The following is a 115343-nucleotide window of genomic DNA, read 5'->3' on the forward strand; positions in this document are numbered from 1 at the left end:
ATATCCAAAATAATTATACTTGCCCCGGCCAGGCTGAAATTTGCCCTGCCAGAAACTTTCTCAGACGTGATATTGTATATTAAGCGTCAATTATGCAAGAATAAGGACTTTCATTCATGATTAAAATTATCGTTGGGACCAACAGAAAAAATGCAGTTTCAAAAAAAATTGCTACACAATACAAGGAAATCCTAGAGGAAATGGGTACTAAGGCTGAACTAATAGACTTAAGGGATCTGCCAAATGACTTTGTTTTTTCGGCCTTGTATGAACACAATGGAAAAAATGAAGTTTATAACCAACTCCATGACCAAATTGAGGAGGGTGACAAATTTGTTTTTGTGGTCCCAGAATATAATGGCTCTTTTCCCGGGATCCTTAAATCTTTCATTGATGGGATGACATATCCCAATACTTTTAGGAATAAAAAATGTGCCCTGGTGGGCCTTTCCTCTGGAATTGGCGGAGGTGGCATCGCCTTGAGCCACCTTACCGACATATTCCACTACCTGGGTATGCATGTCCTGGCAAATAAGCCAAAACTTGCTAAAATTGAGGAAAACATGTCCAATAACCTGCTCACCAACAGGTTTTATTTGGACTTGCTGAAAAACCAGGCAGAAATGTTGATTAACTTTTAGTTAATCAACATTGTCATGCAAAAACCGGTTATTGCCCAAAATCTCATTTTCATCATTTAGGTTGAACTTAGAGATGTTTTGTTCAGAGCTATGCTGTACATCCTGAAGCTTCACCTTTTTTCTTAAATAAGCTGGGGTGTCCAGTTTTTCCTTAAATTCCTCAGGAGTCTGGTTGACAGCTCTCATATTTTTGAGTCTTTCAAATCGCTCATGAGCCCGTTGCATTGCCTTTTGCTTGATCTGCTCATAATAGTCATTATTATAAGCCCTTCCTTCTGTTTGGTTTTCTTCCTGTGGCCTTTGTGCTTGTGGGGCCTCCGGTTGATCTTCATAAAGCGGAGTTACCTTTTTCTGTGGAGCAGGCTCTGCAGGGATAAATTCATAATCACCTTCGTTCTGGGATTGGTTTTCTACCTCCACTTGGGTATTTGACCTTGATTCTTCCTGGGTGGATGGAGACTCTTGTGCAGGCTTTGATTCCCCTGAAGAGGAAGTAGGTTTAGGTTGTTGGATGGTAAAGGTAAAAGTCTCCCCTGCTGAAGCCAGATTATCCTCTTCTACTTTGGAAGTTTTACCTGATTCCAAATCAATTACCTTTTTAGCATTCTCCTCTTTCTTCTTTTCCTCTTCTTTCCTTTTCAGCTTTTCAGCCTCTGTCAATGACTCAGCCTGGAAACCCGTTGCAATTACAGTTACTCTGATGGACTTTTTCAGGTCTGGGTCTATACCCTGGCCAAAAATCACTTCAGCATCATCACCAGCACGTTCCTGAATATATTCAGTGATTTCACTCAATTCATCCATAGAAAGTTCTTCTTCCTCACCAGACATGATGGAAAGTAAGATCTTCTCGGCCCCTTTGATATCTACATTGTTGAGCAATGGAGAGGCAATGGCTTTTTCTGCCGCTTTGATAGCTCTTCCTTCCATTTCCTCTGTGGCAGAGCCCATCACTGCTGCACCAGCATCTTTCATCACGGTTTTCACATCTTCAAAGTCCACATTGACATCCTGGTGTACAGTGATGATTTCTGCAATGGATTTAGCTGCAGTACTCAAAATATTATCCGCCTTACCAAAAGCAGACCTAATGGGAAGATTACCGTAAATCTCTCTTAATTTATCATTAAGGATTACCAAGACGGTATCACAGTTGGCCCTTAACTCTTCAATTCCTTTTTGGGCAGAGGCCATTTTCTTCCTTCCCTCAAAAATAAAGGGTGCCGTTACAATGCCTACCGTCAGGATATCCATATCCTTGGCGATTTTGGCAATTACAGGAGCTGCACCGGTACCAGTACCACCGCCCATTCCTGCAGTGATGAATACCATTTTGGTATTATCAGAAAGCAATTCCCGGATTTCTTCTTTGCTTTCTACCGCTGCATTACGTCCCTTTTCGGGATTTGCACCGGCTCCCAGCCCTTCAGTAAGATTGGTGCCTACCTGAAGTTTTAATGGCACAGGACTGCTTTTCAAGGCTTGGGAATCGGTGTTTACCACCACAAATTCAACATCCTTGATGCCTTGGTTATACATATGGTTCACAGCATTGGAACCACCTCCTCCCACACCTATCACTTTTATGATAGATTTATGATTTTTAGGAAGGTCAAATTTGTAATCTTTCATGATATCTGACATATTTTCCTCAATTTTTTGGTGAACTATTACTCTTTATTTCTAAATCTTATCTTTAAATTTTTTCAACTTATTTACGATGCTCAATAATTGCCATCGTCACCAATATCATCGGTTATAAAATCTTTCAATCTTTTTCTGATGCTTCCAAAAATATCCTTTCCTGGCATTTCCATTTTACCTCGTTCAGAGCGTGCATTCCCGGGTGCTGCCTGACGTTGACGGTAGTAATCCTCCCGCTCATCCAATGCTTTGAACCCGGCCAATACCAATCCAACAGTGGTGGCATACATAGGGCTTTTGACTTCTTCTATTTTGGATTTTCCAAGGTGCTCATTCGGATACCCAATTCGGGTATCCAATCCGGTCATGTATTCAAACAATTGGCCTACCCCTTGAAGCTGTGATCCTCCCCCTGTCAAGACGATACCTCCTGCCAATTTCTTGTATAGCCCACTGGCTACTATTTCAGATTGAACCATTTCAATGATTTCTTCCATTCTGGCTTCAACAATACTTGCCAGATTTTTTACAGAAATCTCCTTTGGAGGACGGTTCCTCAAACCTGGAATAGATACGATTTCATTTGGGTTGGCTTCTTCAGCTATGGCACGACCAAATTTAGTTTTCAGCAGCTCCGCTTGATTCTGCATGACCATGCATCCCTCTTTGATATCAGAGGTAATGATATTTCCACCAAACGGAATGACGGCCGTATGACGGATAATATTATCGTAGAATATAGCTATATCAGTTGTCCCCCCACCTATATCAACCAGACAAACACCGGCCTCCTTATCCAAATCGCTTAGGACCGATAGCGAGCTGGCCAGGGGTTCCAAAATCAAATCCTGGGAATGCAGGTCTGCCCTTTTAACACAGCGGTTAATATTATTAATAGCTGTGGTTTGGGCGGTAATGATATGAAAATCTGCCTCTAACCTGGCACCGGACATCCCTACGGGATCTTTGATCCCATCCTCATAATCTACGGTATAGTCCTGGGGCATTACATGAATAATGGTATTGCCTGGAGGAACAACAATATTTTCCATATCATTGGAAAGCCTTCTCACATCTTCAATGGTGATTTCATCATCTTTGGTGTTTCTGATGATGACACCGTGGTGAACAGAACTGCGTATATGTTGCCCGGCAATTCCAACAATCACCTCCCTGATATTGACTTCAGCCATATCAGCTGCTTCATTCACCGTTTTTTGAATAGCATTCACGGTTTTGTCAATATTGGTAACAATACCACGGATAACTCCGTCAGAAACAGCCTTGCCCATTCCCAAGACCTCCAACTTGCCGAACTCATTTTTGCGGCCAATGATGGCGCAAATTTTGGTGGTTCCAATGTCCAGTCCTACAATCAGTTTGTCATTTTCCATAGCTATATCAATTATTCACAAATAATTTGGTCCTTAAATTCTACATTTACCCGCTCATAGGTATTCCAACCTTTTTGGGGTATAATCTTTTCGTAATAGAGGTTTATCTTATTAAACTTCTCTTTAATATTGGTGGGCTTTCCAAACTCAATCACTTGTTTGCCCACCTGTTGGTACAATTTTAATTCTCCATCCCTGTCCATTTCAATGGTAGCTATCTGAGCTTTCCAAAAGGGCTGTTGGTCGATGAATTGGATAAACTCCAATAAGTTTCCATATTCTTCCGAAAGATCCCTGGCAGCCAAAAGTTGATCTGCCTTTGGGCCATTAATGATCAAAACCCTTGAGGTATAATGGGGTGAAGTAGGCAAGATCAACCCCTCGGAAGAAACATAACCATCCGCTGCAATGGGCCTGGAAATCCTGGCCACAGGCCTGAATTGGTCAATATCCACACGAACCTTCCCTTTTAGGTCTTTATAAACCTCTGCATTTTTTACAAATGGATGGCTTTCAACCTTCATCTCCAATTTTCTAAGCTGGACATCATCCAATTTTTTTCCTGTTGTCAATTCGGGAAATGCCTTTTCCAACATGTTCTTGATTTCATGGTCTTCCACGAAATACACATCACTGATCCCGTTGACATTTACTTCAAGAGAATGAAACCTCCTTTCAGCATCCTTTTTTTCCACAAAGCCAATAAAGGCTACTAATACCAGCAATAAGAGTGTAAACACCAAGGATTGCTTTATTTTCCATCTTTTGATCACCATATCTCCATCATTTTATTGATTGGATCTACCAAACGATCAATATCCCCGGCACCCATGGTCACCAGGACTTCTGGTTTCTTTTGGGCCAGGTAAACCAATAAACCATGCTTGCTTTGCAGGGATTTTTCTTTTGCAGTAATATGGGGCATCAACATTTCGGATGTAACCCCCTCAATGGGAAGCTCCCTGGCTGGGTAAATGTCCAGCAAAACCACTTCATCCGCCAATGAAAGCGCATTTGAAAAGCCCTCTGCAAAATCCCTGGTCCTACTGAAAAGGTGGGGCTGGAAAACTGCTGTCAGTTTCTTCTCAGGGTACATGGCTTTTACTGACGCCAGAAAAGCCCTTATTTCTTCAGGATGATGGGCATAATCATCGATATACACTCCTTTTTCATCCTGCCTTTTTATTTCAAATCTCCTTTTAACCCCTTTGAAGGTTTTCAATCCTTCCCGGATATCTTCCTCACTGATCCCAAAATGCAAGGCCACCGCCACTGCGGAAAGTGCATTTTCCACATTATGAAAGCCTGGCATGTTCAGCTTTAGATTTTTGATGGTTTGGCCGGGGCTTACATAATCAAAGGAAAAAGAAGCCACTCCTGCTTTAACTTTACGGGCTTTAATATCTCCCTTTTTCAGACCATATTGACGCAAAGTCAATCCGCCAAAATTGTTCCTTTTTAGCTTTTCAAGGGCATTATTTTGAATAAACAAATATCCACCTGCCGGGATCAAATTGATGAATTTTCCAAAATTATCAGTAAGCTCCTGAGCATCACCATAAATATCAAGATGGTCAGCATCTACGCTCGTGATTATTCCCACATTAGGAAATAACTGAAGAAATGACCTGTCAAATTCATCGGCCTCCACCACCACTACAGGTTGTTCCTCATTTTCCTCATCATGGAGAATAAGATTGCTTTCATAATTCTGGGTCAGGCCTCCCAAAAATGCAGCTATATTCCTCCCCGAATTTTTCAAAATATGGGCAATCATGGAGGATGTAGTGGTTTTTCCGTGAGTCCCTGCTACTGCAACCGTGTACATGGACTTGGTAATCATCCCTAAAACTTCAGATCTTTTTTTCAGTTTAAATCCCTTTTCCTGAAAATATTTCAATTGAATATTGGTCCTGGGAATGGCTGGTGTCCAAATTATCAAGGTTTCTTGCCAGTGATTTATCACCTCCTCAGGAATAGTTTCCAAACTATCCTCATAAGTAATCCTCATCCCCTCCTCTTCTAACCGGTGGGTTAGCGGGGACGGGGTTTTATCATAACCGAAAACAGGGACACCTACATGGTTAAACCAGCGGGCTATGGCGCTCATGCCGATTCCTCCGATTCCTAAGAAATAAACGCTATGTAGTTTTCCCCACTTCATTTAATTATGCTTTCCAAAACACTGATAATTTCCTGAGCAGCCTTGGGCTTGCCCAGTTTTTGAATATTTGCACCTAATTTTTTTCTCAACTCAAGGTTATCCATCAGCTCATCCACTTGGGTGGCCAGCCTTTCTTCAGCCTCATCATCCTTTAGAATAAATGCGGCTTTTTGCTTGACGCAAGCCATAGCATTTTTAGTCTGATGATCTTCAGCCACATTGGGTGAAGGGATGAAAATCACTGGTTTCCCCACCAGGCTCAACTCCGAAACGGCCAAAGCACCTGCTCTGGACACAATGACATCAGCCGTTGCATAAGCCAAGTCCATTTCCTTAATAAATTCCAGACCGCGAATATGGGATAATTCTGCCTTTTCTAAATGGTCTTGCATTTCCATATAATAAATTCTTCCCGTCTGCCATAATACCTGATATCCCTTTTCTTCAAAATGCCTTATGGAAGCCACCATGGCATTATTTATGGTCCGGGCTCCTAAACTACCTCCCAAAACCAACATTACTGGTTTATCACTTACCAGGCCAAAATGTTCTAGTGCCTTTTCCTTTTTTCCTTCCAGGGAAAGGATATCTTTCCTTACCGGATTACCGGTAAAATGGATTTTAGAAAGCGGAAAGAACTTTTCCATTTCCGGGTATGCCACACAAATCGCATTGGCATTTTTTGCAAGAATCTTATTTGTTAATCCTGCATAGGAATTTTGTTCCTGGAGCAAAGAAGGTATCCCTTTTCTCTGGGCCACATATAATAGCGGACCACTGGCATATCCTCCAACACCCACCACTGCATCTGGTTTAAAGCTTTGCACCAACCTTTTGGATTTATTCAGGCTTGCCAACAGCTTAAAAGGGAAACTAAGGTTCTTTAAGGTCAAACTCCTTTGCAATCCTGCAACAGGCAATCCCTCAATGGCAAATCCAGCCTCAGGCACTTTCTCCATCTCCATTTTCCCTTCAGCACCCACAAACAAAATTTCACTTTCGGGAAATTTCTCCTTCCAGGCATGAGCAATAGCGATGGCCGGATAAATATGTCCTCCGGTACCTCCCCCGCTGATCATGATGCGATATGTAGATTGCTTTTCGATACTTTATTATTTAAGCGATTTCCATAACATTTTTTCTAGGCTGATTGCCATCCATCTGAAATGAATCTTCCTGGTCACCACGGCTCACACTCAGGATAATACCCAGTGAAATCCCGGTAAACAATAGGGAGGTTCCCCCCATACTTAAAAGCGGTAATGGCAATCCGGTAATTGGCCCCAACCCGACGGCAACCGCCATATTAACCAGGGCTTGGATCACTAATGCAAAACTCAAACCTGCTGACAACAATCCTCCAAATGGCCTATTCGATATTGCCACCACATGCATTCCCCGGTAAAGCAAAGCCAAATAGAGAAACAGCACTACCCCTCCACCTATCATCCCATATTCTTCGATGATAATTGCAAAGATAAAATCTGAATATGGGTGGGGAAGAAAATTCCGCTGCTCGCTATTACCAGGTCCTTTTCCAGCCACTCCTCCCGTAGCAATGGCGATATAAGACTGTTGGGCCTGATAGGGGATATCCTCATCGGACATAAAATTTTCAATTCTACTGAAAAAGGTTCCACCTCTTTGACCAACAAAGATGGCCGTGGTCAGTGCCAAAGCCCCGATCAGGCAAACCATCAGAAGAAATTTCATAGGCACCCTGCCAATAAACATCAACAACAAGCAGGTTGCTAATAATAATACCGCTGTGGACATATTAGCAAGGGCAATAAGCAAGCAAATCATCCCTATCCAGATCATAATCGGGATAAACGTATTCTGAAAATCCCCGATATTTTTTTGGCGCTTGGCCAACATCCCAGCTACTGCGGCAATCAAAGCCAGCTTGGCCAGGTCCGAGGGCTGAAATGCCTGATTGATAATTGGAATGGTCAACCATCGGCTCGCCGCATTCAGGTTAGCCCCAAAGAAATAAGTGATGCCCAACAGAGGTACTGACACCCAAAGGGCCATCAAACTTAACTTTCCATAATATTTATAAGGCACTTTATGGGCCATCCACATCACCACCAAACTCAGCAAAATAAGCAAGGTATGTTTGATGAGGTAAACCTCTGTATTACCTCCCATCTTCCTGTAGGCCAAAGTCCCGGTAGCAGAATATACCACCAGGATACTGATGATCGACAATACAATCACAATCCCCCAGATGACGGAGTCCCCTTTAAGATTTTTATCGATCCAAGCTTTTGCCGCTACCATTTTTCTTTGCTTTTCAGATTTTTTACCGCTGCCTTAAATTGATCTCCCCTGTCCACATAGTTCTTAAACAAGTCAAAACTCGCACAAGCTGGAGACAACAAGACCACTTCACCATCTTGGGTCAGCTCCTGACCCCATTTGACAGCTTCGGTCATATCCTTAGTTTCCCGGATTTCCGGAACCACCTTTTCAAAGGCTTTTATTAGTTTATCATTTTCCTTGCCCAGACAAATCAATGCAATCACATGGTCGATAACTTCAGGCTTCAACGCTTCGTAATCATTGCCTTTATCAACCCCTCCTGCTATCCATACCATCGGTTGCTGAAAAGCCGCCAAGGCATAGGAAGATGCATCCACATTGGTGCCTTTACTGTCATTGATATAAAGAACACCATCTATTTCATCGACAATTTCCATCCGGTGTGGGGCATTCTTAAAATCTTTTAACCCTGCTTTAATGCCTGCCTCATCAGCACCGGCAATCAATGCCGCATTAACTGCGCACATTACATTGATCATATTATGTGTTCCCCTTAGGACTATTTCTTCCTCGGGAATGGTTACTATCTTATCTCCAAAATTGACCTTTACTTCTGATCCATTGTAAAAGCTGCCATTTTTCACAATTTTCTCCAGGGAGACCTCATGGATTTGGGGTTTTACCAGCAACTCACTTAAACCTTTCCAAATGTTATGGTCCTCCTGGTAATAGATAAAAGCATCCCCCTCAAGCATATTGTTTAACAAATTCAACTTGGAATGGATGTATTTATCCAAAACATACCCATAGCGGTCCAGATGGTCCGCGGTAATATTGGTCACCACGGCCACCCTTGGCCTAAAGGTTTTGAGTCCATCTATCTGAAAACTACTAACTTCCAACACCCACCATTCATGATCTTTCTCCGCCAATTGTCTTGCCCAGCTTTTGCCCACATTGCCACCCAAGCCTACATCCATCCCTGCAGTTTTCATCAAATGGTAGGTCAAAAGGGTTGTTGTGGTCTTTCCATTGGTTCCAGTAATTGCGATAACCTTTCCCTTTGAATAGCGATAAGCAAATTCCAATTCATCAATTACTGAAATACCTTTTTCCAGGGCTGCCTCCACCACCTCATTGGAATAAGGAATGCCTGGGCTTTTAATGATCTCGTCAAAGGCCAATATCTTTTCCTTGCTGTGGCCACCATCCTCATAATCAGCTCCAATTTCCTTCAGTTTTTGTTTCTTTTCGGAAGAAATGACTCCTGAGTCAGAAACAAATACTGGATATTCATGGACCCTGGCTAGGATAGCTGCCCCCATTCCACTTTCTCCTGCTCCAAGTATGGCTAACTTTTTCATGACTATCTTAATTTTAGGGTAGCTAAGGTGATAATGGCCAACAAAATGCCCACAATCCAAAAACGGGTGACAATTTTTGCCTCCGCAATTCCCCCTTTTTGGTAATGGTGGTGCAAGGGTGACATTCGGAATATCCTTCTCCCTTCTCCAAACTTTTTCCGGGTATATTTAAAGTAGCTGACCTGTAATATCACTGACAGGTTTTCCACTACAAAAATCCCACAAAGTACCGGTATCAATAATTCTTTTCTTAAAGTCAAACAAAGCACTGCAATCACCCCTCCTAACATCAAACTCCCTGTATCCCCCATAAAAACCTGGGCAGGAAATGAATTGTACCATAAAAACCCTACACAGGCACCCAAAAAAGCAGAACAAAATATCACCAGCTCTCCTGAATTGGGAATAAACATCACATTGAGGTATTGGGAGAAAATGGCATTACCGCTGATATAGGCAAAAATGGCAATGGTAAGGCCTATGATCGCCGAAGTCCCCGCTGCCAAGCCATCTATTCCATCGGTGATATTGGCTCCGTTTGAAACCGCGGTGATAATAAAGATCACCAATAATATGTACAATACTGGAGTGGCTTTTTCCCCTAGAAATCCCAGAAAGTTCTCATAATTCAATTCATTGTTTTTCATAAAGGGAATGGTAGTTTTTGCTGCCTTCACATCTTTGAATGCGGGCGTTTCCACAACCCCTTCTTCAATGCTGACCGGTGTCTGAAACTCTCTGACCACTACCTCCTCATGAAAATAAAGCGTACCTCCTACAATAATTCCAATAGTTATCTGTCCAATAATTTTAAATTTCCCTGCAAGCCCTTCCTTGTTCTTTCGGAAGACTTTGATAAAATCATCTAAAAAGCCAATTCCACCTAACCAAATAGTTGTAATCAGGAGCAATATGATATAGATATTGTATACATCAGCAAACAATAAGGAGGGGACCAGAATAGCGGCAATCATGATCAAGCCTCCCATGGTTGGAGTCCCGCCTTTTTCACTTTGACCTTCCAGGCCAAGATCCCTGACAGTTTCACCAATTTGCTTTCTCCTGATCCAATTGATCATAGTTTTTCCAAAGGTGATGGTAATGATCAAAGACACCAAAGCGGCCATCCCTGCCCTGAAGGAAATATATCGAAAAACCCCGGCTCCGGGAAAATCAAAAGCTCTGTCGATATAATCAAAAAGGTGATATAACATGATTTACTTTGCGTGAATAAGATGCATTAATTCCTTTACTGTTTTAAAATCATCAAATGGAAGACGTTCCCCTTTAATTTCTTGATATGTTTCATGGCCTTTGCCAGCCACCAGAATTATATCACCTTTAGATGCCAATACACAAGCTGTTTTTATGGCTTCCTTTCTGTCGGCAATCGCTACTGTTTTTTTAAAGTCTACTGGATTAACTCCGGCCTCCATATCCCTGATAATCTCCATTGGATCTTCATCGCGGGGATTATCAGAAGTAAAAACCAATTTATCGGAGTATTGGGCAGCAATCTTGGCCATTTTTGGCCTCTTGGTTTTGTCTCTATTGCCTCCACAACCTACTACGGTGATCACTTTTTCACCTCCAGTCCTGACGCCTTGAATGGTTTTGAGAACATTTTCCAATGCATCCGGCGTATGGGCATAATCCACTATAGCTGTCACCCCTTCCAATTCCATTTGATCAAAGCGACCATGAGCCCCTTTAATCTTGGAAAGCTGGGTCAAAACTTCATCTTCTTCTTCTCCCAAGAGAACGGCAGTTCCTAGGACAGCAATAATATTGTAAGCATTAAATTCCCCTATCAAACGGAACCAAACCTGTTTACCATTTACATCCAGCTCCAAGCCTTGAAGAGTATTGCTAAGCACCTTTGCCTTAAAATCGGTTGGATATTTCAACCCAAAAGTTTTTCGGTCTGCCTTGGTATTTTGGGTCATGACCATTCCCCTTTTATCATCCGCATTGATCAAGGCAAAGGCCTCCCTTGGCAATTCATCAAAAAGTTTTTTCTTGGCCTTGATGTATTCATCAAATGTTCCATGGTAGTCCAGGTGGTCATGGGTAATATTGGTAAACACGGCCCCTGCCAAATCCAAGCCGGCCATTCTTTCCTGAACAATGGCATGAGAACTGGCCTCCATAAAACAATGGGTACAACCTGCTTTCACCATTTCATCCATCAGCCGGTTGATGGAAACTGCATCAGGGGTAGTCAGGGTTGAGGGCAGGGTTTGTTCATTAATTTTATTTTCAACAGTGCTCAGCATTCCCGACACATAACCCAGTTCCATAAACAGTCGGTGTAAAAGGGTCACACAAGTTGTTTTGCCATTGGTTCCTGTGATGGCAACCACTTTTAACTTTTGGGAAGGGTTGTTGTAATAATTGGAGGCAATAACCCCAAGTGCATGGGATGAATTTTTTACCCGAACATAGGAAATTCCTGATTTGATTTCTTCGGGCAAGTCTTCACAGATAATTGAATTGGCTCCTTTTCCCAAAGCCTGTTCAATAAAATCATGCCCATCCACCTTGGTACCGCGAACGGCAACAAAAGCAGCCCCCTTTTTTACTTTTCTGCTGTCAAAGACGACATCACTCACCTCCAACTCCATATCTCCCAGAGTGGAGGTTAAGGACACCTTATACAATATATCTTTTAATAGCTTCATTAACTCAATTCGATTTTGATTGTCCTTCCCTTATTCACACTTGCACCTGCGGGAATAGATTGCCGCTTTACTCTTCCACTACCAGTATAAACTACCCTTAGACCTTTATTTTCCAATACATACAAAGCATCTTTCAAAGTCATTCCTGAAACATCTGGCACAAGGGGAGCATCTACTTTATTAGCTTTCCAACTGATGGCCTTATTGACCACAGAAGATTTTACCCAACGCTCTGCACCATTGTAATGGTTGGAGACCCCAAACCGGTTGCATATCATTTGCAGTTCATTTGCCATGCCTGCCTGGATATAAGGAAATTCATTCCCCATATAGCGCAGGTCCTTTTGATTCTTTTTCTTTTCCCTGGTATTTAACTCCAAATCCTGGGCATATATTTTATCGGCTATTTCTTTAAATACAGGAGCTGAGACATCCCCTCCATAAGCATTAAATCCTTTAGGGCTATCTATCGCGATTATCATGCTGTACTTGGGATTATCTGCAGGAAAATATCCGGCAAATGAAGCATAATATCTCCTGGTATAACGACCATTTTCCAACTTTTGAGCCGTACCGGTTTTACCGGCAATTTTATAATCCTGGTCCTTGATGTTTCTGGCTGTTCCCCTTATGACAACCCCTTCCAATAAGGACTGCAATTGTTTGATAGTGGCTTGGGAGGCAATCTCATCCTCCAATACTTTAGTTTCGAATTCCTCTTCCACCCTATTGCCTTTTCGGATTTTATGAACCAACATTGGCCTGACCATTTTGCCTTCATTGGCCACTGCATTATATAGGGCCAATGTTTGTAATGGAGTCAATTTCAGTTCATACCCTATGGACATCCATGGCAAAGTGGTGCCGTACCAATTTTTATCCTTGGGATCTTTAAAATAAGGCACCCCTTCTCCTTTTAACTGGAATCCAAGAGGTTTATCCAAGCCTGCCCTTTCCACATATTTCAGGAATTTTGATGGTGCCACTCCAAAATTTTCTTCCACCAATTTGGAAACAGCCACATTTGAAGATTTTTCAAAGGCCTGCCTGATGGTCAATTTCCCATAGCCCCCATACTTTGCATCCCGCATGGTCTGGTTATAAAACTTATAGGTACCGTCCCCGGTGTCAATGGTATCATTCAAATTAATCTTCCCTTCTTCCAAAAGAGCCAACATGGACATTAATTTAAAGGTGGATCCAGGCTCGGTCAATCCCTGCTCACCAACGGCATAGTTATAATACTCACCGTATCCCCCTCTATTGTTTTTTTCCAAATTGGCCATAGCTTTAATATGTCCAGTTTCCACTTCCATGACCACCACACAGCCATAATTGGCATCCTTGTTCATTAACTGCCGCAAAAGGGCGGATTCCGCAACATCTTGGATATTTACGTCCAAGGTGGTCACTATATCATAACCATCTTCAGGCCGGATATCCTCAGCATCGTGGACCGGCTTCCAGGTGCCTCCGGCAATTTTTTGAAACAGGGCTTCTCCATTGGTCCCTTCAAGGAAATTATTGAAACTGTATTCCAGGCCTGCCCCATATTTATCTTCATTCAAAAAGCCGATGGTCCTTCCAGCCAAATTTTTAAAAGGATTATACCTTTTTTCCACCTTTTCAAACAATACTCCCCCCCCCATTCTTCCATGGCGGAAAATAGGCCATTCTGCCATAACCTGTTTTGCCTGATAGCCTATTTGCCTCCTGTTAAGGATAATATATTTCCTTCCATCCAACCTGGCATCTGTAATTATCCTTTTGTAAGAATTGGCGGACTTGTCTTTGTAAAAGGCAGAAAGTTTCCTGGCAAGGGAATCAATGCCCTCTTTGAACAATTGGTCATCTGCAATGGAAGGATCCATGGCTACCCGGTAAAAAGGCAAACTGGTGGCCAACAAACTCCCATTGCCACTATAAATATTTCCCCTTGTAGCCTTTACCCTTCGGTATTGGAGGTTAATATTTTCAGCCATTTCCCGCCATTTATCCCCATCCACAAACTGAACATGAGCTATCCTATAAAAAATAGCTCCTGCAAAAAGCACTACTGCCAAAAAGGCCAGCCTTACTCTCAGTAATATGGATTTTTTTATGTTCACTTCTCTTGTATGATTTTTATTGGCGGTTCTTCAATTTCATAAATTCCCAATACCTTAATTTTTTTGGCCACTTCGGATTGTTTGCTACTAAACATGTACTCAGCCTCCAGGGTGGTCACATCTGCCCTGAGATCTTCCACTTCCTGTTGTAATTTTTCAATCTCCCGAATGGTGTTTTCAGCCCTGTGATTGCTCCATATATAAACCAGGGCTAAAAAGGCTGCATAAAGAAAGGGGGGAACCAACTTTACCGGAATCCCCTCTCCCAACCATTCGCTGAAATTCAATTTTTTATCAATAAAGGAGAACAGATTGCTACCACTCCCCTTTCTCCTGTTATTTGAGCCTTTTTTTATCCTTTTTTTGAATGTATTCCCTTCCATCCTTTACAATTTTTTAGCAATCCGCAATCTTGCACTCCTTGCCCGGTTATTTTGAGCAACCTCTTCTGCATCTGCTTTGATCGCCTTCCGGGTAACGGGTTCCAAGGGCCTGATTAGGTTTCCATAAAAATCTTTCTCCACCTCACCCTGAAACTTTCCCTTATTCATAAAGTTCTTTACCATTCTGTCTTCCAAGGAATGGTAACTCATCACTACCAATCTGCCTCCAGGTTTTAACACCTCGACCGATTGTTCCAACATTTCCTCTAATGCCTTCATCTCATCATTGACTTCTATTCTCAATGCCTGAAATACCTGGGCAAAATATTTAAACTCCCTGCCCCTGGGGGCAAATTTTTGCAAGAGCTTTTTAAAATCCTCAATGGTACTAATGGGGCTATTTGCCCTTTCCGCCACCACCGCCTGGGCAAGGGTCTTTGCATTCTTAACCTCCCCATACATCCCAAAAACTTTATGCAACTCCCCCTCTCCGTATGTATTCAGCACTTCCTTGGCGGTTAATTGGGTATTTTTGCTCATCCGCATATCCAGCTCTCCCTCAAATCTCGTAGAAAAACCCCTGCTAGGTTCGTCAATCTGATGAGATGAAATTCCCAAATCAGCCAAAATACCATCCACTTCCTTTACCCCATACAGCCTTAAATAACGCTTAAGGTCTCTAAAATTGGCCTGAACAAAGGTAAACTGTGGGTGATCCAGTTCATTTTCTCCCGCATCAGCATCCTGATCAAAGCCGTATAAATGCCCCTTCTCCCCCAAAAGCTTTACTATTTCCTTGGAATGCCCTCCACCTCCGAAGGTCAAATCAAGGTAAATCCCCTCAGGATGGATAGCCAATCCTTCTATGCACTGGGAAAGCATTACGGGTATATGGTAGCTAGGTGTCGTCATCTATTGGTTGGGGGTAAGAAATTTTTTGGCTTGCAATGAAAATTCTTCTTCGTCTTGGATCAAGAATTCATCATATCGCTCAGGGCTCCAAATCTCGATATTTTTCCCCACTCCAACCACAACCACCTCCCTGTCAATCCCTGCAAACTTCAACAAGCCTTTAGGGATCAAAAACCTTCCAGCTGAATCCAATTCCACTTCCGTAATGTTTCTATAAAAATTCCGCTTGAAGTTTCTCTCCTTTGGATCAAAACCACTCAAGCTGGAAACCTGATTATCCAATTTTTTGAACTCTACCATGGGATATAATTCCAGGCAAGGATCAAACCCCTTTCTCATAACCAACTCACCACCACCCACTTCTGGTAATGCAGCCTTTAATTTGGCTGGCAAAACCAGACGCCCTTTGGTGTCGAGTTTGCATTCATATTCGCTAGAGAAAGTTGCCATTCTTTATTTGATAGAGTCTTTTTCAAATACAAAAGTAATAAAAGCATTCACACTATCCACCACCTTCCCCCACTTTTTACCACTTCTTTATAAATGTATTTAAATCTCCGAATTTTCCCAATTATTTAAAGAAAAATATGACATTTATTACCTGAAGGTCACAGGATTAACTCAACCCTTCAAAAAACTATCCTCAGAGGATAAACCGACAAAAATGCGCAAAATAAGTAGCTACAAACACAATAAAAGTATTTTAACCACTATGATTTTCCTATATAAAAAAATGGGATTTCTCCCCACTTTTACCCTATATCAGTAGTGGGGCAATTTCCCATAAAATTCCACAAACTAGTCAAAAACGGGAAAAAACACTGTAAATAAAGCTTTTATGCGGGGTATGGATTTACTGAAATTTGCGGAATAATTTCATTAATTAGCCTTGTGGGGTAAAGTGGTAAAAAAGGAATTCCCCAAAACAAAAAAACGGGATAATAATTGAAAAATATTATTTCTTTCTTTCTATGGTATACCGCACCAGGCTCTCCAAAGAATGCTTGTAAGGCGAGTCAGGAAATTCTTTTAAAATACCCAATGCCTCTTGATAATAACCATTCATTTTTTCCTGGGCGTAATCCAGCCCCCCTGAGCCTTTTACAAAATCGATGACTTGTTTAACGGCTTTTTTATTTTCATTCTTATTTCTGATCAGGTAAATAATCTTTTTCCTGTCAGCCCAACCAGCATTATTGAGTGCATAAATGAGAGGAAGGGTCATTTTTTTCTCCTTGATATCAATACCTAGTGGTTTCCCCACTTCTTCCTCTCCATAATCAAAAAGATCATCTTTAATCTGAAAAGCCATTCCCACTTTCTCCCCAAAACACCTCATTTTACCTATCAGCTCTTCATCCCCACCAGCAGTAGCTGCCCCAACTGCACAACAAGACGCAATAAGACTGGCCGTTTTCTGCCGAATGATAGTGTAATAAACATCTTCCGTGATATCAAGATTCCGGGCTTTTGCAATCTGTAACAATTCCCCTTCACTCATTTCCCTCACAGCATTGGAAACGATTTGTAACAATTCGAAATCCCCATTGTCCACACTGAGCAATAAGCCCCTTGACAACAAGTAATCCCCTACTAATACAGCAATTTTATTTTTCCAAAGGGCATTAACTGAAAAAAATCCCCGGCGGTAATTGGCATCATCCACCACATCATCATGAACCAAGGTAGCTGTATGCAATAATTCGATCAAGGCAGCGCCCCGGTAGGAAGATTCTGAAATCCCTCCGGAAACCCCAGCAGTCAAAAAAACAAACATAGGCCTCATCTGCTTGCCTTTTCTCTTGACAATATAGTTGGTAATATGGTCCAGGAGTTTGACCTTACTCTTCATAAAAGAACGAAACTTCTTTTCGAAGTCTGTCATCTCCGTTGCAATGGGCGCTTGTATTTGTTTTAAATCTGCCTTCATCGGTTTTTGGTGATGCAATAATACGATGATAAATGCCATTGACAAAATGCTATCATAGATTAATGCAACTTCATTAACCATTGCCTGCTTTTTTTGTTTGCGCGGTTTGGGTTTGATTAAAAAAGATAGGAAAAATGGATGCTGCCAACAAATTGGCCTTTACTAATAAGGGTTTCTTTGGTTCGGTAATAAACCTTATATGACACCCCAAAATGGGGATAAGAAAGGACCAACCTTAGATAATACTCTTGGCTTCCGGGAGAAGGAGTCATCATATCCAGGTTAATTTCCTTTGTAGTATCCGCCCCTTGGACCGAAGCATTCCAAAAGACCTTTTGGAAGATTGCTCCGAGTTGAACATAAGTTTCATGACTTCCTGTGCTACCAGTTCTTGCACCGGAAATTTCACTTGCCCGAATGGTGGGCGCCAATTTCCCCAACCGTAAGGAAGGTGAAAAGGTTAGGCTTTTTTCAAAATTCCCCCAAGAAAATTGTGAGGCCAACCAAAAATCAAAATTCCCTCCCCTTGCAATACCGTAAGCCCCCGAAAAATCAAGATTAGAAAGTCCTCCACTCTCAACCTGGGAATTCCACCCTCGTGGCTGGGGAAATCCCAAAAGGCTATGGTACCAAGTCTGAACCTCCTCTGCTTTGGCGCCAGGGCCCACTCTTCCCAATAACAAATTACCCTCCAACCAACCTGAAGCAAACAACCATTGATAACCGATTTTCCCATAAAACACTCCTGCAAAAGGCCGGTCATAATATTTCTTGGATTTTGCCGTGTAAAATTCAGGAGTATATATTTGTTGGGTCAGCCTGGTTTTTAACCGGCCGTTTGAGGATACTTGAAAAATATATCCTAAATGCATCCCATGGGTGTAATAACGATCAAAATGCATAAAGGCAAACGCATCATTGTCCACCTGTAGAAACACCTGGTGATGATTTTCCACAGGCATATTTCCTTGCCCTTTAGCCCAATAAAAAGAACAAAACAAGAAAAAACTTAAAAAGATGGTCCTTTTGGGTTGATTCAATTTTCCGGAAAATTGGATTCTACAAACTCCCTAAAATATTAAATATCAACTGATTTATAAACTTTTAACCCCATTTTAAAATAATTCCCTCTTGATCATACCATAATCCAAAGCTTACTATCAAAGCTTTAATTTTTGATTATCTTTGAAAAATCACTAAATAAATTCTCCTTGACTGACGACTACATCAAACATAAATACGCCCCAATACTTCCCAAAAAGGAAGAGTGGCAGGTTGTAAAGCTGTCAAAGAACAGGAAAGAATTTGCTCAAAAAATTGCTGACGAAAGTGTTGACAGGATCATCAAAATCACCAATAACAATGTAGAGCTCCTTCGGGAAGAACTTGAAACCACCCTTTACAGGGAAAAATTACGGACCCAACAAAATGCCTGGGCAGTGGATCCTGATGATGAAGAGGATTTTTGGGCAGGTATTAAATCTGCTTTGGTCCAGGTATCTTCTGAATCAAGTCTTACTGAAGAGAAAAAAAAAGAGGCTTATCACAAAATACTCCATTCTATCACATTAAGATATGTTGAGGAGATAGCTGGTAACTTCAGCCATGGGCATTATCAGGCCACCCGGAGTATGATCACATATGGGTTTTCTCGACTCCTTAATGCAGCGAGGGTAAAAGGCCTTGCGTCAATTTTCAGCCAACAATACACCCTTCAGGACAAAATCCAAATTATTGGAGAAACAGATCAATTGAGGAACCTGGCCTCCAAAGGCACCATCGTAATGGTCCCTACCCATTTCAGTAATTTGGACAGTGTTTTGATTGGCTGGGCCATCAGCACATTAGGTCTTCCCCCATTTATGTACGGAGCCGGCCTTAACCTTTTTAACATCCAGATTTTCGCCTATTTTATGAATGCATTGGGTGCTTATAAGGTGGACCGGAGAAAGAAGAATCTTCTTTATCTGGAAACCTTAAAGACTTATAGCAGTGAGGCCATCCAATATGGGTGCCACAGTCTATTTTTTCCGGGGGGAACCAGATCCCGAAGTGGGAAAATAGAATCCAAACTGAAACTTGGCCTCCTTAGCACAGCCATAGAAGCCCAAAGGGCCAATTATCAAAAAGGCCTGAACAATATCAAAGGGAAAGTTTTTATTGTTCCCGTCACCATTAACTACCACTTCGTCCTGGAAGCGCCCAGCCTTATACGGGAACACCTGAGCCAAACTGGACAGGAACGCTATTACAAGGAATCTGATGAATTTTCTACCTCCTATAAGATTTCAAAGTTCCTGATTAAATTCTTTACGCAAGGGTCAGATATTTCTGTATCCATTGGAAAAGCCATGGATATTATGGGAAACTATGTAGATGAAAGAGGGAATAGTAGAGACAAACAACATAGAATCATTGACTGCAGGGATTATTTTGTCAGTAATGGAGCTGTAACGGTTGACCCCCAACGTGAAGAAGTTTATACCAGAAAATTGGGGGAAAAGATTGTAGAGGAGTTTCACAATATCAATAGGATCTTCAGTAGTCATCTGGTGGCTTTTACAGCTTTTGAAATGATCAAAAAGAAAAACAATAAAATGGATCTTTTTAATCTTCTCCGGCTTCCGGATGAAGACCTCACCCTAAATTATGAACATTTTAAAAGGGAGTGCAAAAGGGTGTTGGACAGGATTTTTGAAATTCGTAAAGAAGGTAGGGTCCATGTGGCGCCCCACCTCAAAACTGACTTGGAAGAAATCATCCGCCATGGTCTGGCCAATGTTGGAATGTACCATGCCAAAAGGCCCTTAATAAAAAACAAAAAAGGTGAAATCACCACCGAAGACATGAATCTTTTGTATTACTACCACAACAGATTAGACGGATATGAGCTCGAAAAACTTTTCTAGAAGCAGTGGGAAACCTGTAGGAGTAATTGGTATAGGGAGCTTTGGGACGGCTATTGCCAATATATTGGCAAGGAAAAACAAAGTGATAGTCTATGCCCGTAAGCCGGAGGTAGTGGAAGAAATTAATTTACACCACCAAGCCCATGGCAAACCTTTAAATCCATGCATCCGGGCCACCACCGACCCAAAGATCCTTTGTGAATCCTGCGAAGTAATGTTTCCAGTGGTATCATCTACGGGTTTCAGGGAGGTGATGCAAAAATTTGCTCCCTACCTTTTGCCATACCACATTTTAATTCATGGTACCAAAGGCTTATCCCTCAATCTTCCTGAAGGCCAATCCCTCAAGGATGTCAAAAAAATCAAAAGAGAAAATATTTGGACCATGAGTGAGGTGATCCTCAATGAAACTGTTGTAGTAAGAGTGGGTTGCCTTGCAGGCCCCAACCTGGCGAAGGAACTTTCCAAAGGCCAACCAGCAGCAACGGTTGTAGCCAGCCCTTATAATGAAGTAATTTTGGAAGGCCAACGTTTACTTCGCTCAGACAATTTCCAGGTTTACGGCAATCAAGATATTATTGGCGTTGAGCTGAGTGGTGTGCTCAAAAACATCATTGCCATTGCCTCAGGTGCTTTGGCCGGCTTGGGATTGGGGGAAAATGCAAAAGGGTTATTGATCTCCAGAGGCATGGTTGAACTGATCCATCTTGGAAATGCACTGGGCGGGCAAGCCCAATCTTTTATTGGCCTGGCAGGGATTGGAGACCTTGTGGCCACCTGTAGTTCCACCTTTTCCAGAAACTATACCGTGGGTTACCGTTTGGCAAAGGGTGAAAACCTGGATGAAATCAATGATAGTATGGAAGAAGTGGCCGAAGGAATCAATACCGTCAAATTGATGAAAACTTTTTTAGAGGGATCAGGCATGCGTGCACCAATAACTGAAAATTTATATAAGGTGCTCTATGAAGGGTTTAAGGTGGAAGATGCACTCCATTATTTGATGAAATACCCCTTTAACGTGGATATTGATTTTCTATTGAATAAACCTAATTAACTCATTTGGAATTTAAAAAACGCCACTCCGCAGGCGTGAGGGGAGAAGCCGGGGGAATCCTCAAAAAAGGAGATTGCCTGCCCTCCCGGAGCTGGGCCATGCCCATTTTCACCCTAGCCCCAGCACACAAGGTCACGTACTGGATGAGTCCCTTTAGGCCATAAACATTAGCAGAGTTATATCTCTAATTTTAAATTCGAGCTCTGGCTTTTAGTATCATGCCCTCAAAAAGAGGATTGCTATGTTTTAAGATTTAGGGCATTTGGGGCAATTAGTATGAGAGGTAGGTGGTATTTGTATTCAACTGGAACCACATCCAAGTTCAAAATCTTAGGGATTCTAGAAACAAAATACAAAAGAAAGGGTAAAATACTGCTTTCCCGCATACCAAGGTATTAGCCTTTAGAACGACAATTTGATTAGCAATATAGAATCAAATTTAAACTAAAGGCTTTACTTCTGCTTCCATTATCCATAACATATACCCCAAATATGCCACCAATAGGATTGCTGCTTCCCAGCGATCCAACTTTTTCATTTTCCCTGTAAACATGGCCAAAAACAAAAACAGTGTTCCTGCTGTGAGAAAAATCAAATCTTTATTGAAATCGGCCTGATATGAAAGAGGATTGATCAGGGCACTGACACTTAGGATCAGCAAAAAATTAAAAATATTGGACCCAATGATATTCCCAACCGCAATGTCATTGTTTTTCCTAATGACAGCCACTACCGAAGTGGCCAACTCTGGCAAAGAAGTTCCCGCTGCTACAATGGTCAATCCGATTATTTTTTCACTAACACCTAACCCTTCAGCCATATGGATGGCCTGTGAAACAACCAGCCTTCCCCCAATTACCAGCCCAGCAAGGCCTACAAGAATTAAGAAAATGGCTTTCCTGAAAGATAAGAATTGAATTTCCCCGTTTTCTGGAGGCAACTCTAATTTCATTTGCCGGAATATGTAAACCAAGAATCCCATAAATAAAGCCAACAAAATCAGCCCGTCCCATTGATTAAGTATTTTGGTCCCCATTGAAAAATATTCATTAGCCATTAGGAATACGAGAATTATGGCCAAAAAGGAAATTGGAATTTCTTTCCAAACGGTATTCGAATGAACAACCAACGGGCTGAGCAATCCTGTTATACCCAATATCACAAAAAGGTTAAAATTGTTACTTCCAATAACATTTCCAAATACAATATCTGGGTGGCCTTGGGATGCTGCATAAACATTTACCACCATTTCAGGTGCAGAAGTTCCAAAAGCAACAATGGTCAATCCAATGGCCAGGTCAGAAATTTGGTACCGTTTGGCGAGATTGGATGCTCCACTCACCAGCCAATCAGCACCCTTTATCAAAAGAGCCAAGCCCAAAATTAATAGCACAATTTGCCAAAACATCATTTAAATTTCCTTGATTTAAGACTGATTTTTTAAACGGAAAATGGGTGAAAAATGGTGATAATAATGAGAAATTTATTTTTACTCCACCATATTTGCATAGGTTAAGGAATTGGTGAATTTTAAATATGTGTACCTGGAACCTTACACTTTAGTTATAATTCGGTTTATCCTTAAAATTATTAGTTTTAGGTAATTCCCCTAGTTCCGGCAGGAAAGGATTTGATAAAATGCCTCACCCCGATTTGGATCAATTGATTTTCCACCGAATAACGAAAAGTGAACCCCTAATCCTATTTTATCTAACTAATATTTAGGTCTTTAACGCCCGGCAACCATGGTCAATTTTCCAGCTTTCCTAACCTTTCCATCAAAGGAGGGTGGGAATAGTTGACAAAAACGTGCAAGGGATGTGGATTGATTTGGGTTAGTGTTTTGACCGAAAGCGTTTTTAATGCACTGGCCAATGGCTTGCCATCATATGTTTCCTTGGCAAATCGCTCCGCTTCAAATTCGTTTTTCCGGCTAAGCAAATTCATAAATATTCCCAACACGGTACTTATTGGGGAAAACAGTAAGGCAAAACCTATCAAGTTTAAATGGACTGCCCACCTATCACCTCCCATAGCTTGGCTGATTTCTGGGTTATTGACGAATAAAGAAAGCAACAAAAGCATCACCCCTAATTGCAGGATACTTATCACCAAGCTTTGGATGATGTGCTTTTTCTTGAAGTGCCCTATTTCATGGGCCAGGACTGCTACCAATTCCTCTGGTTTGTGTTGCTCCACCAGGGTATCAAAAAGAACCACCTTTTTCTTTTTGCCAAAACCGGAAAAAAAGGCATTTGCCTTAGTGGACCGTTTGCTTCCATCCATTACAAAAACATTTTCCAACGAAAACCCCACGGAGGAAGCATATTCCATGATTTTACTTTTCAGCTCCCCTTCTTCCAGAGGAGTTAATTTATTGAACAAAGGCAAGATCCATGAAGTGTAAAACATATTGATCAAAACCATGAAAACAGCAGCTACCCCCCAAAAGTAAAGCCAGAAACCTTCCCCCAATTCCTGTATCAACCAAAGTAAAAGGGCAAGCAAGCCCCCACCTATTAATATCCCAACCAAATAACCTTTTACTTTATCTCCAAAAAAAGTTTTCCGGGTGGTTTTATTAAACCCAAACTCTTCTTCAATTTTAAAAGTATGGTAATAATCAAATGGGATGGAAAGCAAATCAGAACCAATAAAAAGCAAGCCAAAAAACAACAGGGATTGTAAGATCATTGGATCTACCCATTGGCTAACCCATTGATCCAGCAAACCAAAACCACCCCAGATTAACATCCCCAAGGTGATGACCAAGGAAAACGAGCCACTTATTAGGCCAAAATAATAATTGGTTTTTTGATAAGATTTGGCCTCCTGAAGTTTTTCTTGATCCAAAAAATTTTGAAGGGTAGCAGGTACTTGGGGTACCTTTTGACGAACATTTAACCAGGAAGTGAATTTATCAAACAAAAATCCAAGGGTAATCAACCCGATCATCAAGTATTTTAAACTTTCTGCGCTCATTCGGCAAATCTACTAAAATTTGGGACAGGGAAGAATAGTGTCCCTCAACCTTGGTGCCCCAGGGTTCTTCCTATCTGGAAGACTGAAAGAAATGCTAATTTCATGAGCCCCACCGGACTGAATACCTAATTGGGAAACCGTATAATCAAAACTATAACCAATATCCATTCCGGTTGGCAAACTCAAGCCCAGCAAAACCACCAACGCATCCCGATTAGATTCCTGGTTAATTGGTTTATAAGGAAGCCCTCTATACCAAAAACCCACAATCAAGGGTTCCGCATAAAGGTAAGCCCCTACATCCAGTTGCTCAAATGGGCCTTGCCGTTTATAGTTAAGGGTTGGGGTGATATACCTTTGTTTGTAAGTATGGGTAAAATCCCTTTTCATAGCACCATGGCCCAGGGGAATCCGGTAACCTGCATGACCGGAAAACTTGACCGGCAATTTGCTTTCCCCATCAAAAAAAGACTGGTTGGGTTGATTAACATGGTGGGCTGAAGCCCCCAGCCAAAAATTTTCAGTAAAAAAAAGCCCTCCAAATGATAAGGAGAGCATATCAATCGGATCCCCCAACCCATTCAGGTTCCCATCTCCTGGCATAGGCGGTGCGAATGGATCATTGGGATCTATTTGATTGGCAAAAACCAAATTTTCATAAAAGCCAATATCTCTGCGGATATAGCTGGCTTGAAATCCAGGCCTGAAATACATGGACTCGGCCAATTTAAGTTCATAAGCATAAATCCCCGAAATGGTTAAGGACTTTAAATTTGCTGCCCCTTCAGTATCATTCATCACCATCACCCCTACACCACTATTATACCTTTCCAAAAAGGTATCATAATAAACAGAGAATGTTTTAAATTGGGCATCCAGTCCAGGCCATTGGGTTCGGTAATTGGCACCGATTCTACCTTGCAAATCTGAACCGGCAAAAGCGGGATTTAAATATAAAGGAGCTGCATAATATTGAGTATATTGTGGATCTTGGGCATAAGCATCACCTGTATAAATAATATACATCAAAATACAAAAAACAATATATATAAAAGACCTAAACAATTTTTTGTTCGTTTATTTGAGTAACATGTGTTTATTAAACGACATGATAAGACAGGTGTTTTATCCTGGTAAAAGTAAATTATGAAAAGGAATCGTCCCAACATAACAAAAAACATTTTTACTGTCCTAATATTGGTATTTTCATACCTTTTACACCCAATATACAGCTATTCACAGGGATATAATGAAAACGAATGGGTTTTTGGGTACTGTGGCACCAGCCAGGATAATAATTATATTTCATTTGGAAAAGGTGAAAATCCTACCGTCCTCAGTTTACCAGGTTCTCAACCTTTGGGTACCGGCAATGTAGCCTTAGCTATTGACCCCATCACTGGTGAAACACTATTTTACACCGATGGGGCTTTGGTTTATAATTATTTAAATGAACCTATGCAAGGTGTGGTAGGCGAATTGGGAGGAATGGAAGATGAAAGGCAAACAGTTGCCATCGCTGAATTGGATTTTGAACCTCAAGGGGGGAATAGATTATTTTACACCTTTTACATTACCCCTGGAGGACAATTGGAATATGCCATCATGGACATGAACGACCAAGGAGGAGCCCCCTCCAACCAACCTCCAGCAGGATCAGTTTCTCCTGGGGGCACCATAGGCCCATCCGAAGGCCCTATTATTGTAATAAAAGCACCAGGCCAGCCAAGTTTCCTCATCAGTTTTGAAAATGGGCAAGTGATATCCAGGGAAATCCTTGATCAAGAAGGGCAATTCGGAGCCCCCCGGTCCACTCCCTTGGATTTCACTCCTAAGGCAATTTATTACGAGGAAGTCACCAATACTTTATTATTCATACCTGAGGAACCTGGAATAAACATCACTCTTGTCAACATCAACCCAACACGGGGTTCATTTGGATCCCACTTCGAAATCCAGCAATCAGCAGGTCCTGAAACAATTGAAGGAGTGGTTGTTTCCCCAAATACAGATTATTTTTATTATAGCCAGGGAGACCAGATACTAAGAGTTCCTGCCAGTGGAGATTTTGATGGAACGCCAGAAGCTATCCCGTTAAATAATCCCGTAGAAAATGTTTATGACCTCAAATTTGGACCGGATGGTAAACTATATTATATCTATCAAGAGGAAAACAGTGATGCTTTTTTAGTTGGAACAGTCAATAACCCAGAAGAGGAGGACCTGCTTAATGTAGAGGTGGATGAAGACCCTTTCCAGGGAACTGATTTTTGTGGATCTATATTTCCCCATTTTGCTCCAGATATGGATGGCATTAGTGGAACGGTGGATTTTTCCTGGTCCCCAAATCCCCCTTGCATGAATAATCCCCTGCAGTTGACTTCAAATATAATTCCACCAAATATTCCAGTAGAAACCTATGAGTGGACGATTAATCCGGCCCCAACAGATCAAGATGGTGAGGAACTTGAGTTAGATTTAAATGAGGAACATCTTCTTTTACCCGCAGCGGCCACCAATGAACAAAACATTAACGTTTCACTGGTGGTAGAATTTGGAGATGGTAGTAAGGATTCAGTAGCCTACCCCATTACCTTGCAGGAAAACAACCTTCAGGCCAACTTTATGCCCTCAGATACAACTACCTGTAACCAATGTGTTGACCTGAATGAAATGCTGGATGTCTCCAGTGGTGAGGAAGGCCAGGGTGGGGGAACTGGAGGTGGAGGGACCGGTGGAGGCCAAGGAGGCGGCCAAACCAACTATGAGTATTTCTGGTCCAATAAAAAGGATGAAGGATGGATACCTGAAGGAGCCAATGAAGTTTGTGAGCCGGGCTTATATTGGGCATTGGTTAGGGAACCAGGATCCTCTTGTTATGTTTATGCACAAACCAGGGTCAAAATGTGGGACCCGGAGACCGATCAAAAGATAGATGACCAGACCAATTCGGTTTGGTACTTTGGCCAAAACGGTGGGCTAAATTTCAACCCCGACCCTGACGACCCGGATGGAATTGTCCCCCGCCCAGTGGAAGACCCTGGTTTTGGATGGAATCTACCTGCAGGGACTACCACCATCTCTGACCAAACCGGACAGGTTTTGTTTTATACTGATGGCCAAACCGTTTGGGATCTTAATGGAAATGTCATGGAAGGGGGACAGGATATAGGAGGTGACAATTCCTCTTCCCAAAGTGTGGTGGCCGTACCCATCCCACAGGAAGAATCTCTATATTACCTGTTCACCACTGAATCGGCAAGTGGAGGAAGCAACCAGGTAAAATTTAGTCTGGTAGATATCAAGGGGGAAAACCCCAGTGGGGTAGGAAGTGTGGTAAGTGGGGACAACTTCTTATTCAGCCCCGGCACGGAACAAGCGGCTGCCCTGACAGCAGGAGACACCACCTGGATGATGTTTCATGAAATGGGCAACAACTCTTTTAGAGCTTATCCTATTACCAATGAGGGAATTGGGCAACCCGTAATCAGTTCAGCAGGAAGCGACCATAATTTTGGCACTGGAGTTGGAACCATGAAATTCAATTCCGATGGAAGCAAATTGGCTGTTACCATCAATGATGGAGGAGAAAATAAAGTTGAAATTTTTGATTTTGATCAGGACACTGGTCTTTTGACCCCTTATGCTTCTATTGATTTGATGTCCAATGATGAGGTGTATGGTCTGGAGTTTTCCAATGACGGGCAAAGAATTTTTGTCTCTTACCGCAATGGAGGAGGCATTCAGGAATTCCCTGTAGAAGGGGGAACTACCACCGATAACACTGACCCTGACAACCCCATTACACAATCCTGTCCAAGCTGCTTTGAAAATGCCTCCACTCAGGCTGCAATAGAACAATGTATTTCTGACAATATCACGACCTTAGCCCAAAGCAGTGGCCAAAATTTGGGAGCCCTCCAAATTGGCCCGGATGGGCAGATATATGCCTCAATTGTTGGAGCAAGTCAGGTTGGACAGATCCAGGCCGGCACTGACTGCAACAGCAGCACCTACCGTCCTGACGGACCACAAACAGGTGGCACCAATGGACTGGGCTTACCCTCCTTTGTTCAAAACTCTGGAAGCAGTATCCCTGAGCCGGGACTGGAAGGGCCAGATAGATTATGTTTGGCAGATGGAGAAGCACTGGGCACATTTGAAGGAGGTGGAGAACCCGATATTGACAGTTATTTTTGGACCATTACGGATACTGATGGGAATGAGATCCACACTTTTGGAGGTGTCGGTGAAGATTTCCAAACCATGGAATACCCCTTTGATTCGGCTGGGGTTTATACTGTTACTTTGGATGTGGAAAGGTGCCGGGTAGGATTTAATTATCACCATGAAACAAAAGAAGTAGAAATTCCTCCCCCTCCTGTCCTTACCTTGATTGATGATGTTACTACTTGTAGTGGCAACCCTGTAACCTTAACAGCTATAGATGGCTATGATGAAAGTGAGGATCTGTATAATTTTGATTGGAGAAATGCTGCTGGTGAAGTATTGGGAGACAGCTCATCCAATACTATTGTAGTGGATGAGGCAAGCATTTATACAGTAACCGTTTCTTATAAAACCCCTGTCGGAGAAGACCCGGCGACTTACGAAACATGTGCTGTTTCAAGTTCTGTATTTGTGGGACCCGCTTTTGATTTTGACCTGAACCAAACTGCCGAATCATCATGTTACAATGAAAATGTTGTCAATTTTGCACCAAACACCCCAGTGGAAGGGGATTGGGCCTACCAGGTTCAAGGGGACAGCACCTCATTTGTTTCACTTGGAAGAGGCTTTGAGTTAAACTTGAATGTTTCCAATTTACCCGGTCCGGGAATTTATGATATTATATTCACCACTGAAGATCCCATTCTTGAAGGTTGTATAGTTGAAAAAAGGGCAGAATTGGAGGTAAGCCCTCTGCCTGAATTTTCCATTGATGCAATTACCCCGGCAACAAGTTGTAACAGTTTGGATGGAAGTTTTGAAATCAATATGGAATCCGATGCGGATTCTGTTATCGTAGTGGAAACCGGAATGAATTTTATTAACGTCACCCAAGGAGAAACATTGACTCCCGGCAACCTTGATCCTGGAATTTACACCGTCAAGGCAAGGCTAGGAGGCTGCGTCAATTTTAAAACTGTAAGCATTCAAAACAACAATCCTCCTAGTAGCTTTGACCCAACGGTAACCCCTAACTCAGAAGTTTGCGGCCCGGATGGAACCCTTAATGGTTCCCTTGATATAGAATTGGCAGATCCTTCTCAGGGAGGAGAATATGTGATTACCCGTGAATTGGATGGTGTTCAATTTATGGGATCTTTTACCGGAAATACATCCGTGTCCCTAAGCAGTGGAGAATATGCAGTAGAGTTATCTGATGCCAGTGGTTGCGCTTTTCCATATGACAGTCTTTTTACAATTGAAGGAAAAAACAGGGTGGATTTTTCCATCCCAACCCAAACTATCGCCTGCGAGGCTTTTATTTTCAGGCCTCAATCCGAGGAGGACTTAACATTTACTATCACGGATCCAAATGGGACTACCTTAAGTCCAGATTCAGAAGGAAATTTCACCTTAGGGTTGGAAGGGACCTACCAGGTAAAGGGAGCACCAGCAGATCCTAACAATGAAGATTGTCCAAGAATAAGAGATTTGAACCTGGTTTTAAATGATCAGGTAATATATGAAGTATCAGGCCCGCAATATCAATGTAACTCTCCAAGAGGGGTTTACCGAGCCGTACTTGATCCTGGGTTTGATCCTGATGATTATATTTTTATGTGGAGGAACAGTGAGGGCACAATAGTCAATAGGGGTCAGACAATATCCTCCGCTCAACAAGAAGAATTATCACTGGAGGTTCAACCAAAAATTGGGGCTGCCTGCCCGGGACCTCCAATTACTTTTGAAACCGTCCCATTTGTTCACCAAGCCCAGGTATCCCTGAATGCAGAGTCCGGCATTTGTTTTGACAACACCCCTGCTGTCATTACTGCTGATATTGATGTTGAACTATCTGATGAAATCAGGATAGAATGGCACCGGGTAACTAATGGAAATTCAGAAAGGATCCCCCAATTTGACGATTTGACTGAAATTTCAGTAGATGAATCTGGGACATACCGGGCTTTTGTAATCAATGAAACCGCAGACCTGCAATGTATCATAGGAACAGATGAAATTGAAGTTTTCAGATCGGATTCAGAACCACCTGTTTTAGAGGAGAGTTATACCATTTGTGCCATTGAAGGGGTGTCTACAACCTTGGATTCATTGGGAAATTGGTCTGAATATGAGTGGTGGCTTGATGGAGAATTGGTCAGCACTGACTCCACCTTCACTCCTATCGAACCGGGCAATTATGAACTTATTCTTTCAGATCAGGCCAGCTGTGAATATGCACTTTCATTTGAAGTAATTGAGGATTGTAGGCTCCTGATCACCATTCCTACAGGTCTTGTCCCTGGAGACGAGGAAAGAAACTTTGTTGTTTACGTCAATGATTTTGTGGATGAGATCAGTGTTTTGATTTATAACCGATGGGGCGAGTTAATTTATCATTGTATAGAGGAAAATGTTCCAGAAAATTCCCCATTTTGCGAATGGAATGGATTTGTCAATGGCAAAAAGGTCCCCATAGGCACCTACCCTGTCATTGTCAAATATAAAAGCCAGGACCAAAACCTAGAACAAACCATCAAAAAAGCTATTGTAGTAGTAGAATAAACGCATGATCACATTAATTTCCCCAGCCAAATCACTGGATTTAAGCAGCACTGACATTTCATTATCGACTCAACCTGATTTTCCCAAGGAAATCCAATCCTTGGTTTCCATCATGAAGAAAAAGTCCACTTCTGACATCCAAAATTTGATGAAAGTCAGTGAAAACATTGGAGAACTTAACCATGAGAGGTATAGAAATTTTGAAAAAGAGTTTACCCGGGAAAATTCAAAGCAGGCGCTTTTGACTTTTAATGGGGATGTTTACAGAAATATGGATATTGAACATTATTCCTTAAAGGATTTTGAATTTGCCCAAGAACATCTTAGGATCCTTTCCGGTTTATACGGACTCCTTAAACCCATGGACTTGATCCAACCCTATCGTTTGGAGATGGGAATTTCCCTGGAAAATAAAAAAGGGAAAAACCTTTATGAATTCTGGGGCGATAAAATTGCAAAAGCAATTGATAAAGCCAGCAATGGTGATCCTGTGATTGACCTGGCATCCAAAGAATATGGAAAAGCAGTCAATCTTAAAGCATTAAAAAGCCCCATCGTTCATGTTAACTTTAAGGAATTCCGGAATGGGAAATATAAAATTGTAGGTACTTTGGCCAAACAAGCCAGGGGAATGATGGCCAATTATATTATCAAAAATAAAATCAATGACCCTGATAAAATCAAACTCTTTAATGAAGACGGTTATGAATTTTCGGAGCCCGAAAGCAAAGGAAATAAGTGGATTTTCGTACGTTAATAAAACATAGCCTTAATAATATTTTTCAATTAATGTCGTATTAATAGCATCAAAAGAAACACATGCATAAACTGCCCTCATTGATCATTTCATGGATGGGGGTTTTTTATTATGAAAAAACACATTCCTTTTATTATTAGCCTACTGGCTATGGTGCTGATCAGTTCTTGTTCTCCCAAGCTGACAAAATCTTTTATAGAAGAAAAAGGAATGGCCAGCTATTATGCATCCCATTTCCATGGAAAAAAAACAGCTAGCGGAGAAATATACAAAAAAGAAAAATTAACAGCAGCCCACCGACATTTACCATTTGGAACCAAAGTAAAAGTCACTAACCTCAATAATGGAAAAAGCGTGAATGTCATTATCAATGACCGTGGACCGTTTGTAAAGGGAAGAATAATTGATGTTTCGGGAAGAGCTGCCCAAAACTTAGGCATGATCCAAGAAGGGATAGTTCCTGTTATAATTTATTACAGCAAAAAATAATTTTTATTCTATTGCCCCCTGACCTATCAATTCGCACATCTTTTGAGGCAAATCCGCTAATGAGATAGGTTTGGAAAGTAGTCTGCTAAAAGGCGAATCTGGAATTTCGGATGACTTAAAGCCTCCTGCGGTTATCGCAATAATGGGAATTTCTGGATGTTTTTTTCCATTTCGGATTTCTCTGGCCATTGATATTCCATCAATCTCGGGCATCATGATATCTGTAATAATAATATCAAAGTCCTGTTTTCCATTGAAAACCTCCAATCCTTCTTTTCCATTTTCTGCCACAATCACATTTTGGGATTTTTCTTCCAAAAAAAACGTCAGCACCAAACGGTTAACCGGATCATCCTCTACTATTAATATATTCATATTTCGACCAAAATATTTACATACCAAAGTATGAAACAAAGATTAATTTTTCTAAAAAACTGGATAAAAAGTAAACTCAAAACCAAAAAAAATAATTTTTTTGTAATTATTATCAGAAACCAATGGTTAACACTAACTACATTTTTAGAATTACAAAATACAATTTTTATATATTATCATCAACAACAACACTCTCAAATAAAAAACAGCAAAGTCAACAGCATTAGAAATGTCCAATTTCTTAGTATTACTAAAAACTATAAAAAAATAAGGTTACCCTAGGGCAACCTTATTCTATTATAAGATATTTTAGCCTTTTATCAAGGTTCGAGTGCTTTTACACCAGGCAAAACTTTACCCTCCATGTGTTCAAGCAAGGCCCCACCACCGGTGGATACAAAAGATACTTGGTCGCCCAATCCAAATTTATTAACTGCTGCAGCAGAATCCCCACCACCTATTAAGGAGAAGGAGCCATTTTTGGTAGCTTCCACCACCGCTTCAGCAATTGCTTTGGTTCCCTTGTCAAAACTTTCCATTTCAAATACTCCCATTGGACCATTCCATAGGATGGTTTTTGAATTTTTGACCACCTCAGCAAAATTCTTACGCGTCTCCAATCCAATATCCAATCCCATCCAACCATCAGGGATTTCTCCACTTCTTGCAGTTCCTTGTTCGGCATCATTGGCAAATGCCTTGGAAGTAATAGTATCCACAGGCAATAGCAAGTTAACTCCTTTATCTTTAGCTTTCTGCAAAAGTTCCAGAGCCAGATCCATCTTATCCGCTTCCAAAAGAGAGTCACCGATTTGGCCTCCAAGGGCTTTGGCAAAGGTATAGGACATACCACCACCAATGATCAGATTATCCACTTTTTCCATCAGCTTTTCAATGATCAGGATCTTATCAGAAATTTTGGCCCCACCCATGATGGCCGTAAAAGGCCTTTCCGGTTTTTCAATGACCTTTTTGGCATTTTCCAATTCAGAAGCCATTAAGTAGCCACTAACTTTATCATTAAAATATTCCGCTACAATGGCGGTAGAAGCATGGGCTCTATGGGCAGTTCCAAATGCATCATTAACATAAATATCACCTAAGGAAGACAGTTTTTTTGCAAATTCGGGGTCCCCTTTTGTTTCCTCACTATAAAATCTGAGATTTTCCAGCAACAACACTTCACCACTTTTCAAGCCAGCAGCCAACTGCTGAGCTTCCTGGCCTATACAGTCAGGAGCAAATTTCACAGGAGTTCCTAATGCTTTTTCCAAATCCAAAAGGATGTGTTTTAGCGAAAATTTATCTTCAGGTCCTCCTTTTGGCCTGCCAAGGTGGGACATTAGAATAACGGCTCCTCCATCATTCAATATTTTTTTAATGGTAGGAAGAGCAGCTTGAATTCTGGTATCATCAGTAACTTTGAACTGATCGTCCAATGGAACATTAAAATCTACTCTAACCAGGGCTCTTTTGCCCTCAAAGCTTAAATTGTCAACAGATTTGATTCGACTGTTCATGGTTAATAGGTTTTATAAAATAAGATAGTTTTAACTCAATTAAAATTCCGGCAGAAGCATCATTTTGCAGAGGCCCTTCTCAGCCGGTCATTAATGGCCTTCCCTAAGCCTTTTTCGGGTAGTTCCTCCGAAAGTATTACAGAAACATCCCTACGGTCCAAATACCTCATAGCCGCAAAAAGATTTTTGGCTGCTTCACGAAAATCCCCTTTTTCACTCAAAACATATTGATCTTCAGGGCTTATCTGGTCAAATGACTTATTAAAAGAAAGGATCCCAAACTTTTCTCCTTTGGCCAAATAATGGGGCACCAATTGGTCCAAATCACCAAGTTCAAATGGGATTCTAGGGGCATAATGACTTTTCAGCATCCCAGGTGACTTAGGATTACTACTGGACTGTGGAAGAATCAGGACATTGCCCACCACTTTTTTGATGGCACCAACTTCCACTCCTCCCAGACGGTAAATTATCAGCTGGCCTTGCTCCACGCCAACTATGGTGCTTTCAAGGCCTATTTCACAGCTTCCGCCGTCCAAAATATAGGGGATTTTACTTTCCAACTGATCCTGGACATGCGAAGCTTGTGTCGGGCTAATATAACCAAAAGGATTGGCACTTGGAGCAGCCACGGGAAAATCCAGTGACAATAACAATTCCTTTGTCAGGGGATGGCTGGGAATACGGACAGCCACTTGCTCCAAACCACTGGTCACCAAATCAGGAATAACTTTTTTCTTGGGTAATAGGAGCGTCAATGGTCCTGGCCAAAATTGCTGGGCTAGCTCTTCTAACTCAGGGATCATTTCCTCGGTATATTGGCTGATTTGCTCAATGCTTCCGGAATGCACAATCAATGGATCAAAGCTAGGTCGGTTTTTGGTACTAAAAATTTTAGCCACTGCTTCCGGGTCAAAGGCATTACCTGCCAGCCCATATACCGTTTCGGTAGGAATTCCCACGAGTTCACCCGCTTCCAACAGTTGTTTTGCTCTGGTTATATCTTTTCCGATTTCAGTCATGATGGTTATTTAGCGCAAAATTCATCGATCCATTCCCTGGCTTCTTCATAGCCCAAATCCAAGGCTTTTTGTAAATGAATGCAGCCCTCTTCTTTTTTTCCTTCTGCACTCATGATAGTCACTCCCAGCAAATAGTAAGCAGCTCCATTATCATGTTCTTGTTGGACTGCCTTTTCCAAAGACAATATTGCACCCATGGGATCATTATTACCGATTTGGGCTTTTGCCTTGTTAAAATACAATAATCCTTCGGTTGAACCAGCCTGCAATGCGGTGTTAAAATCAAAAATGGCATCTTCATACCTTTCCATACCCAACAAAGCTAGACCCCTATTATAATAAATATCAGTCTGGCTATCATCCAAAGCTGCCGCTTGATTAAATTGAACCACTGCTTCATTAAATTCTTGTTTCTCCAAAAGGGCATTCCCCTTATTCAAATAAGGCTTATATGAGGTAGAATCTAATTCCATGGAAGCTTCAAAAGCATTTATAGCTTCATCCCATTTTTTCATTTCAAATAGGGCAACACCTTTTGCATTGTAAGCTTGGGTATGTTCGGGATCCGCCTCTATGACCTTATCAAAATAACTTATTGCATTAGAATAATCCCCTGACTCTAACTGCTCAATACCAGTCTTATAGAGTTCCTCTGGAGAAGGGGAACATGCACCTATCCAAACTAGTATTATGGGGATGATCAGTAGTTTTTTCACTTTGATTAATTTTTCTGACAAAGATAAGAATTCTAATCAATTCGGCATTCTAATGCCCAAATCTTTGCCAATTATTCAAAAAAATTAAACCAATATTAGATAAAACGAGTTACTTTTTATATTTATTTGGATCCATTCAGGACTAATGGGGGGGGGAATCATATAAAAAGTACGTAGCCTCCTTTACAAATACAGAACCATTGTATTTGTTTGAGGAGATCCCTTATCTCTTTTATTTGAAACCATTAAATTTTTGTACCCAATCTTAGCACCTTAAAAAATCATTAAAAGGCGATGGAGTAAGTTTGAATCAAAAATTGCCCATAAACACCAAAAGAAAGTTATTTCCTCAACTCCTTCTTATTCATTGAAACACCCTATCAGCCTTTACTCCTTTTTTTTCTACTGTTTAAGAAAAGGGGAACCTACCAGGAAAACCCCATCCTCACCTCTTTTTTCACAAGGCATATTCTGATTTACTGGTTTTTTCCAGCATGCGCAGAATAGATTTATTATTCCCCACCACATCCGGAACAGCATCAAAAGCCACCCAGGCTAAATCTTTGCTTTCTTCACTTACGGTCAGGGATTCATCCATAGCAGCTTCTACCAGAAAACGAACATCATAATGAAAATGCTGTTTTTCCTTTTTATTGGCAGGGATGAGATGTTTGTCAATATCAAAAATCAAACTATCCACCAATTTAAGAGAAATCAAACCACTTTCCTCTTTGGCTTCTGTCATGGCCACTTCCATCAAGTTTTCATTCCCATCAGCATGACCTCCCAACTGCAACCACCGGTTAAGTTTTTTATGATGCGTCAAGAGGGCATGGGTCCTGGTTTTGTTGACAATCCAGGCGGAAGCAGTAAAATGGCCTTCCTTTCTTTCCCTTAGGAATGCCTTAGGATCCCCTGTAAGCACAATAAACTCAGGGACGAAATCTTTTTCTTCCTCAAATGGAGTCCTGTATTTTTCTAATAAATCTTTCAAGGTACTTCTGTTCATAGGTAACGCTTATTGATCAAATAATACTTCTATAAAATTTTCAAACGGCATTGCATCCTCATACATTCTATCTGCATATACGGTGGCAAGAATTTTTAGGATTTTGGGTTCCTGATTGACAGTGACTTTCTCAATGGTCACATTGCCATACAGCTGTTTGATTGTTTGCCCAATTCTGGACCTGGTCATTTTGGGCTTGAAGTATTGTTTTTCTATTATGCTTACCCCACCTTGCTGGTCCCGGATAATTCTATCCAGACTGACCCTTTCATACCCTAAATCTACTATACGTTGGCCAAATGCAAAGAAAAGACAGGAAAAAGTTTCCGGACTAAATGTAAAATCATATTCTATTGCCAGTCCATTGGCATAGGGAGACCTGTATATGTATAGCTCGGGAGTGGTATTTTCCCCTGTTTTTTTGAGGTGGTAATTTTGATAAATCTTAGAAAATAACTTTTGACCTTCCTCGCTGTAATACCATTTTAACATTTCCTTCCGCTCCTGTTCGGTAAGACGGAAATTTTCCCGGTGCTCCAGGCCTTTTTGTTTTTTAGGAAAAAGCCTGCCTAAGATATCATCAGCAAAGGTCATTTGGTCTCCAATTTAATTCTTCCATCGGCTTGAGTAGTAATCTGCCCCTCCTCTTCCAACTCCCGAAGCAATTCCAGGGAAATAACATCATCCTGTGGTGCTTTTACCTTTTCCAATAATTCCTCCCTTGTCATCACTTCCCCTTCCTCTAAAGATTGAAGCATCCTTTTTCGAATTTTTTCTTGAATGGCCGGAAGGTTTTTCTTTTTTTGAAGGCAAACATCACAAATTCCACAGCCCTTATCATGCTCTTCCCCAAAGTATTGCTGAATTTGGACGGTCCTGCACAGGATATTATTTTTTACATATTGCGCCATGGACTTAGCCTTTTCCACACTGTTTTCTCTTCTTTCCTTTATCCTTGAAAGGTTTAATGGAAGCTTTCCTGCATCATATCGAGGGGTAAGGAAGGTCACCTGGGGCTTGTCTTTTCTTTTATTATAAGCCACTATCCCCAATTGATCCATCCTTTCAAAAAGAGGAATAATTTCAGCAACTGAAACCTGCATTACCTTGGCCAGCTTTTCTTCATAGATTTTAAGGAAATCCGAAAACAGCTCCCCACCGTAAGTCCTTAATAATATTTTGATCAGTGGATCCAATTTTGCATGGGCAATCTGGTACTCATAAAGCTGGGTTTGATCAACCAAAAACTTTAGAGTACTTGCAGCATAAAAACCTTCACTCAACTCCACCAGCCCTTCCTCCTGCATTACCTTGATGGCATGATAGGTCATAAGCAGATCCAAATTATAGGTCTGGGTAAATGACCCGATATCAAAATCATAACTGACCATCAGGCTGCTGCCCACTGCAATCCGGTAATAATTGGCAAGGCTTTGGTACACCCTTTTAATGTAATCCACAGGAGGGTAAGCTTGCTCAGCCCTTTCCTGTAGGATTTTGAGATCATTTTCAGTGTATAGCAAAACTGCATAAGCTTTCCATTCGTCCCTACCGGCCCGGCCCGCCTCCTGATAATAATTTTCCAGGTTTTCAGGAATGTTTACATGGATCACGGATCGTACATCCGGCTTATCGATCCCCATCCCAAAAGCATTTGTAGCCACCATCACCCGGGTCCGGTTTAGTTTCCAGTCCTGCTGCCTGGATTCTCGCATTTCTTTATCCAAGCCCGCATGATAAAAAGTGGCCGGAATTCCCATTTGTCCCAGCGCTATGGCAATCTCCTTGCAGGCCTTCCTACTTCTCACATAAACAATGGAGGATCCTTCGATTTTTTGAAGGATCTCTACCACTTTTTCCAATTTGTTCTCGGCTTCTCTTACAGCATAAGAAAGGTTTTTCCGGGCAAAAGACTTGATAAAAACTTTGGGGGCATCCAGTTTTAGCTTTTCAATAATATCCTGTTTCACCGAAGGCGTCGCCGATGCGGTAAGGGCTATAACAGGCACCTCCGGATGAAATTTTCTGATTTCAGCAATTTCCAGGTAGGGGGGCCTGAAGTCATAACCCCATTGGGAAATACAATGGGCTTCATCCACTGCAACCATATTGACTTTCATCCGCTTAAAACGCTCCAAAAACAGGTCAGTTTTAAGTCTTTCCGGGGAAACATATAAAAATTTATAATTGCCATAAATGCAATTGTCCAGGATAGTGTCAATTTCCCTTTTGCGCATTCCTGAATAAATAGCAGCTGACAACACTCCCTTTTTCCGGAGGTTTTCTACCTGGTCTTTCATTAGGGCAATCAGGGGGCTTACTACCACACATATCCCATCCATGACCAATGCGGGTACCTGGAAACAAATAGACTTCCCTCCTCCTGTTGGCAATAAGGCCACGGTATCTTTTCCTGATAAAACCGAAAGGACAATATCCTCCTGCATTGGCCTGAAATCATCATAACCATAGACTTTTTGAAGAACAGATAAGGCCTTTGTTTTCACTTTACCAATTGATTGATTTCTTGTTCAAGAACGCCTCAATTCCCCTTTTGCAATCTTCGGTTTCCCTTGCCTTGGCATTTTGGACAGCTGCATATTTAAGGGCATCTTCCAGTTCCATTTCCTGGACCTGGCTCAGCATTGCTTTTATCATTTTCATGGAGGTTCCGGAATTTTGCAAAATTAACTGTTCCCCCAAATTTTTCACTTCATTTTCCAATTCTTCTTTCGGAACAACTTTATTGACCAAGCCATACAAGTAGGCTTGATCTGCGGAAATCAGTTTTCCACCTAAAAGGAGTTCACGGGCTCTTCCCTCCCCAATTTTCCGCTGCAAAAAAACCATCACCAAAGCGGGAATAAAACCTATTTTCACTTCGGTATAACCCATTTTCACCTCAGTTGCCGCATAGGCAAAATCACAAACAGTGGCCAAACCACATCCTCCGGCTAAAGCATGCCCCTGTATTTGGGCAATTACCACCTTGGGAAATTGATAAATACGTTGAAAAAGAGATTTTAGTTGAAGACTGTCCCCCAGATTTTCCTCATAAGTAAAATCCTGCAGCTGTTTAATATAGTCCAGGTCAGCTCCTGCGCAAAAAGCTTTCCCTTCCGCTTTTATTACCACTACTTTTACTTCCCCGGATTTTTCTGCCTCATCCAGTGCATGGCCTAATTCCCTGACCATTTCTGCATTTAGGGCATTCCGCTTTTCTGGACGATTGAGGGTGATATATCCCATCCGGTTACTGATTTCGAAAGTCACCTGTTTTTCCATTTTGGTAGGATTTGGGTAATATCTGAAGATACGGGCATTGATTGATTTTCAAAAATTCTTTTCCTCCTAGTTAAAAACAATCTTAATAGCGGATTGGTTAAATGGAACCGTGTCCACTTGCGCCAAAGGTTTCCACTTTCCTCCAATAAACCTGGCCATTTGAAGTTTCTCTTCTGAAGGAAAAGAAAACCCTTTTCCACCCAAATACAACTCCCCCATTTCTGGTAAAATAATTTTCTCCCCGTTTCTTATGGATATCCCCTGGAGTATTAGTTTTTCACCTCCCTCATAACTTTCCAAATGGGGAGCAATGCGGTAATCGTAATCATCTTTATCCACCCCGGACAAATAGGTATATAATCTCCCTTGGTCCATATAAGCCACTGCTTTCCCTTCTGAAAGGGAAAAAACAATCAGTTCTTTTTGACCATGGGTAGTCCACCAGGAAAACCAACGAATGCCCACTATAAAAAGCCCTATAATAACCAGAAAGCTTGCCCACACTTTTTTCCTTGTATTTGCCAGCATATACACAGAGGTAATCATTCCCCAAACCAACACCATCATCAAACCCGAAATGAAGAGCCCATCTACCTGGGATAGAGGCCAATCCTGAAAACTAAAAATCAAATAGTTAAATACCTGGATCAATTTTTCCAAAGCAACCCCAAACCATTGAGCCATAAAATCCCACCAGGAAACAACCATAAATACCAACCCGAGGGACATGATCAAAAATGCCCCTGGAATCGCCACCCAATTGGAAAAAATAAAATAGGTCGGAAAAACATGAAAATAGTGGATGGAAATAGGAAAGGTGGCCAATTGGGCCGCTATGCTGACCGACGTAATTTCCCAGAGGTAATAGACCAATTTGTTTTTGGGCAGCCAAATGGAAACAATAAGGGGCTGCAATAACAAAATGCCCAGCAAAGCCGCATAAGACAATTGAAAACCCACTTCATAAATGATAAATGGATTAAAAACCATTAAAATAAAAGCTGATAAAGCCAAAGCATTAAAAATGGAAGGAGACCTGGATTTCATTTGGGCCAGCCCCATCAGGGTAAACATGGTGGCTGAGCGCATTACTGAGGGAGACATTCCGGTCAATAAGGCATAACACCAAATGAAGATGATCACCAGGGAAAGGTAAATCACTCTTTTTTTGACTTCCAGGCGGTGAGGTTTGAGAAGGAGAAAAAAGAAGCCATAAATCATTCCAACATGTAAACCCGAAACTGCCAGAATATGCATGGCTCCTGCCGTGATGTAGGCCTCACTTACAGCATTGTCCAAATAGCTTTTTTGCCCCAACAACAATGCCTTGGCTACTTGGTTAGCATAAGGGCTGGTGACATAAGTATCCAGTTTTTGGATCAACAGTTCTCTTATTTTAAGCGTCCATTGGGTAATAGGCTGATGGTGGACCCTACCTAAGTGAATCACCCTTTTGCCCACAAAATGGGAATGATAAATTTGTTTGCGGGCCATAAATTGGCGGTAATCAAATTCACCTGGATTTTTGGGCGGAGGAATCTTCTGAGGGTTTCCATGGATCCAAATAACTTCCCCTGGCTGTAATCCCTCAGGTAACTGGTGGTAAATGAGCACCTCACCATTTACCCTCCTAAATTCCCCATCAATATTTGCTTTCAAAAGCTTAACCTTATTCCCTATACTGCGAGGTTTCTCTTCATCCAATTCCTGGACTACAGCCATGTAACCTTTTATATTTCCCTGGTGAACCAGGTTTTGGGGATCATTACGAGCATCTTTTGCCCAGGAAAACAAAATTCCTAAAAGAATTAAAAGCAAATAAGCAAAAAGGGGTAGAACCAATTTAAAGTCATATCCTCCCTTTACCTGATTGATCATCAAAAAAGCTCCATAGCCAAGAAAAACCACTATTACCAAAACTAGCCAGAAATGAAAAAGAATACCATTGGCTAAGGGGTATACTAAAATTCCAAGGGCAAAAAATAGCACATATCTCAAAAAAGGGAATTCGCTGAATTTCATGGCTTAAAAAGTTTACTTTAAGTTAAAGGATTTTGAAAAAAAGGCAAAAAATAAGGGCAGCCCCATTTGGTTGCCCTTTTATATAATTAACAAAGAAGATTTAGCCTTAAAACCTGTATCCAATACTTGCTCCTGCATTTATCTCAACAGCAGTAAAGCGGTTTTCGACTTCCTCACTAAAGCCTCTGGCAATATTAACATAGGGGGCAATGGTAAATTTATTGTTTCTGACCCATTTATACCCAACTCCTATACCGATCATCGTAGAATTCATATCGATATCAGGCTCATTATCTTCCTTAAATTCCCCGTAACGGTATTTAAAAAATGGGTAAACATAAATGCTGGAATAAGAATTGGAAATATCAGCCTCATTCAAAAAATAAAAATTATAGGCCACCTGGAAACTGTTGGTCCGATAATCTTTCCCTCCACTCCCTTGGGCATTATAACCAAATCGGTCATTGATCATATATTCCACTCCAATGGATTGGTCAATTCCCAAAAAATATTCATACCCCAGCTCAACCGATCCTTGGACGATGGTATTCAGGATATTTAACTTTACTTCATTTTTTTTATAATCTTCCTCAGATGATTGGGCAAAAGAATTAAAAACAAAGCCGATGGATAACAATAGAATAGCAGTAAATTTTTTCATATGTATTGCAATAAAAGATGTAATTAAACAAAACTGATTTTTACTTATTTTCCAAAAAAAAAAACACTATTAATTTTTCACAAATGCTTTTCCATTTTCACATGACTGATACGGCATTCTGTAAATGTCTCACCTACTTTTTTAAAACCAAATTTCTCATAAAATGTTTTCGCATGTAATTGAGCATGCATATAAACCTTTGGGTCTTCCTGTACTTCCTTGGCAAAGGATTTTAGATCTTCCAGAACAGCTTCAACCAAAGCAATGCCAATTCCCTTACCTCTCATAGAAATAAGGACGGCAAACCTTTCTAATTTGAACCCTTCACTTGTTCTCCTCCATCTTGCAGTCCCAACCGGATGATTTCCCAATTTTGCTAAAAAATGGTGGGATTCCGATTCAAATTCATCATATTCTTCTTCAGGGTCAACATTTTGCTCAAAGACAAAAACCTCCTTCCGGATTTTAAAGGCAGCCTCTAGCTCATCCTCTGTTTTGATCTTTGTTATGGTGAGCTTCATGCCTGCTCTTTTCATTTTCTTTATCATCAGCATCATAAGCTTCGATAATGGATTTCACCAACTTATGACGGATAACATCCTTTCCGCCTAAATGAACCACACCTATACCTTTGACATTCTTGAGCACCTTCAGCGCTTCCCGAAGTCCGGATTTCTGTTTCGTAGGAAGGTCTACCTGTGTTTGGTCACCGGTCACGATCACCTTGGAATTGGGGCCCATCCTGGTCAAAAACATTTTTATTTGCTCTCTGGTCGTATTTTGAGCTTCATCTAAAAGTACAAATGCATCATGCAAAGTCCGGCCCCGCATATAGGCCAATGGTGCAATTTCAATCACCCTTGTTTCCTGATAAAATTTCAGTTTTTCTGCAGGGACCATATCTCCAAGGGCATCATAAATGGGTCTTAAGTAAGGGTCCAATTTTTCCTGGAGGTCACCTGGTAGGAAGCCCAGGTTTTCCCCGGCCTCCACAGCTGGACGGGTAATAATGATCCTTTTGACTTCCCTGTTTTTAAGCGCCCTGACAGCCAGTGCAACAGCAATATAAGTCTTACCGGTTCCTGCTGGTCCCAAAGCAAAAACCAGGTCATTATCGTATGAAGAATTAACCAATTTTCTTTGATTGGTGGATTTGGGCTTGATGACCAGTCCTTTGTTGCCGAAAACAATGATATCATTCTTGATATCCTCTTCCACCGGCACCCCTTCCAGGTCAATATATTCCTTCACATTTTCGGGAGTTACCTGTCCAAAGCGGTTAAAATGTTGCAAAAGCATATTCAGGACATCATTGATCCGGATGATTTCTGGGGCTCGGCCCTGAATTCGGATTTCATTTCCTCGGGACACAATCTTACTCTTGGGGAAAGCAGCGGCGATTTGTCGAATGTTCTCGTTTTCAGCCCCTAGAAACTCCAATAATGGAATATTCTCTAAAGTAATTACTTTTTCTACCAATCCTTTTCTTTGTATTTAGCTTTGTCAGATTATTCTTACAAGAATAAAATTTCTATTTTTGTTTATACTTACAAAAGTACAAAATTTTAATTGACTTCGTTCTATGGCCTTAGTAACATTCATATCTGATTTTGGAGATAGGGATTATTATGTACCAGCAGTAAAAGCGAGGATGCTATCCATTAACCCGCAACTGAATATCATTGACATCACTCATAATGTGGAGCCCTATGATATTGCCCATGCTGCTTTTGTACTAAGGTCGGTATATAAAGAATTTCCCAAAGGAACAGTCCATCTGGTAGCCATCAACAGTACCAGCAACCTGACCGATGGATTTATCGGGATCAAATTAGAGGAACATATTTTTGTCGGCCCCAATAATGGCGTTTTAAGTATGCTGGCAGACTATGATCCAGGTATTGTGGTGCAGTTTGCTGACATCCACCTGAAAAACAGCACTTTTCCGGCTAAAGAAATCTTAGGCCCCATAGCTGCCAAGGTGGCCAGTGGAGCTGCCATCCATGATTTTGGAGGGCCATTGCAAAAAATCAAAAAGATGTTGCCCCGGCAAATTAAAGCCACCAAAAAACAAATTGTCGGCCATGTATTGCGGGTGGACAACTATGGCAACCTGATCACCAATATCCCCAAGGAAGTTTTTGACAAACTCAATCCCGGGAAATTCAAAATTGAATTTAGCAGGGAAAGCCTTAACAAACTTCAAAAATCCTATGACAAGGTTGAGCCAGGAGACTGTTTTGCCTTTTTCAATAGCCTGGACTACCTGGAAATCGGCATCAACCATGGCCATGGCGCAGAACTCTTAGGCCTTCGCTATGACAGCCCGGTGACCATTAATTTTGAGACAGAGTAATTTATTTCAATCAATTACTATTCCTTACGAAGCGTAGTTGAGCCCTACAATGCCAAAAAGCTTTTGCCCCCTAAGTTTTATTACTCCCTAACCAGATAAAAAACTCAATTAAAGTAGCTTACCCTTTTTCTAACTATAGCGCAAACCAAAGGACTCGCCGGGCGAGTCCAATAAAAAATAACCCCGGTTAGAGGCTTTAGCCAACAGCCGGGGAATGAAACTAAAAAAACCTTCCAGCATTAGCCGCCAACAACCTCAATAGCGACATCTATTTTCCGCTAATGCACAATGATGCTTAGCAATGGCTTTCAATTGAAGAAAAAGTCAAGCATCCTTTTCTGGCGTGGAGTTGTTGGTTTTTGGAACCCTTTGAAACGATTTGGTTGACCATATCCAAGGCAAGAGTAAAGGCCGCTTGTTGCACGCTAACCGGCACCTCCAGTTCGACAGTTCTTCAGTTCGACGATTCAACGCTTAAACAGAAAACCGATTATTTCCAGTTAAAAAACTTTTCAAAAAGAAGGATATCTACAACAAACAATAACTCATTGTTAAAGAGAATCTTAAATATCAAAAGGGTAAAACCATACAATAAAGCTTGAAAAAAATTTAAAATTAGTCACCTCCAGGTATTGCATAGCAAAAAATCTTTATCCATATTTGCATCCCGTTCAGGAAGGAACGGAGGTCAAAACAAGGCAAAATCGCTTTTATTTTGGCAAATTATGACAAACTACCATGTCATCAAGCCCAGGTGGCGGAATTGGTAGACGCGTTGGTCTCAAACACCAATGAGGTAACACTCGTGCCGGTTCGACTCCGGCCCTGGGTACAAAGGCTCTCCATAAGGAGAGCCTTTTTTTGTTTTTAGCATTTTTTCTGGAGAACCGTTTCCAATTGAAAGTCAATAAGGGAATTGGAAGAAAAAAGGTGAAAGCTTAAACCCACGAGATTACAGTTTTGGGATTGAACATCAGACCCTATCCCCCCTTTTACTAAATCCAATAAAATGACCATACTGGAAAATCAAATTATTTTGAAGTTTTTTATATCCAAACCAACCCGGTTTTTCCATATAAAAAGCTAAGCCTCCATCCTAACCCTTAGGTTTCCGGCCAACTTAAATTCAATAAACCTCAAAACCTTATTTCCAAATCTGCAGACAGGTCACTTTTTTATTAGGGTTAAAAAAACTGTCCAAAACAATTTAATCCCATTCCCATTTTTCAAATGGAAATAGAATTTAGTTTCGGAAAGGCTGAAACGGACTATTGATTGTGAAGTCTTGACGAATTTTGAAATAGAATTGAAAAAAAAATAACTCCCTGAACCAAATTAAAAGATTTATGGAGAAATTTCTGTAAAAGCTACTTTGATTTTACCATATTGGTTGCTGTTTATTTTCAACTAAAATTCTATTAATTCCAACAAATGAATCCAATTGGCCAATCCACCCATCTTACATTAAAGCTATTTTTAGGATTAATGGCCCTTATTTCCCTGATTAGCTTTTGGATATATGGTCCTTACTTTTCTCCGGACACTACCAATTACTTCCTATATGCCCAGGATATGCAAGGCCAAAAAAACTTGTATGGTTCAGCCTATTCCCCGGTTTACCCTTTCCTGATCTGTCTTTCCTCTTATTTTGGCATTGGGCAAATCAACTGGGCAGCCGGATTGGCTTTGATCATCTATGGGGTCAATATTCTGTTTACAATTAAAACCGCTCATTTATTGCAGAACAAGCCTTCCAGCCCGAGTCAGCAATATTTGGTATTTATAGCCCTAATATTTTTGCATGCCTGGTGGTCATTTAGGATGTGCACCTGGGCCCATGCTGACAGCCTTTTTTATGCCTGTCTGATGGCCTGGTTTTATCATGGGATAAAATGGATAAAAAGTCACCTAAAAGCTCCATTGGTTGTTTTTTCCCTACTCAGTGCTGCCCTAATCTGGACCAAATTAAATGGCATTATCCTCATCCCATTTTTGGGGATTTTATGGGTCAGGAATTATAAAAACGGATGGGCCTGGCCATTTATCAGTTCCCTAATTGCCTATTTAGCCTATCAGTATTCCTATCCCGGTAATGTCTTTTCAAGTCCTTTTGTCCAGGAAAATTTGTTTTCCATTTGGAGTGCTAAATTGGCATTCACACAAATAAGTGAGGTTTTCAAGATAAGTCTGGGCTTCCTCTTTTCAGATTTTTTGACCACTAAAATCCCTGACTTTATTGCCTTTCCTGGGGGGATACTCTTATTTGGAGGTTTGATTTGGGCTATATTCAATGCCTTCCCAAGGAAGGGTATCCCATTTTTCCTATTGTTTTTCAGCAGTCTTTACCTGTTAGGTCTGTTGGCATTCCAGCATTTGATAGGTTTTGAAGAAATCAACTATAGAACGCTTTTCCCCTTTATCTGGCCGGTATTTTGGGCATTTATGATTTGGCTTGGAAAGCGGGAAAAACACCTAATTAATGGGGCAATAATAATTGGCTTTTTCCTTTTTTCCCATACAATGGCAGGTCATGTTCTGTATTTTAACAAAACCCATCATAATTCCCTTTTTGAAGCCAAATCCATCCAGGAAAGTGAGCTTATTGCCGAAATCAAAAAAGTCCAAGCTCAGTTTTCTGCACCACCCCATTTGTATTCCGACCATCCCGAAATGCTTTCTTTTCTTTTGGAAAATGCTCCCGTTTCACATCCCTTTCCAAAGACTTATTTCGAAGCTGGAAAAACCCGCCCACTTTCTTCATCCAAGCAGAAAAAAGCCGGACAGCTTTTTAAAGAACAGATGAATAATGGAAAAGCCCTCTTAGTCCTTTTTAAACCCAATCAAAAAATCAGTGAGGAAATACATATGGATAACTTCACCGTAAGGATTTATCCAAAGGGTAATTTAATTTTTAAAAAGAAGTAAAGATCTGGTTTCAATGAAAGAAGGGAGGGATAAGACTTCAGCCCTCTTTGCAAATGAGGGCCATTTCGAAGTAAAGCCCTTCAAGGGTTTTGAACCCCTGAAGAGCTCTGCTTTCCAGGTGCCGGGGCAGAGAGAATCCCGTCTGCCGATGTTGGGATTGCTTCAGGCTCGTTCCTCGCCATCGCAACGGTGGATGTAATCAAAGCCAGGAACCTACTGTGGACAGTCGGCCGTTAACCGTGGTCCAATCTTTCAATCCCCAATCACCGCAAAAGATACATCTTTCCATACCCTTTTTTGAAGGCCTTATCCCCAGCAGTCGGGCGATGCTCCACAAATTGACCGTCTTTCCGGATCAAAACCCTATAGATATAAACTCCATTTGCCAGTTGGTCTCCAAATTCATCTCTGCCATTCCAGGCAAATTCTGTGATATTATGACCTATATGGATGGCCCCCAATTCATCCTGTAAAATTTCCCGGACCACTTTACCGGTAACTGTCATTATTTGAATTTTAATTTGATCGGGGGGGGCCGCTCCCGTCACTGTGAAAACAAACCTTACACTCGTACTAAAGGGGTTGGGATAGGGGTAAAAATGGGTGATTTGGGATTCATTGATTACCTCAAAATTGACTTCATAGGGCTTTTCTCCTGCTTTATTGCCTGCTGCATCCTCACCATTGACCCGCAATGTGTAAATTCCATCCTGCAGTGGACCTGGCAAATACTCCAATTTATAGTCCCTGGTTTCAGTACCTTCAAACCATTTTAATGCAGGGTTACTGAAATAAATCCTTTCAAATTCACATTCCTCACAATCCCTTTTCAGGTAAACTTCCATACCTGTGGTATCCTTTTTGGCCAAAGCTTCGTTTTCATCCTTTAGCTCAGCGGAGATCAACACATTTGGAGAAACAATATCTCCATCCATGATATATACCCCATCAAAACTTACGTCCAAAATAGGATTGGCATTATCCTTATCCACCAGGTAATAATTGGGCAAATCCATCAAATTATTTTTGTAGGATTGTTCCAAATATTCCCTGGGGTTGACATAGACTTGCAAGGCATTGTCTCCACCTTCCCCTAAAGAATTAAAATCAATTTTAAAGGAATGGGATTCTCCCGCCTTTACCGGAGGAATTTTAAATTCAAATGTTTTTTCGGTCCGTTGACCTATATTTTGAAAACTGTACTCCACTTTTAGGGAATCTTGAAAATCATACTGGGAAATATTGACAAACTCAAATTCGGATGTTGCCATTTCCCCTTCCTGAAGGTGGAACTGGGATTTTTTGGTTTTTAACACAAGTACCCCTTCAGGAACCCCTGTATAATTTACTTGCCAATTCCTGAGTTGCGCTGGAATTTCTGCTTCCTGGTCATCTAAAGAAAACTTCAACCTTAAATAGGGATATAGGTCAGCATTGATATCCCCCAACTGCACCTCATCATTTTGCACCCCTTCAAATAACACTTGTTCATTCCCATCCTTGGTAACCCCTATTACATCAAAGGTGGATAAGCCGGGGTCAAAACCTTCTGTTTCCTGCACTTGGTTGAAGAAGGTGCTCCATTGAGAAGCTGGACCAACTCTTTGAGAAAGTACATTCCCCTGGGCAAAAAAGCCTTTCAATTTGGTATCTAAACTCAAGATTTGTTCATCTGAACTTTCTGGGGCATTTTCATCTGCTACGAGCTCCAAAGCCTCCCCTGGCTTCATTCCTTTTCGGCCCAATAGAATATAGGGATCTCCTGTTTTGAGGTTTCTTAAGGTAGCCTCATTGGCCCCAATTTCCCTCATTTTGAAAAATGCCTCATCCGGCCAATCCTCAAAAGTCACATTACCCACAGAAAAAATGACAACATAATCTCCCTCCTTAAGTCCCTCTACATAATCCAATAGCATGGTTTGCCCTTCTCTGGTAATTCTCACATTCCTAATATTTTGAATGATCTGGGGAGTCCGGCCACAGCTTTTCTCATCCAATACATCAAAATTGGTAAGTGGAATCACCAAATAGGGAGATAAACTTCTTTGGTCAAAGGCCATCAAGCCCAAAGAACCATTTGGGCAAAAACGGTTAAAGGAATTTAAGATATAAGACACCCCATCCAATTGGATTTGGGTGTTTTCAACCGATAAACCAGGGGTATTGGCCCCAAAAGTAAACACATCAAGCTTTAGCTCAGTGTCCTGATATTTCCATTTATTTTCCGGATTAACGGCTTCCAAATTATCCAACTGGTTTTTATCCAATTGCGAAAGTTGCCTTTGGATCCAGCCTTCAGGGCCATTGTTAATATAAGTAAAGCTGCTTTCGGTCCATTCGGCGCTTTCTCCATTTTGGGTTCCAAAAATTTACTTCTCCAATAAAAAGTAACCGTATCCTTACTCCCAATCAGGGAAGACAGATCGGCATCCCATCGAGCCAAATTGTTAGTAGTTACCCTGTTTTCTTTCCGGGTAGCACTACTGAAATCAGCCCTCGTATCCAACTGGAAAATCAAAGTCCGGTCTTCGACGGCTTTTCCGGGAACCTGGCTGATGATTTCCACTTCAGTTTGATGATGGATCGCAAAATCCAGTGGCCTTAGGTTCAATGTCCCACTGGATTGGATAAACTTGCTTACTGTAACGGTGTTGTTCATGTAAGACATTTCCTCCAAGCTTTTATCCCCATTGATTTCCAGGGTAAAAAAGTTTTCTCCTGCATTGGCCACCCCCGTATTGGGAACGGTAAAATGAAGGGTGTCACGGTAATAAATGGGCGGGACTTTTATGGGGTCATAGGGAATCATAGTCCCGTCAGGGAGTTGCCGGGTTACCTTTAAATCCACGGTATCCAATTCAACCCTCCCCAAGTTTCGGACCACTATGGATAAATCCAATGAATCTGATTGCGCATTGACTTGTTCTCCATTAAATCCTTTCAGGAAAATTTCCTCTTGTTTGAGGCTGTAGTCTGCATGATTTGCCGGGAATAACCTTATTGCCGGATCACCCAAAAGGATAAATTGGTTGGCATGGGACTGATTAATTACTGAAGTCCCGTAGCGCTCATAAAACCGTTTTTCGGTTTCTAATTTAATCCTACCAAGCGGTTGGTAAATCAGTGAAGAATCTGCAAAAGCTTTGGTGTAAAAGGACTCTGAATATCTCCTTAGATAAACATCCACCCCCACATTGGCATGGGCCATAAAGTTGGACGCCCCCCGGTCCGGGGTGAGTATCCAGTCTTCACCAAAAGTATAGGCATTACCAAATGAATTCCCTGCATCGCAGCCATTGAGTAAAAGCATTGGGTATTTGCCCTTGTTATCATACCCCAGCTCATTTACACTGACAAATCCAATATCGATATCCGTAGTTGAAGGAGCAGCATGACCAAAAAAAGTCACCAAACTGGCACCACGATTAATATCTTCAGAAATATTGATTACTTCCACTGAGGAATTAGACCTTTTGCGGTGGGTGGTAACATGACCTCCTAAATACAAGTCCTCTGCAATGCCTTCAAATCCCTTAACATAACTAAAGTACCTCTCCAGCTCAAAGGCAGACAGCCCCCCACTGAGATGCACAATCTCCTTTTGCCAGGGCTGAGAAACTCCAATAGCCTCCTTTTCCTTAACCTTTGCCAAATAATCATTGACTTGCTCAGGGGTTTGGGCCGGCACCCTGCCTATGGCTATGTCCTGTCCCAGTGGGGCAGTCGGTTTTAATCCCACAGAAAAACGGTTATCATTATAAGGGTAGCCATAAGTTGGCACCAAATCCTGTTTTGGGAAAATATCCGGGTTATTCCTGTAAAAATAAGTCACCCCACCTAGCCTTCTGGTATTGTACATTCCATATGCACGGCCCATTAACAAAAGAAAATCGGGTTGAAACTTGGCATGATAGATCTTCAAAAAAGTTTTAATGGCCAAGGGAGACTTTTCCCCATAATTAAATTGGTTATACAATTCGTCCGCCGTCACTATCAATGTATCGTATCCCCCACCAGGTTGTGAATGCCGGTAACCGGCATAAGCGGCAACCGGGTCCGTATTCAGGCTGGTAGCTTGCCTTAAGCTTTCGTGAGTCAATATGATAAAATCTGCAGGTTGATTGAGGATATCCCTGAATTTTACTTTTTCCAGGATATGTGGTTCAATAATGCTTTCTGCCTTTTGAATCCTTAACTTGGAGCCGGACTGTAAAATTCCGGCGGGAAAAGTCATTTCGTTCCCCGATTGGCTTGGACTTAACTTGACAACATTCTGAAAGTCAGCAATATCGTATCCCACATAATTCTCCGTTGTATTTTCAAAAGTCAAATTGCTTTCACCAGGAGCAGGGAGTAAATATTCCTGTTCAAAATCCCCTGAGACTTTGGTTTTCGTATATTCCAAAACCACATAACTGCAGGAGATATTGTCACTGCTTCCTTCCTGCCCAATTGGGGCTATTCTTATCGTCAAACGCCCATCCCCACTAAAATCTGAAGCCAGAAGAATTAAATTAACCTGGTTAAATTCGAAATCATTAAAACTAAAATCACCTAAATTCCGGAGGTTTTCAGAATTGGGGCCAACACTAATGCGGGCCACATGCGGGGCATTTGACCTGCCCACCAAGCCTATATTTAAGGAAATATTCTCGGAGGCCACCACATTACCCAAATCACTAAAATTGACATCACTGATGTTTCCCCTGGTTATGACTCTGCCAGTCCAACCCTGGCCCCTGTCATAGGCCCCTGACCAGATTCCCGGGGGATAAACTTTTCCCAAAGAATATTGGTCTGAAAATACTTTTAGCTCTGAGGTTTTATATTGTTGAAGGGATGGAACCGAACCGGAATAAGGGTTTCGGACAAACATCCTCTTTCCCCGGATCCCGGGGGTAATAGTCAGAAAAAATGCAGTTGCATCACTATGGGTATTAAAATAGGGATTAGCCATATGTTCCGGCTCCTGGTACAAAGGCTCATCGGGTTGTCCGTCATTTCTTTTCCCGACAAACTCCACATAATCCTGGCTGTCAAAACTTCCATCTTCCTGGCCCTCCACATGAACGGCTACCTCATGGCCGCGGTGGTAAACCCGTATATCCCTGGGATCCACCGCATCCATATCAACTCCGGATGCAGACAAGGTGGTATAACTTAGCCGGTAAACACCATCGGTTTCGGTTGAAATTTTATAATAGGCCTGGCCAGGGTTTATCCATTCATGTTGGGAAAAACCAATCATGGTAAACCACAAAAAACAGCAAAATAAAAGACAGCTTTTTCTCATAGAAAATAAGACTATTAATCTTCCCACCCATCAAACAACCTAAAACCTTCACCTAATGGGTTAAAGCTTACCTTTAAACTAAAAACATGGGTATAGGGTGTTTCAGATACACTTCCAATATCAGTCAAGGCATAATCAATATAAGCTTTTTCGCTAAGCAATACACCCAATCCGAAAGTGGGTTGGTAACCTAAAGGGGTACTACCATCAAAATCTTTGATATACTGGAAATTCTTGATCCCTCCCCTTAAAAAAGCCATATCCTTATAACTGGCCTCCACCCCAATTCGAGGATCCAAACTGGCCAATTCTGTTTTTAGTAAAGCATTCCTTTTACCATCAAAAGTCATATCCAGGTCCATGACCGCTTGGAACACAAAATATTCACCGGCATCAAAATGTCTTGAAACACTAAAAATTGCCCTGGGCAAAGTAAGTTCTAAGGAATTGACTGGCACTTCATTATTGGTTTTTGCATAAACCTCCCTAACCATTTCAGCATTATGAAACCAGGCATTAAATGTCGTGGTGATATCTCTAAGCATTAATCCAAATTGCCAATCCTCCTGAAGATAAATTCCTCCCAAGTCAAAGCCGAGGCCCCAGGATTTGGCAAATTTCCCAACATTCCTGTGGATCACTTTGGTATTGAATCCTAATTTAAATTCATCGCTGAAATCCCGGGCAAAAGAGAGCAGAAAAGCGTAATCAGCAGCATTAAAAAACTGGATATTATCATAATTTAGGGCCCCATTGGCATCATACAAAAAGCGGGTGTCCGGGATATCATCTACTCCAAAACGGATAAGGGAAAGGGCGATTTGATTATCTTCCTGGATATTGGTGGTGAACCCGGCATAATCAAACTTGGCAATGCCGGCAAAATATTCTGCATGCATCAGGGAAAATTCGTATTCATGTTGCACTCCCAAAATCCCTGCTGGATTCCAATAGGCGGCTGTGACATCATGAACTGCAGCAACTTGGGCTCCACCCATGCCAAGTGCCCGGGCTCCTACGCCAATATTCATAAATTCATTGGAGTATTTTGGTGTAATTGTTTGTGCAGGAATCTGCCAGGCAACCATCCAAAAAATTAAGCCCAAAAAACATTTATTGACCGCTGCATTTTTGTTTATTTCCACCTATGCAAAGTAAAAAATAAATCAATAGAAAGTTACCTGAATTCCTAAATTTAATTCAAATTGTGTTCCGATAATGTTCAATTTTGAACAACAGCTGTCCATTCGAATACATTATTTCCAATAACTTGGATTCACATTACAAAGGGGGTGAAAGTTTATTTTCTTTCTTATTTGACCTTTTAACTCTTAAAACCAGCCCTGAATAGCTTTAAAAGGGTGTTTTTCAAAATAAAAAATCCAATTAAAATTGGATAACAAGCTTGAAACCTCCATGAGTTAATTTTTGGTATTATTTTTCGATATTGATTAAATGTGAAACAAATATCATTAAAGAAGGTATGTGCTGTTCAGATGATGAAAAAAAGCGTCTCAGCCCTTGTATCATCTTAATTAATATTAAATAGATGAAAACGACCAACACATCCAGACAAATGCGAAAAGGAATCTTAGAATTCTGCACGCTTCACATCATTTCCAGAGGGGAAGTTTTTGCATCGGATATGAGTAAAGAATTAATGGAGGCAAATTTAATTTCAGTAGAAGGTATCTTATACCCTTTACTAAACAAGCTATGTTTTGCTTCCCTCATTTCTTACAAGTGGGCCGATTCTGCATCCGGCCCTCCCAAAAAATATTATTCCCTGACCAAGTCAGGAAGAAATTTACTTTACCAATTGGAAACCACATGGAAGGAGCTGGTAACATCCACCAATAAGATTACCTCCAAAAGTTAAAACCATGAAAAAGAACATTAGTATAAATATTAGCGGCATTCTGTTTCATATAGAAGAAGATGGCTATTACCAGTTAAAAAATTACCTGGAATCAATTAATAAGCATTTCTCTCATTATGAAGACAATCAGGAAATCATCAGGGATATTGAAAACAGGATTGCAGAAATCTTTTTGAGTAATTTAAAAAATAACAAACAGGTAATCACTGCAGAGAATGTAAAAAACCTGATTGAAAAAATGGGTACCATTGCAGATTTTAAAGCTGCTGAGGAAAGAGAAGAACAAAGCACCCACCAGGAACATGAGGAAAACGAGTTTTATAAATATATTACCCCTCCACACCAGGAAGCAGGAAAGGGGTACAAAAAGTTATGCCGCCTGGAAAACAGTAAAATCCTTGGAGGGGTTTGCGCCGGAATTGCTCATTATTTGGCGATAGACCCACTTTGGACAAGGTTGATTGCCCTCCTTTTGCTTTTTAGTGGTTGGTTTTCTTTTTCTGATTTTGACTTGTTCACCTGGGGTTGGAATATTTCATTTTCCTTTGGCTGGTGGGCTGTAATCGCCTATATCTTGTTATGGATCATTTTGCCGGTGTCCTACGAGGTTCCCGAAGAAAAAAACATTAAAAAGTTGTATCGAAACCCAGATGACCGGGTAATTGGGGGCGTCAGCAGTGGACTGGCAGCTTATTTTAATATTGATGTAATTTGGACCCGTTTGGGATTTGTGGGCATGACTTTTTTGGGAGGATCCGGCTTTGTCCTTTATATCATTTTATGGATCATCACCCCTATGGCCAAGTCCATTACAGAAAGGATCCAAATGAAAGGCGGAGAAATCACCTTAAGCAATATTGAAAGCACCATTATCAAACACCGCCAACCGACTACAGAAAAAAAAGAATCTAAAACACGAAAAATCCTGATAGCCCCTTTTCGTTTTCTAGGGAAAGTCATCAATGCAATAGGAAAAGCATTAGGCCCATTTGGAAGATTTGTGCTTGAGGTTTTCAGGGTATTATTTGGAGTAATTGTTTTCCTGGCAGGTTTATTCATCACTTTGTTGCCCTTTGCATTTTTAGGTGCCTATTTTGAGTTTTTCACCAATGACAACTTTAGATATATGGTGGATGCTGTTCCCGGGGAAATGCTTTCTGAAATCCTGCCTGTTTGGCTGGCCTTGGCCCTTAGCGTAGCAGTACTAATTCCAGGCATCGTCCTCACCCTTTTGGGAATCAGTGTACTGGTAAAAAGAAGCCTGATCGAAACCCGGTTTGGAATGGCTGCCTTTGCCTTATGGTTGATAAGCCTTATGGTCTGTGCATTTCAAATTCCTAAAACTGTCTCCCAATTCAGTCAAAGAGGAACCTATGTCAAAGAAACCCGCCTTAAAATCCCGGAAAATATCCTGATCCTTGAAACCAGGGAGCAGGACCAATTTAACAGCGAACTAGGACAAGTCAATTTAACCTTACAAGGAACACCTTCAGACCAATTTACCCTTAAGCAAAATTTCACTTCGCTTGGGGAAAGTGAGGAAGCAGCCATCAATCATGCCAGAAATATTCAATATGAGTATGTCTTAAGGGATTCCGTTTTGACATTTGACAAGTATTTTGAATTTCCAGCCATGGCCAAATTCAGGGGGCAAAGGATTTCCCAAACCCTTCAAATCCCTTATAACCGGCCATTTGTAATGGATAAGTCATTAATATCCATTATTCATCAAACCCTTTATTCCAATGGCTATAAACTTAAGGATGTGCATTACCAAAATTACTGGGTATTCAATGAGAATGGATTGCTATGCCTTACATGCTCCAGTGACCACAAAAAAAGCAAAGCAGATAGTCTTTCCAGGGAAATGGCTGCTGACCGTTATTTTATGATGGCGCCATAAAAATGGCTTGGAGGAAATTATTTTATTAATCGGTAAAATTTACTATATTTTTAGTAGGGAATTTGGTTTTTAAAGCATTTCCAAATGAGCTTTCGGTCCCCATTTTGGGAGATAACGCTTTCTTTTCAACTTTAACAATAAACCCTATTTATGTGAATGTCAGGATCAAATTTTTAGGTGGCGCCCAAACCGTGACGGGTTCCAGGTATTTACTTGAAATCGATGACAAAAAAATCCTGGTTGACTGTGGACTTTTTCAGGGTTTGAGGGAGTTACGTAGAAGAAACTGGGACAATTTCCCCATCCCTGCATCTCAAATCGACTGGATTATACTGACCCATGCCCATATAGACCATTCCGGATATCTTCCTAAGTTGGTGAAAGAGGGTTTTAGTGGGAAAATTATTGCAACGGCACCTACCATCGAACTGGTAAAAATTCTTTTAGTGGATGCCGGAAAACTTCAGGAAGAGGAAGCTGATTTTGCCCAAAAGAAAGGTTATTCAAAACATGAAAAGCCTTTACCTCTCTACACGGTTGACGATGCTGAAAAAGTTTTTCCACTTCTTGAGGCAATTTCTTTTGATCAGGAATACCCAATAACACCAAATGTAATAGTAACGGCTTATAATGCAGGCCATATCTTGGGAGCTGCCCTCTTAAAATTTAAAATCAAGGGAGATCGGCAGGAAAAGAAATTGGTTTTTTCGGGGGATTTGGGCCGTTATCATGATCCAATTCTAAACCCACCCCTTGAACTTCCCTCAGCAGATATACTCTTTATTGAATCCACCTATGGAAACCGGCTCCACGAAACGCATTCCCCGGAAGAAATATTGGAATCCATCATCAAGGAATGTTATCAAAAAGGAGGCGTTGCCCTTATTCCAGCTTTTGCTGTCGGAAGGACACAATTACTTTTATATTATTTATTCCAGTTGCAAGAAAGGGAAAGAATACCCAATATCCCTATTTATGTGGACAGTCCCATGGCCATTGATGTTACCCGGCTCTACCAAGCTTTCCCATCTTATCACAGGTTAGGGCCCGCCCTGCAAGAAGATGGAGATAACCCTTTTTCCCACAAAACACTACACTATTACCAAAGTCAGGATGCATCCATTTCCTTGAATGAAGTAAATGGGGATGCCATTATTATTTCCGCTAGTGGGATGGCCACAGGAGGCAGGGTTTTGCATCATTTGTATAATCGACTGCCCAACGAACGGGATTCCATAATTTTTGTGGGATTCCAGGCCATGGGAACAAGAGGTAGAAAATTACTGGATGGAGACAAAACATGCCGCATGTATGGCCTGGATATTCCCGTCAAGGCTAGCATTCATTACATTAATGGACTAAGTGCCCATGCGGACCAAAATGAATTGATGAAATGGACCATGGGTTTCACTCACAAACCCAAATTGACTTTTCTTATCCATGGGGAAAAAAACGCCTCACTGGAACTGGCTAAATTACTAAAAGAAAAACGGGGCTGGAACACCGTTGTCCCCGATTATCTGGAGTCTTTTGAATTGTTTCAAAATATTTGATCCAGGGTTTTACCGATGCTTATTTGAACTTTCTGGTTACCATCCATAATACTGACACCTGTTTTAGGGGAAAGTGAATTTTTGTTTTAAAAAACGCTGTTAAAAGGTTCATAAAAGCCACTATATCAACCCACTACACATTCCCTAGAGTAGATTTTTTTTAATCGTATGCAACCCTTTTTGTGTAAATTGTATCTACCTATTTGAAAGCCAAATTCCATGTTGCTCAAAAGCATTTTTACTTCAGAACAAGACCTAATTAAAGCATGCCTTAAGGATAACCCTCAAGCCCAAAGGGCACTTTATGAGCAATATGCTCCAGGATTTCTGGCGATTTGCAAGCGCTATATGAAGGATGGAGATCAGGCAGAAGACGTGATGATTGAAGGGTTTATGAAAATATTTGAAAAACTAAATCAGTTTGAAGGAAAAGGGAGTTTTGAAGGCTGGATGAAAAAAATCATGGTCAGACAAGCTCTATTGGACCTGAGGAAGAAAAGGAAAATTGATATTGAAATCAATCCCGAACTTTTCCTTAATGGAAAATTGCCTATTTATGAAACTTCAGAATTGGAAGCCGAAGAGCTGCTAAAAATGATCCAAGAGCTACCTGAAGGTTTCCGAACGGTCTTCAACCTTTATGCCATAGAAGGATATTCTCATAAAGAAATCGGTGATTTATTGGAAATATCCGAAAACACCTCAAAATCCCAGCTCTGCAGGGCAAGAGCTTGTTTGCAAAAAAAACTGGCTCAAATACATGTTATAGAAAGGAGGATCCATGAATAATTCCCGACACCCAATCGATAAAGTGTTTCATCAAAAGCTCAGTCAACACCAAATTAAACCAGACCCTATGGCCTGGGAAAGGTTGGCTATTCAATTAAACCGCCCTAATAAGTCCAACAGGTTTTTATGGTTAAAAGTAGCAGCTATTTTGGTCATCATTATGGTCTTGGGAATTTTGGCTTTGAACCTTCAAAATTCAGAAGTACAGAGGCAATTAGCACATCACCCTGAAAAAAAAGTCAACCCCATTACTCCAAAGAATATCCCCTTTATTTCCCCCAAATCCATCCAACCCGGAGAGGTGGAAAAGGATTTTGGGGACAATAAGACAAGCATTAATTCAATCGACAGGGCTAATTACCCCAACAAACCCTCAAGCACCGAGGAAAACCTTTCAAAAATCAATAACGGGATTCCAAATTTGAAGAAACCTTCAATGCTCGAAAAACCTACCATAGATCCAATTGCACCACTCACCAAAAAGCCATTCCCCTGGAAACTTGCCCACCCTAAGGTGGAAAATATCAGTGCCATTTCTGAAGATCAATTAAGAAAAATAAATCAAAATGAAGTAACCTATTCCGTAACCATCATTTCAAATGGAATCAGCGATAACTCTCCTTCAGATAATATTCTGGTCCAAATCGAGGGAAAATTCAATTCCCTCAATAATCTATTAAACAAGGTAGACCAAGGATATGCTCAATTGCAGGATGCAAAAAACAATTTATTCACCTCTTTGATTAACCAAGATCAAAAACAGAAATCCCAATAACCCCATCAAAATGAAAAAGACCCTAATGATCATATTATTCATGGCCCTGGCACAAAGCTTATGGGCTTTTGATCAAACCCCTTCTCACAGTACTCAAGACAGCATTATCATTGAATATGGGCAAAGGGGAAAAATAGTGATCCTTGTGGACAATAAAGAGGATTTTGAAAAACTTAAAAAACTGGATATCAACCAGATCATTAATGAATTGGATTTAGAAATCGACCCAAGTACCGGGGAACTAAAAATGGTGAAATCCAAAGAGTTATTTGATTCCGAAAATAAAGAAATCCTACGTGTGGAGGAAAGCGGTGGGGAAATAATTGTCTCTATGGGTAAGTTGAAAATTATTGTGGATGAATCAGGACCGGACACTAAAGTAAAAGTTGAAAAAAAGAAAGATAAGGATCCCTCCTTCCGTCAATATTTCCACGTCGATCTGGGCATCAATAATTACCTGGAGGAGGGAGATATTCCCACCTCCGACCAACCCTATTCAGTCAAAGGCTGGGGAAGTTGGCAGGTAGGCCTGAACTGGATGGCCAGCCAAAGGCTTTCCAAGGGTTTTTATTGGGATTTTGGCCTGGGAGTGCATTGGTATAATTTCAAATTTGAAAACAAAGATTACCAGGCAATAATAGGGGCAGACAATATTGAATTTATCCAGAGAAATGATGTGGAGGGGATTAAAAGCAAAATATCTGCAAGTTATATCACTGCAATGACTTTGCTTAAATTAAATTTTGCCAAGATAAATGATGAGGAAAACAGAGGGCTAAGTATTGCTATAGGGCCCTATTTAGGTTATCGAGTGGGTGGAAGAAGTAAATATGTTTTTCATAAGGTGGATGGCAATGGTAGGGAAAAAGTTAAAATCACCTCAGGCCTATACCTGGAAAATTTGAGGTATGGCCTGAGAAGTGAAATTGGCTTGGGCCAGTTGACCTTTTTTTCCAGTTATGACTTTAACTCCTTGTTCCAGGATGGGAAAGGGCCATCAAATGGTAGTATCCAACCCATCATCTTTGGGGTCGTATTTTGAGAAAATTAAAAATTAAAGACAAGTAAAATGAAAACCATACTTCAATTGGCCTTTGGGACCTTCTTGTTCCTAATTGCAACTCCCTCATCCGGTCAATCCACATTTGGGAAGTCTTTTTCCAATATTGAAAAATTGGAAATTTCGGTCCATCAGATAGAAATTAATTATCATGGAAACCCTGAACAACAAGAAATTCAGGTGAAATCCGATTTAGATGAGAATCAAGAAAATAATTTAATATTTGTCACCATTGGCAATACTCTTAAAATCTCCTACCAGGGGAAAAGGGCCATTGACAGTAAAAAAAGTGTAAAAATCACCGGCCCTGAAAACATCCAACTCCAAATCCACAATGCTAGTTCATGTCAACCAGGTAAATTCCCCAATTATTCAATTGAGCACTAATTCCGGAAACATCCTTGCCCAACATATTATTGGAAACCTGGAATTGGAAGGGCATTCTGGAAAAATTGAAGCGAACAATGTTGAGGGACAGGTGGCAATTGAGCTTACCAGCGGAATCATTGACCTTGAAAAAATCCAAGGAAGAACGGAACTGTCAGCGACCAGCGGAAAAATAACTGCCCAATATATCCAGGGAGAAATTGATGTAATGATCACTTCAGGCAGTGTTCACCTTAGGGAAATCAGTCAATTGGGACATCTTAAACTTAACTCTGGAATGGTCAAAGCTGAGAATGTAGGTTTGGGGCCTAATACTGAATTTATGGGAAATTCAGGGGCATTTAAGATTCAAACATTTTCGGATTTCGGAGGGTATAATTTTGATTTAAAAGCCGGAAGTGGAATGGTCAAAGTAGGAAATCGGTCTTCCTCGGATCAATTATGGATAGACCATGGTGCTGAACACATCATTTATGGAAAAATCGGTTCCGGCATTATTTCAATTAAAAATTGACAAACCACTTAGGGAATAAGCCACAAAGTTGTTTATGATATTTGGACACCTTTATGATCATCAAACTGGGGAACTATGGAATCTAATTTAGGGTATACAGATCGTTTAAAAGAAAGGGTTTCAAAATGCGAAACGCAATCGGAATTTGCCCCTTATTCTTGCCTTCTGCATCAAATTTCCCTAAAAATATGAAGCTGCATTCATAGCAGGGAACCTTAATCCCCAGGCCTATTCCATCCCCAACTCTTTCATCAATTCAATCCCTCACATTAAATTCCATCACCTTATCCTTATCATCACCTTTGAGCTGCAATAACTTAACAAGCCTGTCAGGGCTTGGTTTCCCAAGGGAAATAAAGACCAAAATAATAGCGTAAGAAATCGTAAACCCAGGATTTTGAAAAATCAAAAGTCCACCTGCACAAAATAACCCTGCCCAAAACAGGAACCAATAGCGCTGTACTGTCAATTTGTTGTACCCTTTCAACTTATTTTCCAGGGCAACCTCAGTTTTTTTAAGCTTTTTGATCCCTTTTTGAAAACGCACCCATTGGATCAGGATTACGGCCGAAATTAATCCCAACAAAAAAGAATTTATGGATTCAGGTACTGCAGGAATATCTAAATCCATATTATCACTGTTGGTGTACAAATAGGCAAAAGCAAATGCAGGAAGCGGAATGGCAATTAGAATTAATACATTCCGTTCCATTATTCTAAATTTTTTCTTCAGGCTAGGCATAGGACTTTGGGGTCGAGGATAAAGATATTAAAGGATGAATATTATCCGATATTAATTTTGATATCACCACTTTTTGGGTGGGAAACACAGCAAAGGATATAGCCATCTTTTTTCTCATTTTCACTTAGGCCAGCATCTTCATCCATCTGCACTTCTCCACTGGTCAGTTTTCCACGGCAAGCAGTACATAACCCACTTTGACAACTGTAAGGCATATCCAGGCCTTCATCCAAACCAGCTTCCAAAATGGTCTTCCCAGGAGAAACTTCAAATTGGAAAGTATCTCCATCCAGTTCCACTTCAACTTCCCGGGTCAGCTCAGGTTGATCTCCCTCTGCTTCATGGGGTTCAGTTTTTTCGGCTTCTTCAGAGGAAGAAGTATAGAAGCTTTCCCTGTGGATGGCTTCATGGGGCACGTCAAATTTTTGCAAAGCCTCTATTGTAGCATGCATCAAGCCTTCCGGCCCGCAAAGAAAATATTTAACCTCTTCAGCCTCCGGATGGACTTTTTCTTTCAATACCATTTCGATCATCTCCTCATCCAGCCTGCCACGATACCCCGACCATTGATCAGAAGGCCTGGAAAGAGTGTGGACCACTTCAAAAGTATCTTCATATTTCGCTTCCAGCTCCTCCAATTGATCATTAAAGATGATCTGGTCTTCAGAGCGGTTGCAATAAACCAGCGTTACTTTGGATTTGGGTTCATTGACCAAAATGGATTTGGTAATTCCTAAAACCGGGGTAATTCCACTTCCTCCGGCCACCATGACAAAATGGTTTTTATTTTTGCTATGAAAATCAATGGTGAAGTGCCCCATGGGTTTCATAACCTCGATGGTTTTACCGGGACGGATTTTATCATTCAAAAAATTAGAGACTACTCCACCTTCAATCCGTTTGATGGTAATCCCCGGATGGGGATCAACATATGGGGAAGTGCAAAGGCTATAGGACCGCCTTTCTTCTTTTCCCTCCACCTCCAGGATTAAAGTCAAAAATTGGCCGGGTTTATATTCCAAATATGGTTCAGGTTGCTCAAAATAAATGGTAACTGCTTCTGAAGTTTCCTTTACCACTTCCCGAACTTTTAATGACAAATATTGGCTTCCCTTCTTTTTCTCTTCTTTATTTTTCTTAAACAGGCTAAACACCATCCCTAATTTTTATTTTCACAATTGCTTTTTGCTACTCCAAAATTAAGGTAGAATCTTGAAAATCCCCTCAATTCCAAAGTTTAAATCACTTAAAGAACGATAACACTCAGAAGTAGTTCCCAAATTCTTCAATGATTTTCGAAGGTTAAAACTTTTCAAACACCCCAAACTCTCATGGAAAAGCATATCCAAATTAATCCCCCTTACCCTGAGAGAGATTATTAAAGTAGAAAAATAAGACCATCATCAACTATGCTCCTGGGAAGCCTTCCGCATTTTACGAACCCTTATTCACTTGGGTAAGCAAAAGAAGAGGCCATGGGCAAACTTTCTATTGAAGGGAAGTTGACAGAGCCTTGGATTTCTCCTTAAAGGGGGAGGATGCCCTTAAAGTTTTTGAGGCCAAAAGTTTCCCAAATCCCTAAAAGTAAGGAAAATTATCAAAAGCAATTTATTAGAGTTTATTGTAAATAATAACGCAAATCAAGGAGCCCTGGAAGGTTTCAATAATAATTGTCCCGGGGAATGGAACAATGAACTATTCCAACATTAGCTACCAACCATTCCAATAGTGAAAACATTTTTCCCCTAATGCGCATGGATTTCCAGTTGAGCCTTTCAGAAATTACTTTAAAAGCCTCTCTTATAAATCACCCCCAAAACACCATTAATTCTTTCCAAAATTTTTCAGGTTACGTTGTAGCGTTTTGCCTTGCCGTATCGTTTTGGGGGTAAACACACAATTAAAAATCAAAATTAAACCAACATTATTATGTTAACTCAACTAATAAATATTGCCGATTACCGAAAATGGAAAATAAACTGGGCTTTACTTCTTTTAGCCATGTCACCCATCATTATGAGTAGTTGTCTGGATGATGACGACGTAGAGGAGTTACCTCCTGCAGCTTATGTTTCTTATTACCACGGGGCTCCCAATTTCGAAGCGATCACCATTTATGCCGATGGGAACCAGTACAATACCAATTTATTTGAATTCTCAGATTACTTCATTTATTCCAGGTTTTACACTGGAGACAGAGACCTTTCATTTAGGTTAAGAAATACAGCCAATTCCTTATTGGATACCACTGTAAACTTTATAGAAAACCAAGCATATTCTTTCTTTTTAACCGAAGAAAATGACCAATTACAAACTGTCATTGCTGAGGACAATTGGGATTCTCCTGAAAATACCAATGCCCTTGTACGCTTGGTCCACCTTTCTCCGGACGCACCTGCGGTAAGTTTAAAGATCAATGATGAGGAAACTGATCTTTTTGAAAATCAATCATTCCAGGATGTTACTGATTTCGAAGAAATCACTGCCGCTCCAACAAACCTCACCCTAAAAAATGCAGACAATGGAGAGGTTTTGTTGACCGCAGAAAATATTAACCTTCGCAATGAAAGGGTTTACACCATTGTGGTAAGAGGTTATGCATCCCCTGAAGAGGGAGCACCAGCCAGCCATGAACTTAGTTTACAACTAATCAGAAATTATCCTGACTTTTAATGGATGATTTTTTAATATTCAATAGTGGTAAAAAGCCTGGGATTTTTTCCAGGCTTTTTTTATTTCCATCCAGAATAAACAGGAGGTCCAAATATGAAATTTTGGACCAATTACATTCTTTCTTATCCAGTAACCTAAATTAAACCTATGAATAGGGGAATTTTACGGTTTTTAAAATTAATTTTGTGCCTTCAAACAAAAACACAACATCATGAATCTAAATACGCTGACTGCTGTATCTTCTGTTGATGGAAGATATGGGAGTAAAACGGCTCCTTTACGAAAGTATTTTTCTGAATATGCCCTGATCAAATACCGGGTAAGGGTGGAAGTGGAATATTTCATTGCGCTTTGTGAAATTCCTTTACCTCAGCTTAAAGAAGTTTCTGAAGAATATTTCCCCAAAATCAGAGCCATCGTAGATAATTTTTCTGAGCAGGATGCGGAAGCCATCAAAGAAATTGAAAAGACCACCAATCATGATGTAAAGGCGGTGGAGTATTTCTTGAAAGAAAAATTTGACCAGCTTGGTCTGGATGCTTCCAAAGAGTTTATCCACTTTGGATTGACTTCCCAAGATGTCAACAATACTGCTAATCCTTTGATGCTGAAGGAAGGGTTGATTGAAGTGGTTTTACCTACATTAGAAGATGTAATTGCAAAACTTAAGGGACAGGTCAAGGAATGGAAAGATATTTCCATGTTAGCAAAAACCCATGGCCAACCTGCTTCCCCTACCCGGTTGGGCAAGGAGTTCCAGGTATTTGTCACCCGTTTGGAACAACAACTGGAATTATTGGAACAAGTGCCCCATTCCGCCAAATTTGGAGGAGCTATTGGTAATATGAATGCTCACAAAGTTGCGTATCCTGAGCAGGATTGGACTGCATTTGCCAACAAATTTGTCTCCCAATATTTGGGATTGGAAAGAAGTTTTCCAACTACGCAAATTGAACATTACGACAACATGGCGGCCATTTTTGATGGTTTAAAGCGGATTAACACCATATTGCTCGACTTGTCCAAAGATGTTTGGCAGTATGTAAGCATGAATTACTTCAAGCAAAAAATCAAAGCTGGAGAAGTGGGATCCTCAGCTATGCCCCATAAGGTCAATCCAATTGATTTTGAAAATGCAGAAGGCAACCTTGGCATTGCTAATGCCCTTTTTGAGCACCTAGCTGCCAAATTGCCCATAAGTAGGCTTCAAAGAGACCTTACCGATAGCACCGTCCTAAGGGTAATTGGAGTTCCCCTAGCTCATATGTTAATTTCTTTTGAGTCACTGAAAAAAGGTTTGGGCAAACTTGAATTGAACAAAGCCGCCATTGATGCGGATCTTGAAGAAAACTGGGCTGTAGTAGCAGAAGCCATTCAGACCATTTTGAGAAGAGAAGGTTATCCAAAACCTTATGAGGCTTTGAAAGACCTTACTCGGACCAATAGCAAGATCACAGAGAATTCCATCAAAGATTTTATTGAAACTTTAAAGGTGGAAAATGGGGTAAAAGAAGAATTAAAAGCCATTACTCCATTTAACTATACCGGTATTTAATTTCCTTCAAATCTTTATTAATCCACGAAAATTCCCCAGCATTAGGCCGGGGGGTATATTCGTGGATTTTTTATATCCCCCTTTTGGGCAAAAAAATCTCTGCCAACATACACCTGGCACTCCCCCCACCCAGTTTTTCTATGGTTGGCAATTCTGTTGCTATTATTTCTGTGTATTTTTCAATCACCTGACGCTGACCTGCTTTTAGGCTATCCAATGCAGATTGGGACATTACCGTAAAATGTTGCCCATTTTCATTTTTTAATTCCAACATATTCCCGGCAAAAGCAAAATGCTGATGGACAGAAATAGGAATTATTTTTCTTCCACTTTCTTCCAACTTTTTTTGCACCTCTCTCCTTTCAACTTTTTTTCCCAGGCAATCCAGACAAATAACCGCCAATTTGGTCCCTAAGTGCATCATGACATTGGTGTGGTAAATGGGGATAGCGTTTCCATCCTTTTGATAAGTTGCGGTAAAACAGGTTTCTTCAAAGCCCATAAGCCTGCAAAAATAAGCCAAAGGGACCGGATGGGTCCTTTGGGAAAGACAGGCATATACATGTTTTCGGCCCCGGTCCATCACTAAACTTCCAGTACTTTCCAAAAACTGTTTGTCCTCTTCAAAAAAGGTAAGATCAACAATCTCTTCCACCTTAAACCCCTGATCGTACAAAGTTGAAACCAAATATTTTCTCCTTTCTTTTCTTCTTATTGGAGAACAAATGGGATATAAGATCAATCTCCCATCTGCATGGGTACTGAACCAATTATTAGGAAAAACGGCATCAGGTTTAACCGGCTTGGGAGTATCTTCGACCACTATTACCTGGATTCCTTTGGCCCTTAGGAGCTGAACAAATTGGTTAAATTCATTCAAAGCCAATTTCTGTATGAGAGAGGAAGGGCGGTCATCCCTAATTTGATACAAATTATCCCTTGCCGTCTCTACATTGTAACCAAATGCAGCTGGCCTGACCATAAACACTGATGAGGTGGTCTGAAGGGATTCCATAACCCTGGAAATTAGTTTGCCCCAATTTAGGAAAATACAAGGGTGAAGTGAAAAAATGGGAAGTATTTTGTAATAGGGTATTTGGTATTTGAGTATTATGGATTGAGAAAACTAAATCAGTCAACCTTCAATAATTTATGGGTTGAACTGAGGAATTCCTTATTAAATATTCCACCTCTAGGTTGATGCCCATCAACCATTTTTTTACCAAAACGGTCAACCCTTTAGAGGAAAGCCAATTTTTCTTGTCTCATTACTCTTTTTTATAATATCGATAAAGCACTGGTTCGACTCCATACCGTTTTTCACTTAAGGTAAAATAGCTTAGGCCATCTCCGGAAAATGAAATGGCCTCTCCCTGGGGCTCCGGGGAATAGGGCAATTGAACAGGAATTCTTGAAAGTGCTTCAGGAATACTTTCTCCCGGCTTTCTTTCCCAATAGTACACCGCCCAGTAATTCTTGATTAAAATTTTGCTTCCATCAACAGAAATATCTCCTCCTACAGACATGGTAACAGGGAGTTTCATTACTTTTTCAAGAACTATTTCGGAGTCACTCAGTTTAGAAGCTGGTGCTTTATAAAGTGTATTGCTTGAATCCCTTTTTGACAAAATAAAAACATCCCCTCCCAATGGGTCTACCAACAAGGTCTCTGCATCCCGGGGACCATCGGGATATTTTAAATTGATGACTTGGGGTTTAATTTCATGCTTATTTTTGCCTTTCGGTTCCTCAAATCTTAATAATTGAATTGATGGGTATTGAGCTTTATTATCCCCAATTTCCCCCACATATACATAGGATTTTCCCTTTTTGGGTCCCGGTCCGATAGCCATATCTTCCCAATCCCTGTTTTTCACTCCCTTTAAGTAAATAGGGTTTAATTTTTTTCCAGTGGTATCCATCCTATAAATCACCGGATCTCCACCACTGTCATTATGGGTGTATAAAACACCGGGATCCAATTGGGATTTTGACAGACCACTAGCCTCATTGATGGCCTTGTCCTGGACCAGACCTTTTTGGACTGGCCCGGTGTATAATGAATCCTGCACCTGGGGATTGACCCTTATATGATAACGGTCAAAAATTTCCTCTGACACCTGAAATGGAATAAGGGAAATTAAAAAGGATAATTTTACCAGAAAGTTGACAATGAAATTCATATTTCAATACTAGGCAAAAAGGAAACCAAATATTGGTAAAGGAACGTTAATAAATCTAAAAATTTTCACATAGAAAAAGGCGGCCTTTTACAAGACCACCTTTAGGCTGTTAGCAGTTTTTAATATGATTAATCAGCTTTTTCCTTTTTTTTGACCGAAATGGTTAGTTCATCTCCTTTACCGGAATAATCCGCTTTGATTACATCCCCTTCTGAGAGTTCTCCACGGAGGATTTCTTCTGCAATGGCATCTTCAAGGTATTTTTGGATGGCCCTGTTCAAAGGCCTTGCTCCATATTGCTGATCATAACCTTTGTCAGAAAGGAAATCCTTGGCTTTGTCGGTCAACTCGATCTTGAACCCAAGATCGGTAATCCTACTGAACAGTTTTTCAAGGCTAATATCAATGATTTTGTGGATATGCTCTTTGTTAAGGGCATTAAAGACCACTACATCATCCAACCTGTTCAGGAATTCAGGGCTGAAAGCTTTTTTTAGGGCATTTTGAATGGTGGACTTCATAACTTCGTCCATATTCTCTTCTTTAGCTTTGGAAGCAAAGCCAATTCCTGCTCCGAAATCTTTCAAGTCACGAACCCCAATGTTGGAGGTCATGATGATGACTGTATTTCTAAAGTCAACCCTTCTACCCAATCCGTCCGTTAGGATACCATCATCCAGTACTTGTAACAACAAGTTAAATACATCCGGGTGTGCTTTTTCGATCTCATCCAACAAGACCACAGAATAAGGTTTCCTTCTTACTTTTTCAGTCAACTGTCCACCTTCTTCATAACCCACATAACCTGGAGGTGCCCCCACCAATCGGGAAACACTAAATTTCTCCATGTACTCGGACATATCAATTCTCACCAGGGCATCATCTTTATCAAACAGGTAGCTGGCCAAAGTTTTGGCCAATTCTGTTTTTCCGACCCCGGTAGGACCTAGGAAAATGAAAGAACCAATTGGTTTGCGAGGATCCTTCAACCCAACCCTAGTACGTTGGATGGCTTTGGTTAATTTTTTGATTGCATCTTCCTGACCAATCACCTGTCCACTCAACTCTTTGCCCATGTTCAGCAGTTTAACACCTTCATTTTGGGCAATTCGTTTAGCAGGGATGCCGGTCATCATGGCAATCACCTCTGCAACATTATCCTCTTCTACGGTATAACGCTTGGTTTTACTATCCTCTTCCCATTTGGCTTTGGCATTATCCAGCTGTTCAAGGAGCTTTTTCTCCCGATCTCTTAGCTGTGCTGCCTCTTCATATTTTTGGCTTTTGACCACCCTGTTTTTCTCCAGCTTGATATTTTCAACCTCCTCTTCCAGCTTAAGGATTTCATCAGGCACGTGAATATTGTTAATATGCACACGGGCACCTGCCTCATCCAGGATATCTATTGCTTTATCCGGAAGGAATCGGTCAGAAATATATCTATCAGACAATTTCACACAAGCATCAATAGCCTCAGGGGTATAATTAACGTTGTGGTGGTCTTCATATTTATCTTTAATATTATTCAATATCTGAATGGTTTCCTCTGGAGTAGTAGCATCTACCATTACCATTTGGAAACGACGTGCAAGCGCACCATCTTTTTCGATGTACTGTCTGTATTCATCCAAGGTTGTTGCACCAATGCATTGGATTTCCCCCCTGGATAAGGCAGGTTTAAACATGTTGGATGCATCCAAGGAACCACTAGCTCCTCCTGCCCCAACAATGGTGTGCAACTCATCTATGAACAAGATCACATTGGGAGATTTCTCCAACTCATTCATGACAGCTTTCATCCTTTCCTCAAATTGTCCCCTGTATTTGGTACCTGCTACCAAGGAGGCCAGATCTAAAGTTACCACGCGCTTATTGAAAAGCACACGGGAAACTTTTTTCTGCACAATCCTAAGGGCCAAACCTTCAGCAATGGCGGTTTTACCAACACCAGGTTCACCAATAAGTATCGGGTTGTTTTTCTTTCTCCTGGAAAGGATCTGAGCTACCCTTTCAATTTCTTTTTCTCTACCAATGATCGGGTCAAGTTTATCATCCTCGGCCATTCTAGTCAGGTCACGGCCAAAATTATCGAGCACCGGAGTCCTTGATTTTTCAGAGGACCCTTTTCCCCCTCCTCCTGAACCACCAGAGGATCCAAAAAGCTTGGAGCTTTCCTCATCTGTATCATCCGCCTCAGCACCGGACCGAGGATTCTGATCAGTTTGGAATTCCAACATTTCTTTTACAGTATCATAGTTGGTATCAAATTTATGAAGGATTTGGGTAGCTATGTTATCTTCATCCCTAAGAATGGACAGCAAAAGGTGTTCGGTGCCAATCAATTGACTCTTGAAAATCTTGGCCTCCAAATAAGTGATTTTAAGCACTTTTTCTGACTGTCTGGTCAGTGGAATATTGGCCAGATTTTTCACATTATGGTTGGCAGTCCCCTTTACAGCACGCTCTACTGAATTACGCAGCTCATCCAAAGGCACCCCTAATTTTTTGAGAATGGAAACAGCGACACCCTCTCCTTCACGGATCATGCCCAGTAAGAGGTGTTCTGTCCCGATGTAGTCATGCCCCAGGCGCAATGCCTCCTCACGACTTAGAGAGATCACCTCTTTGACTCTATTTGAAAATTTTGCTTCCATTTGGTTCCTTTCTGATTTATGTGAAATCTATATCTAATGTTACCGAATTTGTTTTAAAAACACAATCCTTTTGGAGATTGTTCATTCGATTTTCCGAGAATTTTGGAGGATTCTCAATGAATGGGGTCCTTCACAGAACAACAAATCGATTACACTTAAATTAGGTACAAAGTCTGAGCCAAAAAGCTGCATGTATGGGTTTGGTTGATAAATAGCCCTTTCCGAGTAGGTTTCCTTGGTTTTTATCACTCCCCTCAAGTCAGTTTCCTGCCCATATTCCCTGTACTGGCTTGTTTCTGTCACCTCTATATTCATACGTAGTAATGCCAGACAAAGTGTCAGCAATTCCAAATTAAAATCATACAAATTGTCAATCTTTTTCTTGTAGACATCTTCTAAATACGGAAAAAAATGTTCAAAAAAAGGCGCTTTTCCATATGCACTTTGAATGCCGCGGAGATGGACATTCGTCCATTTTTGATCATAATCAATTTTAATTTGGGAATATTTTTTCTTTTTATTGCCTCCATAAACCGGGATGCTCAAAGTCTCCACTTTGTTGGCCAGCCTGATTTGAGCCCGGTTACGATAGGTTTGTTTTTGATAATTATCTGACCGCTCAACCAGAATCCTATCATAGTCCTGGATAGCAGTAAAAAATTCAATGGGAGGCAAATAAAATAAATCAACAACGATACTTTTTTCCATGGCCAAAAGTACATAAAACTAGTTAATCCCCCGGAACCTTGCCCCAATTTCCATTTTGACTTTTAAAAACAAGGTCATTTTGGGTTATTGTATTTCGGGCCACTCTTATCTGTCCTTTGTCTTCACCCCATCTTCCAACAAAAATCAGTTCGAATTTATCTATAAAGGTAAGGTTAAAAACATCAAATTGGCCTTCAGGATTCATGACAAGGGATGGGCATAGAATATGATCACATAGCCAAGTGTTTGAAATATTCAGATGGAAATAAAAAAACCATTAGTAAAGAATTTATCAAATTATTTCAGCAGAATCTCCCAAACCTTCCCGCACAATTTCAAATTCATCCCCAGTACAATCAATCACGGTAGAAGCTATATTATGACCATATCCCCCATCGATCACAATATCTACCAAGTCCCTGTACTTTTCATAAATCAGTTCCGGATCCGTGCTGTATTCTAACACATCATCTTCATCCCTGATAGAAGTAGTTACGATAGGCTGCCCAAGCTCTTTGACCAAAGTCCGGGGAATGGAGTGGTCAGGAACTCTTATCCCCACGGTTTTCTTTTTACTGTTCAGTAATTTGGGCACTTTGTTATTGGCATTCAGCAGGAAGGTATAAGGCCCCGGAAGGGCTTTTTTCATTGCCTTAAAAACCGGGTTACTTAAGACTTTTGTGTATTCGGAAATATTGCTTAAATCATAGCAAATAAAGGAAAAATTCTGCTTGTCCGGCCTTACACCTTTAATTTGACAAACCCGTTCTATGGCCTTTTGATTACTGATATCGCAGCCCATACCATAAATGGTGTCGGTGGGATAAATGATTACCCCTCCCCGCCTAAGCACGTCGACCACTTTCCTAATATGGCGTGGGTTGGGGTTTTCTTCATAAATCCTGATCAGTTCTGCTGACATAATTGGTGACTTTATTGAATATTAAAAGTATTACAATTTCTATTTGTTTAAGTAATTTACAAAGATTTGGCAGGCTTTTTTCTGAAGTGATTTTCAAGAAGTGGATTTGCACGGCTAATCTTATTAGGATTTATTTAACTATATCCAATAGTGAAATGGACCAATTTCTCTATTTCACCAAAATACCAGACACAAGCCCCTATCCAAGTTGAAATTCTTTGTACATCGAACCTTTTCTTCTAACCTGCCTGACCACTCCATTTTAATTTTTATTCCCTATTTTTGCCAAAATCTTGGAACAAGCCAAATTCCCTTTATGACTCCTAAGAAAAAGCATAAAATATATACCATCCTCATGGTGACCCTTTCTATCCTGGTGACCACCATGGTTTTTTATTTTTACCAGGTATTCTTTAGTCCCAATGCCCTGACTGAAGAAGTGGAACCTCAAACTTTGAAAATCCCAACCGGGGCTACTTTCAAACAGGTTTCAGACAGCCTATATCTCAATGACCAAATCCATGATGTGGTGTCTTTTAGCTTTGTTGCCAAGGTGATGAAGTACCAGGAAAACATCAAACCCGGCCTTTATACCATCCAACCTAAAATGTCCAACAGGGAGCTGGTCACCTTATTAAGGTCTGGAAGGCAAACACCAATCAACTTAACCTTTAATAATATAAGAACTAAGGAGGACTTGGCAGAAAAAATCACCCAAAATCTGGAAATGAGTCAAAACCAGTTTATGGAGTTACTCCAGGACAGCAGCTATATCCGGAAATTTGATTTTGACGAAGCCACTGTCATGAGCATGTTTATCCCCAACACTTATGAGGTATATTGGGATACTTCCCCAGAAAAACTCTTTGACCGGATGTACCAGGAATATAACCGGTTTTGGACCAATGAACGGCAGGCAAAAGCTAAGAGCCTGGGCATGAGCAGAAATGAAGTCGCCACCCTGGCTTCTATTGTACAAGCCGAAACTGTTCAAAAGGATGAAAGACCAAAAGTGGCTGGAGTTTATATTAACAGATTGGAGAGGAACATGCTTTTACAGGCAGATCCTACCCTGGTATTTGCCTTAGGGGATTTTAGTATCAAGAGGGTGCTTAATGAACACAAAAAAATCGACAGCCCCTACAACACCTATAAATATGCTGGACTTCCCCCTGGGCCAATCAATTTGCCCGATATTTCTTCTCTGGATGCAGTATTGAATTATGAAGAACATAATTACCTTTACTTTTGTGCCAAAGAAGATTTTTCCGGGTATCATGTATTTTCCACCAACCTCAGGGACCATTTAAATCAGGCCAGAAAATACCAAAAAGCCTTAAATGAAGCCAAAGTATTTGAATAACCATGTTTGAAGCCAGCACACAGATCCGCGTCCGTTATGCAGAAACCGACCAAATGGGTTATGTCTATTATGGCAATTATGCCATGTATTTTGAAGTAGCCCGGGTGGAAGCACTAAGAAGCATTGGATTTTCATACAAACAAATGGAAGAAAACGGCATCATGATGCCTGTCCTGGAAAGCCATTGCCAGTACCTCAAACCGGGCAAATATGACGAATTGCTGACCATCAAAACAATAATCCCTAAAATGCCTGGGGCAAAAATCCAGTTCTTTTATGAGGTTTACAATGAAGCCGGAGCGCTGATCAATAAAGCAGATACCAATTTGACTTTTTTAAAAAAAGACAGCCATCGACCATGTAGACCTCCACAGGATTTGTTAGATTTATTAAAACCATATTTTTAGTCTGACTCCATCAATGGTCAAAAAACATTTACCTGGAATACTGGACCTTGTTGACAAACAGGCTCAGAAACTTCGTCATATACATTTTGGGAACAGGGACCAAAACATTTATGATGTAGGCAAGATTTTTATCCATCAATTAAAAAAGGACGAAATTGATGACAGGGCCTATGCGGTGGCTTTCAACTTTACGGTGGCCATGTTCCCTTTACTCCTGTTTTTGCTGAACACCTTGCCTTTTATCGAATTCCTCTTTCCAGAGGTAACCACGGACAATATTCTGCTTTTTATCAAAGAGGTGATGCCTCCATCCTTGTATTCTGGAACGGAAGCCACCATCCTGGACATAATCAGCAGACCAAGGCAGGGATTGCTTTCCTTTGGTTTTTTATTGGCCCTTTATCTGGCTACCAACGGAACGGTTAGCCTAATCAATGCTTTCAATGCCTGTTACCGCACCAAAGATACCCGCGGATTTCTGGAAACAAGAGCATTTGCCGTCCTTATCAATTTTGTTTTAATCCTGGACATTTGTGCTGCCGTTTTGGTAATGATTTTGGGTAGCAAGGCCCTGCTTTTACTAACAGAATATGGGGTTGTCTCCAATAACTTCCTTTATTTCCTGGTAGCCCTGCTTCGTTTTTTTGCACTTTTATTCTTATTTATGATGGCCACTTCCTTTATTTTCAGGTTTGCACCTGCAGTACATGATAAATGGCGGTTTTTCTCCACAGGCTCAGTTACAGCAGGTTTGTTGATCACCATTGCCTTTTACTTGTTTTCTTATTATTTAAACAATTTTGCCTCCTACAACAAATTATATGGATCCATAGGAACTATGATAGCGCTGATGTTTTGGCTTTTGATCACCAGCTTTATTATTTTGATATGCTTTGAAATCAATGTCAGCCTGGACAAAGCTGCGGAAAGGAAAAATGTCAGCAAATTTATCAATCGGTAAACCAGCAACTTATATTAAAGGTGAAATTTTTAACCCTGTTATTGTTGTATAAATAAAATGAACACTTACCTTTGCAAACCGTAAGACAATCACAAATGTCTTCAACATATACGCATAAGACCTAGAGGAGTGGCAGAGTGGTCGATTGCGGCGGTCTTGAAAACCGTTGTACCGCGAGGTACCGGGGGTTCGAATCCCTCCTCCTCTGCAACCTAATTACGCAAAGCCTTGTAGATCAGCGATCTGCAAGGCTTTCTTTTTTTTGCCTAGCGCCAAATAAGTGACAAAGAGTTATTTTTTATTATTTATTTAACCTTTTTTCTTCTAGAACTTTAATTTTCACCAAAGGATCTAACCTTGCACTGATTTCACCCCAATTTATTTTTTTTTGCAGTAACAAACAGTCAACTCGTCAAACACCTTCCATCAATATCGTAAACACTGTAACTTCATCATAAGCAATAACCTCTATAACCAAATATAATATTATTATTTGAGGATGTTCAAAACTTTAATACAAATAAAAAAGGGTTAAATATATTTTTCAGAATATAATTTCATTTTAACCAAAACATAACTATATTACTTACATGAAAAATAAAGTGATCGAATTATTCAAAAACAATCCTAATTATAGGAATGTAGGACTACCTCTTAATGACAGTAACCTAACCAAATACGAAAATGAACTAAACGAACTAATAGATTTGGGATACATTGAAATAGTGAACCTCACAAGGTCAAAAGCCTATAAATTAACTAAGCTTGGAAGAAATGCCTATAATCTAAAGAGACCATTAAAACCCTTTAGTTGAATTATATTAAGTATTAAAAAAGTAAAATAATGAACGAATACAGAATCTTATTAGATATACTTTTTATTTTAGGTGGCCTTTATTTAGCATTTTTTAAAAGTTACTTTACAGAAAAAGGAAAAAGTGTTGCCACAAAGGAAGACATAGAAGAAATAACTCAAAAAGTTGAAATAGTAAAAACAGAAGTGCTTTATTTAAACAACCAAAGAAGTCAATGGAATGATGAAAACAAAAAGGCATTATTAGATTTTTATGACTCCTTTAATCGGATACTATTTATTTTTCAAAAGGATGTAACCAAAACAATTCTTAGCCATCCCTTTGAAACCCCAAATTACAGGCTACAAATTGAAGATTTAAATTTTGATTTCCATTCGAAATATAGTAAGCTATATATAAGAAGAAGTTAAATTATTAAAGCCAATCAGCAAAGAAGTAGATGAAGTTAACGACCTATGTTATAAATTCTGCGTAGAGCTTAAAGCAATTGAAGTTGTATTGAATAATTTGGAGGGGAAAGCCATATTAAGTAATACTTTTATAGATTTTGAAAATACTAAAGACTAATTACTTGAGGAATTAAGCACTTGTTCAAGAAAAATTAGTGTCTTACCAAAAGAAAAGTACAAAGAAAAATTTAATCTTGACTTATATAACGGTTAAGCTAGTTTTACCCCCCAAAGGAATTAACACTCATAAAAGCGTGATCAACCCATACCGGTGGATGGTAGATTAATGTAAACATTGATCACATAGAAGATAACAATTCAAATACTTTCCCTACAAAACCTCATATACCTCTACCCTTTTTAGTGAAAATGCTTTCGGTTTCCACTTGCGCACCCAGCGAATTACCTAGCTACCATTGCGGTCAGTTTTTAAGTTTGCCCCAAACCAAAAAAGGCCGCTCAAAAAGCGACCTTTTTCCAATTCAAACTGTTCCAATATTTACTCTTGCTGTTCTGTAATTTCTTCTACCAGTGAGTTGATATATACTTCAACATTGTCATATGCTGTGCTAAGGTCCCTTCCGTCATGATCCTTGGCCTCTGGGTCCAAACTATTTTCCAATTCCCACTCATCAGGCATGCCATCCCCGTCAGTGTCTGTTCTCGGATCCCCTGATTGCAATTCAGGCCATCCTCCTACATCACTTTGACTATCAATGATGCCAAGGTCACTTCCATTGGATCCTGGACCATAATAGGTTCCATTTTTGACATCATCCACTACCCTTGCATCCACAGCATCTCTATTTAAACTAGCTCCTGCCAAGGCCAAAACCTTATCATAGGCAGTTTCCGCATCATGTGTGGTCACCAAATCTCCACCTCCAAGTGGATTATCCAATTTCATTCCTTCTTCATCCTGAAAGGAACCTCCTTTTGCTTCAACCCCTAACCAGTTATCATCGGCAACGGCCGGCCGGCCTTCCAAAATATTTCCTTCAATATAAAACTTTCCATATCCATAAACCGGAGCAGAGCTGGTCGCCTGTTTATAGGCCAGTAAAAATATATTGGTGGTTCTTGAAGCAGGACCTGGCTTGTAATAATTATTAACCATATTGAAGGTGCCTCGCTCCCCTCCATAGCTAGGCAATCCGCCCCAATTATAAATCACATTATTTCTGAAATCCACATCTCCCCGCATTTCCTCTTCTTCCTCAATGCTACCATAAACGCCTGGGTGGTCAAACCTCGGATTTCTGCTGTCATGATGTGCTAAAAGGTTGTGGTGAAAAGAGGCATTTTTACCTCCCCATATTCCTCCATATCCATGGCTTCCCTTTTCATGAACAGAATTTTTCAAACTTTCAGTGAGAATAGACCACTGCAAAGTGAAGTTGTTATTTCCATAAAAAGAGCCGCACTCATCAGTGGACCAACTCAATGAACAGTGGTCAACTATTATATTCTTTTGATACCTTCCTTCCAAAGCATCTGCTTCCTGGGCCCCGGTATCCCCCATTCTAAATCGCAGATACCTGATTATCACATTTTCCGTACCTATTACAACCGAATAATTTTTGATGGTAATTCCATCCCCTGGCGCCGTTTGGCCTGCAATGGTTATATCTTTATTTCGGATGGTAATGCCTCTTTCCAATTCTATGTTTCCTGAAACTTCAAAAACAACTATCCTTGGTCCTACTCCTTCCACTGCATTTCTAAAACTTCCTACCCCAGAGTCATTCAGGTTGGTAACCTTTATGACTCGACCTCCTCGACCACCTGTAACTTCCTGACCAAAACCTTCGGCTCCGGGAAATGCATAGGCATCTTCCTCTTTCGCATTTGAGTTGTTATTGCCATCTCCAGGATTTTCTTCTTCAGAATTACATCCAAAACTCAGCATAATTCCTAGGGCCAAGTACAATAATGGGTTTATTAATTTTCTCATGTTCGTTATTAATTGATTTTATTAAGCCTAAATTATCTTCAGGACTAGCACTTACCCTTTAGAATCTCCCTTTTCCCTCAATCAAATCATTGCATTTTGAAGCTTTATCTACAGATAATCACCTTAAAAAAAGGTGATACTATATTTTTCTTACTAATCCTACAGAAGGAACCCTAATTAAACTTGAAAAAAATCAAAGGTCATTGACTTTTCAAGAATAAATAGGGGGAATTGAGATATAAAAAAATCCGAGAGCCAAATAATGATGTCTTGTTTATACAAATTTTTTAAAGGGATTTGGCTTTTACCCTTTTTCCTCTCAAATGAGATAGCATATTTCTAAAATTCATATTTATGATTGGGATTTATTATTGACTATTAATTCCATAAACTGCAAAGGATTGCGCAATCGATTGCATTTTACAAATTAATCCTTGAATGAACAAATCCATTTTTTGCACAACCAGAATTTATCTTCTTTTCTGGACGGTAATTAAACTAACTTTGGGTTTCCTGGAGCACTTTGGAGCATCATATACAGTGGTACAACAAAACCATGAAAAAGAGCAAAGATCGCTGCAGTTTGACCATTGGGCAGTAGATAAGCCCTTCGTTTCTACAGTTCCACCATCTGAAAAAATCCCAGAAACAAATTAACATACTCCGACCAGGTTTTTTACTTCAAATAATAACCTGATTTCGATTTTAAAAGTAGAATATTAAAATCGCTAAGGTCTTTGAAAACCCTTTAGCGCTAGGGATAGGGAGGGAAAAAGGGTGCGCAATCTCATTTTTACGGGATTGCCATGGCATCCTCCCCACCACTAATTTAGTATGACGTTTTATTAAATCGAACTGAGGTTAATAGGTTATGATTATACGCTTTTGTGCCAGTAAGAAAATATACTGGCGAATATCATTTGAATTTGGGCCAATAATCAAATAACTGACTATCCGCTTACTTGCATGTGGTTAATGAAGTGTGAAATATTAAGTATGACCATTTGGGCGACCTTTGAAGCATCTGGTTTTTGTTCAGTTGAGACGGGCGTTTAAAAAATGAAGTAGCTCGCGGATCCATTCATTTTTAGCCCGCAGCAATTGGGCAAACGAAACCTTAATCGAAGATGAAACTGGCCCAATTTGAAAGATACTTCACAGGGCTTGCCCTGAAAATTTTCGGGGTTGGACACTTTGCCCTTGATGAAAAAGTGTTGAATCCTAAAAACTAAGGAAGAACAATAAATTATTACGAAACGTGTAAAGTTCCGGATACTCAAATAAAATTAGTGCTTATCGCTGTAAACTTGCCTGACGGCAATCTGGTTCGCGGACCTCTTCTGGTTTTGGAAATTACTGGCACGATTGCGGACCTACATAAAAAATAAAATCGGGTTTATTCCTTTTTCTTCTTTTTGACTTTATGCTTGACAACTTTAGCCTCCCTGTAAAATATTATTTCTTCCGAAATATTGGATACCTGGTCTCCTACCCGTTCGAGCCTTTTAATGATGGAAAGCAAGATCAAGCCCTGCTTTATTTTTTCAGGAGCATCTTTAACATAGGTTAAAACCGTTTTATCCGATTTTCGATAAATTTTATTCAATACCTTATCGCGCTTAATTAGTTCTTTGGCGAGGGTGGTATCATTTTCTATAAAGGCCTTTTGACAATCTTCAAACATATTAATCGCTTCCTCATACATGAATTGGACCTGCGTCTTTTCTAAAAGCAATGGGTCTAAAGGCACTTCATGCTTTTTTACTAAATAAGCAATTCCTTTGGCTGTATCTCCTATCCGCTCCAGATTAGCATTAATTTTCAGGATAGCAAGAACCGTCCGCAAGTCAACTGCTACGGGGGTAAACAGCGCAAAAAAGTTTTCACACATCCTATCGATTTTAATATCGTAGTTATTGACTTTCCTCTCCAGTTTAATTACTTCCTTTGCAGTTTCTTTATTAGAGTTCATCATGGCTTCCTGCCCCTTATGCAATTGCTCCCCTACCAGGTCCCACATTTCCATGAGTTTCTCTTTCAGTTGCTTTATTTCAATATCTATGTGTGACATACTAAATATGCTTAAAACAGTGGCTTAAATAAAATATTAAAATTTTTGATAATGTCAAGAAGGTATTAGTACCAGTACCTACCTGAACACCAACCATCAGGCTTTCTTATTGACAATAGCCCAGGCTTAAAAACTATACAATTAACCAAAACGACCGGTAATGTAGTTTTGCGTTCTTTTATCATGGGGGCTGGTGAATAAGGTTTTGGTTTTAGAGTATTCAACCAACTCTCCTGAAAGAAAAAAAGCGGTATAATCACTCACCCTGCCCGCCTGTTGCATATTGTGGGTAACGATAACAATCGTATACTGCTCTTTAAGTTCATAAATCAGTTCTTCGATCTTGGCAGAAGAAATCGGATCCAGCGCTGAGGCTGGCTCATCCATAAGGAGTACGGTGGGCTCAATGGCTAAAGCCCGGGCAATGCAAAGCCTCTGCTGTTGCCCGCCGGATAAAGCCAGCGCTGATTTATGGAGCTTGTCTTTTACTTCATCCCAAAGAGCGGCCTGCTTCAGGGAACTCTCCACTGCTTCTTCAAGCACCTTCTTTTTATTGATTCCCTGGATTCTAAGCCCGTAAACAACATTTTCAAAGATAGACTTGGGAAAAGGATTCGGTTTTTGAAAAACCATACCTACCTTTTTCCTGAGCTCATCCACCTGCACTTTTTTGCGATAGATGTCCTTATTGTCCAGCAAAATCTTTCCTTCCAGCCTAAAGCCTTCAATGTAATCATTCATTCGGTTAAAGAGGCGGAGGAAGGTTGATTTACCACATCCAGAAGGACCAATAAAAGCCGTTACTCCTTTTTCTTCCACTGCCAGGTTTATCCCTTTAATAGCATGGAAATCACCATAATAAGCATTCACTTCTTTGGCCTCAAATTTATATTGTTTACTCATAAAGAACTTACCACTTAACTTTTTTCTGCTGACGGTAACGAAGATATACGGCGACACCATTCAGCATAAATGTAATCAATAATAAAACGATAATTGCTGCAGCAACATTAATTAAGAATTCTTCCTGAGGCCGGGTGACCCAGTTAAATATTTGGATAGGGAGTACAGTAAATTCGTCCATCGGGGTTTCTGGCACAAAGGGAACATAGGCTAATGCTCCGATAACAATAAGGGGAGCTGCCTCTCCCACTGCTCTTGAAAGAGATAAGATGATACCTGTCATTATTCCCCCGGAAGCGGCAGGCAATACTTGCATCCAAATGGTTTGCCATTTGGATGCACCAAGTGCAGAGGAAGCATCCCGCAAGCTTTGTGGGATTGCTTTTAATGCTTCCCTGGTCGTAACAATAATAATGGGAAGAACCAGCAGGGAAAGCGTAAGTGCTCCGGAAAGCAGGCTCCCACCCAAATGCATCTGGCGGACAAATATCTCAAGTCCTAATAACCCGTAAATAATAGAGGGTACCCCAGCCAGGTTGCTGATGTTTATTTCCAGGAAGTTGGCCATTTTACTCTTTTTCCCATATTCTTCCAGATAAACGCCTGCCGACACACCTAATGGAATGGCAATAATTGCGGTAAGGACTAATATCCAAAGTGTTCCCGCCCAGGCAGTAAGAATTCCTGCCCGGCTTGCTTTCCTGGAAGGCAGACTGGTAAGGAAATCCCAATCGATACGACCAAGCCCCTCCAGCAGTATATCAATGAGAAAGATAGCCAAAACAACCAATCCTAAAAAGGTACAGAATAGGCCAAAAACCTGGAAGATTTTATCCTTTAAGCGATTTAATTCAGAATTAGTCATACTTTTCCTGATATTTTCTTCTGATCCAGAAGCTGATGTTATTCAGCAAAAAGGTGAAAACAAACAAAGTAATACCTGCTGCAAAGATGGTTTTATATTCCAGTGAACCATGCGGAACATCACCCAAACTTACCTGTACTATGTAGGTAGTGATGGTTTCAATAGGAACTAAGGGGTTTAGGGTAAGACGGGGCTGCTGACCAGCGGCAATGGCCACAATCATGGTTTCACCCACGGCCCTGGATATCGCCAAGATAACGGAAACCACAATTCCCGAAGAAGCAGCAGGCACCATCACTTTAAAAGCGGTCTGAAAAGGGGTCGACCCCATGCCATAAGCCGCATCACGCAATGAACGTGGAACAGCACTGATGGCATCTTCACTTAGTGAAGATATCATCGGAATAATCATTATCCCCATCACAATACCAGCAGACAGGGCATTGAAACCAGCCAGGGCAGGAATGAAATTCTGCAGAAATGGTGTTACTACCGTTAGTGCAAAAAATCCGTAAACCACGGTAGGAATCGTGGCAAGCAGTTCCAGCACAGGCTTTACAATTTGCCTCATTCGCCCCGGCGCATATTCATTCAAATAAATAGCCGCCGTAAGCCCCAGTGGCAAAGCCACCGCTATGGCAATAAGAGTGGTTAAGAAAGTGCCCGCAACCAATGGCATTATCCCAAACTTCTTGTCCGCAAAAAGAGGGGTCCACTCGGTTTCGGTAAGGAAACGAAAAATGGAAACCTCCTGAAAGAAGCCGAAGGATTCGGATACCAGCACCCAGATGATGCCTACCGTTATCAGCACCGTAAGGATTGCCGCCAAGGCGAGCATGCTTTCAATAACTTTTTCCTTTATCCTCAAGATGTTCTGTTTAGCAAGTAAAAAGAAATTTCAGCTGCTTACTGCTGACTGTTTTCCTGAACGAACTGCTCAAATTTCTTTTTCTGTTCCTGGTAATTTTCTTCCGGAAGCTGGATGTACCCTACTTCTTCACTTAAAGTGGCGGCATTATCGAGATAGAAATTGACAAATTCTACTACTTCCGGCCGCTTTGTTGCATTGGAATTTACATAGATGAACAAAGGACGGGAAAGCGGAGCATAGGTTCCCTCCTTTACTGTTTCTCGCGAAGGCAGGATGGCACCCTGTCCATTGCTCTCATTCTGGTCATCTACAGCCACTGCTTTTAGCTTATCCTGATTTTCCTCATAATAAGCATAGCCAAAGAAACCAAGTGCATAAGGGTCAGTGGAGACTCCCTGCACCAGTACATTATCATCTTCGCTGGCGGTATAGTCTCCCCTGCTTGAATGGCTTTCTCCTACTATCGCTTCTGTAAAGTAGTCGTAGGTACCCGACTCCACCCCCGGACCATACAGGTGAATTTCTTCATTTGGCCATTCCGGCCGAACCTGGTTCCAATGGGTTATGGTACCCTGAGCTGCAGGTTCCCATATTTTCTTGAGTTCGGCAAGGGTAATTTCTTCCACCCAGTCATTCTCCGAATGTACCACTACTGTCAGGCCATCATAGGCTACAGGTAGTTCAACAAAGCTGATGTTATTTTCTTTTGCAACTGCACTTTCGGCCTCGTTGATGGCCCGGGAAGCATCCACTATATCAATCTCCCCTCTGGAGAACTTCTTCATTCCTCCCCCTGTGCCAGATACTCCAACCGTTACTCTAACGTCTGGCGCCTCTCTGCGGAATTCTTCCGCAACAGCCTCAGTTACCGGATACACTGTTGAAGAGCCGTCAACTTGAACACTACCGGAAAGCTCTCCATTTGCTCCTGACTTACTATTTTGGCTACCACAGCTACCTAACGTCAATGCGCTTCCAAAGATGAAAGCAGCATAAAGGGTCGAAATTTTTAATCGGTTTGAATACATAGTATCGAAAGTAATATTTTTGAAGAAACCATTCAACTACCAGCCTGAAATCTTCTATTCCATTCGGCTGGCAGTATGCATATAAAACGTGTTCATTTAAAAGATTCAGTTCATCCTTCTCTTTTCTGCTGCAGTAATTCCCGGTAGGTGCTTGTCCTTGCCTACTGATTTAACAATAGAAAAGGTATTTTAACCAGGTTCAAACCCTCTCAGATGACCTTAATCAACTGAAACGAAAGTAGCATAATAGATACTCAATATCTGCCCTCCTTAAGAAGGGCCCAGGGAAATCGCCTTTAGATATGAGGTTTCTTACTCAAAGGGCACCTGCATTCTGAGAGCGTTTTGTCATCCCGACAAGGGAGGGGTCCTGACAGGATCAATATCGATATTGAAAACTAAAACCATCTTAGCGATACGAATTCGAAAAGATGCTTCCTATCGTCAGCATGACAAAAGTACCTTATATATTGCTTTCAAGTTAAAAGCGATTCCCCCAAAGAAGAGCCTGCTAACCATCTTCTGGGAGTGTTTAATATTACAGCATCATTAACAGGAAAGTGTTCCTCTTAACACGGATACAAATTGAATGAAAAACAGCTTTTTATTTAAGAATACAATGTTATATAATTGTTAATTTTCTACAAGGATTCTTCTTTTACTTTAATAAAATTAAAAGATCCCCATCCAAAGGAAGGGAATTTGTGAGAACACCTGTTAGGGGATGAGACCTTGCCAAACCTCCTTCATTACTGATCTCAACTCACAGCCCCTAGGAAAAATGATCTCCCTTATGCCAAGGGAAGGCGTAATGCAAAACAATCTACTGGAAAAGCGTACAAGACCTGCCTTTTCTCTCAAGATGGCCAATAAGCCTGTTGGGGGAATAAAAACTTGTTAAGGTTGGTTTTTGTTGGCTTGGCTAAAGCCATTAAAAAAAGTGCCAAAATAATCCCCTGGGACTGTGAATAATCCGAGGTGGAAATTGAGGAAACGGGACTACCCAAAGAATCATTGGAGTTTCCCCAATGGTGGCATTTACCATCACCGGAATAATTGGCAAAAAGGAAAAAGAACAGGATAAAGCCAATCCCATTTATTATATAATCTCTTTTATGCATAAGAATCTTATAATTATATATTTTATCAAATTAAAAATATTTTAAAATTATTTATACAAATTAATACAATTTTATTTTCTAAAATACTAACTAAAAGCATGTCGATTTTTTTTTCACTTTAGCCCTACTTTGCCCGCTTTTCATTTACTTTTTTTATCCTCTCCATTTTAAAGTTCCTCCCAACAACCAATTTCTGGAAAACCTCAGAATATGGTTTTAAAACATAGGATATATGTAACTTCCTCCCTATCTTGTACAACCCTTAATAGCCTAAAAACCATCACCTTTGTCCTATCAGCTTTTAAAAGCTGGCAAAACAGAAGTGCCCCACAAAAAAAGGTGAAATGAAAAAATAACTCTTACTAATGAGCTCTTTACCTTTCCGGTATCCGATTGTCAGGCACAGGAAAAAAATCCTTTCGAAAGATCAGTTTGCAAGGCTTACTCACCTGAGGGAAAAGGGTTTACACAGGAAGCCAAAACAGGTATGCCAGTAGTTGTATTATTATCTATTCCTGTACTGGACTACGTTGGAATTCAATCAGAGCTACACATTTCTCAAAAAGGATTTAAAGCAACAAGAAGTTTAGAAGGAAATGTTTACAATTTGGTTTCCCCTGGGGCAGTTTATTTAATTTCATCACCCCTATGAGCTGAACTTCAGGAATCTTACATTTTTCCTGCAAAACGCTCTTTAGCCAAACTTAATCTTAACAAATCAAGCAGCACAAAGCTCGGAATGGACCGGTAGTAACCGGTAGATTTGTTTCCAGAAAGCAGTCCTTACATCAATATCTTTAGATTTTAAATCAGAATTATGAAAATAGCTTACATATCTACCTACCTTCCCCGAAAATGCGGAATTGCCACTTTTAACGATAATCTGGAGAAGGCACTTCGGGTAAACTTCCCGGACCAATCCTCCTACGAAAAAAGCTTTGGAATAGCTGTTCATGATGGCGAAGAAATTCCTACAGGTTTTTATCCGGACCATGTAAAAGCGATCTTCCGGGAGAACTACCAGCAGGATTACATACAGGCAGCCAATTTTATTAACACCAGTGAAGCCCAGGTGGTGGTCATGGAACATGAATTTGGAATTTTTGGAGGAGAAAGCGGCATTTACATTCTCCCCCTCTTAAACCGTCTGGAGAAACCACTTTTCACCATTTTACATACTGTTTTAAAAGAACCTTCTCACACCCAAAAGCTGATCATTCAGGAAATTGCAGCATGTTCTGCAGGCTTGGTGGTCATGAGTCTCCGCGGGATGCAATTCCTCAAGTCTGTTTATGGTATACCCTCAACCAAGATCCATTATATAGAGCATGGTGTACCTGATCTGGAAGCTCCGGAAAACAATCCATTAACAAAGACTCCCCCCTTCCTGAATCACAGGGTACTCCTTACTTTTGGGCTTTTGAGTCCAAATAAAGGACTGGAAACCGTTATTGAGGCTTTGCCTAAAATAGTCGCTCAATATCCGGATGTAATGTATGTAGTGCTGGGCAAAACTCACCCTGGAATTTTAAAAAATACGGGAGAGGAATACCGCGATCAGCTGAAGCGTTTGGCTGTTCGTTTAGGAGTAGAAAATCATCTCACCTTCGTAAATAAATTTGTGACAGACGAGGAACTTATTAATTATCTGACAGCTGCTCATATATATGTTACGCCTTACCTGAATGAGGCCCAAATTACCAGTGGCACCCTTTCCTACGCTGTGGGAGCTGGTGCAGCTATTGTTTCCACCCCCTACTGGCATGCACTGGAACTGCTCGATGAACAAAGAGGATGCCTGTTCAGGTTTAAAGACGCTGAAGGGCTGGCCGATACCATTAATAACCTACTTGACCAACCCCAAAAGCGCAATTCCATTAAGAAGAATGCATATGATTATGGTCTTCATTTACGCTGGCCCAAAATTGGTGCTCAATATATTCGGATCTTGCAGGATGCAATCGATAAAGAGGCATTTACTGTAAAGAAAATACGCCAGATAGTAGATCCAGATAGGATACCTGCCTTTAGTCTGATTCATGCGCGCAGGTTAACGGATGGTACGGGCATTGTACAACATGCTAAATATGGGATTCCAAACCTGAAAGAAGGCTATTGCCTGGATGATAATGCCCGTGCCCTCATTATGGCCCTTATGGCATACCAGCGGAACAAAAGCCAGGAAGCATTGGAGCTGATTCCCATTTACCTTAGCTTTATTCACTATATGCAGCGGAAAAACGGAAACTTCGGCAATTTCCTGAGCTTTAGAAGGGAATACCTGGATGAAATCGGTTCTGAAGATGCTTTTGGCCGTACCATATGGTCGCTGGGTTTCCTGGTAAACTGTGCTCCCAACAATTCCTACCGGGAGTTTGCCGGCGAGCTCTTCTACAATTCCGTTCCTCATTTTAAGGACCTGCACCATCTAAGAGGAATGGCCAATACAATTATTGGTATTTCATACTTTTTAAAATCACACCCGGATAATGAGGAGATGCTTCGGGAATTAAATGAGCTGACTTCTCCCCTATTGAATGCCTATTATCAGAATTGCAGGAAAGACTGGAATTGGTTCGAAGAAAAGCTTACATACGATAATGCCATTTTACCGCTGGCGTTGTTTCACTCCTGTGAAATAACCGGAAATAATAAAGTCCGTGAAATAGCCTTCGAATCACTAAAGTTCCTGGATAAGCTTAGCTTCAGAGATGGATTTCTTAGCCCTGTTGGAAACCGCGGTTGGTACTATCGAGATCAGGAAATCCAGGTTTTTGACCAGCAGGCTATTGAAACGATGGCCATGGTGTTGATGTACCTTAAGGCATACGAAAACAGCCATCATCCGTCCTATATTGAAAGAATGTTTAAGAGCTATCAGTGGTTCCTGGGCGAAAACATTCTACGGGTTCCCCTATACGACCATGAAACGAAGGGTTGCTGCGATGGCTTACAGGAAACTGCCCTTAACCGAAATCAGGGAGCAGAAAGTACCCTCGCTTACCTGATCTCAAATCTTACCGTCTTAAAGGCCTTGGAAATGGAACATGAATATGACCATGCGGTAACCGTGGAACCAAACAACCCGAAGAAGGTTTTGTAAGCTAACCAATATTTCAGACTTAGAAGACGGGCTTTAAACAGGGCCCTGCTCTTCTCATGCTTCCTTTTTTCTGGTTAAAAAGCAGACATTCTACTATATGAAAATAGCCATATTAGCCCCTATCGCCTGGCGCACTCCACCCCGTCACTACGGTCCTTGGGAACAGGTGGCCTCCAATGTAACCGAAGGCCTGCTTCAGGAAGGTGCGGATGTAACCCTCTTTGCTACCGCAGATTCTGTTACTACCGGAAAGTTGGATGCGGTAATTGAACGTGCCTATGAAGAAGTCAGGACACAGGATGCGAAAGTGGTAGAATGCCTTCATATCAGCAATCTTATGGAAAAAGCAGCGGGCTTCGACATCATCCACAACCATTTTGATTTTTTGCCCCTAAGCTATTCCAGGCTCATTTCCACCCCTATGCTTAGTACCATTCACGGCTTTTCCTCTCCCCGCATCCTTCCAGTTTATCAGAAATTCAATTCGACAACCCATTACGCCTCCATCAGCAACGCCGATCGCTCTCCACTGTTAAAATACGCCGGCACTGTGTACAATGGTATTCGGACTAATGATTTTTCTTTTACTAAACAACCCGAAGAGTATCTACTGTTTTTTGGGAGAATCCATCCCCACAAAGGAACAGCTGAAGCCATCCAAATAGCCCTGCAAAGTAAAAAACAACTGCTCATTGCTGGAGTTATACAAGATCAGACCTATTATAACGAACAGGTAAAGCCATTTTTAAATGATCAGATTATATTTTTGGGTGCTGCCGGGCCAAAGAGACGGAACGAGCTCCTTGGCAAGGCAAGTGCACTCCTACATCCCATCAGTTTTGATGAACCCTTCGGTTTAAGTGTGGCAGAAGCAATGCTATGCGGCACTCCTGTCATTGCCTTTAACAGAGGTTCTATGCCAGAGCTCATCCAACAGGAAAAAACCGGCTTTTTGGTGAATAATGTCCAAGAAGCAGTGGAGACTGTGCAACAAATTAAGCAAATCGAACGCTCCTATTGTCGGCAATGGAGTATATCAAAATTTTCCCAGGAAAAAATGGCCGCAGATTACCTTCGACTTTATGAACAGATTTTAAAGTGAACTGGGCGTGTTTCGTAACTTATCCAGCAGGGAATTAAGGTCTACACTTGCAAAGGAAGAACAGTAGTCTGACAAGCCGTAGGGAATGACCAGCTGTCCATTGTGAACAATAGAACCGCAAGAATAAAGTACATTGGGCACATATCCTTCCCGCTCATTTTGTTTTGGAATTAGCAAAGGCTCTTCCAAATGTCCAATTTCGATGGTCGGATCATCCAGCTTCAACAAACTGGCACCTATGCAATACTGCCGCATAGGCCCCACTCCATGGGTAATCAGGAGCCAACCACACTCTGTTTCAATAGGCGACCCACAGTTCCCTACCTGAGTAAGCTCCCAAGGGTATTTTAGCTGTAGTATCTGGACGGGGTTTTCCCATAAGTTAAGTTGGTCAGAATACATGATGAAATTGTTGCAACCATCATTACGGGAAGCCATCACAAACCTGCCCCCTATCTTACGTGGAAAGAGTGCAAAATTCTTATTTCGAGCTCCTGCACCATACATCGGCATGATCTTGAAATTATAAAAATCATGTGTTTTCAGCATCTTAGGTACAATAATTTCCCCATCGTATGCGGTATAGGTAGCGAAATAAACAATCTCTCCATTCTCTTCCGTAAAACGAACAAAACGGGCATCTTCAATCCCTTTTCGTTCAAACTCCGAAATCGGAAAAATCACCCTGTCAGAAATATCCGTATCGAGCGAGAAGGTAATCTGGTAATAGGAATCAGCCAGCCATAACACTTTTTCATACTCAAGCTTTACCCGCTTTTCCTGCTCCCCTTTTATCTTTTCAAGGATTACCTGTTTGAGGAAATTGTAATCAAAATGCTCGCCCAGCTGGCCAGCTACCTCCTTCAGGATGCGGGGATCGATGCGTCCGCTAAAGGTATTATCAAAAAATGCGGCTTTTTCATACGCAGCACTATGGATGATCTCAGCTTCATCTACATGATTCCCCACCGGAACTACGCTTATGTCACCATTTTTATCCAGCAGAGCCCTGCGGAAAGCGATAGAAGAGATATGCCCTTCACCTACAGCCCTGAAGCTCATGATGACCCTTTTCTGTCCTTCCTCCAGGCCAGTCTGATCAAGGTCCTCCACCATAGAAGGGTTAAAAAATGCGGCTGATTCAATAGAATACTCATGGGTGAAAAAAGAACCGATTAGCAATTTACGGTAATTTTCCAACTCATCATAAGGGATCCCCAGCTCTTCAAAAAGGTTTTTTAACCTTCCACAATGCCTGTAGAAAATTTTGGTAATGTTCCGATGCCTCTTGGAATACTCCTGAAGAGTCGGAGAGATGGTCCCGAAAACCTTCTCGTCACTCATTTCCATTACCCTCAAAATCACCCCCTTTGCCCTATCTTTCCCCGAAAAGAAAAAGCGGGCTATCACCCGCTTTACATCCGGATATACTTTTACATCTTTTCGTTTAATAATGAGTCTCATAGGTATAGATAAACAAGCTTTTGTATTCGCTTAAGTTACCTAATGTTAATGAGATTGTTAGATGATTGTAGTTTAATAATTTGAATATTGCATATGGTAGAAAAACTGTGCTTATAATAATCCGAAAGGAGCTTAAAGCTCGAGTGATAATGGCTTTCTCCTTAAAAGTTATTCATATATGAAAAGTTTTATAGAGATCACGGCCTTTTTTCATCCTGTAGTGCATAAATAGCAGAACGGCCGCCACAGGTATTACACAGGCCCCCACAATTAAACTCCAAAACATCTGGATATGGTTGAAAATATACATATCAATTACTGCTTCCACGCCAACGCAAAGTAAGGCCGCAGCCAGGAAGGAATAGGCGATTAAGTTTATTCCTCTTTGCGTGGTAATTCGGAAAACTGATAACAACCCAATAAAAATGATATTTGAATAAAATAAAAGGGGAATTCCCAACCAAAGTGCCCAGTTATTACCCCTGGTAAAGAAATCAAGCCCCAAAATAAATAAAGAGGCTGCAATTAAAGCGCAGAGAAGCTGAATTTCTCTCCTTTTGATCAGGAAAGCAAAGGAGGTCACATAGGAGAAAATAACCAGACAAACAGCTACAGGATACTCTGACCAGGAAATTTCATTATTGATGATGAAATTGATGAGGAAGGTAGTTACAATTAACAGGATAAGAATAATGGAGACCAATTCCCAGACTGCCTTCTTCTGAGGCCTGCTCATCCTACGTTTTTCATTGTAGATAGCTTTGTTCCATCCAGGCTTTTTATTGGCTATCTTTGCACCTTCCTCTGCAGGAACTCCCTGATTGAATGGGGTTTTACACAAAGGACATACCTCCAAATCCGGATCCAGTTCTACCCCACATTTTTTGCAAATGGTCATATTTTGATCAGTAATTTTCAATTTTAACAGGAATCCCCTGGCTGATCAAGAATCTGAAAAAATTTTTTTCCAGATTTTTGGTCTTTGTAATATTTCCGAAACTCAACACAAGCTTATTTTCAAAGCCCACCACCCCGCAATTCACCTTTAGTATTTTATTGGCCGGTGGAGGGATAAACACGATTCTTTTAATATTATTATTAACCTCCGGCGTAAAGTCCACTTTCCCCAAATTAGTCAATACGCCGCTGTATTTTTGTGTGCCTGCCCTGTAAAGCGTTGAAAGGATAAGAGATTTCAAAAATAGCGGCATTCCCCGAATAAATGGATTCCTTTCCCCTCCCACATTCCGCGCCATCATTTTACTGATCAGTTTTTTATCCGTTTCCAACTTCATCTGATGATGGACAACCTTCAGTAGCTCGTCAAAAGAGTACCAGCCAAGACGCGTATCAATCTCAGGCATTACATATAGGGAGAAGTTTCTCATGGTTTTTGTCGGGTACATTTGGCGAAGGTTCACTGGTACTTGTATCCTTATTTTTTTATTACTTCTCCGTTTTGCGTTCCTAGACTGATCTCTATGGACTTTTTGTACCGCATAGATATAAACAGCCACCAGGTATTCCGTAAGGCTAACTTTATGCTCCTTTGCTTTATTTATTATCTCTTTAATAGGGATGATGCCCAACAATACCTCAAAACGGGGTTTTGGCTTTAAAGAAAAAGGGACATGAAAAGCTTTAGGAATAGAAATTGTTGGTGCTTCTGTTTTTTTAAAGAACCGGTTAAAGGCATCCTCGTATTCTTCGGAAGAGGGAGTTTCATTTGGCCGAAACCAGGGAATACCCGCTGGCAATGGTTGGTTGCATTTCTCCAGATAAGTAAATAATAAAGTTTTCAAAAATTCCAAGGAACCTGTGCCATCTGTTAAGATATGGGAAAACTCCACACTAATCTTATTTCCCATTACCAACACTCTGTACATCAATTCATCCTTCCCAAATGCCCTGCAGGGCATTCCCTTATCTACCATTACCTGAATAGGCAAATTTTCATGCTCCAGGAAATACCAGAAGAATCCCCTCTTTAATTTTACCTTATAATAAGGAAACCGATTTTCAATAGCCTGGATGGCTTCACAAAATGGTCTTGCTTTGATTCTTTCTTTCAGCTCCACCGAAATGCGGATTACGGAGGTCAACTCCCTGCTCCTGATGGCGGGATAAATCTTTGCCGCATTATCCAATCTCAGCCAAAAGTCATTTTCCGTGTAGGAGGTATGGTCCATATCAGGTAACTAAAAACAATCAACACTATTATACTAAATAAAAAACGATTCAGCCACTCAAATTGTTTAGGTAAAGGGGATGCTTTCCGGCAACCCTTTCACTATCTAAAAGCATCCATCTTGGTAAGTTTCCAGAGCAAGTTGTTCAATCTTTTATTAAAGGTTATTAATAAAAAAACCCTTCTGAAAAAGCAGTTCAGGTATAATAAATTTGACCTTTTCACCTCTTCAGAGCCTTCCAGGCAGGTCTTCGCAAGTTGTAACGTTCACAAATATCGTATCCATGAACATAAGGTATTTACCTTAAGCCCCAAAGGAAAAAAGACAGGAACACAAAAACACATCCTTTACCTGCATGGGGGGGCTTATGTGCAGGGTTTTGCCCGTCCCCATTGGAATTTTCTGTCCTTGCTTGTGAATAATACCCACTGCACCATTACTGCCCCTGACTATCCCCTTGCTCCCGCCCATACCTACCGGCATACTTTTGCCATGGTAAAAGATCTCTACAATGAACTGATAAAAAAGGTAGATCCTGCAAAGTTTATCCTCATGGGAGACTCTGCCGGGGGTGGCTTGGCCCTGGCCCTTGCCCAACTCATGAAAAATGAACAAATGCCCCAGCCCAGTCAGATCATTCTGCTTTCCCCATGGCTTGATTTAAGCCTGACCAACCCGGAGATAAAAGATATTGACCCATCCGATTTATTTTTAGGGGTAGAAGGTTTACAACTGGCCGGAAAAGCCTATGCCGGAAATACCTCCCCCGGGAATTATTTGCTGAGTCCCATTAATGGTTCTCTCGAGGGGCTAGGCAAGATCTCAATCTTTATGGGGTCAAGAGAAATTCTAGTAGCAGATGCCCGGAAGTTAAAGTCCATGGCTCATGCAAAAGGCATTGCCCTGAACTACCATGAATTCGAGGGTATGTTCCATACCTGGATGTTACTGAATTTACCCGAATCAAAAAAAGCAAAAAAACTGATTATTGAATTAATTAACGATCTTTAATTCTATTTTGGTTGTTGGTCCTTTGCATAAAGTACAATTTCCCCTGAAATTGCTGCTCTTTTGGTAAAGGAATTGCTCGAAGTAATTAGTGTTAATGATTTGTAGTGGGAAATCCGGTTTTAGGTTAAAATGGAGGATTGCTAAAGATTTAAATGTTAACTGATTAACTGAAGTAGACCGAAAGTGGTGGTTTAGAATTTGATAGGGACTGCAAATCCAAAACTTCATGAATTATGGGTTAAAACCCTAAAGGTTCTACTTTTGGCTGTGTATCATTTTCACAACCGAACATCCACCACCTCCCGGGCCTGAAAAGGTCGGCAGGAAACTAAATAGCTGAGGGCAAAACATAAAGACCATATTGTTATTCGAATAACCAATTAAGCCTGTTTAAACAATCACTGGGCAGGAACCCACTGTAATCCATCAAGCCCCTTCATTTTTTACACCCCACTCAAAAACCAACCTTTGCGAACATCAGGTCTCCTGCGTGAACCTTTTGCTTACATACCCTGAAAGTCCCAATGCGGACATTGCAATTCCACTTACTTGTCCTATTTGTCTTGAAATTTTACTTTGGTAAATAGCAAGTATAAAAAAAGGAGAAAAAAACCCTTATATGACCAACCACAAATTACCTGTGATCAATTACAAAATACCCTATAAAACGGTAAAACTTAACTATCATAAATATAACAACTCCACCTTACGCTTTATAAGTTTATAGTTTTTTACTATTTATTAATATCTTTAAAAAAATTAAAAGAATTACTATTTTATGAATAAGGGTAAAACAAACTTTAATCCTTTACCCCATACCAAACTCCCAAAGGGGATTATATTTGACCGTCTAGTTCAATTGGCGCAAAATATTATTGGCAGCCAGGCGGTAGGAATTGGTTGGATTGAAAACGGAGATTACAGGTTGTTATCCCAAAAGGGTTTATCAAAGTCCTCTTATATAAAAAGTGGGGCTTTTTGTAAGGCTACGCAAGAAAGGGGAGATTTTTTTGAGGTCGAGAATGCCAAAGTGGATTCCAGGTTTTCATCCATTAATATTGTGAAAAAACAGGGTATTAACCATTATGCGGGTTACCCGATTTACAAGAAATCCGACAAATTCTTCGGCACCTTCTTTATAATGGATTCCCGATCCAAAAAACTAAATCCCAGCCAAAGGGAGTCCCTGAAATTATTGGCCAAAGAAGCAGAAGAGCTGATTAAAGAAAAAATCCATTCCAATGCTTTAAGGCGCACCGAGAGGCAATACAAAAACTTTTTCGAAAAATCCCAGGGCTTGATGTGCACCCATGACTTGGAAGGAAGATTGACCAAGCTTAATGAGTCCAGTGCGTCCAGTTTGGGATATAACCCTTCGGAATTGGAGGGAAAAACCTTATTTGACATTATCCCAGAGGATCATCATGAAGGAGTAAGAAATTATTTACAGGAAATTGCTTCTACAGGGATATCTAAAGGTTTGATGAAAACCAAACATAAAAATGGAAGCCATTGCATTTGGCTTTATAATAATGTCCTGGAAAAACACCCCAACGGTGAAACTTATGTTTTAGGAAATGCCCTGGATATTACCAGAAGACATCAATTAGAACAAGAACACAAGAAACTCCAGGAAATGCTGGAGGAAACCAATTCGGTTGCCAACATCGGAGGGTGGGAATACGACCTAATCAAAGATCAGGTCACCTGGTCCCCCATTACCAAGAAAATCCATGAGGTTCCCCAAGATTTTCAACCGGACATTATTTCAGGTATTAATTTCATCAAGGAAGGTAAAAGCCGTGATTCAATCCAGGAAGCTATTAAAAAATCCATAGAAAAAGGCATTCCTTGGGATTTAGAACTGATCCTTATTACTGCCAATAATAAAGAGAAATGGGCACGAGCTGTTGGGAAACCGGAATACCATAAAGGAAAATGTGTAAGGCTTTTTGGCACCTTTCAGGATATTGATGAACGGAAACAGGCGGAATTGGAAATCAAAAACTCCAGAAGGTTGCTCAAAAATGTTCTGGATGCTGCCACCACCGTAAGTATTGTGGCCACTGACCCTAAAGGAAAAATCACTGTTTTTAATAAGGGAGCTGAGAACCTTTTAGGTTATAAGGCTGAGGAAATGGCAGGAAATTGCACTCCTGAAATCCTTCATGATCCCCAAGAAATACAAGAAAGAAGCAAGGAACTTTCCCAAAAATATCAAACCTCAATTAAAGGTTTCAGAGTGCTTGTCCATGAATCTGAAAAAAATGAATCCGACCAAAGGGAATGGACATTTATAAGGAAAGATGGATCTAAATTTCAAGTTTCTCTGGTTATAACCACTATGTGGGATCCAGCCGGTAAGATTCTTGGTTACCTAGGATTAGGGGTGGATATTTCAGAGCAGAAAAAAGCCCAACAGGAACTGTTCATAGAAAGAGCAAGGCTTGAGGCATTTGTAACCTATGCTCCAGCTGCGGTAGCAATGTTTGACAAAGAAATCAAATACATTGCCTATAGCAACAGGTGGTTGGAGGAATACAAACTGATGGGCCAGGACCTGAAAGGTAAATCCCATTATGAGATTTTCCCCAATGTCTCGGATGAATGGAAAGAAATACATCAAAGATGCCTAAATGGTGAAGTTATTAGCAAGGAGGAGGACATTTGGCGACCTGAAGGATGGAGCCATGATCAATACCTGCGCTGGGAAGTCCGGCCTTGGAAAAGGCATGATGGATCAATAGGGGGAATTCTGATGCTGACCCAGGATGTCACCGAGGCGGGTTTACGGAAAGTTGAATTGAGAAAGGCTAAAATCCAGGCTGAATTGGCCAGCCGGGCAAAATCCGAATTTTTGGCCAACATGAGCCATGAGTTAAGAACACCCTTAAATGGTATCATTGGTTTTACTGATTTGGTACTAAAAACCCAGATGACACAAACCCAAAATCAATACCTTTCCATCATTAATCAATCTGCAAATGTCTTACTTCAAATTATCAATGATATCCTTGATTTTTCCAAAATAGAAGCGGGAAAACTGGAATTGGATATCGAGCAATGTGACATTTTTGAATTAAATAATGAATCCACTGATATCCTTTCTTATCAAATTCATAAGAAAGGATTAGAGTTATTACTTCATTTGTCCCCTGAGCTACCCAGGTATATTTGGGTGGATAAAGTAAGAATCAAACAAGTATTGGTCAATTTGCTCAGCAATGCAGCTAAGTTTACTGAAAAGGGGGAGATCAAATTGGAGGTTACTCCTTTAACAAGCTTAAATGAAAAAAATGAAATCAATTTAAGATTTTCTGTTCAGGACACAGGAATTGGGATAAAACAAGCCAAGCAGCAAAAAATATTCGAGGCTTTTGCCCAGGAAGATATAAGTACCACCAAAAAGTATGGTGGAACAGGCCTAGGACTGGCCATTTCGAATAGCCTGCTCAAAATGATGGGAAGTCATTTGCAGTTGGAGAGTAAGGTGGGAAGGGGAAGCAATTTTTATTTTGACATAAAAGTTAAAGCTGAAATGGAAAGAGCAGGTGACATTGCTCCCATCCAGATCAACAACGCCCTTATTGTGGATGACAATGAAAATAACAGGCTGATTCTAAAAGAAATGTTGACCCCTAAGGGTATTGATTTTGAGGAAGCAACAAATGGCATGGAAGCCCTGCAAAAAATCCAACATCATCCTGAATTTGACCTTATCCTAATTGATTACAATATGCCCTTCATGGATGGTTTGGAAACCATTCGGAAAATCAGGGAAAATTTTGACCAAAATAAAAAAAATCCAAGCATCATTTTATTGCTTCATAGCTCCATTGATGAAACTGATATTTACGAAAACTGTAAAGAGCTGGATATTGTCCCAATGACCAAACCCATCAAATTGGCCGCCATTAATAAATTTTTTCAAGGGAAGGATGAAAAGGAATTGGAAGAAAAAACATTGCCGGACTCTACCTCCGGGAATATTGCACCTGGGTTGAAAATCATGATTGTAGAAGACAATATGATCAATATGTTGCTAGCCAAAACGGTAATCAGTAAAATCAGTCCCAAAGCCAAAATAGTGGAGGCCAACAATGGAAGCGAAGCACTTAAAATTTACCAGGACCTCAAACCGGACCTTATTTTTATGGACATCCAATTGCCAGGAATGAATGGCTATGAGGTTACCAAAAAAATCAGGGAAGACCAAAATCAAGAAAAACCCCTGATCATTGCCCTAACTGCTGGAAATGTTAAAGGTGAAAAGGAAAAATGTCTGGAATCAGGCATGGACGACTTTATAGCCAAGCCATTTGTGGAAAAGGATTTGCTCAAGCTAATGGAGAAATGGTCGATTGATAGCAATAATTCAAACCCCAACCAATCCCCTGAAGAAAAAAAAGATCAACTCTCATTTGATTTAAAATGGTTCCAGGAATTTCTAGGTGAAGAACTTTCTGATGAAATTATTGTCCAATCATTATTAAATACCTCCCTCAATGAATTGGTCAAAACAAAAAAACTTCTGGTCAAATCACAGAATGAGGGAGACCTTAAACAAATAAAAGCCATGGGACATAAGTTATATGGTTCCTCCCGTTCCTTAGGATTAAAAAAGCTTTCTGAATTGTCCGCGGAATTGGAAACTTTCCCAACTGAAGACTCTGAAGAACCTGAATTAAACGATTTAATTCAAAAAATCCTTAAAATGCTTGATCGGAACATCCGGGAAATTGAAGTCCATACACTTCAGGGATAGTGGAAAAAGAATGAGTTTGCTTTTTGGATTTTAAGATTAAAATAAAATATAGTAATGTTAAAAATGGTTCCATCGTCCAGAAATAAGCTAAGAAGTAGGAGAATATCTGAAAAGAATACGGTATTTGGAGTATGTGGGATATGGAAACTCCAACTTAAGCATAATCATTAAACTATGATTATTTTCAAGAATTGTCGAATGGATCAACCTTCAAACTGGATCAAGAAATAGGAAGGGAAGATAATATGGCCCCTCAAGATTCTAATATCTTGATAATTGGTTTTTACTTGGGAACCTAATGGAACTCATTTCGACCACCTATTTCCAAGGTTCCTATTTTTCAAGCTAATGCATTGAATTGCGTTAGCCATTTTTCCATTTATTTTTTACATTGAGCCGCAACAGTATCAACTAATTCAATGGATCTTTTTATCATAGGTGACATTCACGGTTGCTGGAACACTTTTCAAAAGCTACTGGAAAACTGGACCCCCAATAAGGAATTCCTTATTCAGGTGGGGGATTTGGTGGACAGGGGGGCTTACAATCCCCAAATGCTCCAAACAGCAAAAACTTTGCAAAGGAAATACCCAGACAAAACCTGTTTTTTGAGGGGCAATCATGAGCAAATGATGATAGATTATCTTCTGGGAAAGGACCCGGTAAAAAATTGGATTCGCAATGGAGGTTCAGGCACCTTGGAACAAATCCGGCAATTGGGGTTGACTCCAGAATCCTTCTTGCCATTTCTGAAACACCTTCCCTTCCACTGGCACAATGAGCACGTTTTTGTTAGCCATGCAGGCATTTCCCATACTGAAGATCCTTATGCCCCACTAAACCCAGAGGGAATACTTTGGAACAGATCACCGCTAAAAAAATTATCCCAAATGCAGGTCATAGGACACACGCCCCTTCCAAAAGGAAAAGCAGCATATGATCCACATTCCAATTCCTGGAATATTGATACAGGAGCTTACCGTGGTGTTTGTCTTACTGGCATAAAATTGGATGAAAAAGGCCATTTCCTTAAGGAAATCAATATTCCTACAGCGGAACAGGACTTGCCGCAGTGACAACAATTTCTTTTTTCAGGGCTTTTTTGAGGACTTTTCTCTGTCTCATGGCATCCCAGATTTCCAGATCAGGGTTTTCTTCCCCATAGACGGTGATGATGATCTTATCTTCCTCCACCTCACAGGCCACCTCTTCAATCCACTGATTTTTGGTTTTATCCAACCCTACAGCAATTCTTAGTATTCCTGCCAAAACACGGATGATTTTCTTTTGGCTTTTATCAAGTTGTTTGAACTCCTTGTGTTTTTTCTTTGGTTTGGCTTTTCTATGGTATCTGGCCAAATGGCCCAACAGCAGAATCTCTTCATTGTTGAACCCCCTTAAGCGGGAATGGGATATAATATATCGGGAGTGCTTGTGATATTTGGGAAAACCAATAAAATGACCAATTTCAAAGATCAGACAGGCAAATTCCAGTAATTCCCGTGGCTTTTCTTTCAACTGATGTATGCCCTTTAGTTGATCAAAAAGCTGCAAGGCTAACATGGACACATGCTTTTTTTGCTCCAAATCGGTATTGTACCTTAATGCCAAATGCTGTACACTCCGGTGCCTCAAGTCGCGTTCCGGAAAAATGGTTTCTTGCTTTTTACCAATCCGGTCCAAATAATCCAAAATCAATCCCTCCCGCAATGAAGCATCACAGAGGGTGATCTTTTCCGCTTTGGCCATTTGGAGCAGTCTAATCAATAACAGACTGCCCAGATGAATAGCATCCACTCTATTTCCACTGATTCCGGGAATTTCCCCTCTTTTGTCCGAGGGCAATTTCATCAATTTCTTGGATAACTTTTCGAGGTCATTGGTAGCAATTTCTTCTGCATTCACCGTACTGATCGGACTGCCCTTTTCTGAAATATGAACGGCTTCTCCTAATGTCCGGATGGTCCCAGAGGTTCCAATTACTTTGCTAAATCCCTTGCTGACTGCCTGGCTCATAATATCCTTTGCTGCCAAATTAATATGTCCTTCCATTTCGGCCACCTCTTTTTTATTGAGGGTAGATTTTCCATTGGCAAGATCAAACAGCCTCAGCACCCCTAATTTTATGCTGCGTTTAAAAAATATCTCATCTTGATTACCTACGGTGGCTTCAGTGCTCCCGCCTCCAATATCCAGCACCAACACTTTTTCATCCCCAAAGGCTATGGCCCTTCTTACGGCCAGGAAAATCAGCCTGGCCTCTTCCTTACCAGAAATCACATGAGGAGTAAGACCGGTTTCATAAGCAAGACGATCCAAAAACTCACCCCCATTTTTAGCTTCGCGGGTAGCACTGGTGGCAGCAGTAATGATTTCATCCACTCCGTATTGATCGGCCAGTTGGACATACCTTTTGATTACTTGTATGCCCCGGTCAAAAGCTTCCGGCGAAAGCTGGTTGGTAGCAAATACCCCAACGCCCAGTTTGACCATTTCTTTTTCGTCGATCAATACCTTAATATTTTGCCGGGAAGTTACTTCGGCTATTACCAAATGGATGGAATTGGTCCCTATATCAATCGCTGCTAAATTCATAATTTTAGGTTATTTTGATTTAATTATTTAGGTATCCCCCAAACTCAGCTTCTTCCTCCCATTTTATTATATTATAATTCTATCTTTAATTATCAGCTTACCTGCCAGGAAAATTATTTTGAAGAATAATTTTTAAATATGTTCCTCCAGTTAAATTAATTAGTGCACTTAAATGGGATTTTTTTAGCCTTTTGGGTCATTCTTTTTTCCCGGCCTTCCACTGGGTATGGAAAAACTTTTCCCTGGACTTTCCAATTCGTTGATATCCATGCCCTCCAAAATAATCCCTTTGAGCTTGAATTAAGTTTGCTGGGGAATCGGCTGTGGTCATTGACAAAATATAATTCAAGGCAGAGGACATTACCGGCAGGGCCATACCTGCCATTAGACCTTCACCCACTACTATGGCCAAAACCTTCCGGCTATTTTTTATTAAAGGCTCCATTTTTGGACTGGTCAAAATGTCGGAATTTGAGGCAAAGACATTCACCAACTCTTCCATCAAGGGAGATTGGATGATGCTACCACTGCTCCAAGTACGGGCTATTTCGGACAAATCCAGTGACCACTGCTTTTGTTCTCCAGCCTCTCTGATCAGTTCAAATCCAACATCATGATTAATCATCCGGACCAGGTCGTAGGCAATTTTCAAATTTTCTAAAATAGGCTTAGGGTCTTCAGGGACCTTAAATGGGCTTTTTTTAAATACTTTTTCCAAATGAATCCTTTTGTCCTTCTGGGAGGAAATCAAACGGGCCATTACGGCCTCGGCCAAAGGGCTATAGGGAACATGAAAATCCATAGCCTCATTTACAGCCCATCCTCCAATGCCTTTTTGGGCGGCCAGATCCAAGATATGATCCAAAAGGAAATCTCCATCCTCCTTAAAAGTCAGGATATTTTGGCTGATTTTAAGCAAAAAACTACCAGAACCCGATTTTTCCCACTTTTTCCATTCCTGCGAAATGGCCTCCGGAGATAATTGCAGATAATACCGCATCAAATTATAAGTTTCAGCCAAAAGCTGCATTTCCGCATATTCGATACTGTTATGCACCATTTTCACAAAATGCCCCGAACCTTCTTGCCCCACATAATGCATACAAGGGCGGCCCTGTTTGTCTTTAGCGGCTATTTTTTCCAAAAAAGGTTGAACAAGGTCAAATCCCTCTTTTGCCCCTCCTGGCATTAAACTTGGACCTTTTCTAGCTCCTTCTTCACCTCCACTAACTCCCATGGAAACATATAAAATTCCCTCATTTTCCAAGTACTTTTGCCTTTTGGTGCTATCCTTATAGTGGGAGTTTCCACCATCTATGATTACATCCCCTTTATCCAGAAAAGTCTCTAACCGGGCAATCTGCTGGTCAATGATTTGGCCAGCTGGAATCATCATCAAAATTTTCCTTGGTTGTTCCAATGACTCAACGAAGTCCGCCAATTGATCAAAGGCTTTTACTGATTTCAGTTCCGGATTTTCCTCCACTGCCTTTTGGGCTACTTTCTCCTCTTCACCTTCCACATGCCTGTTATAAATGGACAATTTCACCCCATGACCGGCTAAATTAATGGCCAGGCTCTTGCCCATAACCCCCATTCCAATAATACCAAAAGATGACAAGGTAGATTGTTTTTTATGTTGTTCCATTTTGCAATTGATGATTTGATTTGAAAAAGAAATATTAAACCGTTTATTCCCGATATTCTTACATGGATTTCTCCATAAAAATCCTTCTATTAATTTATGGAATTAATTGAAAAATAAAGGATTAATTGCCGAGTTTATATTTTTGAATATTGGGTTAATGAGTTATCGGAATTCCCTCTCCCATGGGAATTTTGGAAGCCTGCGTAAAATACGATATTAGGGTGAAGTAGGCCAATTCACTCTAATATCGATGACAATTGGGATTTAAACTTTTCTCTCCTGCCTGAAAATTGAATTCAAAATTCAACAAGATATATGGGGTAACCCCAGACATATTGCAAGTTCAATTCTGGTTTTAATTAGGATCCCATTACTAAAAAAACTAATCATTAGTTGTCCACAAACTCCAGGGAATAACACAAATATTCAATGAGTCGTTTGATATTCAAGTTAATGTTCAACCACCATTTAGACATAAAAAACAAAGGCGTTAATTCTTTTAAAGGCAAAAATATCCAAAAAAAAAAAAAGCGAACTCCGCGTGTTCCTTTCGCCCTTTTAGGTTTATTTTTACCGCAAAGAACGCGTTGGATTTTCGCCAAGTTCGCTAGTTATTTATTTTTCCTTATTTAATAATAAACGGTTTTGGTCCCGCCGTTCTTGAATGTCAATTTTACCGCTTTATCTTCTTTGTTGAATTCCAGTTCCTGAATAGGCATCAATTCCTTTTCGCTCCATTTTTCCCCTGACTTTTTCCACAGCATCAAGGTGGCATAAATGCTGATATGCTCGGTTTCAGGGTCAAAATCATCAAAAACATTGATCACCGCACTTTTATCACTTTGGGGATGCAAACCAGTGGCTTCCACCACCTCTATGCCAGACCAACCTTTCAGCGGCACCATGGCCAATTGGTATTCTCCATTATCAATAATCTGAATTTCATAACCTTTTACCTTTTTCACACGCTCTTCGATTCCCTCTCCCAAATCAGGCAGGGCATAATGGCCTAAACGCATGGCAATGGAATCTTTGCTTCGGTTTCTATCTACTCTTAAAATTCCATTTGGAAGTGGAATTTCTGCCAAATCCATTTGGACATCCTCATTGGTTTCCAGTTTTACATCCCGGTAATAAATTCCGCGGTTATACTTCTTAAACGTAAATAATCGAAGCGCTTCCCATTCTGCCTTTTCATTTTTGAAAACATAATTCATGGCCACTTCACCGTTCTTACCATCTTCTTGCCAGGGGAAAGCACTGTTATAGGAAAGACGGTTGTAGTTTTCACTTCCCCTGAATTTTTCCCAGGCAGGGATAATGGCCACATGACACCAGGCACGGATTTCCGAGGCACCGATTCCCGGATAATTCGTGATCAAAATATCAGATCCTTGCTGAAAATGGTTATATATTTTATCATCCTCAAATTTATTCTCCCAAGGGCCTTCATTTTCTGTTGAGGTCCAGAAAGGGCTGTCATCTGGCACCATCAAACCAAGAAAAGCTTTACCCATCCAAAAGACACTTCCACGGCAACTATACCCCTGCACAGCAGGTTCAAAGGGTCCATAAAAACCTAAGGTGGGGACATTGTCTTTAAGAAAATCAGGATGCTGCAAAAATTGAAGCATAGTACCGGAAGCAATCCTTCTCATCCAGCCATAATTCAGGTCTTTATCTTCTTCAAACCCCATCAAAGGTAAGGGAACAATCGAGCCCATTCTATAACTGATACTTCTCCCCCACATGATCATTTTACCATCCTGGCTAAACAAATAGGGGTAGTTGTCCTTTAAATCATTAAAGTTTTCTTTGAACTGTGCAGCATATTCGGGGTAATATTCATTGCCAAAATACTCTGACCATATCATCCCATACATTTGGAAAGCCCACATGCTATAGTAATCAAAAGCGGGGTTGTCATTGTACCAACCATCACCGCGATAATGGGCCAGGGATTTTTGCAGGTATTCTTCCAATAGTGCTTCGTTGATTTCATAACCTTGGTCTTTGAAAAAGCTCAAAACGAAAATATTAAAGAATTTCCAATTGGAGGGGACAGTTGGCCCATCTCCATAGCTGATCATGGTAGCTGCCAATGCATCTTTATTTTCCTGGGAAAGTGGCTCCCACAATACATTCGGAGCCAGCATCAGGGAAATCCCCAAAGCACCAAACTCCACCAAATTTTGGCTTGGCCCGCCATTTTTTGCTCTGGGATGAATATATGCTGGACTGGATCGATCTACCAATTTGCTGATTTGGTATTGATAATATTCAGCCACTGAGATTCCATTGATCTCCAAATCAGGATTTTCTTTCAATAAAGGAGTGGCCACAAATAAAGTCCGGCAAAGACCTTCCAACTTTTCAGTTGGCACCCGGCCTTCATCATGCGGATAGCTTTTTCCTGGTTGTTTGGGAAATTTCATGGGATCATCCAGATTATTGATATAACTAAATGCCCCCTCCAACAAATAGAGGGCTGCATCCTTCCAGTGTTTCTTGGTCATACCTGTATGGGGGCTCAACTCATAGTCTGGACCTGCAACTTTAAATATTTTCTTACCACCTTCTTCAACTACATAGGGAGCATTGCCCGATTGGGCGTAACTCCCTAATGAAACTAGGAAAAGGCAAATTGTCATTAAACTTGATTGTAATTGTTTCATTTTTGGAGTATTTATTTTTGGGTTAATGAGTCATTAGGCTTCTTCCAATCATTTAAAAAATTAAACCATAAACAAGAATCAACGCAGCCAATACCACAGAAAAACGAATGGACCTTTTTCAATATAAAATTGCAATCCTAGTAAATCGCATGTGCACCTTTCGGTTAAACAAAAAAGCCAAGCTCAATTGGATGAATAAACCATCCTTCCTGAGCTTGGCAATATTTGCTTAGGGTTAATTGAGGCTAATATTAGTCAACTAGACTGATCACATAACTGTATTCAAACTGATCTTCTAACAGGCGATATTCATTATGAGGCCTAGCCCCCCAGCTATTGTCACCACCCAGTCCTCTTTGTTTCCAATCGATATGAAGAAAAACGTTATTATGAGGTCTAATATTAGTAGGATGTTGCTGTTTTTTGGTTAAGCCTGGATCCAAATCTTCTACTGACACATCAAGGGCACTGACGCTTAGCGGTTGAAGTCCATGTATTTTGATGCCATTTCCATTTTCATTGGTCAGGGTCAACCATCTCACATCGGTTTTATTGCCGGATTCCTGTGGCCTGATATAATTCCAGTGGAATTGATTTTCCACATTGCTGTTGTAGATTCCCACAAAGGAGGCAGTTTTCCTGTCGGAATAATTTTCCCAGGGACCACGGCCATAATACCTTAAGTTATTGTAATGGCCAGGTAATTGCATACGCATACCAAACCTTGGCAGCTCAGGCAGTTCCCTTCCGCTCAAATTCATGGAAGCTGTCACTTGGATACTTCCATCATTTCTGATCAAATAATCCACCGTATAAGGCACATCAATATTAGTCAATGTATATTGAACACTTACAGGAACCCCTGCTTCAGAAGCATCACCTATGGTAATTGACTCCACTTTTTGTCCCTCATGGGCTGATCTCCATACCCCCATATTGGAAGGCATGCCATTTCCAAAATCATTGTCAGTTGGGGCTCTCCAGAAATAAGGTTCTGGATATTGCCTTACCATCCAAGGCTCATCCTCCTTCAGGGTGTACTTTCTGATCCTTCCCCTTTTCAGATCAAATTCACCTTTAATTTTATCCGTAGAGAAATGAAGGATATCTCCATCTATATTGTGTTGCAGTTGCCCTGATTTAGCATCCAATGCATCAAAGAAACTGGTTTCAGAAATGGAAAACTGTTCTCTTGCAACCTCATGGTGATAGGGTAAAAGTGAAGTTGCTTCCTTGGTATATGCAAAAACATTTAAGAAATACTCATGTCCATCTTCCATAGATGGTAAATCAAGAGAAACATTTCCTGTTTTATGCGGAGCAAGTGAAACCTTAAAGTTTTCCGTTGCTTGAACCTCCCCATCTTTCAACAATTCCCATTTGAAATCATATTGATCCAAATTGGTGAAGTCAAACAAGTTCCTTACTTCCAATTTTCCTTCTCCGGAATAATCAAAAAGGATATTTTGGTACACTTTTTTCACTTCATACAAAGCGGGGTGAGCAGAGCGATCAGCTGCCACCAAACCATTAGCACAAAAGTTGGCATCATTTTGGAAATGGAAACCTCCCAAATCACCACCATAAGCCCAGAATTCTCTACCATTATCATCAGTGGTCAACAAGCCTTGATCTACCCAGTCCCAGATAAATCCACCTTGCATTTTCTTACTGCTCATGATGATATCCCAGTATTCCTGGAAGTTACCGGAACTGTTGCCCATGGCATGGGAATATTCACACATGATAAAGGGGCGTTGTTTGTCTGAAGCAGCATAATCTTTCATATAACCGAGACCAGGATACATTGGGCAAACGATATCAGTATCTTCTTTTTCCCCAGCTTGCTCAAATTGCACCATTCGGGTATTGTCCCGGTTTTTGATCCATTCGTAAGCTTCAAAGAATACCGGGCCGTTTCCACATTCATTACCCATGGACCAAATGATGATGGAAGGATAGTTTTTATCCCTTTCAACCAATCTTTTGATTCTATCAAGGTGCGCAGGAGCCCATTTTTCCAAATAAGCTGGGTGTTTGGATTTATCAAACCATCCCTGAAGTTCGGCACCCATACCATGGGTCTCAATATTTGCCTCATCCACCACATACAAGCCGTATTCATCAAATAGTTCGTATAATTCCGGGGCATGAGGATAATGGCTCATCCTTACTGCATTAAAATTGTTTTGCTTCATCAACTGTATATCCTTGAGCATGATGTCACGGTCTGGTACATGGCCTTTAGTTTCATGGTGCTCATGGAGGTTGACTCCTTTGACCAAAATAGGCATTCCATTGACATGAAGCTGGGCATCTTTAATTTCAACTTTTCTAAACCCTGTCTTTTTGCTGACCACTGCCAACACTTTGCCCTGATCATCCTTAAGAGTAAGGGTATAGCGATAAAGGTGAGGATGTTCAGCACTCCATCTTTTAACATTGCGGATCTGCTCCTTGAAACTTAAACTTTGGTCTTCACCATTCACACTTTTTTCCTCACTATAAACTTTCTCTCCAGATGGGGCAAATAATTCAAAGCTCAGGCTTCCCCTGTCAATTTCATTCCCCTCAATTGCCCTTAAATCCACTTTGGCATCCAATTGTCCATGACGGTAATTGGCATCCAATCCACTTTTGATAAAGTAATCCCAAATAGTCAGTTTAGGCACAGCCTGTAAAAACACCGATCTTTCAATCCCACTTAAACGCCAAAAATCCTGGTCTTCCAAGTACCTACCATCATGCCATCGGAAAACCTGAACAGCAAGGGTATTTTTTCCTTCCTTCAAATGATCCGTTACAATAAATTCAGCAGGTGTCTTGGCCACTTTGGTCATGCCTACTTCCTCGCCATTTACATAAATGGTGGCATATCCGGAAATGGAACCAAAGTGCAATATTACTTCCTTTTCTCCCCAACCAGCTGGTACTTCAAAGGTTCTTCTGTATGTCCCAACCGGGTTATACTGGTTATCTACCTTTGGTGGATTAGCAGGAAATGGATAGGAAACATTGGTGTAGATAGGACGGTCAAACCCTTCCAGTTCCCAGTTGGAGGGAACTGTGATTTCATCCCAGGTCTCATCTTTAAAATCAACACGGTAGAAATCCTTAGGACGATCCTCGGGTCTTTTGACCAAAGAAAATTTCCAAATGCCATCCAAATTTTTGTAAAGGCCATTATAGGCTTTTCTCTCTTTCAGGGCTTTTTCCTTAGAATCATAAGTGATAAAATAGGCCCTGGCAGCCTCTTTGTTTCTTTGGATAATTTCCGGGTTTTCCCATTCATTGGGCGACGATTGAGCCTTACAAAGCCCCAATACGGATGCCACTAATAAAAGGGACAACAATAGGTTTTTCATCATTTTTACTTTTTTTTGGTTAGGTTATTGATCATAAAAAAATGGAGGATGAATTATTCAAAATCATTTAAATTCCAATTATCATTCCACTCCACTGTAGGGAGTTCATTTTCCCACTCAATAGGCAGCCAAATATAGGGGCTATTTATCAAGTCATTAGGTTGCCAACGGTCCGCCATAAAGATCAATTGATCCTCTTTTCCCTGGACAGGAAAAATAAAGGTGGACTGTGCATCAAAGGTAATGTCAGCCTCAGGACCTCTCATGGGGTTTTCATATCGCTTCCAGGGTCCCACCAATGATTTGGCCACATGTACAGCGGCAGCATTGGGTTTCCAACCGGTACAGGCACTTGTAATCAAGAAATACTTTCCATCATGTTTAACAATGGCAGGTGCTTCCCGGTGCTCGCTGAACATCAAATGGTCATCCTTGGTGTGATGCAAGTAATCTTCACTGAGTTTGGCAATTCGCAAATCATAATTTTCCCTGGAAGAATATATATGATAGGCTGTCCCATCTTCTTCCTGCAAAAGGGTCATATCCCTGGACATATTTCCATTGGGGCGGTAACTGTGTACAAAAGTATAGGGCCCGGTAACCTTATCACTTACTGCAACAGCTGCACGTGCAGCACTATATCCCTGGCCTTTTAATTCCAGATGAAACCACATCACGTATTTCCCGGTTTTCTCATTATAAATCACCTTTGGCCGTTCCATCACACAACCCCTGGCAATATCGTGATCATCATCCCCATCAACAGGAGAAAGGGCCAGGCCTTCGGGTTTCCAATTATAAAGATCTTTGGAAGAATAAACATTTACCCCTTGGGAGCGGTGTTTCCCTCTTTTTTCCCCAAACCAATAATAAATGCCGTCATCAAATAAAATTCCCCCACCATGTGCATTGATGATATTGCCCTCTGTATCCATCCAAGGTTTTCCCGGATGAAATGCTTCTTGGGATTCTTGTGCCAAAATATTGCTCACAACCAAAAAGACAATGAGCAATAAGGTCGTAGTTTTTAAGGTAGGCATTAGGTTTATTTTTTAATTAAGTAAAAAGACCATTATTATGAAGAATGAATTCCTCAATTTTCATTTTAAATTCTTCATTCCAACGTTCTTTTCTCTTGAATCTTTAGTCTAATTTTATGCTTTTTATTCCACTAACTGTTGGTTCTACCTGGGTGATATTTCCTTCCTCGTCAAAAGTAAGGCGGTCAATACAGACTTCCCGGTGATAACCAGCAGCCCTGCCCATATCAATACCATGAGGGCGGGTAAATCTGTGGTAAACAATGTACCATTCATCCTTTCCAGGCACCTGGATCACTGAATTATGACCAGTCCCATAGATTCCCTTCTCCGGAGCTTTGGAAATCACTAAATTATTTTTCGGAATGGTAAGTGGCCCCATTGGAGATTCTGCAAAGGCATATCTTACGCGGTAATCTTCACTTCGGGTATCATTTTCAGACCAAAAGAAATAGTATTTGCCATTTCTAAAGATTACCTCTGTTCCCTCCCTGAAAGTACCATCTTCAGGAGTCAAAATCTTAACTTTACTTTTGTCAAAGCTGACCATATCTTCATTTAGCGGAACAGCAGCCAAATAGCCATTTCCCCAATACAAATATTCTTTTCCCGTCTGTGGATCTCTAAAAACATCCGGATCAATTTCCTGGCCTCCACGAACTCCTTCTGGCCTAAAATCCACTAATGGTTTTCCGGAATCCACAAAGGGGCCTGCAGGGTCATCAGCCACGGCAACACCAACTTTTTGTGCAGCGGTGAAATAGTAGAAATACTTATATTCTCCATCGATTTCTTTTTCAATGGCACACGGTGCCCAGGCATTTCTATCAGCCCACTCAACGTCTTTTTTCAGATCCAGGATGACACCATCATCCTGCCAATTGGTCAAATCTTCGGAGGAAAAAGATTTAAAATAAGTGCCGGACCACCCGGTAAATCCATCACTGGTTGGATAAATATGGAATTTTCCGGTCTTGTTGGAATAAATAATTTCAGGATCCGCATAGTATCCCTTTAGAGCTGGGTTATTGTCCTTTTTCGCAGAAACTTCAATTGTTTGAGTTGAACCATCAGGTTTGGTCAAAGTATAGCTTACCGGCCCATTGCTAAAATCCTGTGCACCTGAAGGGCTTAAGGAATAACCTGTAAACATTTGAAACTCCGGATCAACTGCGCTTAAATCCACCTCATTTTTGACCGGCAAATAAATAGTTTCCTCTTCTTGATCCAAGTCAACATTTTTTTCATAAACCTGGTCATTATTGACCCCCATGATCAGGTTTTTCTCATCAATTCCATAAGCATCGACTAATCGCTTAGCTTCTTCCATCGTGATGGGTAGCACAACCCCATGACGGGGATGAAAATTCATGCTGATATCCTGGTCTATTACTTCAAATTCCTGCAAATCGGTACTTTGGGTAAATTGATATTCACCCTTCATATAAACATCGTACATCAAAATGTACTTCTCACTGTCATTTAATTTAAATATACCTGACCCTTCTACTGCTTCTTTGGTTTGCTGAAGGTATTCATCCTCCATGGTGTAGCCTTCTGTCAACTGATCTGAAACTGCTTTTTTAATTCCATTACCATGTCCTTCCGTTTTAAAGAACAAGTGGTATTGGCCATCCTTTTTGACAATATCACCATCGATGCAGGATTTGTTTTCGGGATGGTAAAAAAGTTGCTTAGGTTCAGTTTCCAAGCCAGTAAAATCATCATTGGCGTAAGCATAGTAAATTATATCAGGACCATTCCCCTGTTTCATGGAGAAATAAACCATGTATTTTTGGACCTCAGGGTCATAAATGGTCTGTGGAGCCCATACCCTATGGACATCCCCAAAGGTTTCAGGGAAAACCTCAGGAATATGAATCGTACTGTGGGTCCAGTTTACAAGGTCATTGGATTTCAAAAAGACCATTCCTTGATTGGACCAACCGTCATTGGGGACATAGAGGTCGGTAAGTACCATATAAAATGTTTTGCCATCATCTCCTCGCAAGATATGAGGATCGCGAACTCCCCCTCTTAGGCTGATGCTGTCCGCCTTTATAACAGGCTGGTTATTATTTAAGGCCCGGTAATTAAAACCATCATTACTGATAGCATAGTGTACAGCTTCTTCTCCTGGACCATTGCCAGTAAAATAGGCAAAAAGGTAGGCTTCTTTTTCTTGGGTTTGAGGATTACAACCTGTGCCCCAAAATAAAGCACTGGTTAAAATCACAAATAGGGTCAATAGGTTTTTCATTCTAATGTATTTCATTAATTATTAATTGGCTTTTGGACCCCAAATTAATAAATGTTTTTATAACACTTAAGTAATATTTAAAAAAGAGGACGAAGTACAAAAGTGAGATTAGAACTGTGATTTTATTTAGAGTTATGAAGTGTAAAAAAGAAAGGAGAAAGTTCCATGTATTTTCTAAATCATTTACCAATTCAGGATACCAAGGCCCCTTCTCTTTTCTCAAATCTCATATCTTTTTTCTCAATTCTCCTTTTTCAGTCTTAATAGAGCTTCTACCAAATAATAATCCCCGTAAGTTAAAGGAACATCCACCTCAGAATTTTCTGGGATATGTCCCACTCCATGTTTGAGTAAGAATCCCCCATTGGTGCCTTTTTCGGCAATGTATTCATCGGAAGTTAGGGTGGTCAGCATGGTTGCTGCGTTTTCCTTATATTTAGCAGCCAAATCACCATCCACATAATCTGACAGTTCTAACAATGCGGAGGCCATAATGGCTCCTGCAGAAGAATCCCTTAAGGCGTCAGGAATATTTGGCGCATCGAAATCCCAATAAGGCACTTTGTCCTCAGGCAAATTGGGATGATCCAAGATAAATGCAGCAATGGCCTTTGCCTGTTCCAAATACCTGGGATCCTTGGTTTCTCTGTAAGTCACCGTGTAACCATACAAACCCCAAGCTTGGCCCCTTGCCCAGGCAGAGTCATCAGAATACCCTTGAGCAGTTCTTTTTTTGTTTACATCCCCAGATTTTGGATCATAATTGAGAACATGGTATGAACTGTTATCTTCCCTAAAATGATTTTCCATGGTAGTATTGGCATGGGTCACGGCAATATCATAATAGGTAGAATCTCCAGTTTCGGCAGTGGCCCAGAACAATAATTCAAGGTTCATCATATTATCTATGATCACCAAAAAATCTCCTTCTTTGGAATCCCAGGATTTAATGGCTCCCACTTTTTCACTAAACCTGCTGGATAAGGATTTAGCACTTTGGACCAGGATATCCTTATATTCCTCTTTTGGTGCAATTTTAAGAGCATTTCCAAAACTGCAATACATCATAAAGCCCAGATCGTGGGTACTGGTATTGAATTTTTCCTTTTCCAATAAACCAAGGCTTCTTTCTGCTTCCTCAAGCAACTTTTCATCTCTTGTAGCTTCATATAGGTAAAGCAAGGTGCCAGGGTAAAATCCGCTGCACCACCATCCTGAACCACTGGTCTCAAACTTATCATTTTTTGCATGGTAAGTTTTAGGAAATTCTCCAGCTGGAAGAAGTTCCATCATATGGTGGTATTGTTCCTTTCCTCTTTCCAAGGTGGGTTCAATCCGATCCTCTAAAACAACAGTTTCTTTTTTCTCCTCTTCATTTCCTGATTTACTATTTGAACCACAGGAAGTCAAAATAGTGCTTCC

At 40.7% G+C, this 115343-nt stretch carries 87 protein-coding genes and 2 tRNA genes (1 of these 89 cut by a window edge); 32 read left to right on the top strand and 57 right to left on the bottom strand.

Going from position 1 to position 115343, the window contains the following annotated elements:
• Window positions 1-116 precede the first annotated feature (116 nt).
• A complete protein-coding gene (locus QWY93_RS03540) occupies window positions 117-641 on the top strand; it encodes an NADPH-dependent FMN reductase (RefSeq protein ID WP_290246809.1) in 525 nt (174 codons plus the stop codon).
• On the opposite strand, the gene ftsZ is transcribed toward QWY93_RS03540, so the two are convergent.
• The 15 genes from ftsZ to QWY93_RS03615 all read right to left on the bottom strand — a co-directional run bounded on the left by ftsZ (window position 642) and on the right by QWY93_RS03615 (window position 18526).
• Window positions 642-2273: a cell division protein FtsZ gene (ftsZ, locus tag QWY93_RS03545; protein ID WP_290248812.1), complete on the bottom strand. Its 1632-nt coding sequence runs from the start codon at window positions 2271-2273 to the stop codon at window positions 642-644.
• Between the two features lie 92 nt (window positions 2274-2365).
• Window positions 2366-3679 (bottom strand): cell division protein FtsA, encoded by a 1314-nt coding sequence (ftsA, locus tag QWY93_RS03550; RefSeq protein ID WP_290246810.1) that lies wholly within the window; start codon window positions 3677-3679, stop codon window positions 2366-2368.
• Window positions 3680-3690: 11 nt separating this feature from the next.
• On the bottom strand, window positions 3691-4455 hold the full coding sequence (locus QWY93_RS03555; protein WP_290246811.1) for a cell division protein FtsQ/DivIB: 765 nt from the start codon (window positions 4453-4455) through the stop codon (window positions 3691-3693).
• Window positions 4449-5843: a UDP-N-acetylmuramate--L-alanine ligase gene (murC, locus tag QWY93_RS03560; protein WP_290246812.1), complete on the bottom strand. Its 1395-nt coding sequence runs from the start codon at window positions 5841-5843 to the stop codon at window positions 4449-4451. The genes QWY93_RS03555 and murC overlap by 7 nt, the downstream gene beginning before the upstream one ends.
• The gene (gene murG, locus QWY93_RS03565; protein ID WP_379945324.1) at window positions 5840-6922 is read right to left on the bottom strand and encodes an undecaprenyldiphospho-muramoylpentapeptide beta-N-acetylglucosaminyltransferase; all 1083 of its coding nucleotides are present in this window, start codon (window positions 6920-6922) and stop codon (window positions 5840-5842) included. The genes murC and murG overlap by 4 nt, the downstream gene beginning before the upstream one ends.
• Window positions 6923-6959: 37 nt before the next feature.
• Window positions 6960-8126, bottom strand: coding sequence for an FtsW/RodA/SpoVE family cell cycle protein (locus tag QWY93_RS03570; protein WP_290246813.1), 1167 nt, complete (start codon window positions 8124-8126; stop codon window positions 6960-6962).
• Window positions 8120-9472 carry a UDP-N-acetylmuramoyl-L-alanine--D-glutamate ligase gene (murD, locus tag QWY93_RS03575; RefSeq protein WP_290246814.1) on the bottom strand — a complete coding sequence of 451 codons (1353 nt, stop codon included), beginning with the start codon at window positions 9470-9472 and terminating at the stop codon, window positions 8120-8122. Before murD ends, QWY93_RS03570 begins: the two co-directional genes overlap by 7 nt.
• Before the next feature lie 2 nt (window positions 9473-9474).
• A complete protein-coding gene (gene mraY / locus QWY93_RS03580) occupies window positions 9475-10686 on the bottom strand; it encodes a phospho-N-acetylmuramoyl-pentapeptide-transferase (protein ID WP_290246815.1) in 1212 nt (403 codons plus the stop codon).
• Between the two features lie 3 nt (window positions 10687-10689).
• Entirely contained in the window at window positions 10690-12153 is a 1464-nt protein-coding gene (locus tag QWY93_RS03585; protein WP_290246816.1) for a UDP-N-acetylmuramoyl-L-alanyl-D-glutamate--2,6-diaminopimelate ligase, read from the bottom strand.
• Window positions 12153-14261, bottom strand: coding sequence for a penicillin-binding protein (locus QWY93_RS03590; RefSeq protein WP_290246817.1), 2109 nt, complete (start codon window positions 14259-14261; stop codon window positions 12153-12155). The genes QWY93_RS03585 and QWY93_RS03590 overlap by 1 nt, the downstream gene beginning before the upstream one ends.
• Complete coding sequence (locus QWY93_RS03595) at window positions 14258-14644, bottom strand: FtsL-like putative cell division protein (RefSeq protein ID WP_290246818.1); 387 nt, start codon at window positions 14642-14644, stop codon at window positions 14258-14260. Before QWY93_RS03595 ends, QWY93_RS03590 begins: the two co-directional genes overlap by 4 nt.
• Before the next feature lie 3 nt (window positions 14645-14647).
• Entirely contained in the window at window positions 14648-15556 is a 909-nt protein-coding gene (gene rsmH / locus QWY93_RS03600) for a 16S rRNA (cytosine(1402)-N(4))-methyltransferase RsmH (RefSeq protein ID WP_290246819.1), read from the bottom strand.
• Window positions 15557-16006: a division/cell wall cluster transcriptional repressor MraZ gene (gene mraZ / locus QWY93_RS03605; protein WP_290246820.1), complete on the bottom strand. Its 450-nt coding sequence runs from the start codon at window positions 16004-16006 to the stop codon at window positions 15557-15559. It lies immediately after the preceding gene.
• A gap of 505 nt (window positions 16007-16511) precedes the next feature.
• A complete protein-coding gene (locus tag QWY93_RS03610; RefSeq protein ID WP_290248814.1) occupies window positions 16512-17486 on the bottom strand; it encodes a polyprenyl synthetase family protein in 975 nt (324 codons plus the stop codon).
• A gap of 116 nt (window positions 17487-17602) precedes the next feature.
• Entirely contained in the window at window positions 17603-18526 is a 924-nt protein-coding gene (locus QWY93_RS03615) for a lipid A deacylase LpxR family protein (protein ID WP_353959617.1), read from the bottom strand.
• 171 nt (window positions 18527-18697) lie between these two features.
• On the opposite strand from QWY93_RS03615, the gene QWY93_RS03620 reads away from it, so the two are divergent.
• Entirely contained in the window at window positions 18698-20395 is a 1698-nt protein-coding gene (locus tag QWY93_RS03620) for a 1-acyl-sn-glycerol-3-phosphate acyltransferase (protein ID WP_290246822.1), read from the top strand.
• Window positions 20373-21452, top strand: coding sequence for an NAD(P)H-dependent glycerol-3-phosphate dehydrogenase (locus tag QWY93_RS03625; RefSeq protein ID WP_290246823.1), 1080 nt, complete (start codon window positions 20373-20375; stop codon window positions 21450-21452). Before QWY93_RS03620 ends, QWY93_RS03625 begins: the two co-directional genes overlap by 23 nt.
• A gap of 439 nt (window positions 21453-21891) precedes the next feature.
• Here the strand turns inward: QWY93_RS03625 and QWY93_RS03630 are convergent, their stop codons facing one another.
• From QWY93_RS03630 to QWY93_RS03640, 3 genes are all read right to left on the bottom strand, one after another.
• Window positions 21892-22863, bottom strand: coding sequence for a calcium/sodium antiporter (locus QWY93_RS03630; protein WP_353959618.1), 972 nt, complete (start codon window positions 22861-22863; stop codon window positions 21892-21894).
• 338 nt (window positions 22864-23201) lie between these two features.
• A complete protein-coding gene (locus QWY93_RS03635; protein WP_290246824.1) occupies window positions 23202-24434 on the bottom strand; it encodes a M48 family metallopeptidase in 1233 nt (410 codons plus the stop codon).
• A gap of 12 nt (window positions 24435-24446) precedes the next feature.
• On the bottom strand, window positions 24447-25499 hold the full coding sequence (locus QWY93_RS03640) for a PorP/SprF family type IX secretion system membrane protein (protein WP_379945325.1): 1053 nt from the start codon (window positions 25497-25499) through the stop codon (window positions 24447-24449).
• A gap of 81 nt (window positions 25500-25580) precedes the next feature.
• Here QWY93_RS03640 and QWY93_RS03645 point away from each other — a divergent pair, with 81 nt between their 5' ends.
• From QWY93_RS03645 to QWY93_RS03655, 3 genes are all read left to right on the top strand, one after another.
• Complete coding sequence (locus tag QWY93_RS03645; protein ID WP_290246825.1) at window positions 25581-31169, top strand: T9SS type B sorting domain-containing protein; 5589 nt, start codon at window positions 25581-25583, stop codon at window positions 31167-31169.
• A gap of 4 nt (window positions 31170-31173) precedes the next feature.
• On the top strand, window positions 31174-31926 hold the full coding sequence (gene yaaA / locus QWY93_RS03650) for a peroxide stress protein YaaA (protein WP_290246826.1): 753 nt from the start codon (window positions 31174-31176) through the stop codon (window positions 31924-31926).
• A 111-nt stretch (window positions 31927-32037) separates the two neighbouring features.
• Entirely contained in the window at window positions 32038-32415 is a 378-nt protein-coding gene (locus tag QWY93_RS03655) for a septal ring lytic transglycosylase RlpA family protein (RefSeq protein ID WP_290246827.1), read from the top strand.
• Between the two features lie 3 nt (window positions 32416-32418).
• Here QWY93_RS03655 and QWY93_RS03660 read toward each other — a convergent pair whose 3' ends face one another.
• The 12 genes from QWY93_RS03660 to QWY93_RS03715 all read right to left on the bottom strand — a co-directional run bounded on the left by QWY93_RS03660 (window position 32419) and on the right by QWY93_RS03715 (window position 44504).
• Window positions 32419-32790 (bottom strand): response regulator, encoded by a 372-nt coding sequence (locus QWY93_RS03660; protein WP_290246828.1) that lies wholly within the window; start codon window positions 32788-32790, stop codon window positions 32419-32421.
• A 320-nt stretch (window positions 32791-33110) separates the two neighbouring features.
• Window positions 33111-34310, bottom strand: coding sequence for a phosphoglycerate kinase (locus QWY93_RS03665; protein ID WP_290246829.1), 1200 nt, complete (start codon window positions 34308-34310; stop codon window positions 33111-33113).
• 59 nt (window positions 34311-34369) lie between these two features.
• Window positions 34370-35332 carry an L-threonylcarbamoyladenylate synthase gene (locus tag QWY93_RS03670; protein WP_290246830.1) on the bottom strand — a complete coding sequence of 321 codons (963 nt, stop codon included), beginning with the start codon at window positions 35330-35332 and terminating at the stop codon, window positions 34370-34372.
• A gap of 5 nt (window positions 35333-35337) precedes the next feature.
• Window positions 35338-36048 (bottom strand): tetratricopeptide repeat protein, encoded by a 711-nt coding sequence (locus QWY93_RS03675; protein WP_290246831.1) that lies wholly within the window; start codon window positions 36046-36048, stop codon window positions 35338-35340.
• 457 nt (window positions 36049-36505) lie between these two features.
• Window positions 36506-37057 (bottom strand): NUDIX hydrolase, encoded by a 552-nt coding sequence (locus QWY93_RS03680; protein ID WP_290246832.1) that lies wholly within the window; start codon window positions 37055-37057, stop codon window positions 36506-36508.
• 9 nt (window positions 37058-37066) lie between these two features.
• Window positions 37067-37651 carry a hypothetical protein gene (locus QWY93_RS03685; RefSeq protein ID WP_290246833.1) on the bottom strand — a complete coding sequence of 195 codons (585 nt, stop codon included), beginning with the start codon at window positions 37649-37651 and terminating at the stop codon, window positions 37067-37069.
• On the bottom strand, window positions 37648-39564 hold the full coding sequence (locus QWY93_RS03690; RefSeq protein ID WP_290246834.1) for a RecQ family ATP-dependent DNA helicase: 1917 nt from the start codon (window positions 39562-39564) through the stop codon (window positions 37648-37650). Before QWY93_RS03690 ends, QWY93_RS03685 begins: the two co-directional genes overlap by 4 nt.
• 1 nt (window position 39565) lies before the next feature.
• Window positions 39566-40342: an enoyl-CoA hydratase/isomerase family protein gene (locus tag QWY93_RS03695; RefSeq protein ID WP_290246835.1), complete on the bottom strand. Its 777-nt coding sequence runs from the start codon at window positions 40340-40342 to the stop codon at window positions 39566-39568.
• 66 nt (window positions 40343-40408) lie between these two features.
• Window positions 40409-42364, bottom strand: a complete 1956-nt coding sequence (locus QWY93_RS03700) for a ComEC/Rec2 family competence protein (RefSeq protein WP_290246836.1) — start codon at window positions 42362-42364, stop codon at window positions 40409-40411.
• Window positions 42365-42470: 106 nt separating this feature from the next.
• Window positions 42471-43025 (bottom strand): DUF3575 domain-containing protein, encoded by a 555-nt coding sequence (locus tag QWY93_RS03705; RefSeq protein ID WP_290246837.1) that lies wholly within the window; start codon window positions 43023-43025, stop codon window positions 42471-42473.
• Window positions 43026-43102: 77 nt separating this feature from the next.
• Window positions 43103-43546, bottom strand: a complete 444-nt coding sequence (locus QWY93_RS03710) for a GNAT family N-acetyltransferase (RefSeq protein ID WP_290246838.1) — start codon at window positions 43544-43546, stop codon at window positions 43103-43105.
• Window positions 43509-44504: a PhoH family protein gene (locus QWY93_RS03715; RefSeq protein WP_290246839.1), complete on the bottom strand. Its 996-nt coding sequence runs from the start codon at window positions 44502-44504 to the stop codon at window positions 43509-43511. The genes QWY93_RS03710 and QWY93_RS03715 overlap by 38 nt, the downstream gene beginning before the upstream one ends.
• 103 nt (window positions 44505-44607) lie before the next feature.
• Here QWY93_RS03715 and QWY93_RS03720 point away from each other — a divergent pair, with 103 nt between their 5' ends.
• From QWY93_RS03720 to QWY93_RS03730, 3 genes are all read left to right on the top strand, one after another.
• Window positions 44608-45381 (top strand): SAM hydrolase/SAM-dependent halogenase family protein, encoded by a 774-nt coding sequence (locus QWY93_RS03720; protein ID WP_290246840.1) that lies wholly within the window; start codon window positions 44608-44610, stop codon window positions 45379-45381.
• Between the two features lie 748 nt (window positions 45382-46129).
• Window positions 46130-46213, top strand: a tRNA-Leu gene (locus tag QWY93_RS03725).
• A gap of 599 nt (window positions 46214-46812) precedes the next feature.
• Window positions 46813-48306: a glycosyltransferase family protein gene (locus QWY93_RS03730; RefSeq protein ID WP_290246841.1), complete on the top strand. Its 1494-nt coding sequence runs from the start codon at window positions 46813-46815 to the stop codon at window positions 48304-48306.
• A 263-nt stretch (window positions 48307-48569) separates the two neighbouring features.
• Here the strand turns inward: QWY93_RS03730 and QWY93_RS03735 are convergent, their stop codons facing one another.
• From QWY93_RS03735 to QWY93_RS03745, 3 genes are read right to left on the bottom strand one after another with little or no spacing between them, the layout of a single operon-like run.
• Window positions 48570-50558 (bottom strand): hypothetical protein, encoded by a 1989-nt coding sequence (locus QWY93_RS03735; protein ID WP_290246842.1) that lies wholly within the window; start codon window positions 50556-50558, stop codon window positions 48570-48572.
• On the bottom strand, window positions 50498-53554 hold the full coding sequence (gene porU2, locus QWY93_RS03740; protein ID WP_290246843.1) for a putative type IX secretion system sortase PorU2: 3057 nt from the start codon (window positions 53552-53554) through the stop codon (window positions 50498-50500). Before porU2 ends, QWY93_RS03735 begins: the two co-directional genes overlap by 61 nt.
• Window positions 53555-53613: 59 nt before the next feature.
• Entirely contained in the window at window positions 53614-54738 is a 1125-nt protein-coding gene (locus QWY93_RS03745; RefSeq protein WP_446682097.1) for a putative type IX sorting system protein PorV2, read from the bottom strand.
• A gap of 410 nt (window positions 54739-55148) precedes the next feature.
• On the opposite strand from QWY93_RS03745, the gene QWY93_RS03750 reads away from it, so the two are divergent.
• The 8 genes from QWY93_RS03750 to QWY93_RS03785 all read left to right on the top strand — a co-directional run bounded on the left by QWY93_RS03750 (window position 55149) and on the right by QWY93_RS03785 (window position 62459).
• Window positions 55149-55478 carry a PadR family transcriptional regulator gene (locus QWY93_RS03750; RefSeq protein WP_290246844.1) on the top strand — a complete coding sequence of 110 codons (330 nt, stop codon included), beginning with the start codon at window positions 55149-55151 and terminating at the stop codon, window positions 55476-55478.
• Window positions 55479-55482: 4 nt separating this feature from the next.
• The gene (locus QWY93_RS03755; RefSeq protein WP_290246845.1) at window positions 55483-57381 is read left to right on the top strand and encodes a PspC domain-containing protein; all 1899 of its coding nucleotides are present in this window, start codon (window positions 55483-55485) and stop codon (window positions 57379-57381) included.
• 152 nt (window positions 57382-57533) lie between these two features.
• Complete coding sequence (locus QWY93_RS03760; RefSeq protein WP_290246846.1) at window positions 57534-58934, top strand: MBL fold metallo-hydrolase; 1401 nt, start codon at window positions 57534-57536, stop codon at window positions 58932-58934.
• A 219-nt stretch (window positions 58935-59153) separates the two neighbouring features.
• Entirely contained in the window at window positions 59154-59723 is a 570-nt protein-coding gene (locus tag QWY93_RS03765) for an RNA polymerase sigma factor (RefSeq protein WP_290246847.1), read from the top strand.
• On the top strand, window positions 59716-60498 hold the full coding sequence (locus QWY93_RS03770; RefSeq protein ID WP_290246848.1) for a hypothetical protein: 783 nt from the start codon (window positions 59716-59718) through the stop codon (window positions 60496-60498). The genes QWY93_RS03765 and QWY93_RS03770 overlap by 8 nt, the downstream gene beginning before the upstream one ends.
• Window positions 60499-60508: 10 nt before the next feature.
• On the top strand, window positions 60509-61540 hold the full coding sequence (locus QWY93_RS03775; protein WP_290246849.1) for an outer membrane beta-barrel protein: 1032 nt from the start codon (window positions 60509-60511) through the stop codon (window positions 61538-61540).
• Window positions 61541-61567: 27 nt separating this feature from the next.
• Complete coding sequence (locus QWY93_RS03780) at window positions 61568-61945, top strand: hypothetical protein (protein ID WP_290246850.1); 378 nt, start codon at window positions 61568-61570, stop codon at window positions 61943-61945.
• Window positions 61935-62459, top strand: a complete 525-nt coding sequence (locus tag QWY93_RS03785) for a DUF4097 family beta strand repeat-containing protein (protein ID WP_290246851.1) — start codon at window positions 61935-61937, stop codon at window positions 62457-62459. The genes QWY93_RS03780 and QWY93_RS03785 overlap by 11 nt, the downstream gene beginning before the upstream one ends.
• 256 nt (window positions 62460-62715) lie before the next feature.
• Here the strand turns inward: QWY93_RS03785 and QWY93_RS03790 are convergent, their stop codons facing one another.
• Both QWY93_RS03790 and QWY93_RS03795 read right to left on the bottom strand, forming a co-directional pair.
• Window positions 62716-63171: a hypothetical protein gene (locus tag QWY93_RS03790; protein WP_290246852.1), complete on the bottom strand. Its 456-nt coding sequence runs from the start codon at window positions 63169-63171 to the stop codon at window positions 62716-62718.
• Between the two features lie 71 nt (window positions 63172-63242).
• Complete coding sequence (locus QWY93_RS03795) at window positions 63243-64358, bottom strand: ferredoxin--NADP reductase (protein WP_290246853.1); 1116 nt, start codon at window positions 64356-64358, stop codon at window positions 63243-63245.
• Window positions 64359-65130: 772 nt separating this feature from the next.
• Between QWY93_RS03795 and QWY93_RS03800 the strand changes: the two genes are divergently transcribed.
• Entirely contained in the window at window positions 65131-65874 is a 744-nt protein-coding gene (locus tag QWY93_RS03800; protein ID WP_290246854.1) for a DUF4397 domain-containing protein, read from the top strand.
• Window positions 65875-66085: 211 nt separating this feature from the next.
• Window positions 66086-67429 carry an adenylosuccinate lyase gene (gene purB, locus QWY93_RS03805; protein ID WP_290246855.1) on the top strand — a complete coding sequence of 448 codons (1344 nt, stop codon included), beginning with the start codon at window positions 66086-66088 and terminating at the stop codon, window positions 67427-67429.
• Window positions 67430-67499: 70 nt separating this feature from the next.
• Here purB and ctlX read toward each other — a convergent pair whose 3' ends face one another.
• The 5 genes from ctlX to QWY93_RS03830 form a co-directional block, all read right to left on the bottom strand.
• On the bottom strand, window positions 67500-68444 hold the full coding sequence (gene ctlX, locus QWY93_RS03810; RefSeq protein WP_290246856.1) for a citrulline utilization hydrolase CtlX: 945 nt from the start codon (window positions 68442-68444) through the stop codon (window positions 67500-67502).
• Between the two features lie 253 nt (window positions 68445-68697).
• Window positions 68698-69612 (bottom strand): hypothetical protein, encoded by a 915-nt coding sequence (locus QWY93_RS03815; RefSeq protein WP_290246857.1) that lies wholly within the window; start codon window positions 69610-69612, stop codon window positions 68698-68700.
• Window positions 69613-69740: 128 nt separating this feature from the next.
• Window positions 69741-72266: an ATP-dependent Clp protease ATP-binding subunit gene (locus tag QWY93_RS03820; RefSeq protein ID WP_290246858.1), complete on the bottom strand. Its 2526-nt coding sequence runs from the start codon at window positions 72264-72266 to the stop codon at window positions 69741-69743.
• Between the two features lie 81 nt (window positions 72267-72347).
• A complete protein-coding gene (locus tag QWY93_RS03825; protein ID WP_290246859.1) occupies window positions 72348-72974 on the bottom strand; it encodes a WbqC family protein in 627 nt (208 codons plus the stop codon).
• Between the two features lie 292 nt (window positions 72975-73266).
• A complete protein-coding gene (locus QWY93_RS03830) occupies window positions 73267-73896 on the bottom strand; it encodes an L-threonylcarbamoyladenylate synthase (protein WP_290246860.1) in 630 nt (209 codons plus the stop codon).
• 316 nt (window positions 73897-74212) lie between these two features.
• Here QWY93_RS03830 and mltG point away from each other — a divergent pair, with 316 nt between their 5' ends.
• The 6 genes from mltG (at window position 74213) to QWY93_RS03860 (ending at window position 77852) form a co-directional block, all read left to right on the top strand.
• Window positions 74213-75259, top strand: a complete 1047-nt coding sequence (mltG, locus tag QWY93_RS03835; protein ID WP_290246861.1) for an endolytic transglycosylase MltG — start codon at window positions 74213-74215, stop codon at window positions 75257-75259.
• 2 nt (window positions 75260-75261) lie between these two features.
• Complete coding sequence (locus QWY93_RS03840; protein ID WP_290246862.1) at window positions 75262-75666, top strand: acyl-CoA thioesterase; 405 nt, start codon at window positions 75262-75264, stop codon at window positions 75664-75666.
• A gap of 13 nt (window positions 75667-75679) precedes the next feature.
• Window positions 75680-76627 carry a YihY/virulence factor BrkB family protein gene (locus tag QWY93_RS03845; protein ID WP_290246863.1) on the top strand — a complete coding sequence of 316 codons (948 nt, stop codon included), beginning with the start codon at window positions 75680-75682 and terminating at the stop codon, window positions 76625-76627.
• A gap of 123 nt (window positions 76628-76750) precedes the next feature.
• Window positions 76751-76835: transfer RNA gene (locus QWY93_RS03850), tRNA-Ser, on the top strand.
• Between the two features lie 382 nt (window positions 76836-77217).
• On the top strand, window positions 77218-77442 hold the full coding sequence (locus tag QWY93_RS03855) for a hypothetical protein (protein ID WP_290246864.1): 225 nt from the start codon (window positions 77218-77220) through the stop codon (window positions 77440-77442).
• Window positions 77443-77471: 29 nt separating this feature from the next.
• Window positions 77472-77852: a hypothetical protein gene (locus tag QWY93_RS03860; RefSeq protein ID WP_290246865.1), complete on the top strand. Its 381-nt coding sequence runs from the start codon at window positions 77472-77474 to the stop codon at window positions 77850-77852.
• Window positions 77853-78390: 538 nt separating this feature from the next.
• On the opposite strand, the gene QWY93_RS03865 is transcribed toward QWY93_RS03860, so the two are convergent.
• Window positions 78391-79845 carry a pectate lyase family protein gene (locus QWY93_RS03865; protein WP_290246866.1) on the bottom strand — a complete coding sequence of 485 codons (1455 nt, stop codon included), beginning with the start codon at window positions 79843-79845 and terminating at the stop codon, window positions 78391-78393.
• A gap of 438 nt (window positions 79846-80283) precedes the next feature.
• Here QWY93_RS03865 and QWY93_RS03870 point away from each other — a divergent pair, with 438 nt between their 5' ends.
• Window positions 80284-80502 carry a hypothetical protein gene (locus QWY93_RS03870; RefSeq protein WP_290246867.1) on the top strand — a complete coding sequence of 73 codons (219 nt, stop codon included), beginning with the start codon at window positions 80284-80286 and terminating at the stop codon, window positions 80500-80502.
• 739 nt (window positions 80503-81241) lie between these two features.
• Here the strand turns inward: QWY93_RS03870 and phoU are convergent.
• The 6 genes from phoU to QWY93_RS03900 all read right to left on the bottom strand — a co-directional run bounded on the left by phoU (window position 81242) and on the right by QWY93_RS03900 (window position 86704).
• A complete protein-coding gene (gene phoU / locus QWY93_RS03875; protein WP_290246868.1) occupies window positions 81242-81916 on the bottom strand; it encodes a phosphate signaling complex protein PhoU in 675 nt (224 codons plus the stop codon).
• Between the two features lie 141 nt (window positions 81917-82057).
• Window positions 82058-82819 carry a phosphate ABC transporter ATP-binding protein PstB gene (pstB, locus tag QWY93_RS03880; protein ID WP_290246869.1) on the bottom strand — a complete coding sequence of 254 codons (762 nt, stop codon included), beginning with the start codon at window positions 82817-82819 and terminating at the stop codon, window positions 82058-82060.
• 7 nt (window positions 82820-82826) lie between these two features.
• Window positions 82827-83684 (bottom strand): phosphate ABC transporter permease PstA, encoded by an 858-nt coding sequence (pstA, locus tag QWY93_RS03885; RefSeq protein WP_290246870.1) that lies wholly within the window; start codon window positions 83682-83684, stop codon window positions 82827-82829.
• On the bottom strand, window positions 83677-84552 hold the full coding sequence (gene pstC / locus QWY93_RS03890; RefSeq protein WP_290246871.1) for a phosphate ABC transporter permease subunit PstC: 876 nt from the start codon (window positions 84550-84552) through the stop codon (window positions 83677-83679). Before pstC ends, pstA begins: the two co-directional genes overlap by 8 nt.
• Before the next feature lie 38 nt (window positions 84553-84590).
• A complete protein-coding gene (locus tag QWY93_RS03895; RefSeq protein WP_290246872.1) occupies window positions 84591-85583 on the bottom strand; it encodes a PstS family phosphate ABC transporter substrate-binding protein in 993 nt (330 codons plus the stop codon).
• Window positions 85584-86440: 857 nt separating this feature from the next.
• Window positions 86441-86704, bottom strand: a complete 264-nt coding sequence (locus tag QWY93_RS03900; protein ID WP_290246873.1) for a hypothetical protein — start codon at window positions 86702-86704, stop codon at window positions 86441-86443.
• Window positions 86705-87191: 487 nt separating this feature from the next.
• Here QWY93_RS03900 and QWY93_RS03905 point away from each other — a divergent pair, with 487 nt between their 5' ends.
• The 3 genes from QWY93_RS03905 (at window position 87192) to QWY93_RS03915 (ending at window position 90909) form a co-directional block, all read left to right on the top strand.
• Window positions 87192-87356 carry a hypothetical protein gene (locus QWY93_RS03905; RefSeq protein ID WP_290246874.1) on the top strand — a complete coding sequence of 55 codons (165 nt, stop codon included), beginning with the start codon at window positions 87192-87194 and terminating at the stop codon, window positions 87354-87356.
• Window positions 87357-87521: 165 nt separating this feature from the next.
• On the top strand, window positions 87522-89807 hold the full coding sequence (locus tag QWY93_RS03910; RefSeq protein WP_290246875.1) for a glycosyltransferase family 4 protein: 2286 nt from the start codon (window positions 87522-87524) through the stop codon (window positions 89805-89807).
• Window positions 89808-89904: 97 nt separating this feature from the next.
• Complete coding sequence (locus QWY93_RS03915) at window positions 89905-90909, top strand: glycosyltransferase family 4 protein (RefSeq protein ID WP_290246876.1); 1005 nt, start codon at window positions 89905-89907, stop codon at window positions 90907-90909.
• Here QWY93_RS03915 and QWY93_RS03920 read toward each other — a convergent pair.
• The 3 genes from QWY93_RS03920 to QWY93_RS03930 all read right to left on the bottom strand — a co-directional run bounded on the left by QWY93_RS03920 (window position 90901) and on the right by QWY93_RS03930 (window position 94562).
• Window positions 90901-92373 carry a glycoside hydrolase family 130 protein gene (locus QWY93_RS03920; RefSeq protein ID WP_290246877.1) on the bottom strand — a complete coding sequence of 491 codons (1473 nt, stop codon included), beginning with the start codon at window positions 92371-92373 and terminating at the stop codon, window positions 90901-90903. The two genes, QWY93_RS03915 and QWY93_RS03920, sit on opposite strands and share 9 nt — an antisense overlap.
• Window positions 92374-92545: 172 nt before the next feature.
• Window positions 92546-93271: a DUF6320 domain-containing protein gene (locus QWY93_RS03925; RefSeq protein WP_290246878.1), complete on the bottom strand. Its 726-nt coding sequence runs from the start codon at window positions 93269-93271 to the stop codon at window positions 92546-92548.
• Between the two features lie 7 nt (window positions 93272-93278).
• Window positions 93279-94562, bottom strand: a complete 1284-nt coding sequence (locus tag QWY93_RS03930; protein WP_290246879.1) for a hypothetical protein — start codon at window positions 94560-94562, stop codon at window positions 93279-93281.
• A gap of 18 nt (window positions 94563-94580) precedes the next feature.
• Here QWY93_RS03930 and QWY93_RS03935 point away from each other — a divergent pair, with 18 nt between their 5' ends.
• The 3 genes from QWY93_RS03935 to QWY93_RS03945 all read left to right on the top strand — a co-directional run bounded on the left by QWY93_RS03935 (window position 94581) and on the right by QWY93_RS03945 (window position 101414).
• Entirely contained in the window at window positions 94581-95573 is a 993-nt protein-coding gene (locus QWY93_RS03935; RefSeq protein WP_290248819.1) for an alpha/beta hydrolase fold domain-containing protein, read from the top strand.
• Window positions 95574-96351: 778 nt separating this feature from the next.
• Window positions 96352-100338: a PAS domain S-box protein gene (locus QWY93_RS03940; RefSeq protein ID WP_290246880.1), complete on the top strand. Its 3987-nt coding sequence runs from the start codon at window positions 96352-96354 to the stop codon at window positions 100336-100338.
• Window positions 100339-100757: 419 nt separating this feature from the next.
• Window positions 100758-101414 (top strand): metallophosphoesterase, encoded by a 657-nt coding sequence (locus tag QWY93_RS03945; RefSeq protein ID WP_290246881.1) that lies wholly within the window; start codon window positions 100758-100760, stop codon window positions 101412-101414.
• Here the strand turns inward: QWY93_RS03945 and QWY93_RS03950 are convergent.
• From QWY93_RS03950 to QWY93_RS03980, 7 genes are all read right to left on the bottom strand, one after another.
• Entirely contained in the window at window positions 101386-102933 is a 1548-nt protein-coding gene (locus QWY93_RS03950) for a Ppx/GppA phosphatase family protein (protein WP_290246882.1), read from the bottom strand. The two genes, QWY93_RS03945 and QWY93_RS03950, sit on opposite strands and share 29 nt — an antisense overlap.
• 196 nt (window positions 102934-103129) lie before the next feature.
• Window positions 103130-104581: an NADP-dependent phosphogluconate dehydrogenase gene (gnd, locus tag QWY93_RS03955; protein ID WP_290246883.1), complete on the bottom strand. Its 1452-nt coding sequence runs from the start codon at window positions 104579-104581 to the stop codon at window positions 103130-103132.
• Between the two features lie 629 nt (window positions 104582-105210).
• Entirely contained in the window at window positions 105211-107256 is a 2046-nt protein-coding gene (locus tag QWY93_RS03960) for a DUF2264 domain-containing protein (RefSeq protein WP_290246884.1), read from the bottom strand.
• 251 nt (window positions 107257-107507) lie between these two features.
• Window positions 107508-110624 carry a beta-galactosidase, LacZ type gene (gene lacZ, locus QWY93_RS03965; protein WP_290246885.1) on the bottom strand — a complete coding sequence of 1039 codons (3117 nt, stop codon included), beginning with the start codon at window positions 110622-110624 and terminating at the stop codon, window positions 107508-107510.
• A gap of 50 nt (window positions 110625-110674) precedes the next feature.
• Window positions 110675-111661 carry a glycoside hydrolase family 43 protein gene (locus QWY93_RS03970; protein WP_290246886.1) on the bottom strand — a complete coding sequence of 329 codons (987 nt, stop codon included), beginning with the start codon at window positions 111659-111661 and terminating at the stop codon, window positions 110675-110677.
• A 103-nt stretch (window positions 111662-111764) separates the two neighbouring features.
• Window positions 111765-113936: a glycoside hydrolase family 43 protein gene (locus QWY93_RS03975; RefSeq protein WP_290246887.1), complete on the bottom strand. Its 2172-nt coding sequence runs from the start codon at window positions 113934-113936 to the stop codon at window positions 111765-111767.
• A 225-nt stretch (window positions 113937-114161) separates the two neighbouring features.
• Window positions 114162-115343 carry the 3' portion of a glycoside hydrolase family 88 protein gene (locus tag QWY93_RS03980; protein WP_290246888.1) on the bottom strand. The gene runs 33 nt beyond the window's last position, so 1182 of the gene's 1215 nt are visible here — the last part of the coding sequence; the start codon falls outside the window, past its right edge; the stop codon is at window positions 114162-114164.

The organism is Echinicola jeungdonensis, from assembly GCF_030409905.1.
Classification (GTDB): Bacteria; Bacteroidota; Bacteroidia; order Cytophagales; family Cyclobacteriaceae; genus Echinicola; species Echinicola jeungdonensis.

What these genes read in the sequence shown, in the direction of transcription:
- porU2 (WP_290246843.1), bottom strand. Translation starts at nt 53,554, where the DNA reads ATGATTGGTTTTTCCCAACATGAATGGATAAACCCTGGCCAGGCCTAT.
- pstB (WP_290246869.1), bottom strand. Translation starts at nt 82,819, where the DNA reads ATGAGTAAACAATATAAATTTGAGGCCAAAGAAGTGAATGCTTATTAT.
- QWY93_RS03610 (WP_290248814.1), bottom strand. Translation starts at nt 17,486, where the DNA reads ATGAAGGCAGATTTAAAACAAATACAAGCGCCCATTGCAACGGAGATG.
- yaaA (WP_290246826.1), top strand. Translation starts at nt 31,174, where the DNA reads ATGATCACATTAATTTCCCCAGCCAAATCACTGGATTTAAGCAGCACT.
- QWY93_RS03625 (WP_290246823.1), top strand. Translation starts at nt 20,373, where the DNA reads ATGAGCTCGAAAAACTTTTCTAGAAGCAGTGGGAAACCTGTAGGAGTA.
- QWY93_RS03845 (WP_290246863.1), top strand. Translation starts at nt 75,680, where the DNA reads ATGGTCAAAAAACATTTACCTGGAATACTGGACCTTGTTGACAAACAG.
- QWY93_RS03795 (WP_290246853.1), bottom strand. Translation starts at nt 64,358, where the DNA reads ATGGTGTTTAGCCTGTTTAAGAAAAATAAAGAAGAGAAAAAGAAGGGA.
- QWY93_RS03870 (WP_290246867.1), top strand. Translation starts at nt 80,284, where the DNA reads ATGAACAAATCCATTTTTTGCACAACCAGAATTTATCTTCTTTTCTGG.
- mraZ (WP_290246820.1), bottom strand. Translation starts at nt 16,006, where the DNA reads ATGGCAACTTTCTCTAGCGAATATGAATGCAAACTCGACACCAAAGGG.
- phoU (WP_290246868.1), bottom strand. Translation starts at nt 81,916, where the DNA reads ATGTCACACATAGATATTGAAATAAAGCAACTGAAAGAGAAACTCATG.
- QWY93_RS03695 (WP_290246835.1), bottom strand. Translation starts at nt 40,342, where the DNA reads ATGGAAAAACAGGTGACTTTCGAAATCAGTAACCGGATGGGATATATC.
- QWY93_RS03865 (WP_290246866.1), bottom strand. Translation starts at nt 79,845, where the DNA reads ATGAGAAAATTAATAAACCCATTATTGTACTTGGCCCTAGGAATTATG.
- QWY93_RS03635 (WP_290246824.1), bottom strand. Translation starts at nt 24,434, where the DNA reads ATGAGCGCAGAAAGTTTAAAATACTTGATGATCGGGTTGATTACCCTT.
- purB (WP_290246855.1), top strand. Translation starts at nt 66,086, where the DNA reads ATGAATCTAAATACGCTGACTGCTGTATCTTCTGTTGATGGAAGATAT.
- QWY93_RS03930 (WP_290246879.1), bottom strand. Translation starts at nt 94,562, where the DNA reads ATGGACCATACCTCCTACACGGAAAATGACTTTTGGCTGAGATTGGAT.
- QWY93_RS03765 (WP_290246847.1), top strand. Translation starts at nt 59,154, where the DNA reads ATGTTGCTCAAAAGCATTTTTACTTCAGAACAAGACCTAATTAAAGCA.
- QWY93_RS03945 (WP_290246881.1), top strand. Translation starts at nt 100,758, where the DNA reads ATGGATCTTTTTATCATAGGTGACATTCACGGTTGCTGGAACACTTTT.
- QWY93_RS03790 (WP_290246852.1), bottom strand. Translation starts at nt 63,171, where the DNA reads ATGGAACGGAATGTATTAATTCTAATTGCCATTCCGCTTCCTGCATTT.
- QWY93_RS03925 (WP_290246878.1), bottom strand. Translation starts at nt 93,271, where the DNA reads ATGACCATTTGCAAAAAATGTGGGGTAGAACTGGATCCGGATTTGGAG.
- murD (WP_290246814.1), bottom strand. Translation starts at nt 9,472, where the DNA reads ATGAAAAAGTTAGCCATACTTGGAGCAGGAGAAAGTGGAATGGGGGCA.
- QWY93_RS03900 (WP_290246873.1), bottom strand. Translation starts at nt 86,704, where the DNA reads ATGCATAAAAGAGATTATATAATAAATGGGATTGGCTTTATCCTGTTC.
- QWY93_RS03775 (WP_290246849.1), top strand. Translation starts at nt 60,509, where the DNA reads ATGAAAAAGACCCTAATGATCATATTATTCATGGCCCTGGCACAAAGC.
- QWY93_RS03555 (WP_290246811.1), bottom strand. Translation starts at nt 4,455, where the DNA reads ATGGTGATCAAAAGATGGAAAATAAAGCAATCCTTGGTGTTTACACTC.
- mraY (WP_290246815.1), bottom strand. Translation starts at nt 10,686, where the DNA reads ATGTTATATCACCTTTTTGATTATATCGACAGAGCTTTTGATTTTCCC.
- QWY93_RS03665 (WP_290246829.1), bottom strand. Translation starts at nt 34,310, where the DNA reads ATGAACAGTCGAATCAAATCTGTTGACAATTTAAGCTTTGAGGGCAAA.
- QWY93_RS03630 (WP_353959618.1), bottom strand. Translation starts at nt 22,863, where the DNA reads ATGATGTTTTGGCAAATTGTGCTATTAATTTTGGGCTTGGCTCTTTTG.
- QWY93_RS03685 (WP_290246833.1), bottom strand. Translation starts at nt 37,651, where the DNA reads ATGACCTTTGCTGATGATATCTTAGGCAGGCTTTTTCCTAAAAAACAA.
- QWY93_RS03855 (WP_290246864.1), top strand. Translation starts at nt 77,218, where the DNA reads ATGAAAAATAAAGTGATCGAATTATTCAAAAACAATCCTAATTATAGG.
- murC (WP_290246812.1), bottom strand. Translation starts at nt 5,843, where the DNA reads ATGAAGTGGGGAAAACTACATAGCGTTTATTTCTTAGGAATCGGAGGA.
- QWY93_RS03970 (WP_290246886.1), bottom strand. Translation starts at nt 111,661, where the DNA reads ATGCCTACCTTAAAAACTACGACCTTATTGCTCATTGTCTTTTTGGTT.
- QWY93_RS03585 (WP_290246816.1), bottom strand. Translation starts at nt 12,153, where the DNA reads ATGAAGCTATTAAAAGATATATTGTATAAGGTGTCCTTAACCTCCACT.
- QWY93_RS03755 (WP_290246845.1), top strand. Translation starts at nt 55,483, where the DNA reads ATGAAAAAGAACATTAGTATAAATATTAGCGGCATTCTGTTTCATATA.
- QWY93_RS03815 (WP_290246857.1), bottom strand. Translation starts at nt 69,612, where the DNA reads ATGAATTTCATTGTCAACTTTCTGGTAAAATTATCCTTTTTAATTTCC.
- QWY93_RS03710 (WP_290246838.1), bottom strand. Translation starts at nt 43,546, where the DNA reads ATGAAGCTCACCATAACAAAGATCAAAACAGAGGATGAGCTAGAGGCT.
- QWY93_RS03960 (WP_290246884.1), bottom strand. Translation starts at nt 107,256, where the DNA reads ATGAAACAATTACAATCAAGTTTAATGACAATTTGCCTTTTCCTAGTT.
- QWY93_RS03860 (WP_290246865.1), top strand. Translation starts at nt 77,472, where the DNA reads ATGAACGAATACAGAATCTTATTAGATATACTTTTTATTTTAGGTGGC.
- QWY93_RS03895 (WP_290246872.1), bottom strand. Translation starts at nt 85,583, where the DNA reads ATGTATTCAAACCGATTAAAAATTTCGACCCTTTATGCTGCTTTCATC.
- QWY93_RS03915 (WP_290246876.1), top strand. Translation starts at nt 89,905, where the DNA reads ATGAAAATAGCCATATTAGCCCCTATCGCCTGGCGCACTCCACCCCGT.
- QWY93_RS03940 (WP_290246880.1), top strand. Translation starts at nt 96,352, where the DNA reads ATGAATAAGGGTAAAACAAACTTTAATCCTTTACCCCATACCAAACTC.
- QWY93_RS03800 (WP_290246854.1), top strand. Translation starts at nt 65,131, where the DNA reads ATGTTAACTCAACTAATAAATATTGCCGATTACCGAAAATGGAAAATA.
- QWY93_RS03975 (WP_290246887.1), bottom strand. Translation starts at nt 113,936, where the DNA reads ATGAAATACATTAGAATGAAAAACCTATTGACCCTATTTGTGATTTTA.
- QWY93_RS03660 (WP_290246828.1), bottom strand. Translation starts at nt 32,790, where the DNA reads ATGAATATATTAATAGTAGAGGATGATCCGGTTAACCGTTTGGTGCTG.
- QWY93_RS03780 (WP_290246850.1), top strand. Translation starts at nt 61,568, where the DNA reads ATGAAAACCATACTTCAATTGGCCTTTGGGACCTTCTTGTTCCTAATT.
- QWY93_RS03730 (WP_290246841.1), top strand. Translation starts at nt 46,813, where the DNA reads ATGAATCCAATTGGCCAATCCACCCATCTTACATTAAAGCTATTTTTA.
- QWY93_RS03680 (WP_290246832.1), bottom strand. Translation starts at nt 37,057, where the DNA reads ATGAACAGAAGTACCTTGAAAGATTTATTAGAAAAATACAGGACTCCA.
- ftsA (WP_290246810.1), bottom strand. Translation starts at nt 3,679, where the DNA reads ATGGAAAATGACAAACTGATTGTAGGACTGGACATTGGAACCACCAAA.
- pstA (WP_290246870.1), bottom strand. Translation starts at nt 83,684, where the DNA reads ATGACTAATTCTGAATTAAATCGCTTAAAGGATAAAATCTTCCAGGTT.
- QWY93_RS03595 (WP_290246818.1), bottom strand. Translation starts at nt 14,644, where the DNA reads ATGGAAGGGAATACATTCAAAAAAAGGATAAAAAAAGGCTCAAATAAC.
- QWY93_RS03700 (WP_290246836.1), bottom strand. Translation starts at nt 42,364, where the DNA reads ATGAAATTCAGCGAATTCCCTTTTTTGAGATATGTGCTATTTTTTGCC.
- QWY93_RS03720 (WP_290246840.1), top strand. Translation starts at nt 44,608, where the DNA reads ATGGCCTTAGTAACATTCATATCTGATTTTGGAGATAGGGATTATTAT.
- gnd (WP_290246883.1), bottom strand. Translation starts at nt 104,581, where the DNA reads ATGGAACAACATAAAAAACAATCTACCTTGTCATCTTTTGGTATTATT.
- QWY93_RS03830 (WP_290246860.1), bottom strand. Translation starts at nt 73,896, where the DNA reads ATGTCAGCAGAACTGATCAGGATTTATGAAGAAAACCCCAACCCACGC.
- QWY93_RS03655 (WP_290246827.1), top strand. Translation starts at nt 32,038, where the DNA reads ATGAAAAAACACATTCCTTTTATTATTAGCCTACTGGCTATGGTGCTG.
- QWY93_RS03825 (WP_290246859.1), bottom strand. Translation starts at nt 72,974, where the DNA reads ATGGAAAAAAGTATCGTTGTTGATTTATTTTATTTGCCTCCCATTGAA.
- ftsZ (WP_290248812.1), bottom strand. Translation starts at nt 2,273, where the DNA reads ATGAAAGATTACAAATTTGACCTTCCTAAAAATCATAAATCTATCATA.
- QWY93_RS03820 (WP_290246858.1), bottom strand. Translation starts at nt 72,266, where the DNA reads ATGGAAGCAAAATTTTCAAATAGAGTCAAAGAGGTGATCTCTCTAAGT.
- QWY93_RS03905 (WP_290246874.1), top strand. Translation starts at nt 87,192, where the DNA reads ATGCCAGTAGTTGTATTATTATCTATTCCTGTACTGGACTACGTTGGA.
- QWY93_RS03645 (WP_290246825.1), top strand. Translation starts at nt 25,581, where the DNA reads ATGAAAAGGAATCGTCCCAACATAACAAAAAACATTTTTACTGTCCTA.
- mltG (WP_290246861.1), top strand. Translation starts at nt 74,213, where the DNA reads ATGACTCCTAAGAAAAAGCATAAAATATATACCATCCTCATGGTGACC.
- QWY93_RS03920 (WP_290246877.1), bottom strand. Translation starts at nt 92,373, where the DNA reads ATGAGACTCATTATTAAACGAAAAGATGTAAAAGTATATCCGGATGTA.
- lacZ (WP_290246885.1), bottom strand. Translation starts at nt 110,624, where the DNA reads ATGATGAAAAACCTATTGTTGTCCCTTTTATTAGTGGCATCCGTATTG.
- QWY93_RS03770 (WP_290246848.1), top strand. Translation starts at nt 59,716, where the DNA reads ATGAATAATTCCCGACACCCAATCGATAAAGTGTTTCATCAAAAGCTC.
- QWY93_RS03540 (WP_290246809.1), top strand. Translation starts at nt 117, where the DNA reads ATGATTAAAATTATCGTTGGGACCAACAGAAAAAATGCAGTTTCAAAA.
- rsmH (WP_290246819.1), bottom strand. Translation starts at nt 15,556, where the DNA reads ATGACGACACCTAGCTACCATATACCCGTAATGCTTTCCCAGTGCATA.
- ctlX (WP_290246856.1), bottom strand. Translation starts at nt 68,444, where the DNA reads ATGGAATCCCTTCAGACCACCTCATCAGTGTTTATGGTCAGGCCAGCT.
- murG (WP_379945324.1), bottom strand. Translation starts at nt 6,922, where the DNA reads ATGATCAGCGGGGGAGGTACCGGAGGACATATTTATCCGGCCATCGCT.
- QWY93_RS03750 (WP_290246844.1), top strand. Translation starts at nt 55,149, where the DNA reads ATGAAAACGACCAACACATCCAGACAAATGCGAAAAGGAATCTTAGAA.
- QWY93_RS03570 (WP_290246813.1), bottom strand. Translation starts at nt 8,126, where the DNA reads ATGGTAGCGGCAAAAGCTTGGATCGATAAAAATCTTAAAGGGGACTCC.
- QWY93_RS03950 (WP_290246882.1), bottom strand. Translation starts at nt 102,933, where the DNA reads ATGAATTTAGCAGCGATTGATATAGGGACCAATTCCATCCATTTGGTA.
- QWY93_RS03670 (WP_290246830.1), bottom strand. Translation starts at nt 35,332, where the DNA reads ATGACTGAAATCGGAAAAGATATAACCAGAGCAAAACAACTGTTGGAA.
- QWY93_RS03840 (WP_290246862.1), top strand. Translation starts at nt 75,262, where the DNA reads ATGTTTGAAGCCAGCACACAGATCCGCGTCCGTTATGCAGAAACCGAC.
- QWY93_RS03705 (WP_290246837.1), bottom strand. Translation starts at nt 43,025, where the DNA reads ATGAAAAAATTTACTGCTATTCTATTGTTATCCATCGGCTTTGTTTTT.
- QWY93_RS03910 (WP_290246875.1), top strand. Translation starts at nt 87,522, where the DNA reads ATGAAAATAGCTTACATATCTACCTACCTTCCCCGAAAATGCGGAATT.